The sequence below is a fragment of the Pectobacterium aroidearum genome (genome assembly GCF_041228105.1).
GTDB lineage: Bacteria > Pseudomonadota > Gammaproteobacteria > Enterobacterales > Enterobacteriaceae > Pectobacterium > Pectobacterium aroidearum.
This window is the reverse complement of sequence record NZ_CP166097.1, coordinates 4,092,498-4,207,840: the sequence shown is the minus strand read 5'-3', so window position 1 is coordinate 4,207,840 and position 115,343 is coordinate 4,092,498. Positions and strand designations below refer to the sequence as shown.

Here is a 115,343-nt window from a genome sequence, read left to right as displayed (position 1 = left end):
CCACCCGCTTTGATACGTGCAATTTCTTCCAACAGGATGGCGTGGTTCTTACGATCCAGCTTCATCTGCGTCGTGTAGTAAATGGCAACCAGCGCAAGGCCGATAACGCCCAGTGAGAACACGCCAACAATCGCCTGTACGGCTGATTCCGGTTGTGCCGACTGCCCGGAGACAAAGCCGAATTGGCTCAGCGTCCAACCCATGGCGAAGACAATCACAGAACGCACCATTTTGCCAGCAAACGTCATGGCGCCCGCGTAGATACCTTCACGGCGACGACCGGTCAGGACTTCATCCACGTCAGCCAGGAAGGTATAAACCGTCCAGGGAATGTAGTAGATGCCGCCTGTGCTCAGGCCAAATACGGCGGTGATGGCAAACAGAACAAAGATGGTCATGTCTTCTGACCAGTTAGCAAAATAGAGCGCGGCATAGGCGATGACGCTGACAATCACTATCATCAACGCTAAACGGAACGGTCGCGCAAAGCCCATTTTGACGCAGATACCGATGAAGGCTGCGGTAGAAATCAGCTGCATGACCGAACTGAAGCTATTGAGGTGTGATACCAGCGCTGTGTTCTGTTTCAGACCAAAAACGATGAAGTAGGTAAACGCGGAAGCGAACAGCCACTCAGCGCCAAAGCCAAACAGGTACATTCCCAGATGCTTGCGGAAAATACGCAGGCGGAAGGTAGAAACCATATCCACGCTCAGCTTTTTCATCGCCTGCCACAGACTAGAAGTGCTTTCACGGACGATTTCGTTGACCGGGCGCTCCCAGGACGTCATATACAGCGCGATCATTGCCGCACACATAATGGCGCCGTAGACCAGACCGGTGTAGAAGAATGGCGTCGAGGAGTCTTTACCGTAGACGGCAATAAACTGTCCGGGAATAAATGCCGCCAGGAAGTTTGCGATTTTGCCGAAAATGGCTTTAGAACCCGTCAGTTTAGAACGCAGTTTGAAATCGGAGGTCATTTCGGTCGCCAGCGTTTCATACGGCACCATAATCGAGGTGTAAATCAGCTCGAACAGCACGTATGTCGCTAGGTAGTACCAAAAACCAAATCCATCAACCCACAGCATGGGGTAAACCAGAACCAGCGGGACACCGAGCAAAATAAAGAAGCGGCGGCGGCCAAACCGGCGACCAATACGGGTGTTGTAGAAGTTATCGCTGATGTACCCCATGATAGGGTTACTGATAGCATCGATGATGCTGGCAACGGAGAAAATGGCGGCGGCCTGAACTAATGTTAATCCACAAAATGTGGTGTAAAAGTACATCAGCCATGCGCCGCTGATAGCAAGCGCGCCACTGCCAAGCAGGTTCGCGCTGCCGTAGCAGAACGTATGTTTAAAAGAGATTGGTTTATTCATGATCAGCCTAATTACAAATATGAAACAATATTTCAGTTCGATTGAACTATCATTTCTTTATAATTTGCTCTATTGAAAAGAAAGTAAACTGACGATCACGCTTTCGCGCGCTTTTAATGACGATCTGTCAGACAGATCATGAAATAAGATATTTTAATTTGCTTTTTATAATTTTTTGATCCTGCCTTTATGTGCTTAAGTTACAAAATATGTATATTTCTTACAGCACAGCGTTACGCGCGCAGATTGGCGGCGAGCCGATATTGAGCGCTGCTCCACAAATCGATAGCGTGATATGAAATAACGCATTGACCTCAGAGAGGAAATATCGTCATCATCCCGCCCAGTTTACTTGATCGTATCCCCTTATCAGGAGCCGTAACGTGAGTCATTTGATGATCTACGCCGTTATTTATGTCGTCTTTATTGCCGTGGTTGGGTTGTTTGCTTTTCAGGCCTGGTTACCTTCTTCCGCTCCGCGTGGGCTGAGAGATCGGGCGGGGATTCTGGTTGGGGTATTACGTTGCGCCACCCTGTTTCTTGTCGTTTCCGCAATGCAAATTTTGTTTCCCAATTCGCTGCTGGATAAGCTCGTCTGGCTGATCGCCGCGGCGCTGTTGGTGATTGCCGTTATAGGTGGGGGGATGAGCTGGTCATCGCTGCCGTGGCTGGATGAAAAAAAAGGGAAAAGCCGCACTTTGGCGCTGGGTGTCCAAAGTGCGTTGTACCTTGGTCTGCTTGGGTTTATCGTTATTTAAAGTCTTGTGCCAGTGCAGCCACGGTATTCTTTGCGCCGTGATCGCGCAGCTTCAGGTAAGCCTGCGCGATAGCGTTAAAGACATCGTGATTGGCTGGCAGATCCTCGCCGAAAATAGAACGAATATTGAGAAACGCACTGACTCGCTCGGCGCTGTCTGATGTTTCCTCAACGACGTGCCTAAGCTTGTCAGCCAGCGGATCGCGGATTTCAATTGGGTTGCCCGCATCATCTTTTCCGCTGACATAACGCATCCAGCCAGCGATTCCCAATGCCAGACAGCGGTAGTCTCCCCCGTTGCTCACATGCCACCGTAGCGATTCGAGCATGCGCTGAGGCAGCTTCTGTGAACCGTCCATGGCAATCTGCCACGTCCGATGCTTGAGCGCCGGGTTGGAAAAACGGGTCAGTAGCTGGACGGCATAATCTTTCAGATCGATATCTACCACGCTAAGCGTCGGTGCCTGTTCCAGCAGCATGAGATGAGACACGGCACGGCGATAGTTCTCGTCGTTCATACAGTCACTGACGTGATCGTAACCGGCGAGATAGCCCAGATAGGCCAGAAATGAATGGCTGCCGTTCAGCATACGCAGTTTCATTTCTTCAAACGGCAGTACGTCATGTACCAGCTGTACGCCTGCTTTTTCCCATTCGGGGCGCCCGGCAGTGAAATGATCTTCGATCACCCATTGAATAAAGGGTTCACAGGCTATCGCACAGGGATCGGCGACGCCAAGGTGATCGGCAATTTCCTGCAACGTTTCCGGCGTTGCCGCTGGGACAATGCGATCCACCATCGTATTTGGGAATGAAACCTGAGCTTCGATCCAATCGATCAGGTTTCGATCGTTAATCCCCGCCGATTCCAACACGGCGGCTTTGGCCGTTTTGCCATTTTCTGGCACGTTATCGCAGGATAGGACGGTGAACGGTGCGATCCCACGTTCGTGGCGCAAGCGCAGCGCTTCCGCCAGCAGGCCCGGTACCGATACGGGGCGACGAGGATCGATGAGATCCTGTTGAATCAGCTTATTGGTACGATCCAGCTTGCCGCTTGTACCGTCCATGCAATAGCCCTTTTCGGTAATCGTCAGGGAAACAATGGCAGTTTCTGGCGCGGCGAGTTTCTCAATAATAGCGTTAATACCTTCTATTTTGGCATGTAACGATTCACACACGGCACCAACGACAATGGGCTGATTGCTCGTCGCAGCCTTTTCCAGCACGGTGAACAGATGATCCTGCTGGCGCAGCGCATTAATCATGGTGTCGTCGCTGAATAACACGACTTCACAAATTCCCCAGTCTCCTCCCACCATATTCAGCACGCGATCGGTGAGCAGTGCCTGATGAGCACGATGAAAAGCGCCAAAACCAATATGAACGATACGCGGCTTCAGCGCCTTACGATCGTAGCGGGGGAACTGGACGCTGGCAGGTAATTCGCAGGTAGCGATATTTTTTATTTTATCAGTCATTTATTGGGCTTTCGGGTGGGGGGATCCATGACGTTAAAAGTAGCTGTGATTTACAGGCGGTGCAATACGAGACGCGCAGATAGGTTACGGTGCGCACGTTTTTTTCTCTGCGCAAATTTTATCGCTTTTTCAGATTCAGTGCTGAGGCCGCGTACGGTTTTGTGAGGGAGCTTCAGCGTAATAATGTAACGCTGAAATTTAGTCTTGTTTTTACTAACTTATCTCCATTTCTTCTACATCATCAAGTGCTTTTCCCGAGCGCAGTCTGCTATTTTGTGTCGATATTTTCCTCACTCCAACGAATGACAAAAAGGCTCGTAAGATGAAACTTGAATCCCTCGCGCTACATCATGGTTATGAATCTGAAGCGACAACGAAGTCCGCAGCCGTGCCGATTTACCAGACGACGTCTTACACATTTGATGACACGCAACACGGTGCCGATCTGTTTGACCTGAAAGTGGCGGGCAACATCTATAGCCGTATCATGAACCCGACGAACGCGGTGCTTGAACAACGTCTGGCTGCTATTGAAGGCGGCATTGGCGCACTGGTGCTGTCATCTGGTATGGCGGCGATTACCTATTCGCTCCAGGCGCTCACGCAGGTTGGGGACAATATCGTCAGCACCAGCCAACTGTATGGCGGTACCTATAACCTGTTTGCCCATACCTTGCCGCGTCAGGGCGTTGAAGTGCGGATGGCCTCTTTCGATGATTTTACGACGCTGGAGTCGCTGATTGATGAACGCACCCGCGCTGTTTTTTGTGAATCTATCGGGAATCCGGCGGGAAATATCGTGGACATTGCCAAAATCGCGGAAATTGCACATCGCCACGGCGTCCCGGTGATTGTCGATAATACCGTGGCGACCCCCGTGCTGTGCCGGCCTTTTGAACACGGTGCAGATATCGTCGTCCACTCGCTGACCAAATATATCGGTGGTCACGGCACCACGATTGGCGGTGCGATTATCGATTCCGGCAAGTTTGACTGGGTGGCGAATAAAGCGCGTTTCCCGTTACTGAACGAGCCCGATCCTTCTTATCACGGCGTAGTGTATACCGACGCTTTCGGTCCGGCGGCCTATATCGGGCGCTGTCGGGTTGTGCCGTTACGCAATACGGGCGCGGCGCTTTCCCCTCACAGCACGTTCTTGCTGTTGCAGGGGCTGGAAACCCTCAGCCTGCGTATCGAACGCCATTGCAGCAATGCGGAAGCGTTGGCTAGCTACCTGAATCAACACCCGCTGGTTACCTGGGTGAACTATGGCGCCTTGCCGGATAGTCCCTATAAAGCAAACTGCGACAAAATTACCTCGGGCAAAGCCTCTGGGATTATCAGTTTTGGCATTAAAGGTGGGAAAGCGGCTGGCGGTCACTTTATTGATGCGCTGAAGATGATCTTACGGCTGGTTAATATTGGCGATGCCAAATCGCTTGCGTGCCATCCGGCAAGTACCACGCACCGGCAGTTAAATGCGGAAGAGCTGGCGAAAGCGGGAGTGAGTGAGGATCTGGTCCGGATTTCGGTCGGCATTGAACACATTGACGACATCATCGCTGATGTGGCGCAGGCGCTGGATGCTTCTCAGAAGCAGTAAACGGTAGGGGAATAAAGAAACGCGTTGGACACCTGAACGGGTCCAACGCGTTATAGCGATTACGAACGGTTGGCGTCGGTCGCGGTAGTCGTCGGCTGTGATTCAACCGGTGCGGCATTTTGCTCCGCATTCAGGCTATCTTGCGGCTGTACTTCTGGTGCGACAGGTGCCGCCGCAGATTCAACCGGAATAGCCGGGGTGGCTTGTTCAATCAGACCATTGATTTTGGTCGGCATACCAGAACGTCTCTGGATTGCCTGATCGACTTCGCTAGTGTTCACGCTGGCGTCGGCCAGAACTTTGCTCACTTGTGGCGTCATGCTGATTGGTGCCGGAGAATCAGAATGGAATTCTTCTACCGTGCGAGACAGCGGATTGTGAACTTCAACATAACGTGAACCGTCTGGCTCAACGGTGGCTTTCACTGGCTCATTGATGAACTGAACTCGTGTACCAACTGGAACGTGGTCGAACAGATATTTAATATCATCGGCACGCAGACGAACGCAGCCGTGACTCACGCGCAGACCAATACCGAAGTTGGCGTTGGTGCCGTGGATCGCGTACAGGTTACCGATGTACAGCGCATACAGCCCCATTGGGTTATCCGGGCCTGCCGGGAAAACTTTTTGCAGTGTTTCACCGCGTGCCGCATATTCTGCATGCATTTTCGCGGTTGGCGTCCAGGTTGGACCTGCTTTCTTACGTTGAACGGACGTCGTCCAGTTGATCGGCGTATCTTTACCTAACTCACCAATCCCGATTGGCAAAACGACTACGGTCTTGGAGCCTTTCGGATAGTAGTACAGACGCATTTCTGCGCTGTTGATGACAATGCCTTCACGCGGTGCGTCCGGCAGAATCAGCTGATGAGGGATCACCATTTTGCTGCCGGGAACGGGCAGATAAACGTCCGCATCCGGGTTGGCTTCCATCATGTTGCTCAGACCCATTTGGAACTGTGCTGCAAAATGTTCCAACGGCTGCGTGCTATCTTCCGGTACGGTGATTTCGATATTCTCGCCTATCAGTCGGCTGTTCGCCGCAGGCAGAGGATAAACAACGGCAAAAGCGGCCTGGCTGAATGCGGCGGCAGCAAGAACTAAAGTAAAGATCGCGCGAATACTCATTTTCGTTTCTTTATTTGAGTGGTAAATGCACCCCCCGAATCAGGAGGCTGGTCTGCTAAGGTCGCGATGCGACCGGATGCGCATTATATGTGCAGAATGGCCTCCGAGGGAAACAACATGTGTAACTAATCACACTTTTTGGCGCACGAATGAGAAATAAAACGGCGTAGAGTGAAACACCACTCAATTTTCCCCGTCTAGTGTGGGTTTTTGAAAGCGTCGATTCGCGAGTACTGGAAGAATCTGACGAGCATAGGCCAGTCGTTCCGGTTCAATGTCGGCATAGATGAGAGCCGGTGTTTCCGGTGCCTGAACCACAACAACGCCTAAAGGATCGACCACCATACTGTTGCCGATATTCTTGACGCCGCATTCGCCAACGGCGACGAGATAAGTGGTGTTTTCCAGTGCTCTGGCTCGCACCAGTAGTTCCCAGTGCGCCTCTTTCAGCGGCCCCTTAATCCAGGCGGAGGGGAGAACGAGTACATCTGCGCCGTCCAGCACCAGACGGCGAGCAAGTTCAGGGAAGCGAATGTCATAGCATGTCATCAGCCCGACGTTTAACCCAGCGATGGTCAACAGGGGTGGAATCTCTTCGCCTGCCAGTACGTTTTCCGATTCCTGTACGGAAAACGCATCGTACAGGTGCAGCTTTCGGTATTGAGCAACGATCTCACCGTTACGCAACACCAGCAGCGTATTCCAGACTTTCCCTTCGCCATTCGGGATATGCACGCACAGCATGGTCGTCAGGTTGTTGCCTTTACTGGCTTCCAGCAGATGCGAAATAAACGGGCCGTCAAGCGGCTGAGCAGCGGTGAGCACCATATTGGGATTGGTGATATCGCGCGCCAGCACGCCTTCTGGCAGCACCAGTAGGTCAGCCCCGTTTTGTTGTGCTGCTGACATGAGCTCAGCGATGGTTGTGGCGTTTTGTTGCCACTCGCGGTCAACGGCGAATTGCCCCAGTGCGACTTTCATTCTTGCTCCTTCGTTGCCTGATTAATCGCGCTTGGCTGGCATCATGCGCAGTAGCGTGTTGTCTTTCATGACATAGTGGTGGAACAGAGCGGCGGCGGTATGCGCGGCAATGAGCCAGTAGCCTAATGGCGCCAGCGTTTCATGCCAGCCAATCAGTGTTTCAGCAAGATCGAAATTCGGCGTCGCGGCTGTTGGCATACTGATACCAAAAAGCATCCAGTCCCGGCCATTGTAATAGCGCGAGGCAACGCCCAGTATTGGCAGCGTGATAAATAGCAGGTAAATAACGGCGTGGGTGAGTGAGCCCAGCGCACTTTGCCAACGTGGCGGCTGTGGGGTAATGGCGGGGGAGGTATGCCGGTGGCGTAAGAACAGACGTGCCAGCATAAGAACCAGTATGGTGACGCCACAGCTAAAGTGCGTCACGATCATCACGGTGCGCAGCAGTGAGCCGCGTTCAGCAAATCCGCGTAGTTCGATGGTGGCATAGGTCACAACGAGCAACAGAAAAACCAGCCAGTGCAATGCAATTTGCGATGGTGCGAACTTTCCTTTCATGTTTCTTCCTCTGCATCTTTGATAGCGGTTTGATACCGTAACGAGCGAATAATCTCATAAAGTATAAGGTAACTTGCGTCTTGTCAGCCCCTCTTTACCGTGCCTGACAAACCGTGCCATGAGCGTTGGGTGCGTATACGGTATTGCATACGAATAGGGATGGTGTGGAGCACGAAATTGTTGCTGAATTTGTATAGCAATGTGGCAACGCGACAGACGGAGGGGAGAGCTAGGAAAAGTAGATATAAAAAAACCGGCCGAAGCCGGTTTGGAAGAGGAAGGGTTATTCCTGCGGGTTTTTCTCTGCCTTGCCGGCCATCATGGTCAGGAAGTCAAAGCGGCGACGCAGATCCAGTTCTGCTTCTTCATAGAGCTGTGCGGTTTCTTCCGGCATCATGCTATTCAGGCGGCGGAAGCGTTGCTCTTTCAGCAGCGTTTCACTCAAGCTGCTTGATGGCGGACGAGAATCGGTAACCAGCGCGGCTTTCCCTTCTTCGGCACGACGTGGGTCGAAGCGGTAGAGCGGCCAGAAGCCCGTTGCTGTCAATTGGCGCATCTGATCGTGACTGAATGCCAGATCGTAGCCGTGCTCTTCGCACGGGCTGTACGCAATAATCAGCGACGGACCCGGCCAGGCTTCTGCTTCCTGAATCGCTTTTACCGTCTGGTTCAGCTGTGCGCCCAGTGAGATTTGCGCGACATACACGTGGCCGTACATCATGACGTTGATGCCGAGATCCTTACGTGCTTTGCGTTTGCCTTTCTCGCCAAACTTGGTTACTGCGCCCAGAGGCGTCGCCTTGGACTGTTGACCACCTGTGTTGGAGTAACACTGAGTGTCCAGCACCAGTACGTTGACGTTTTCGCTCAAGCTCATGACGTGATCCAGACCGCCATAGCCGATATCGTACGCCCAGCCATCGCCGCCGATGAGCCAGATAGATTTATCGACAAAGTGATCGGCTTCACTCGCCAGCACGTTGGCGTCGGTATCATTGATGGCTGACAGCAGCCCACGCAGTTGTTCAATCTGCTGACGGCGCAGGTCGGGCGCGATGGACTCTTCCTGCAATGCGTTCACCAGATCCGGCGGCAGCTGCGGAGCCAGCTTGTTGAGCAGGCGCACGGCGCGCTGACGGTGCTGATCGACGCTCAGGCGGAAGCCCAGACCGAATTCGGCATTATCTTCGAACAGTGAGTTAGCCCAGGCCGGGCCGCGGCCGTTGGCATCGGTAGTCCACGGCGTAGTAGGCAGGTTACCGCCATAAATCGATGAACAGCCCGTCGCATTCGCGACCAGCAGACGATCGCCATAGAGCTGAGTTAGCAGCTTGATGTACGGTGTTTCGCCACAGCCGGAACAAGCGCCGGAGTACTCGAACAGCGGTGAAATTAGCTGGGAAGTACGGATATCAATACGTTCCAGCGTGGATTTGTCGATTTCCGGCAATTGCAGGAAGAAATCGAAGTTCTCTTTTTCCGCCGTCAGGTTATCCAGACGGGATTCCATATTGATGGCTTTGATTTCTGGATTCTGGCGGTCTTTGGCCGGACAGACCTCCACGCACAGGTTACAGCCGGTGCAGTCTTCCGGAGCAACCTGCAACACATATTTCTGGCCGCGCATGTCGCGTGCTTTCACATCCAGTGATTGCAGTGAAGCGGGCGCATTTTCCATCGCGTCAGGCTGGACGACTTTGGCGCGGATAGCCGAGTGCGGACAGGCGGCGACACAGTGATTACACTGCGTACAAAGCTGAGGCTGCCACAGCGGAATCTCTTCCGCGATATTGCGTTTTTCCCACTTGGTCGTGCCAGTCGGCCAAGTGCCATCGGGCGGCAGGGCTGATACAGGGAGCGTATCCCCCAGACCCGCCAGCATAGCGGCCGTGACGGTCTTGACGAAATCGGGCGCGGCGTCGGAAACCACTGGCGGGCGCTGCGGGCTGTCTGGATTGATGGCTTCCAATTGCACTTCTGCCAGCGCTTCCAATGTGGCACTCAGCGCCTGCCAGTTGCGCTCAACCAGTTCCTGACCTTTACTGCCGTAGCTTTTGGCGATAGCGGTACGCAGTTTTTCTACTGCCACATCGGCTGGCAGAATCTGCGACAGATGGAAGAACGCCATCTGCATGACGGTGTTGATGCGCGCGCCCAGATGGCATTCGCGGGCAATCTTGGCGGCGTTGATGCAGTACACACGGGCGTTGCGCTGATTCAGCTCTGCTTGCACTTCCTGTGGTAAACGGTGCCACAAATCGTCGCTGCTATACGGCGAGTTGATCAGAAAAACACCGCCGGGCTTCAACCGTTCGACCATGCTGTATTTGTCGATAAACTGCCACTGATGGCAGGCGACGAAATCTGCCTGATCGATCAGGTAGGCTGAGTTGATCGGGTGTGGGCCTACACGCATATGGGAAACGGTCAGGCTACCGGCTTTCTTCGAGTCATAGACAAAGTAGCCCTGCACAAACATCGGCGTCGTTTCGCCGACGATTTTTATCGCATTCTTGGTTGCAGAAACGGTGCCGTCACTGCCCAGACCGTAGAACAGGGCTTCGAGCGATGCGTTACCAGGAAAATGTTGTTCCGGCAGAGGCAGAGACAGATTGGTGACATCGTCATAAATACCCACGGTGAAGCGCGGCCGTGGGTTGGCAAGTGCTAACTCATTAAAGATCGCCTGTACGCACTGTGGGGTAAATTCTTTGGAAGATAGCCCATAACGCCCGCCAATCACTCGCGGCATAAGTGAACGCTCACCTGCGGAGAACGCCTCGGCCAGCGCGGTCATCACATCGAGATACAGCGGTTCTGCCAGCGCTCCCGGCTCTTTAGTGCGGTCCAGCACTGCGATGCTCTTCGCCGTTTGCGGAATCACGGCCAGCAGATGTTTGGCAGAGAATGGACGGTACAGGCGAATTTTCACCACGCCGACTTTCTCACCGCGCATCAATAGCGTATCGACCACTTCTTCACAGGTGCCGACGCCGGAGCCCATCAGGACGACGATTTTAGTCGCCTCAGGGTGCCCGTAGTATTCAAATGGCTGGTACTGGCGTCCTGTCGCGGCGGCAAAATCGTTCATCGCCTGTTCAACGTGATCATAAGCCGCGTCGTACCAGCGGTTGGTTGCTTCGCGCGCCTGGAAGAAGGTATCTGGGTTAGAAGCGGTACCACGAATCACCGGACGTTCCGGTGTAAGTGCTCGCTCACGGTGTGCATCAATGGCCTGCTGTGGCAGAAGCTGGCGGATCACCTCATCGCCCAGTGGCTCAATCTTATTGATTTCGTGCGAGGTGCGGAAACCGTCAAAGAAGTGGATAAACGGCAGACGGCTGTTCAGGCTGGCGATTTGTGAAATCAACGCAAAGTCCTGCGCTTCCTGGACATTACTGGCACACAGCATGGCGCAGCCCGTCTGGCGCACGGCCATGACGTCAGAATGATCGCAGAAGATGGAAAGCGCATGGGTCGCGACCGTACGAGCCGCGACGTGCAGGACAAAGGGGGTTAGCTCACCGGCCAGCTTATACAGCGTGGGGATCATCAGCAGCAGACCCTGCGATGAGGTAAATGTGGTTGCGAGTGTACCCGTCTGCAATGCGCCGTGGACGGTAGCGATCGCGCCGCCTTCGGATTGCATTTCCACAACGCGAGGCGTATCTCCCCATATATTCAGCCCGCCGTCGCTCGACCAGGCAGCCGCCTGTTCAGCCATGCTGGAACTGGGAGTGATGGGGTAAATGGCGATGACTTCATTGGTTCGCCAGGCCACAGAGGCGACTGCGTTATTAGCGTCGGTGGTGATCATGACTTATAGCCTTCTTGCTCACTAAGCCCTTCATTTTACATGGTCTTTTCGGGTGATGAAAATGACTGGGCATAAACGAAAATACGATTTTTATCGGAGGATTATCGCATTTCAGGAAAAAAGAGGGTGGAACGATGTATGCGGAGTTGTATCAAACTGTGTTTTATCCCCGTCATACTTCAAGCTGCATGTGCGTTGCTTGGATTATGAGGGAGAATCCGCGTTTCCTAAAGATGGTCGTTATTATACACCTTAGAGCGATTTGATGTCTTTTTGTACTAATTCAAGGGTGTCGGCGTATGATTTTGTTTGCTCATTACTGCCATGACAGGTAGCGTGCTTATACTAAAATAACATCTGTAATGAATGTATGAAGGAACCGAACGATGGCAAATGATGAAATAAAAAATAAACTGGTTTCCGTACTGGCTTCACAACAGGCGCAGGGAAAAACGCCGGAACAGGCTGTCGATCATATTCTTCAGGCATTGGGTGGGCGAGCGGGGGATGTGTCCCGTATTTCGGTTTTGACGTCGACATTAATTGCTGATGTGCTTTATACCGTTTATCAGGATGTGATAACACACCAGCAGGTTGCGGTGATTTTACGTAAACTGGGCTATGCCGCGCGCGACATCGCTGTTGCATTACATGCCATCTATCCCCAAGTGAGTGTTCAGGACATCGGCCAGCTTTTGCAGAGCCCGGAGATTTATCCGACGATCGATCGCGTAGCGCTACTCGATGCACTGACCTACGCGCACTTTTCCAAAGTGGAAAGCGAGCAGGCTGCTGATGCTCTCGGCGTGTAATACCGGAGCAATGTGGTACCAGAGCGGTACTTAAGATCAGACAGCCAGACCCGTGATTTTCCTATAGCTGCTATCGGGCTATTGTTCGATAGCGGTGACGTTCACCTCTTTAACCCGAGCATGACCCCCGCTGTTTCCTGATGCCGTCGTCAGCGCGTATAGTCCCACTTTAGCGCCTACCCACTTGCCCGGACCTGCGGCGAAGTTATCATCCAGCACACTATATTCCCCGTTATCGACCCGCCAGGAGAACTGGCAAATAGCGTTCTGCCGCACGGTGACGCGTAGGGTAATGTTCTGCTGTTCGGGCAACACCGACAAACGCCTTTGATATTGCTCCAACTGCTGCGCATCACTCATCCAGCCGAATCCGGTGACCAATTCAAGACCTTCCGCGCCTTTCTCTATACCGAGGAAAGCGAAACGCTCGCCATAAATCATCAGGCCACAGCGATCCCCAACCTGTTCCAGAGCGGGTGTTAGCTGCGTGGTGAACTCAAATTCCTCGGCCGGAAATTTTTGCATCAGCAAATTAGGTACGTCATACCAGGAAGGTTCACCTGCGCGGGTAGGCATGGGCTGACAGAACAGTTGAAGCCCCGGATGGGTTAGCGCCAGCCAGCGCTCGTCAGGGTTTGCTTGCCACTGCCACTGTCGCCCCAGCGTAGCCGAAGAGAAATCGTCGGAGGTTGATGGCTGTTGCATGACAATAGGGGTATTAACACAAGGTTTGGTTGCTTCCAGCACGGGTTGCCCTAACCCCCGCGCATTGTGCTGTTCGCCGATCAGTGGCCAATCATCCTGCCAGCGCATTGGCTGTAGATGAACGACTCGACCATAGGCATGGCGATCCTGAAAATGTACAAACCAGCTTTCACCGTTATCTAATTCGACCCAGCCGCCCTGATGCGGGCCATTAACCGATGTGCTTCCCTGATGCAGTACGATCCGGCTCTGCCACGGCCCCTCCAGCGAGCGTGCACGCAGCACGGTTTGCCAGCCAGTTGGAACACCACCCGCTGGGGCGAAAATGTAATACCAGCCGTTGCGCTTATACAGCTTTGGCCCTTCTATGGTTGGCTGTGTTGCCCGTCCATCGACAACGATCCTTCCTTCATCAAGCAGGGAACGACCATCTTCTGCCATCTTGCACAGTTGCAGCAGGTGTTTCTTACCGCTGCGGCTGAAGGCGAAAGCGTGGATTAACCAGGCGGTGCCGTCGTCATCCCAGAACGGGCAGGGGTCGATCCAGCCTTTCGCCTGTTTCAGACAGTGCGGTTTGCTCCATTCGCCTTTGGGATCGTCAGCCTGTGACATAAAGATCCCGTCGTCGGGCGTGCTGAAAAACACCCAGAATTTTCCGGCATGATAGCGAATGCTGGGTGCCCACACACCTTTGCCGGGCTGAAAGTGTTCGTATTCTGGCAGATCGAATCGGCTGAATACGTGGTTGATCAGTGTCCAGTTAACCAGATCCTGGGAATGCAGGATCGGTAGCGCGGGCATGTGGTTAAAGCTAGACGACACCATGTAAAAGTCGTCACCCACGCGCACGATGTCAGGATCGGAATAGTCGGCGCATAAAATCGGATTCTTATAACGTCCGTTGCCCAAATCTGGGTTCCAGGGAGAATGTGCTGTACTCATGTCATCGTCCTGAGAGTAAAGGCGGGTAGCGGGCTACCCGCGGGTCTTGCGATCAGGCTGCGCCTTTTGGCGTTAGGCCTTGATCGACAGGAAGTTCGCTTTCCGGTGCGCGGTCAGATGTGCTGTGACGTTTTGCCAAATCAGCCTGAATGTTTTCCATCGTCTTATCGTCCAGCTTGTAAAAACGTACCAGCCAATACAGAACCAGATAGGAGAGCGATGGCCCGATGCTCAGCAGGCCGATAATACCAGCAGTGGCGAGCGGTGTTTGTGTGGGGGAACCTGCAACATAGCCAAACCAGCCGAGTGAAAAGCCGACCAGTGCACCTGCAACCGCCATACCCAGTTTCAGTGCGAATAGGTTGCCGGAGAATGACAGACCAGTAATGCGACGGCCTGTTTTCCATTCGCCGTAATCGGCGGCATTCGCCATCATGTTCCATTTGAACGGTTGATACATTTGGTGGAAGAAGCCGATCAAAAAGTAGAGCGGGAAGACGACCGCCAGCCACTGTGGCGGCACCATAAACAGGATGACGCCGACAAACACCAGCAGCAGGTTAATGTTCTTGAACAGGCTTATGCTGCTGAATCGCTTGCCAAAGTAGCCCGCCATCATTGCACCAATAATGGTGCCGACGACGCTGGTGGTAATAAAGGCGGATTTCATTGCCGTTCCGGCGGCGCTGCCTTGCTCTGGCCCGACCATCAGGTAGGTTGCGTAATACAGCGTCGCCGCACCGCGCATGACACCTGCCATGCTGGAAAAGAACGTAATGATGGCCACGATGCGCCACTGATCGTTGCTCAGCAGGTTTCTGACATCGTCCCAGACGTTCTGATTTTTATCCACCGCAGGATTGATGCGTTCCTGAGTGGTGAAAAAGCAGAAAAACAGCATCACGACGGCCAGACAGCCCATGATCATCATCGTGCCCTGATAGCCTAATTGCTTGTTGGTACCGCCAATCCAGTCGACCAGCCACAGCGTGCCGACCGATACGAGTAGCCCAGCCATTGAGGAGATGGTAAAGCGGTAAGACTGTGCGGAAATCCTGTCCTTTTCATCGCTGGTGATGACACCGCCGAGCGAACAGTAAGGGATGTTGATAAAGGTGTAGAACAGCATCAGCAGCGTGTAGGTAATGTAGGCGTAAACCAGTTTACCCGTGCCGTTCAGTTCCGGCGTAGTGTAGGCCAGTACGGCAATCACGGCGTAGGGGACGGCAAACCAGACCAGCCACGGGCGGAAATGCCCCCAGCGGGTTTTGGTGCGGTCGGCAATGATGCCAATCAGAGGATCAACGATGGCGTCCAGCACGCGCGTCACCAGAAACATAACCCCTACCGCAGCGGCGGAGATGCCATAGATATCCGTATAAAAGTAGGTAAGAAACATGGTTACGGAAGAATAGACGATGCCACAGGCGGCATCGCCCATGCCAAAGCCGATTTTCTCCGCAACGCTCAGCTTATTATTGTTGGTCATTGGAAACTCCAAAGATGATTGAGGAACTTCTTGCCAGGCTCGCGGCTATTGTTATCTCCTTGGTGGGGATTAACTATTGCGGATTTTATTAAGAAGGTTACGTTTCTTGGTATGTGTTAGACAGGTCACAAAAAAATGACAGGGAAAATAGCGTGAGGCAGAATATATGCGGAGTTATTTCCATTTTATATCAATAGATTAATTTGGTTTTTCTGTCGATTTACCTGTATGACAAGTTATCTTGCGGATCTATTTATCGGGAAAACAGCGCTCTACTCGCGTTTCTCTTGACCCGTAATTGGAGGTAATTTCGGAGCGAAAGTATGGCTGTAGCCGTGCGAGATGGCGGAGAATCAGGCTAGCTAATGGGATGTGTCACAAGGCTGTGTAACAGGTTTTTAATCCACTGGCTCGCTTCTGAACGGCTATTACGGCGATGGCTGTAAATCTTCACGCGATAGGACGGCACAGTGAAAGGCAGAGGATGAATCTGTAGCGGCAGGAGTTGTGCAAAGATTGTCGCGATATTGCGCGGTAATGCCATGATCAGCGTTGAATCGGCGATGATAAACGGCGCACTCATCATCGATGGCGTTTTCAGCGCTATATGACGTTTCTTATTGAGCTTATCCAGCGCGTAGTCAATCACCCCACGGGATTCATTCCAGGGCGTAACCACAAGATGCCGGGCGGCGAGATAATCATCCAGCGTAAGCGTCTTGCCTGATGGATAACCAGCGGCAGTGATGATGACATAGCTGTCTTCAATCCAGTCTATCTCCTCAATTTCCCTGTTCTCCGCTTGTGTCATGTCGGTGAACCCTAAAGCAAAATCGATTTTCCCTGCCAGCAAATCCGTAATCGCGACTTTCTGCGGCGAATAGACCAGATTGAATTTGATGTGGGGCGCCAGTTTTTCCATTTGCGCCATCAGAGTGGGAAAGACTGAAAATGCGGTGTAATCGGTGATGGAGAAGGTGAAGCTTTCCGAGCTGCGCGCGGGATTAAAGCGCGGACGCGGCGTCAGGCCTTGCGTCAGCAGCGCCAGACTTTCCGCGATCGGCTCCGCGATATCGTCCGCCAATACGGTTGGGTGCATGGTGTTGCCTACACGAAAAAACAGCTCATCGGAAAACGTATTGCGCAGTCGCGTTAGCGCATGACTGACCGCTGATGCGCTCATCGCCAGTTCTTTTGCCGCCGTAGCGACGGATCGATGCTGGTATACGCTGTTAAATACCACCAGCAAATTTAAATCGATACGCCGTAAATCAAGATGCATGTTGTTCATCAGTCGCTGTAGGAAATGCAGTTCATACAGTATTTTTAATCCGGTAGCATGACAAGCCTTGGTTATTGTCAGTACTGAAAAGTTAGCATTGGAGAAGAGAACCTTTATGAATATCGTCATCCGCCCCGCGCAGAAATCAGATGCGAGCGTGATTCTGGATTTAATCATCGAGCTTGCCGTGTACGAGAAGGCACGTCACGAAGTACTGGCCTCGCTTGAAGATATTGAAAACTCGTTATTTGGCGAGGGGGCGACGGCGGAAACGCTGATTTGCGAGATTGACGATAAGCCTGTTGGCTATGCGATTTTCTTCATGAGTTACTCAACCTGGCTGGGAAAATACGGCATTTATCTGGAGGATCTCTACATCGCGCAGGCATATCGTAATGCGGGAGCAGGCAAAGCGTTGTTGAAGCAGGTTGCGTGTCTTGCGCAGGAAAGGCAGTGTGGACGGCTGGAGTGGAGCGTGCTGGACTGGAACCAACCCGCGATCGATTTCTATAAAAGCATTGGCGCGAAGCCGCAGGACGAATGGGTTCGCTATCGGATGGACGAGAAGGGCATTGCTGATTTTGTCACGGCATCGTAACGGTGTGCTCCTGCCAGCCTGAAAGCAGCAGGAGCTTGTCAATTAACGCGTTGATGCTGCCAGCGTGGTGCCTGCCAGAATAAAGATCCCGCCCGTCGAGCGGTTAAACAGCTTGATGCGGCGTGGGTTGGAAAACAGGCCTGATAAACGGCGGCCGGTGCAGGCATAGATAAACATGATGCTGAAATCGAAGACCGCCCAGGTTACCGCCAGAATGACGAGCTGCAAGGCGTGCGGGGCGTTGGTATCGATAAAATTTGGGAAAAGCGCGGCGAAAAACAGCAGATCTTTCGGATTACTGATCCCAACCAGAAAGCCCTTACGGAATAGCGGAAACCAGCCAGGAGCCGAGGCTTCCTGCACGTCCTGTTCCGCAGTGCTCATATCCTTAGAGCGCCATGACGCGATGCCCAACCAAATGAGATAAACCGCACCAATAATTTTTAATACCATGAAGGCGGTGGTTGACGCAGCGAGGATGGCCCCTAGCCCCAATGCTGAACAGGACATCAAAATCATTGCCGCGCTGACGCCGCCGAGTACGGTTGCTGTTGCGCGTGAAGCGCCGTAGCGTAAACCGTGCGACATGCTGATTAAGGCGGATGGACCCGGAATGGCAATCAGGGCGATGATGATGCCTGTATAAGCCAGCCAGAGGTGAAGGCTCATGATTTCTCCTGCGTGTAGTTCACTGTAAAAGCGTGATTGAGAGCGATGATGTGAAGCGAGATATACTCACATATATATCGCTATTTTCTAACGCGAGATAGTAACAGAAAAGGGGCTAATGGCGCTCTCCCTCTTTCATTAAGATTCTGTTGCTGAGGTTGGTGCGGAGGAAAGGCAGTAAACTCTCGCTTCGGCAAAATCTCCCCAGCCTTCTGGTGGCTAGGGAGATCGGATGAGCATGAAAAGAACCCATTCACCGTGCCTGATATTATTCCTTCACACTTAAATCAATATCGCCAAAATAGCGTTTCTGTATTTTTGCATATAGGCCTTTTTGGACGATATCTTTCAGCCCCTGATTAATGAGCTGCTTTGTCTTCGTATCTTCTTTGCGTATACCGTATGCGGAACCGAGGCTAAATAAGTCCGCATCGGTTACTTCCGGGCCTTTTAGCTCAAAATTTTTACCCTGTGGGGTTTTTAAAAAACCAAACTCGACGGCAACGGAGGGGCACAGCGCACCTTCAATTCTTCCTGAATATAAATCCTCATAAATGGCTTCCTGATCGGGATAGCTTTTAACAATCACGCCGGCCGGGAGCCAATATTTATTAGCGTAGGCTTCCTGAATCGTGCCTTGCTGTACTGCGATATTTTTTCCGCGTAGCAACTCAGCCTGAGGAAGAAGATTGGCCTCTTTTCTTGCAACAAGCTTGGTGGGGACATGAAAAACATAGTCGCTGAAATCTATCGATTCTTTTCTCTTACGCGTCACCCCAAGCGGCACAATGATGTCTATTTTTTTCGCCAGAAGGGCGGGAATCTGGGAGTCGAATGTATTGACGATATAGTCACATTTTGCATTTATTGATTGGCAGATGGCATCGGTGACTTCTATATCAAAGCCCGATGGATTACCATTTTTATCCAGGCTCTGAAAGGGTGGGTACGTTAAATCGACGCCGATACGCAGTATGTCCGATTTGGCAAATACAAAGGGTGAAATAGAAAAAATGGCAACGAACTTCAGGAGAGATAATTTTCTGAACATAGCAGTCACACCTCTTTTTAGTCGTATGAAATAGATTTCAACATTCCGATATCTGTATTATCACCAGCGATAGGAGGTGAATGAGTCGTGCGATGTCATTCAGTCCACACTTTAAAAACTGACGTTAATTTACACTTGAAGTTATAACTAATTGTTATTATTTGCTTTCGGGATGTAAAATTACGCTATCGGTGATGTCCAGACGTGTAAGCAAGACATAATTTCCACGCATAACTTCATTTGGGGGGCTGCTGATCTTTATTGCATACCGGAAATCTACCTGAGCCGATTTTTGGTACTTAATTTATTCGATTTACTGAACGCGTCAGAAAAGCCGTGGGGTTTGCGAGGTTGCAGGTGAGATTACTTGTAGGTAAATCGATAATCGACAATATACGTACCGAGTTTATTGACTCGCGCAGTGATCCATAACTCATCCATTCCTTGCCGCCTTTTTTTAAACAGTATGTCTCCATTGGTACATAGTTGCTTAAATTGCCCGGTATGGACATCTTTAACCCATATGCCAGCTTCGCAACGACTACTTTTCCCTGTGGATGGCCCAGGGAAAACAATCTTATAGTCGGATGTGTAACTAATTACCTCATCAGGGAACAGGTAAACGTACACGTCAAAAATATTCACAATGGAAAGAAATCCTAGCACAAAGCCGCCGAAAAACATTTCTAGCGTGTGCTTTAGTTTCTTCTTTACCGACCGAGAGTAGAGCGCCCGGCCAGCAAAGATAAGCCCCATAACAACCCCAAAGCTCAGGTAGATAGTGAGTTCTGGAAATGTCTCTATCAGTATCGTGCGACGTGACAGATGCGAAGCCCAAAGCATGTACCAGAAAATAGCTAGCATGATGGATAAGACGAGGAGAGTAACGAGAAAATCCTTCGACAGTAAATAAGGTATCGCTTTTTTATAGAGACGGCGCATCTATCCATGACCTGTATCAACAGCTTGTTTTGTTGGTATTTTACATGACTTCAAACATGTTTGCTTATTTCAGAATCAGATCGGGGGTGCGGTACAATATGTTCGTGTTCAGCTAGTTGGAATTCCCACGCTTGATCTCTGTCCATGCTGTGGCAGAGGCTTCTACAAGGTTCTGCATGGTCAGTAACTGCCGTTCCTGTAGCGGTAGAGATCCTGCTGTGAAGGGTATAGTCGGGTTATTACAGGCATAAAAAAACCGCTGAACCTTGCGGTTAGCGGCTTTTTCACGTTTCCGGCCTTATCTGGTAATAACCGGAATCTAAATTGGTGGAGCTGGGGGGATTTGAACCCCCGTCCGGAACCACTCTACCGTCGGTACTACATGCTTAGTCTATCTTTACATTCGCTTGCCAGCTGCGAATAGACACGCCACTAACAAACTAGCCTGATTAGATTTAGTGCTTCAACCCCAGGCAAGGCATCCACACGATCTCTTTTGGGTTTGACCTCTCTTGATCCCCGTCCTAAGAGCGGAGGCTAGGGAGAGAGGGCTCAGAGCAGGTTATTAAGCTGCTAAAGCGTAGTTTTCGTCGTTTGCGACTATTTTTTTGCGGCTTTTTACGAGGCCAACCGCCCCTCGGCATGCACCTTGGGCTTTGCAAATCCCGTCGAATCCAGAATCAGCCCCCAAGAAACTGTCACCAGTATATCAGAACTTACCGTTGTTAAGCCAGTGGCTTAGCGATTGGCGTTCTTCATGATACGGGCTTTGTCTAACTTCCATTCACGTTCTTTAATGTCATCACGCTTGTCGTGATCTTTTTTACCTTTCGCTACGCCAATTTTGACTTTGCTCCAGGCATTTTTCCAATACATGGACAGCGCGACGACCGTATAGCCTTCACGACTGACGCGGCCAAACAGCGACTCTAGCTCGCGTTTGTTGAGCAGGAGTTTGCGCGTGCGAATAGGATCGCAAACAACGTGTGATGACGCCACGTTTAGCGGCGTGATAGTGGCGCCAAACAGGTAAGCTTCACCATTCATGAAGGTGACATAGCTGTCGCTGAGGTTGGCTTTGCCTGCGCGCAGTGATTTGACTTCCCATCCTTGCAGAGCAAGACCAGCCTCAAATTCTTCCTCAATGAAGTATTCGTGACGGGCGCGCTTGTTCTGCGCAATGGTGGCGGAACCGGGTTTGTATGCTTTTTTCTTTGTCATAGTGCCGTCATTATACTGGATGTCATTGGGAATGAAATCCCCGCCGTGCGTCCGTGTCGTGGTTAATGATATCGTGCGATAAGCTTCGCAGAATTTTTGCCTGTCGGGCTATCAGTGCTATTATTTTGCGCGTTTTATGAATCACGGAAAATAGTATGCCAAAGATAAGTCGTTCTGCACTGGTGCCGTTCAGCGCTGAACAGATGTACAAGCTGGTGAATGATGTCGCTTCCTACCCCGCGTTTTTACCGGGTTGTACGGGAAGCCGCGTGATCTCTTTCTCCGAAGGAGAAATGACCGCTGCCGTAGACGTTTCCAAAGCCGGTATCAGTAAGACATTTACCACACGTAATACGCTGACGAACAACCAAAATATCAATATGCAACTGGTCGATGGCCCCTTCCGTCAACTGGGTGGCGACTGGCATTTTACGCCGCTGAGCGCCGATGCCTGTAAAGTCGAACTGCATCTGGAGTTTGAATTCACCAATGCCTTGATTGAACTCGCTTTTGGCAAAGTATTCAAGGAGCTGGCGGGAAATATGGTGCAGGCTTTCACGCAGCGAGCAAAAGAGGTCTACAGTGTCCGCAATGCAGGTTGATGTGGTCTACGCATTGCCGGAACGTCAGTATCTGCGCACGGTGAAGCTGGAAGAAGGTAGTACGGTTGAACAGGCGATTGTGGCATCGGGCCTGCTGGAACTGCGGCATGATATCGATTTACAGGTGAATAAAGTCGGTATTTACAGCCGTGCGGCGAAGCTGGCCGATGTGGTACAGGATGGTGACCGCGTGGAAATTTATCGCCCGCTGATTGCCGATCCGAAAGAGCTACGCCGCCAGCGTGCCGAGCGTTCTAAGAGCAAACCCTGAGTGATGTCGTTAAACGACATAGGGTGTTCCCACCGATTGTTCCGACCGATATGTCCTTACAAAAAACACAGGCAAACCTGAAATCTTCAGATTTGCCTGCTGTTATTCCTGCCATACATCAAACCGCGTGTGCGCCGGCTTCCCTTAAGTACTCTGCCCATTTTGGGCCTCGTCTTAAAGTGCTGCCTGATTGCCAGTATCGTTCATCCTGATTCAACTGAGCAGCGTGGAAAGCGTATTAATCCAGTGCAGGCTTGTTGTTGATGTTGGTTAACACGCCACTGCCGCTGAAGGTCAGCGTCAGCGTCTGTTGTTTTACCGATTCATGACCAGGCTGTTGGCGGAAGACGTAAAACCACGTATCGCTGCCAAACGGATCCTGCATCATAGGAGTACCCAGCGTATAAGCGACCTGTTGTTTGGTCATGCCGGTGTGAATTTTTGCAACGTCAGCCGGTGCCAGATAGTTTCCCTGATTGATGTCCGGCCGATAGACCACCTTTTCCAGTGTGGAACAACCGGCAGTCAGCATAACAACCACCGCGGCGACGACAGTCAGCGTTTTACAGCGCATAGTGATTACATTCCTTAAGGGCATAGGTTGCCGATGATAATAGACCTTGCAGGACTTGGAAACCTGCAAGGCGATTGTATGACCTCAGGAAGGTAAAAAAGTTGAGCTTTTTTACCTGCGATGCACCTTTCTTGCCCTTATCGGTGGTGAGTTTTAGGCCGCCAGCAGTTCTTTGGCATTCGCCAGCGTGTTTTTGGTCACGGCACTGCCACCCAGAAGGCGTGCCAATTCTTGTAGCCGAGCGCGCTTATCTAACGGTTGCATCAGCGTTTCCGTTTCTGCGCCATCCGTCTGTTTACTGACGAAGAAATGCTGATGACCACAGCCTGCGACCTGCGGCAGGTGCGTCACGCACATAACCTGCGTGGATTCACCGAGCTGGCGCAGCATTCTGCCGACGATGGCGGCGGTTGGCCCGCTAATCCCCACATCGACTTCATCGAAGATCATCGCTGGCGTGTCCATTTTCTGTGCGGTGATCACCTGAATAATCAGCGCGATACGCGACAGCTCGCCACCCGAGGCCACTTTCGCCAGCGTCTGATGTGGTTGACCAGGGTTGGTAGTCACGCGGAATTCGATATTGTCGGCACCAGTAGCCGTCAGGCTGTCCGGCGTAAACTTCACATCAATGGTGAAGTGGCCGTGTGGCATCGCCAGCTCACGCATATTGGTGGTGATGAGCTGTGCCAGCTCGCTGGCGTGGTGCTGACGGCGCACATGCAGCTGTTCTGCGAGGTGCAATGCCTGCTGATGATATTCACCGACGGAGGCGCTGAGCGTGTCGTGGTCGCTTTCCTGCTGTTCCAACTGTTGCTGTTCTTCCAGCAGTTGTTGATGGAATGCGGGAAGCGCCTCTGGAGCAACATGGTGCTTACGTGCCAGCGCGAGCTGACGTGACAGGCGCTGTTCCAGTTCATACAGACGAATTGGGTCGAGATCCATTTGCTCGCTGTAGTGGCGTAGTTCATCGCTGGCTTCGCTAAGCTGAATACCTGCTTCTTCGAGCATCGACAGCACGCCAGACAGTTTGTCATCCATGCTGATGAGTTCGCCAAGCTGGTGTTTTACGCTGTGCAGCATGCTGATGATGTTCTGCTCTTCGTCTTCGCTCAGCAGTTGCATGGCCTGTTGGCTCATCGTTAGTAGCTGACCGCTATTCGCCAGACGCTTGTATTCAACGTCAATCTGTTCATATTCACCGGGCTGTGGCGCGAATTCATTCAACTCTTTTAATTGATATTGCAGCAGTTCTCGGCGCGCTTCGCGCTCAATTGCTGCCTGTTGCAGTTGCGCTAGTGCACGGCAGCTTTGGTGCCATTGATGCCAAACTTGCTGCATAGCAACCAGCAACTTCGGTTCATCGGCATAGGCATCCAGCAGGTGTTTTTGATGATCGGGGCGCAGCAGTAGCTGATGAGCATGTTGCCCGTGTACCTGGATCAGGTGCTGGCCGAGTTCACGCAGTTGAGACAGCGGCACGGCGGTGCCGTTAATAAAGCCACGTGAGCGACCATCGGCGCTAATGACACGGCGTAGCAGGCACTCGTTGCTGTCATCCAACTGGTTTTCTTCCAGCCACTGGCGTGCCGTTGGCGTATCTGCCAGCGCAAAACGGGCGCAAATGTCGGCGCGTGCAGCGCCCGGCCTGACCATGCTGGCGTCAGAACGATTTCCCAGACATAAACCGAGGGCATCAATCGCAATAGATTTCCCCGCACCAGTTTCCCCGGTGATAACGCTCATACCTGACTGAAAATCGATTTCTAATTCGCGCACGATGGCGAAGTTACTGATAGTGAGTTGCGCCAGCATGATAAGCCCCTGTATGTAATCACATGTGATTACATACAGTATAAACTGGTTTTATATACAGTAAAGTAGCTGGATAGAATTTTAGAATAATTTTTTTGACCAGCCGAGTTTTGAGCTTAGTGTATTGAAATAACTGTAATTTTTTGGATGAATCAGATTTAGGTGGTGCTCGCTGCGGCGAATGAGCACTTCTTCGCCTTCCTGTACCGGTAACGCAATCTGGCTGTCGCAGCTGATTTCCAGGTCATTAGTAATGCAGGAAAATTTCAGCCGGATCGTACTGCTGCTGTTGATGACCAGCGGACGGGCTGACAGCGTATGCGGGAACATAGGCACCAGCGCGATGGCATCCAGCGACGGCGTCAGAATCGGGCCGCCAGCGGAAAGGGAATAGGCGGTGGAGCCGGTAGGCGTAGCGATAATCAGGCCGTCTGAACGCTGGGAGAAGGCGAATTTGTCGTCAATATAGACTTCAAATTCAATCATATGTGCGACTTTTCCCGGGTGAAGCACCACTTCGTTAATGGCGGTACTAATGCTGTCGGGCTGATTGGCGCGGCAAACGTGCGCTTCCAGCATGAAGCGTTGTTCGCTCAGGTAATGGCCGTCGAGCACGTCAGAAAGCTGCTGCTGCGCATGGTCAGGGTCGAGATCGGTTAGAAAACCGAGGTTGCCACGGTTCACACCGATCACCTTGATGTCATAGCGCGACAGCACGCGCGCTGCGCCGAGCATATTGCCGTCACCGCCGACGACAACCGCCAAATCCGCTTGCTGGCCGATGTCGGCAAGGCTACCTGTCGGAGCGTCTTTCAGATTCAATTCACGGGCGATCTGCTGCTCGATCAGAACCGAGTAACCTTTGTCGGTGAGCCAGTGGTAAAGCATCTCATGCGTTGCCAGCGCCGTTGGGTGGCGCGGATGGCCGACAATGCCAATACAATTAAACGGCCTGTTCATTGTAAGCGGTGTGTTCATTGCTGTTTTGTCCTCAGCGTGGTGTATCGGCAGCGGTGGAAACCAATATATGACGGGTTCCCTTGAATCCCCGATTTTGATCCCCATAATAAGCAACTAGCGAGATTAATGCTAAACCGCGGAGAATTTCATGAGTAGTAAAGAACAGAAAACGCCTGACGAGCAAGTGCTGGATCAAAAGGAAGCAGCAAAAGGGCAGCAAGCGGATGCCGCGCCAGAGACGGCAGACGTAGCTGACCCGCGTGATGCGCGCATCGCCGAGCTGGAAGCCCAGTTGAGCGAACTGCAACAGCGTGAGCGTGACAATATGCTTCGTGTTCGTGCTGAAGCGGATAACGTTCGCCGCCGTGCGGAAATGGATGTTGAGAAAGCGCATAAATTTGCGGTAGAAAAATTTGCCAGCGAAATGCTGCCAGTTATCGATAACCTGGAACGCGCGCTGGATACGGCGGATAAAGCCAATGAATCACTGGCTGCGATGATTGAAGGTGTTGAACTGACGCTGAAATCATTGCTGGATGCAGTCCGCAAATTTGGTATTGAGGTTGTCGGTGATGTAAACGTACCGTTTAACCCAGAAGTGCATCAGGCAATGACGATGTTACCTTCGGCCGATCACCAGCCGAACCATGTCATGATGGTTATGCAAAAAGGCTATACGCTGAATGGCCGTTTGCTGCGTCCGGCGATGGTTGCGGTATCAAAAGCACAAGACTGATAGTTTTTGCTTTTACGCGCAGTATCTATAGCGTGTCTTCATTTCCAAACCCCGTGCCCTGCATGGGGTTTTTTGTTTATATTTTGTTAAGATTTGTTTGATAAAAAAGATGTTTTTTAGGTTTTGAATGACTCATCATCTTTAACTATCAAAAGAATTGGTATCACCTCTCTAAATGCACTTGATAATCATTATCGTTTCTGTGAGAGTAGTAAAACACCAGTGTTAGAAGGGTCATACTATGCCGGGTAGCCGTGTTATTGAGTCAACAAGCCGTACATCAAGGAAGGTCAAACTTTCTCTGATGGGGCCGGCATTTATCGCGGCGATTGGTTATATCGATCCGGGTAATTTTGCCACAAACATCCAGTCTGGCGCAGCCTATGGCTATACGCTGCTGTGGGTGGTGGTGTGGGCGAACCTGATGGCGATGCTGATCCAACTGTTGTCCGCCAAACTGGGGATCGCAACGGGTAAGAATCTGGCGGAACATATCCGCGATCGCTTTCCGCGTCCCGCTGTTTGGGCGTATTGGGTGCAGGCCGAAATTATTGCGATGGCGACCGATCTCGCCGAGTTTATCGGTGCGGCGATTGGTTTCAAGCTGCTTTTGGGCGTGTCGTTGCTGGAAGGCGCGATCCTTACCGCTATTGCCACTTTCCTGATTTTAATGCTGCAACAGCGCGGCCAGAAGCCGCTGGAGATGGTCATCGGCGGTCTGCTGCTGTTTGTTGCGGCGGCGTATATTGTCGAATTGGTCTTCTCGCAGCCTGAGCTGTCCGCGTTAGCCAAAGGCATGGCAATGCCTAGTCTGCCGACCTCCGATGCCGTGCTGCTGGCAGCGGGCGTGCTGGGGGCGACCATTATGCCGCATGTGATTTACCTTCATTCTTCCCTGACGCAGCACGAAGGCAGCCATACTCGTGCTGAGCGTTATTCGGCAACGAAAGTCGATGTCGCGATTGCAATGACCATCGCAGGATTCGTCAATCTGGCGATGATGGCGACGGCGGCGGCAGCCTTCCATTTCAGCGGCAATCAGGATATCGCCGATTTGGATAAAGCCTATCTCACGCTGGAGCCGCTGTTGGGGAAAGCCGCTGCGGTGATTTTCGGTCTGAGTTTGGTAGCTGCTGGCTTGTCATCCACGGTTGTCGGCACGCTGGCGGGGCAGGTGGTGATGCAGGGATTTGTGCGCTTCCACATCCCGTTGTGGGTACGTCGTAGCGTAACGATGCTACCGTCGTTTATTGTGATCCTGTCCGGTATGGATCCAACGCGCGTGCTGGTGTTGAGTCAGGTGGTGCTGAGTTTCGGGATTGCGCTGGCGCTGGTTCCCCTGCTGTCCTTCACGGGTAACCGTGAACTGATGGGGACGATGGTCAACGGAAAATGGGTACAGCGCATTGGGCAACTCATTGTCGTGCTCGTCGTGTCCCTGAATATGTATCTGCTCATTGATACGATGTCGGGGATATAAGTCCGGTGCCACATCGCGTGGCACCGTTTTGTTATTTGTTAACCTTCTTACTTCTTACTTCTTACTTCTTACTTCTTACTTCTTACTTCTTACTTCTTACTTCTTACTGACCTTCCTCAGTTCCGTCACCGGCACGCCGCCGATTCCCCAGTTGTCTGTTTCGACTTCATCAATCACGACCACGGTAGTTTTCGGGTTTTTGTTGAGCACGTCGACCAGTAGTTGGGTCACGCCCTCAATCAACTGACGTTTTTGTTCAGCGGTGACGCCCTCATTGGTAATTTTGATGTTGACGTATGGCATGTGTTCTCCGGGATTAGGGTTGTGGACGACGGTAAGGGAAGCAGAGCCCCGCCGCGATGAAAAGTGCTGCTGCGCTGCACAGAATCGCTGGAGCGACAGTGTTGTTATTCGTTAAGGCGCTGGTGAGCAGCGGGCCAAGAATTTGGCCAATGCCGTAAGTGAGCGTCACCAAACCAAGCAGATTGATGCTGTGTGGCACGCGTAGCCGTTTGGCTAAGGGCATCACCAGCGACGTTGTTCCCATAAAGGTAGCACCAAAGCCGATACAGCTGAGTATCAACGCCGTGGGCGAGTGACTATACAGTGTCAGCAGGACGCATATGCCTTGAATGAGCAGGTTTGCCGTTAGGCAGGGCAAGGTTCCCCAGCGACTGGCGGCCCACAGCCAGAAAAAACAGCCGGGAATGATGGCCAGCCCAACCAGCGACCAGAGATGAAGAGATACACGCGGCATATCCAGTGCAGTCACTATCAACGGCAGATAGGTGGCGATGATGATGTACCCGAATCCTGCAAGGCCATACAGCAGCGCAAGTCGCCTCCAGCCAAGCTGAGGCGGCTCATCACTATTCTCCATAGTTTGTGGCGCGACGCTGGATTTAGGCGGCGAAAGGATAAGTAAGGCGAGCAAAAGCAATGCTGAGAGCAGCGCGGCTCCCCACCATAATAGCTCGGCGGTGAGGGCGTAATGCCGTCCTATGATGATGTATTCATTGCCTAATACGATCCCTACGCCTACTCCGGCGTAAAGCGAGGCGATAACGCGAGCCTGTCTGGTGTGGTGCAAAACGGCCAACGAGCCGAAGATCATCATCGCCGCACTGGCGATCCCGGCGAGGAAACGAATAACCATAACCAGTGTCGTGCTGGTGGTCATTGCCATCGCGAGAAGTAAAACGCCGGTCGCGGCAGCGGCGCTAAGCAGCAGAAACATTGGTTGAGAAGCTGAGGTGCGGCGGCTGAAAGAGAAAAGCAGGCTGCCGAACAGATAGCCAGCGTAGTTCGCGCTGGCAATATAGGAAAGCTGGTTGAAGGTGAAACGGCCTTCTTCCAGCATCACGGGTAGCATCGGCGTATACAAAAAACGCCCAAGCCCCATACCTAATGCCAGCACGATCGTCCCGAAAAGAGCAAGCGTCAGCGTATCCGATAGGGGAACCAGGCGGAGACGATCCATCATGCGACAACCCAAAGTACAGAGAACATGTCGTTATCCTGCCCGTTTTATCATCAAATAAAAGTGAATAGTCGTGAGCAGGTTGATGACGCAACGAGAACGTTTTGTGGCCGTGATGTGGAGGGAAGGACACATCTGATATACCAAGCCCGACGCCATTGGATCGATTTTGCTGACGTCAGGCTTTTTACCGTGGTTACGGCTAAGCGATAGTTTTGCTGAATGCATCGACGGCAACAATCGCGTGGGCGACGTCTTCTGCCGTTAACCCGCTGTCCAGATTTTTCAGCGTATCGGCATCGCTGCATGCCAGTTCACCCACTTTGACCAGATTCTCAAACGGCTCATTTTCCAGATGCAGATCTTTTAACCGGGTTGGCATGTTGATGGCGCGGTAGAAGCGGATGTAGCGGGCGATTTCTTCATCGGGACGCTGCTCCAGCACCATATGCGTTAACGTGCCGTAGGCGACTTTTTCCCCGTGTGTGAGATGGTGGATATCGCCTTTAATCGCGGTAAAACCGTTGTGGATGGCGTGAGCGCCTGCCAGCCCGCCATTCTCGAATCCCAGACCGGAAAGCAGCGTATTCGCTTCAACCACAGATTCCACCGCTGGCGTGACCGCGCCTTTCTCTACTGCTTTATAGGCGCTGTAGCCGTAGGTTAGCAGCGTTTTTTCGCAGGTTTCGGCAATCGCCATACCTGCCAGCGTGGGTTTTCCGCCCAGCATGGAAAGTGAGTGAGAGCGCAAAACTGCCTGTGCTTCGACAAAAGTAGCCAGCCCATCGGCAATGCCGGAGGCGAACAGGCGGGCAGGTGCCTGAGCGCATACAGCAGTATCGACTAACACCAGATCGGGGTTTTTGTCGTAAAAACGATAAGACTCAAATACGCCGTCGTCGGTGTAGATGACGGACAGTGCGCTGCACGGCGCATCCGTTGAGGCCACGGTCGGGACGATAGCCACGTTGTGTTTTAGCTCATCGGCAACAGCTTTCGCGGTATCGAGCGTTTTGCCGCCACCTAATCCGACCACGATATTCGTCCCTGCGTCACGCGCCAGCTTGGCAAGGCGCGTGATTTCGTTGCTGGAAGCCTCACCGTTGAAGCGCTCGTAATGGTGGCCGATACTCGCCTGCTTGAGAGAAACATCGACGCGCTGTCCGATAATGTCCCACACGATGCCGTCTGCCATCAGAAAGGCTTTCGTACCCAGCGGCTTAAGCTGCTCGCCCAGCTCATCCAGTACGCCGCGACCCTGAACATATTTTCTAGGTGAAGAGAAAATGAAATGGCTCATGTTATCTACCTCGATGATGTTGTTGGAGAAGTGATGCAGTATGGAATTTGTGCGGGTCAGGAAAGCGATGCGGTAAGCGCGATAGCGAATTGGCAGTAATGATGAAGATAACGAAAGCGCAGCGTGACTTCCTGAAACGCGAATAACTTAGGGTATAGCATAGACGAGAAACCAGGCATGGACGAAAAGAGCGAAATGGAAGAGTGGTACTAAATCATAAAAATCATGTGGTTAGTTTTCGATTATGCCGTTATTCCCGTTAGGTATGCGTTTCCCTGCTCGTTTATACCTGAGTTAAAAGGGGATATGATGGTCCGGCTTTTATAAATGAAATGAGTCCTTCCAGCCATCGATCGCCGAGGTGTTTGCATGTCGTCCCCCATTGATATCGTCGAAAAGAAGCTGCTATCTGATCACTGGTTTATCCTTCACAAGTATGTTTTTGATTTAAAAAGAAAGAATGGCGGCGTGGTGCGCCAAATTCGTGAGGTTTATGACCGTGGCGACGGCGCAACGATTCTGCTGTACAACCGGGCAAAAGGTACGGTGATCCTGACGCGGCAGTTCCGTATTCCTACCTACGTCAACGGTAACGAAGGTGGCATGCTGCTGGAGGCCTGTGCGGGGTTGCTGGACGATCATTCGCCCGAAGAGTGCATCCGCAACGAGGCGATAGAAGAAACCGGTTATGCGGTGGGTAACGTTGAGAAGCTGTTCGATGCCTATATGTCGCCCGGCGGTGTCACAGAACGGCTGCATTTCTTTGCTGCCGAATACGATGAATCGCTACGGGATAATGCTGGCGGCGGTGTGGAAGATGAAGATATCGAGGTGCTGGAACTGCCATTCAGCGAAGCTGTCGCGATGATGAACGATGGCCGGATTAAAGACGGCAAAACCATCATGCTGCTACAGCACGCGATCATTCGCGGCTGGTTTGCCGGCGCGTAGACATGTTTGCGGTACACGGATATCCCTGTGTGCCGCTTGATTTAGTGTGGTAACGCTTTCATTTTTGCGTCATTTCATGATGACGGTGTGATTATGGTTAATATTAGCTGAGTAAACTTTTTATAACGTCTTTTTTTGTTTTATTTTCAATGGAATGAGGGCGTTTTTGTTTTTATTTTAATCAGTTTAATCGACGATTATGGGCATTATAGGAGGAAATTTTTCCTAAATTTTTTGTATTTAGATCGAATATTTAGTCATTTTTCTCCCTGTTGTGTGACCCGTATCACCGGATGAAAGAATGTAAGCGGTGTAACTCGTTGCTTCATTATGCAGTAACTCATATTCTCTCTTTACAAAAAGTAAAGAAGGACTGCTCTGATGAAGATCAAGAATAAAGTATCTACCCTATTTGCAGTTTCATTCCTCACGCTGGGTTTATCGAGTCATAGCCTGGCTGCTGAAGTCACCGTGTGGGCCTGGGATCCTAATTTCAATGTTGCGGCAATGCATGAGGCATCGTCGATATATAAAAAAGCCGATCCCAGTTTCAGTCTAAAAGTGATCGATTCAGGTAAAGAAGATATTGAGCAGAAATTAAATACCATGTTGGCTTCAGGGGTTAAAAACTCCCTTCCTGATATTGTGCTGATTGAAGATTATAATGCTCAGAAATATCTTCAGGCTTATCCTGACTCGTTTATCCCATTACAGGATGCCATCGATTATAGCCAGTTTGCGCCTTATAAAACGAAAGTGATGACAGTAGGGAACAAGGTATACGGTGTTCCTTTTGATTCCGGCGTAGCGGGAATGTTCTATCGACTCGATTATCTGGAGGCTGCCGGATATAAAGAGAGCGATATGGTGAATATTACCTGGGATAAATATATTGAAATCGGTAAGCAGGTAAAAGCGAAAACCGGCGTTGATATGCTGACCTATGATATGAACGATGTGGTTCTTCCTCATATTATGATGCAGTCCGGTGGAGAATGGTTCTTCGATAATCAGAGGCAACTCAATCTCACCAAAAACAATGCACTGAAAGAAACATTAAAAACGATTAAAGCGATTAATGACGCGAAAATTGCCCGTCCTATCTCTGGTTGGTCGAGTTTTGTCGGGAGTTTTAATGCCGGAAAATCGGCGAGTGTCGTTTCTGGTGTATGGGTGATTGGTTCAATTAAAAGCGCTGAAGATCAGAAAGGAAAATGGCGTGTCGCGCCGATTCCACGGCTGAACCTCGACAAAGCGGTACATGCCTCCAATCAGGGGGGATCGAGCTGGTATGTCTTAAAGGGCGGTAAAAATACTAAACAGGCGATTGAATTTTTGCAGAAAACCTTCGCGGCGGATAGCAATATGTATCAAACCCTGTTGGTTGATCGTGGTGCGCTCGCCACCTTCCTTCCAGCCACTTCCGGCCCTGCTTACGCGGTACAGGATCCGTTCTTTGGCGGGCAACCCGTGTTCGCTGATTTTTCTAAATGGGTGACTGAAATCCCACAGGTTTCCTACGGTATGTATACCCAGGAAGTGGATAACGCCATTGCTGCTGAAATACCTGCATTACTGAAAGGCGATTCTGTCGATGACGTTTTAAAACGCGCCGAAACGACATTAAAAAATCAGATTATGCAGTAGCGAGTGTGAGCTTGAGGGCGGGAAGCCCTCAAGTATTTCTCTCCAGAAATCGATGGTGTGATAATGATGTATAAACCTAAAATGAATAGGCTTTATAACATCAACGGTTGGGCTTTTGTCGCTACCGCCGTTGGGTTAATTGCCTTAATGACGATATACCCTATTTTCAAATCACTTTGGCTCTCTTTTCAGTCTGGCCGGGGTGTGGTGACACAATTTGTTGGCCTGGGAAATATCATTCGTTTATTCAATGATCCTATGTTCAAAACGGCACTGTGGAATACGTTGACCTTTCTGGTAATCCAAGTTCCTATTATGATTTTATTATCATTGGCTATTTCTTCTTGTTTGAATTCTTCTCAGCTTAAATATCGCCAGTGGTTTAGAATAGCGATCTTTCTGCCTTGTGTGACCTCACTGGTTGCTTACTCAATTCTTTTCAAAAGTATGTTTGAATTGGACGGGGTGATTAATTCATTCTTACTGTTTATTCATGTTATTGACGATCCGATTCCGTGGCTATCCGATCCTTTCTGGGCGAAGGTGACCATCATTATTGCCATTACATGGCGTTGGACGGGATATAATATGATATTCTATCTTTCCGCGATGCAGAATATTGATAAGTCGATTTACGAGGCTGCTCGAGTTGATGGCGTCAGCCCTATTAAGCAATTTTTCTTCATTACGATACCCTTACTGAAACCGGTTATTCTTTTTACCAGCGTGACATCAACCATTGGCACGTTACAGCTGTTTGATGAAGCGATGAATATCACGAATGGCGGCCCGGCAAATGCGACGCTGACGTTATCGCTTTATATTTATAACCTGTCATTCAAGTTTGTGCCTAACTTTGGCTATGCGGCAACGGTTTCGTACGTCATTGTTGTTTTCTCAGCAATATTGGCACTGATTCAGTTTAAAGCAGCACGGAAGGGATGATATGAGAAAAAGTAAAGTTAATAGCATACTCATGCATATTTTTCTCGTGTTGATGAGCATTTTTTCGCTTTTCCCTTTCTATTGGATGGTAGTGTCGAGCACGAATAGCACTAGCCAAATTAACATGGGGAAATTCACGTTTGGCGATCAATTACTGGTCAACTTTACCAATCTGACGAGCCAGGTGGATCTGGCACTGGTGTTCTGGAACACGTCAAAAATTGCGTTGATCAGTACGGTGTCAACGCTTGTCGTGTGCTCTATCGCAGGCTATGCGTTTGAAATTTATGCCAGCAAGAATCGTGAACGTGTCTATGTGGCGCTATTAACGACGATGATGATCCCGTTCGCGGCGTTAATGATCCCGCTCTTCACCATGTTTGGTAAGGCGGGGTTGCTGGATACACACTTTGCTGTGATTATGCCGACAGTGGCCGGGGCCTTTATTATTTTCTACTTTAGGCAGTGTACTAAAACGTTCCCGAGAGAGTTGATTGATGCTGCACGTGTGGAAAGCGTCGCTGAGTGGAAAATTTTCCTCTATGTCTACGTGCCGATTATGCGTGCCAGCTATTCCGCTGCTTTTATTATTGTTTTCATGACGTCGTGGAATGCCTTTCTCTGGCCGCTTATTGTCCTTCAATCTAATGAATTAAAAACGATCAATCTGGTGCTATCGAGTTTTGCTTCCGCTTATTCTCCAGATTTCGGATTGATTATGGTTGGAACGGTTATTTCTACACTTCCCAGTTTACTTATCTTCTTTGCCATGCAGAAGCAATTTATCGCCAGCATGACGGGAGCGGTAAAGTAATACGCTCTCAATGGAAAATTAAAGTTTGAGGTTCACATGGCTGATATTTTACTAAAAAATATAGTGAAGCGTTACGATAAGACGGAGACGATCCATCGTATCAATCTTGAAATTAATTCTGGCGAGTTTGTGGTATTCGTTGGCCCATCGGGATGCGGTAAATCGACATTGCTGAGGATGATCGCTGGACTGGAAGAGATCACGGATGGTGAAATTCATATTGATAACCGTTTAGTTAACCATTTTGATCCCGCAGAGCGAGGGATTGCTATGGTTTTCCAATCCTATGCGCTGTACCCGCATATGACCGTGGCTGAAAACATGGGATTTGGGTTAAGAATGAATGGGCGCCCTAAAGCCGAAGTCGAAGAAATGGTGCGGAAGGCGGCGATGACGCTTCAGCTCGAAGCCTTATTAGATCGTACACCGAAGCAACTGTCCGGTGGTCAACGTCAGCGTGTTGCAATTGGGCGAGCTATTGTACGCGACCCTAAAGTGTTCTTATTCGATGAGCCGCTATCAAACCTCGATGCCGAATTACGCGTGGAAATGCGTTTGCAGATTGCCCGGCTGCACCAGGAAATGCGTAACACTATGATCTATGTGACGCACGACCAGGTGGAAGCGATGACGCTGGCGGATAAAATCGTAGTGTTGAACAAAGGATATATTGAGCAGGTTGGCACACCGATGGAGCTATACCATAAGCCGGAGAATCTGTTTGTTGCCGGTTTTATCGGTTCGCCGAATATGAATTTTCTACCAGGCGAAGTCCTTCAGATTGAAGGCAATCGCGTGAGCATCTTGATCAATGAGCTCAATACACTTTCCGTGAATCTTGCCAACCACGGATTGCACATCGATCAGAAAATTACCGTGGGTATTCGTCCTGAGCACCTGAGTATTGACCCGAATGGCGGGGATGTCAGTTTGTCGATCAATACTGAGGTTACTGAAAGGCTGGGTAATGCGACGTATATTTTTGGTGCCTATTCTGGTGTGAATCATTTCAAAGTGCATTTGTCGGGTGATAACAGTATTACGCCTTACTCAACGATTCCGCTGACATGTCGTAGTGAAAATCTGCATTTCTTTGATGAAAACGGAAAGCGAATTAATTAAAAAATATCTTTCATGGTGAGAATAACGCTATAGAAAACGCCATATTGAATAAGTGAAAAGGTAAGGAAATTAGCCAGGCAGCCATTAATATTGGCTGCTTGGTTTATTGTGTGAGATTTATTCTTTATAAATGTCGCACGCTATTCTTGAATCTGTACCTGGGTATTTATGTAATAAATACTATTTAAGAGTGTTATCTCAAGGAGAAATGAATGAAAAAGAATAATTATTCAGGAATGATCTCTGTATTGTTAATGCTATTTATAGGATTCATGGCGACCACTCTGGCTAAAGCGGCGCAGCCGTTTGCTTATGGCGCAGATATTGGTTGGGTAAAGCAATTGGAAGATCGGGGAGTCACCTGGCGTGACGATAGCGGAACTCAGCGGGATGTATTGCAGATATTGCGCGATCACGGCATAAACGCTGTGCGGTTGCGTATTTTTGTTAACCCCGATCCCAGCGCGTTATGGCATAAAGATAATACGACCTGGACGCTGCTCGGCTATACGGATAAAACTCGTGTGGTAGCTGCCGCACAGCGTGCGAAAGCGATGGGAATGCGTGTCATGGTGGATTTCCACTACAGCGATGTTTTCGCCGATCCTGGTCATCAAATCAAGCCTGCTGCGTGGGCGAATTACAATCTTAGCCAGTTAACGACGGCCGTTTATAATCATACACACGAGGTGATGAGCGCGTTGATATCCGCAGGCGTGACACCTGAGTGGGTGCAGGTTGGCAACGAAATGAATCCGGGAATTTTATTACCGGAAGGCAGTACCAGTCGGTTTGCCAATTTAACGCAGCTACTGAATGCGGGCTATGATGCGGTTAAAGCGGTCAGTCCTTCCTCTAAGGTGATCAGCCATTTGGCGCATGGGGATAATAATTCAAACGCTCGCTGGTTTTTTGACAATTTCCTCACCACGCACGGTGGGAAAACCGATGTGATTGGTTTTTCATTCTATCCCTATTGGGAGGGGAAGAACTATTGGGAACTCACTGGCGCACTGGCTAGCAATCTCAATGATATGGCGAGCCGGTATGGTAAGGAAGTCATGGTTGTAGAAGTCGGTGGTTTGGAAACTAACCCGACAGACAGTTACTGGACGATTAAGGATACGATTAATCTTGTTAAAGCGGTGCCGGGAAATAAGGGGATTGGGGTTTTTTATTGGGAACCTGCGGGTAATGCCAGTGTGTTGCCGGATGGCTATGCATTAGGGGCGACGACGCGCGTTTCAAACAATGTATTGCAATTTACCCGGGCGCTGGACGCGTTTGCTGAATCGCAAATCAATTTTATCAACGGAACACGCTATAAGATCGCAAATCGGCACAGCGGTAAATCGCTCAATGTCGTGGGCGGTTCGCATGAAGATAGCGCATTGCTTGAACAATACAGCGATGGCAACTGGGACAGCCAGCGTTTTTATTTCAACGCGATTGGTAATGGTTATTTTAATCTGGTGAATGTTAATAGTGGAAAGTACATCGATATTGCCTCCAGTGCCAATGATGAAGGGGCGCAAATTATCCAAATGTACAACACCGGGCATTTTAGCCAGCAGTGGCTGATTTTGGATGCAGGTGATGGCTATTATAAAATCATGAATAGGAATAGCGGAAAGTTTTTGGATATCAGCAGTCGCTCGACAGAGAATGGCGCAGCAGGTATCCAATGGAATGATAACGGCGGATGGAATCAGCTATGGAAAATAACCGCTAATTGATGCTTTATGGCCGCGTAGCTTGCGTGGCCACTTGCTTGCAAAGGTCAGAGATAGCAGGGACGTATTATAAACGGATACCGTTACATCGTGCTGAGTGTGAAGCTTTCCCGCCAGACCATCTCATAACCAACCTGTACGTGTTTCTTATAATAGCGTCCCGCTACCAGCTCTAAAAACAGATCGACGGCGGCTTCGCCCATTTCAGTAGGGTAGAGCCGCATTGTGGTCAAGCTGGGGTTGAGGTGCTGTGCCGTGGGAATATCATTCATCCCGACCACTTTTATTTGCCTGGGAATGGTAATACCTTTCTCTTGAACCGCGCGGTACACGCCAATCGCGATAATGTCTGTTGCGGCGAACACGACATCAGGCCACTCTTTTTGTTGCAGTAACTCATTCATCGCCTGATAGCCGGACTCAATACAGAATAACTGGCTGACCTTACATCGCGACTCGTGGTAGATACCGTATTGTTGGGTTATCTCTTGAAATACATGCAGTCGGCTCTCATTGTTCCCGATAAATGCGGGGCGCTGGGCACCGCTCTTAACAATGTAATGTAATACCTCACGCGCAGCCGCTTCCCGATCAAAAAGCACGGCATCACATTGTTTACCGAGGGGCGCAGAATCGATAAAAATCAGGTTCTTATTTAATGAATAGATTAAGGCGATATCGCTATCGCTAAAGTGCCCCACGCAAATGATCGCCTGCGCCTGAGCTAGCGTCTGACTATTGGATGATAAATTGGTGGTGAAGAGATTACGCAACGAAATATTAAAATGGTGGCAGCGGTTTTCTATACCAATACGCATTGCGGTGAAATAAGGGTCGTTGAGCTCTTCTGAGGGCGTAAGAAAATGGACGACAGTGAGGTTTAATACGTTGTCATTATCCATTTTGAAATGAGAGCGTACCACAAGCGAGTTCTCTAACTTTTTTTTCTGCTGCTTACGCTGTGTGGGCGATAAATATGCCAGCTCATGGGCAATTTGCTTGATGAGTTGGCGCTTCTCTTTGGTGATGGACAGGCTGGGATCGTTGTTAAGGACGCGAGAAACGGTTGAGGCTGCCACTCCGGCTTTTTGAGCGATATCTGTAATCGTTGCCACAAAAATTTTCCATAATTTGCCTATGAGCCTGATAGTAGCCAATGCCTTATGGATTGAACATGCCCGGTAACTAAAAATGCGATAAAACCTTCAGTAATCGCTGTATCACCGCGTGGGGTCTATCTTGTCCAGACGGGGCTATCAGGGATTTACTTTTGTGCCTGCTGTACTTGTGAGGTCATCAGGACGAAGACGTGCCGCAGCGGCAGGAAAACCGCTTATCAGTTTATCGTCTGGTGGGAGCGCTTTCCTGTTCCGGGGTGATGCGGACGATATGAATAATCAGGTACAGCATTTCATCGTTAGAGATGTCGATGTTGAGCAGGTTGTGAATGTAGTCTTTGATCAGGCGGCTACATTTGTACGCATCAGGATACTCTTTGGTTACCTGCTCAAAAATAAAGTCATCATTGGAATGAATCAGGCTATTTTCTAACAGACGCTGAATAAAGAATTGCATGTGCGTCAGGAAGCGAGAGTAGTTAATCGACTCTTTATCAATCACGATATGGAAGTTGTACTGAATGATATTAAAGATATCTTTCAGCATTTTGACCGACTGGAGCGTGTTCTCCATATTCTGGACATCGGTTTGGGCGTTGACCAAATGGAAGGCGATATTGCCCGCTTCTTCTTCGGGTAATTCCAAGTCCATTTGCTGGTTAATGTCGTTAAGCGCTCGTGAGGCAATCGCAAATTCCTGCGGATAAAACCGTTTTACTTCATACAGCAGACGATTTTGTATGCTGATGCCTTTGCGGTAGCGCTCAATCGCAAAGCTGATGTGGTCGATCAGCGTAAAAAAGACCTGTTCGCTCAAGCGACCATGCAGTTGTCGATTCGCATCGTCAATAATCTTATTCACGATGTGAACATATTCTTCCCCGATGTGCTCAATCAGGCGGGCAAATTCGCGTGGCGATGTCCCATCCTTGAGAATAAAGGTCTTCTCAATTTTGGCCGGATCGAGAATATCACCGGTTTTGCTGTTAAAACCGATCCCTTTCCCCATGACAATGATTTCGTTGTTATCTGCATCGGAAGATAACACCAGGCTATTGTTCAGTATTTTTATTGCTTTTATCGGTTCAGCCATCATGCGTTTCTTGAGTGATATCCGTGGGAGCGTCAGTAAAATAATAACCCATTTCTTCTCTTTCATGTTGCGGGGCGTTTTCCCGCAACATGAGTGATTCAGAGTGAGCTTATCCCTGTTTTAACAGAGTGTACTGGGGGTCAGTATTAGGATTCCCCAGGAGATAGCCGTGCGCCATTTGATGCTATGACGCTCTGATACCAGTAAAAACTTTTCTTTTTGATACGGCGCAGATCTTTCAGATCGAATTCATCGCGGTTCACATAGATAAATCCGTAGCGCTTACCATAGCCCTGATGCGTGCTGACCACATCGATTGCCGACCACGGGCAATAACCAATCAGATCAACACCATCGCTGATGGCGAGCTGCATCTGTTCAATATGACGGGCAATAAAATCGATGCGGTATTGATCGTCGATCGTGCCATCGGCTTCCAGTTTATCCGGTGCGCCCATGCCATTTTCCGTAATCAGGATAGGCAGATGATAGCGTTCGTAGGTTTTACGCAGCGTTAAGCGTAGACCCACGGGATCGATAACCCAGCCGTAAGGTGTTTTATCGACGTGCGGATTGTCTGCCGCACGATAGACGCCGGGCTCGCCCAGCATGATTTGCTGATCGCCTGCGCGGGCGCTGACATCCGATGCATCGCCTTTGCTGGCGGCAATGGTCGCGGTGGAGTAGTAGTTAATCGCCACATAGTCGGGCTTTCCTGATTGCAGGATCTCGTCATCGCCGGGCAATGTCTCCGGCGCCAAACCGCGATCTTCCAGATAACGCCAGGCCAGCGCGTTGTAGCGGCCGTGTACCGCGACATCCAGAAAGCTCCAGCAGCGCAGCGTTTCCCAGTTGTGCGCGGCAATGGCATCTTCCGGCTTGCTGGTGGCCTGATACATGGAGGTGGTGTTGATTGCCGGACCAATCAGGCCGTTGGGGGCGAGTTCGTGGCACAGCGCCATCACCTGCGCCTGCGCCAGCATCATGTGGTGATTCTGCTGATATAGCACCTTTTTAGACGGTAAAACGCCGCCTTCCGGCAGGCCAATCGCACCGGGGTGCAGAATCATGGTGTTCTGCTCGTTAATCGTCAGCCAGTATTTCACTTTATCGCCGAAATGGGTAAACAGCGTGCGGGCGTAGTGAACAAAGGCGTCAATCGTCGCGCGATTCTGCCAGCCGCCTTGTGCCTCAAGGCAATAAGGCAAATCGAAATGGTAGAGTGTGACGACCGGTTCGATACCGTGCGCGTTCAGTTCATCAATCAGGCTATTGTAAAACGCGATGCCCAGCGGATTGATGGCGCCCGTGCCGTCGGGAAGAATGCGCGTCCAGGCGATAGAGAAGCGATAGGCCTTTAATCCCAGTTCCGCAAACAGCTGCACGTCTTCTTTAAAACGATGATAGTGATCGCTGGCGACGGTGAAGTCGGCGGTGTTTTCTGGGTGTTGGCATTTATCAATGATCGATGGGCTTTTCCCCTCGGCCTGCCAGCCCCCTTCGACCTGATAAGCCGACGTTGAGGCTCCCCACAGAAAGCCCGCAGGGAAGTGTTTTTGCTGTTGGTAATGCATATTTTCTCTCACATCCGGGAAGACGGAAGAGGCATTGGGCAGGGCACCCAATGCCGCTGTGGGCGATCAGGCGTTCACGTTAATGATGGTGTCCCGTGGCGCGATCGGCTGTGGTGCGGTACAGACGACGCTGGCGTAGTCATCGCTGTTGATAATCACCACGGGCGTAATCGGGTCATAGCCCAGACGCGTGATTTCATGCAGATCGAAGCTGATTAACCTGTCGCCTGCGGTAACCCGGTCGCCCGGTTTGACATAGCCGGTAAAGTGCTTGCCGTTGAGATTCACCGTATCGAGGCCGACATGAATCAGTAATTCCAAACCGCTGTCAGCGCGGATACCGACGGCATGTTTAGACTCAAGGAACGTGATGATTTCGCCACTGACGGGCGCGATCACTTCACCGCTGTCGGGGATAATGGCCACGCCTTGTCCCAATAATCCCTGTGAGAATACGTCATCGTTGATGTCACTCAATGCGACCAGCTTGCCGGACATCGGGCTTTGAATCGTTTGCGTTTCGGCGTGGCCTTGCGCCGCCTGCGGCTTTTGGGTTGCATCTTTTTCCGGTGTCGACTGGCTATTGGTGGTTGATGTGGTGTCGGTTTCATCCACCGGATCGTCGAACCCCATGATCCAGGTGAGGGCAAACGTGACGACAATCGCAATGGCGCAGGTGATCAGCGCATGGACGATGTTCATCGGGTTTTCACCAATGAAGGCAGGCAGCGCTGCCAGTCCCGGTGAGACGAAAGCATAGCGAACCAACCCAGCCAATCCGGCGTAGATACCTGCACAACCTCCGCCGATCATGGCGGCAATGAGCGGTTTCTTCAGCTTCAGCGTCACCCCGTACAGAGAAGGCTCGGTGATACCCAGCAGAGCGGTGAAACCCGCCGAAGAAGCCAGCTGTTTCAGATTCTTGTTTTTGGTTTTAAACGCGACGCACAGTGTGGCGGCACCCTGCGCAATGTTGGAGGCCAGCATGCCGGGCCCGTTGATCATCTCGAAGCCGTTGCGGGTAAGCTGCGAGGTGGCAATCGGCGTCATCGCCCAGGCGGTGCCGGTGATGACCAAAAACGGTTGCAGGCCACCCATCAACATCGGAATGAGCCAACTCGCCTTTCCGTCGATGATAGCGGCACCGCTGGCAACCAGATCGTTGAGGAATATACCGAAAGGCCCAATCACCACCAGCGCGAGCGGCGCGGTAAACAGCAGTACGATCATCGGCTTGGTGAAAAATTTGATCATCGAGGGCGAGATCTTTTCGGCAAATTGCTCGATGTAAGACATGATCCATACGGTAAGAATGATCGGCAACACCGATCCGGCGTAGTCCGCCAGCCGTACCGGAATACCGATAAAGCTGATAGGGCCGCCTGATGCCAGTAGCTGAGCCAGATTGGGGTGCAGCAATGCGCCAGCGATTGTCATCGCCAGAATCGGATTACAGGCGAACTTGATGGAAGCACCGTAGGCCAGCAGCACAGGCAGGAAGAAGAAGGCTGCATCGGAGATGGTGTCCAGCAGGCGATAGGTCGTGCTGTCGGCGGAAATTAACCCCGTCAGCTTGAGGATCGCCAACAGGGCTTTAATCATCCCTGCGCCAGTAATCGCCGGGATAACGGGCGTGAAGGTGGTGGAAATCACGCTGATAATTTGCGAGAAAATGCCGCCTTTCTTCTGCGGTTCTTTACTGCCAGCATGGCGCTGGCCGTTCATCTCGCCAATCTCGTTCAAAATCGCGCGATAGGTGATTTGGACATCGTTGCCGATCACCACCTGAAACTGACCGCCGCGATCGACGACGCTGATGACGCCGGGGAGTTTGGCAATCGCCTCTGCCTGTACGGCATGGCTGTCGTTGAACTCAAAGCGTAAGCGGGTGGCGCAGTGGGTCAGTTTGCTGACGTTCTGCTTGCCGCCGCTTAACGCGAGTATGTCGACTCCAAGCTTTTGATAATTCATAGTTTTACCCTGTGTTGACGCCAATTAGACCAAAAAAAAAGACCAAAATAAAAATGCACCTCTTGAAAAGAGGAAATGCATTTTTACTTTGGTCTTGCCTGCCGGAGCAGTAGCACGCCGCGATAAAAATAGGCTGATGCAACTTGTGGTGTTGCGCCGCAATATCAACATGCGGCGCTGGCGTTATGCAATGTACTCAAATGAATTAATTGATCTGGATCACAAACAATGTCGCCGTTTGCGATCCTTTTGCGTACGACATCGCAGTCTTATTTCATTGCCGCGGGCGCTATTGCAGCAGCGCCTGCGCTTTTTCCACCACGTTATCGACGGTGAAGCCGAACTCTTCGAACAGCAGCTCCGCCGGCGCCGATTCGCCGAAGCTCGTCATGCCGACAATCGCGCCGTTCAGGCCCACGTACTTGAACCAGTAGTCCGCGATACCCGCTTCAATCGCCACGCGTGCCGATACCGCTTTCGGCAGCACCGCTTCACGGTAGGCTGCATCCTGCTTGTCGAATGCATCCGTTGATGGCATCGACACCACGCGCACCTTGCGGCCTGCGGCAGTCAGCTTGTCATACGCCCCGACAGCCAGCTCGACTTCAGAGCCGGTGGCAATCAGGATAAGCTCCGGCTGGCCGTCGCTGTCTTTCAGCACGTAGCCGCCTTTCGCCACGTTCGCCAGCTGCTCAGCGGTACGTGGCTGCTGCGCCAGATTCTGACGGGACAGGATGAGTGACGTCGGGCCGTCCTGACGCTCAATCGCGTATTTCCACGCCACCGCCGTTTCCACCTGGTCCGCCGGACGCCAGTTGCTCATGTTCGGCGTCACGCGCAGGCTGGCCAGCTGTTCAACCGGCTGGTGCGTCGGGCCGTCTTCGCCCAGACCGATGGAGTCGTGGGTGTAGACGTAGGTGCTGCGGATTTTCATCAGCGCGGCCATACGCACCGCGTTACGCGCGTATTCCACGAACATCAGGAAGGTCGCGGTGTACGGCACAAAGCCACCGTGCAGCGCAATCCCGTTGGCAATCGCCGTCATGCCGAATTCGCGCACGCCGTAGTGGAGGTAGTTACCCGCGTGGTCTTTATCCAGCGATACCGAGCCGGACCAGATGGTCAGGTTGCTCGGTGCCAGGTCGGCTGAGCCGCCCAGGAATTCCGGCAGCAGTTTGCCGTAGGCTTCCAGCGCGTTCTGTGAGGCTTTGCGGCTGGCGATTTTCGCCGGGTTGGCCTGCAGGTCTTCGATAAATTTCTGCGCGTCCGCCTGCCAGCTGGCCGGCAGTTCACCGCCGGTGCGGCGTGTGAACTCGGCAGCCAGTTCCGGATATGCGCTGGCGTAGGCAGCAAACGCTTCGTTCCAGGCCGCTTCCTTACGCTGACCGGCTGGTTTGGCATCCCAGGCGGCATAGATATCAGCAGGAATCTCAAACGGCGCGTGGGTCCAGCCCAGCTGTTCGCGGGAGGCCGCCACTTCTGCATCCCCCAGCGGCGCACCGTGCGAATCGTGCGTACCGGCCTTGTTCGGTGAACCAAAACCAATCACGGTTTTGCACATCAGCAGCGACGGCTTGTCGGTCACCAGTTGGGCTTCACCGATGGCACGCTTGATGGCGTCCGCATCGTGGCCGTCCACGCCGCGCACCACGTGCCAGCCGTAGGCTTCAAAACGGGCGGCGGTATCGTCGGTAAACCAGCCTTCAACGTGGCCGTCGATGGAGATGCCGTTGTCATCATAAAACGCGGTCAGCTTGCCGAGCTTCATGGTACCGGCCAGCGAGCAGACTTCGTGGGAAATCCCTTCCATCATGCAGCCGTCGCCGAGGAAGGCGTAGGTGTGGTGGTCGACAATCTCGTGACCCGGACGGTTGAACTGCGCCGCCAGCGTGCGCTCGGCAATCGCCATCCCGACCGCGTTAGCGATACCCTGCCCCAGCGGGCCGGTGGTGGTTTCGACGCCGGCGGTGTAGCCGTATTCCGGGTGACCCGGGGTTTTGGAATGCAGTTGGCGGAAGTTTTTCAGTTCTTCAATCGGCAGGTCGTAGCCGGAGAGATGCAGCAGGCTGTAAATGAGCATGGACGCGTGGCCGTTGGACAGCACGAAGCGGTCGCGGTTGGCCCAGTTGGGGTTGGCCGGATTATGGTTGAGGTAATCGCGCCACAGGACTTCGGCGATATCGGCCATGCCCATCGGTGCGCCCGGGTGACCGGATTTGGCTTTCTGCACCCCATCCATGCTCAGCGCGCGGATAGCATTGGCAAGTTCTTTACGAGAGGACATGCTTGACTCCAAAAGTTACAGCTTGGCCGCCAGCAGCGTTTCCAGCTTTTGTTGATCGGCAGCGAATAGGCGAATGCCTTCCGCCAGTTTATCGACGGCCATCGGATCCTGATGGTGCTCCCAGCGGAATTCAGCTTCAGACAGCGGAGAGGGATGATGGAACCCTTCGGTTGATGGTGTCAGCTGGCGTTCAACCGGCGCATTGCTGTTTTTCAACTGCTCCAGCAGCGCAGGGGAGATCGTCAAGCGATCGCATCCGGCCAGCGCCAGAATCTGTTCCACTTTGCGGAAGCTGGCGCCCATGATGACGGTTTGGTAGCGGTGGCGTTTGTAGTAGTCATAGATATTACGCACGGAGATCACGCCAGGATCGTTGTCTGCCTGATAGTCGCTGGCGGGTTGCCTTTCCTGATACCAGTCATAAATCCGGCCTACAAACGGGGAGATCAGGAAGACACCCGCTTCAGCACAGGCGCGCGCCTGCGCAAATGAGAACAGCAGCGTCAGATTGCAGTTAATCCCTTCTTTTTCCAGCTCTTCGGCGGCGCGAATCCCTTCCCAGGTGGCGGCGAGCTTAATCAGAATGCGTGAACGCGGAATGTCTTTTTCCTGATACATCCCAATCAGTTTGCGGGCTTTGGCGACGCACATCCCGCGGTCGAACGAGAGGCGGGCATCCACTTCGGTGGAGATGCGCCCCGGAATGCTTTTCAGCACTTCCGCACCGATGTTTACCGCCAGTCGGTCGCTGGCATTGATGAGTCGCGTTTCCGAGCTACCGCCTTGCTGATTCGCATAGGCAATCGCGTCATCAAACAGCGGCTGATACTGCGGCAGAGTGGCGGCTTTCAGAATTAGGGAGGGGTTTGTGGTGGCATCTTGCGGTGAAAATTGACGAATGGAGTCGATATCGCCGCTATCGGCGACCACGACGGTAAACTGCTTAAGGGCTTCTAATTGATTCATGATTGAGCTCCTCGATGTAAATAGAGAAATGGCATGCGCAAAATAGAGCCAACACACTGCACCATGAGGTCGTGGAATAACATGCGCTTTTTCTGATTACTGTCATTGGAAAAGCAGTTGCGAAGAGGGATTGGCGCGACGTGAGTCGCGGCCAACTGTGCTTAACGGGCGCTTTCCTGGTGCTCGTAATAGCCGATCTTTTCAACCTTCGATGTGGAACCGCCGCCTTCAAATTCGGCATCCAGCCAGGCACTCACAATCTCTTTTGCCAGTTCGGGGCCAATGACTCGTGCGCCAAGTGCGATAATCTGCGCGTTGTTACTTTTTCTGGCTCGCTGAGCAGAATAGGTATCATGGCACTGGGCTGCACGTACGCCGGTCACCTTATTTGCCACAATGCTCATACCGATGCCGGTACCGCACAGCAGGATCCCACGTTCGTACGTTCCCGCTTTAATCGACACCGCGACCGCATGTGCGACATCGGGGTAGATGGTGTTGTCCTGATTTTTGTCGCTGCTAAAGTCGACCCAGGGAATAGTGAGCGAGTCCAGATAGCGGGTGAGAATATCGCGTAAACTCCAGGCTGCATCATCTGCGCCAATAGCGATTGGTTTCATGGCGATGGTCCTTATTTCGTTAAAAATAAAAGTTTGTTAAAGATAAATGCTGGTTAAAAAAGAGTGATAAACCGCGTCGAGCCGTACTGTCTGATGCGTTATGACTCTTCGAAAATCGTTATATTTCCCTGTGCTGATAAGGCCGTAGGTACTGGCCCTATCAGGTGAAGGGTGCCGGGTAGTTCCGCTTTTTCTGCGCCATCAAATAACAGCGTGATATGGCCGAGTTCTTTCAGGTTTTGGCTGGCGATATCCCCTATGGCGCTGATCGAATAGGTGATGCCAAATAATTCCATTTTCTGCTGAATGGAAAGCGGTTGAATTAATGTTCCATCATGATGGGTGAGGCAATATTCCTTGATGTCTTTAGGCGCATTATCACTGAAAAGAATAAGACGTTTCTCTGCCAGAAATAATGCCGCATTGTCTCCCACCGAACTGATTATGGCCTGCCAGATAATCCGTCTCATTTTTTCTGACCTTATTTGGGTTTACCAGCGTGTGTATTCAGTGATGGTGTCTTTTCGGCCGGTGAGGCGTTATTTTCGTCGCCCGACGGAATGACGCCTTTTTTCCTCAATCGATTATCAAACCAGGCAACGAGCACGGGGGCGGTGAGCATGGTAATAATGCTGGCCGTTGCTAATTGCGCCGTGGCGGAATCAACAAAAACCTGAAGGCTGGGGTCAGCCTGCGCCACCATGGCCGGCGTGAGGGCTGAGCTGGCAGCGGTGGTACCCAGCGCAGCACCCAGCGCCGTTTTTCGTTTCAGGAATAAGTTGTACAGGAAGTAGAAAACCAGTCCGGTTATGGCGGAAATGATGCCCAGAACAATGCCGGATAAACCCGCAGTAAAGACGGTGTGCATGCTGGAATTCGCGCCGATAGCGAAGGACATGATAATAATGACCAGCGGCTGTGACGCGGCACAAAGCTGTTTGAATTTCTCGTCAAGGTTGCCCCACAGCATGCCGATGAGTAGCGGGATGAGCATAGAAAGCAGGGCCGCAAACGGGATATTGGCTAAACCGCTGACGCCGAGAACCACCATCGTGACGAAAGGGCCGTCTTTAATACAGAACACGGAAATTGCGCCCGCATCGCTGGCATCGCCGTAGTTGCTACACAGCGCAATATACAGCGAGCTGTTTGAACTGGTGATACAGGCAATAAACGCCAGCGTTGAAATTCCAAAGAAACCGGCGGGGCCAAAGAAAGTCCCCATTAGCCATACCGCCAGTGCGCCCGCACAGAATTTCAGCATGAGCAGCACGGTGCCTTTATATAAAGGTAATCCGGCCTGACGAATATTAATGGAAGATCCGCAGATGAGAAGGAATATTCCCATCATGGCGCTGGATCCTGCTTTAAATAGCGCCGTTGTGGGGCCGCCGATTTGCAATAGCGATGGCGTAAAGGTATTCATCAGTATCGCCGCCAGCAGTGGGATAATGATCAGCCCGCCAGGGACTTTATTCATCTTTTCAAGAATATTTATATTTCTCATGGTGTTTCTCTCTTGTAGGGTAGAGCAACATCCAGGCCTGTTAATCAGACCTATGCAATACGTCGGATTTATTGTTTATATCGATTTTCTTTTTATATCGTTGCTACTGTTTTTATTTATTGCAGCGTTTCCCGGTGAATATGATGAATAATGGTGTGGATAATATCTTCAGGTCCGGTTAATCCGCCTTTTCCGACACAAATTAACCCCTCATAGTCACCGCCAATAATCTTGACCAGATCGGTTTGAGGAATAACGTAATCCACCATTTCAATACCGTTAGCACCGAGCTGTTTGAGCACGTTGACCATGGTGTCTCCACCCGTCATGTACAGCCCTTTAATTTCTGAAGCGGCGGCATCGAGCACCGTTTTGACGATATTTCCCAACCCCTGATTGATATTTTCCGCTGCCTGACCGTGCGCCAATCCAAAACGCTGTTCTTCCACGCTGAGATCGAGCAGACGGCCCGTTAATGCAGATTCAAAGACGAAGATGGCGTTGGCGTGGGTTTTCACACACTCCAGTGCCTGCCTGACGACCCTCGCCACTTCTATATCCGCCGAGTGCTCTTTATCAATCAGAAGTTCGGCATCAATGGGAATGTGGCAAACGCGTGGGTCGGTTTCAATGAGTGTCGTAAGCTGCTTCTTGGTGACCGGCGTTGCGCTGCCTGCGACGACGATAATAGAACCCTGCTGTTGTTCCTGCGGGATGAGTGCCTTCTCTTTACGTTCCTCATCGCGGATCATTTCACGGGTAAAGGCCAGACGCTCGGTAAAGGGACCGGGGTCGACGGCCAGTACATTCCAGTTCAGCTTGGTGACCGCGCGAGCAATATTTTCCACATCGGCCAGTGAAATGGCATCCACGACTATGACACGCGCGCCTTCCCGTTGCTGCTGAACCAGCGCATCGCTGATGGCGTGATAGCCTTTTAACACGCAAGACAGGGGAATATGTTTCACCTGATGATGCGTTTGCTCGCTAAGCAACCCGGGAACAAAGGTTTCCGTCACTGGTGTACGAACGTCTTTCGCGACATCGGTGCAGGAGAGGGCGACGGAGTCAATCACCGAGTAACCGCCCACCACAATACGGCGCGACTGTGGCATGGCTGGCACCACCACCGCGATGGTTTCCTGCGGCAAGACCTCCAGCATGGCATCAATTTCGTAGCCAATCCCACCGCGCAACGTGGTATCAACCCGCTTGGTGAAATACACCGCGCCGCGCTCCAGCAGCGCCTGGGTTGCATTTCTCACCCGGTTTTTCGCTTCGGCTTTGGGCAGGGGGCGGCTATCGCTGCTGATCACCATCGCTTGCCAGTCTGACTCACAATCGCTGAACGAGGCGGTGTTAAAAAAAGCGGCAGTTTTCATGCCGCTGCGTGCCAGCAGAACGCCGATCGTGGTCGCGCCCGTGAGGTCGTCAGCCACAATGCCCAGTTTGTCTCCTTGCTTCCCTTCCGTCCGCAGCCGAATACCCGCAGGCGTAACATCGGAAACGTAGATCTCTTCCCGAATGTATTCCGCCAGCGGGCCGGTTTTCGCGGTCGGGTGAAGATTGATCGTCGGGATCCCCCGTTTCGGATACAGACCGCAGCGCAGCGTGCCGCCGCAGTCGATGACCACTAAACCGATCTCCTGTTCTGCGGGTTCTCCATGTTTGAAGACATCCACGGCTTCCCAACCGGTGAGCTCCGCCAGCCGGTCTACCACGGTGGGACGAATCCCTCCGGTGATGTAAGCAATTTTTTTCCCTGGTGTGACATTAACGAGCAGCGGCCCGCCCCAGCCTTTACCGCCTCTGATAATTTCCAAATATCGCGTCATGGTGTGTTCTCCCCCGGTGGTCTGAAATCGGCATTAGTGCTTCATCTTCCAGTAACGTGCGGCAACCAGCGTTGATTCCAGCATGCTGACCGTACCCGCTTTGCCCGTTCCCGCAATATCAAAAGCGGTGCCGTGGTCGACAGAACTGCGCATAAATGGCAGACCAAAAGTGATGGTGATGGAGCGCTCGAAGTCGAGTGTCTTGCAAGCGATATGCCCCTGATCGTGATAGAGCGACAAAATGGCGTCGTAATGCCCCTGTTTGCCGAGATGGAAAACAGAATCTGCCGGAATCGGGCCTATCGCGTTGATGCCCATTTCCTGAGCGGCTTTGACGGCAGGAATCAGGTTGTCTTTCTCTTCGTGGCCGAACAGGCCGTTATCTGAGGCGTGTGGATTGAGTGCGGCAACGGCGATGCGTGGATTTTGAATATTCAACGCGGTGAATTCATGGTGAATTTGCTGCACGCAGGCGAGAACACGTTCTTTATTCGCATAGTCGCAGGCTGCTTTCAGCGCGATATGGCGGCTGACGAAAAATACCCGCAGTTTTTGTACATGGAACATCGTCAGGCCGTAATCCGAACCGGTTTCAACCTGATAGATTTCGGTATGCCCTGGTAGCTTGCAGCCAGCGAGTTTGATTGCTTCTTTATGGATCGGCGCCGTGGACACCACATCAATGTCGCCTGCCATGCCCAACTCAATGGATTTCATGACGTAATCAAGGGACATCTTCCCGGCCAACTGTTGGACCTTACCCCATTCGATGCTATCGCAATCGTAGTCGCCGGTTTCCAGAATATCTAACGTACCCCAGGTGAATTTGGCTTCGGCGGGAGAGGTAATGACGTTGATCGAAAAATCACAGTTTTTGATGGCCATCGCGCGACGGACAATCGGTACTGAACCAATCAGGAAAGGACGACACTCTTCATACACCTCTTTATCCATCATGGTGGCGACGGAAATTTCAGGGCCAATCCCTGCTGGATCGCCGATAGTCAGAGCAACAACAGGTTTTTTTGCGGTCGACATAATTTCCCCTTTTTTATAGTAAACCGATATGGTTTGTGTTCATATGTTCATGTATTGAACTTTTGTTTTATGGGATTTTACGGTTTAATTGATAAATAGCTTTGAATCCGATCACATTAAATGCAATTGATCGCTTTTTTATGTGTTTTAGTGATCGAGCATTTGTTTATGGTTTGAATATAAGTTTGTTAGGTGTGCTTTTGTTACGATAGAACGAAAGCCCCTGTGTGAGCGATGGAGATGACATGAAAAAAGTGATGATAGGGACGAGCTGGAAAATGAATAAGACCCGGCAGGATGCGATGGACTACTGCGCGGTGCTATCCAGACAGCTTAACGATGCGGCGGGTGCAGGCATTCAGCCTTTTGTCATTCCCCCTTTTACGCTGATTAGGGAGGTGACCGAGTACCTGTCTGCGCAAAAGGTGAACTGCCTGACAGGGGCGCAGAATATGCACTATGCTGACAGCGGCGCGTGGACTGGAGAGGTTTCTCCGCGGATGGTCAGTGATTGCGGCGCGTCGCTTGTCGAGCTGGGGCATTCCGAGCGGCGGCAGCACTTTGCGGAAAACGATGCGGATATTCAGAAAAAAGTGCAGGCCGCGCTGCGTTATCAACTGTGTCCGCTGGTTTGCGTGGGTGACAGTGCGCAAGAGAAAGCGTGGGGCGTTTCTAAAGAAACCGTCATTCGGCAAATGAAAATTGCGCTTGCGGGTTTACACGCGCAGCAGACGGAAAAGGTCATCATTGCGTATGAACCTATCTGGGCCATCGGTGAAGGGGGAACACCCGCCACCGCACAGGAAGCGCAAGATATTCACTCTGCCTTGCGTCAGGCGCTGGTTGCCCTTTATGGCGAAGACATTGCCTCTCGTATTACGCTTCTGTACGGCGGCAGCGTGAATCCGCATAATACGGGCGAACTTATTCAATGCGCCGATATTGACGGGTTATTTATTGGCAGGTCTGCATGGGATGCGGAGAATTTCTGCCAGCTGGTGCGCAGTGTTTCAGCATTGTTGAATGAACAGGGTGAGTGATTGACCCTAAGCGAAACCAAAATGGGTTTAGCCATGAGTGAATTTGATTCAGACAGTGAATTACTAACGGAAATAGCCGTCGCGTATTATGAAAATCAACAAACGCAGGAAGAGATTGCCAGCCGCTTTGGTATCTCGCGTATCAAAGTCGGACGTTTGTTGAAGCGGGCGCGGGCGGAAGGGATCGTTGAAATCAATGTCCGCTATCATCCGGTATTTAGCTCTCAGCTTGAACAACAGTTTATTAAGAGCTTTGGCATCAAGCGTGTGTTGATTGCGATCGATCACCATGATGAGGATGAACAGCGCCAGCAGGTGGCATCGCTGGTGTCTACTTACTTGTCCAGTATTTTAAAAAATGGCATGTCCGTGGCGGTCGGGCAGGGGCGCAATGTGGCTGCTGTCGCCAGTCATGTGGGCGTGTTTCCTGAACGGCACTGCAAGTTCATCTGTGGCATTGGCGGCACGCAGCGTGATGGAGAACTGATCGATGCCGATCATATCAGCCGTCATCTGGCGCGGAAATTTAATGCTACGAGCGAAACGCTGTACGCGCCCGCTTATGTTGAAAATTCGGCGCTGAAATCCTCCTTTATGCAAAACCGTTTGATCAATGACACGCTTGAGCGTGCAAGCAAAGCGGATATTGCGCTGGTGGGATTAGGCGATATGAACGAAAACAGTTTCATGGTTCAGCTCGGCTGGTTTACCTCGCAGGAGATTATTACGGCACGCCAGGATGAGGGGGTGGTCGGCGATATCGCCGGGTATGCTTTTCTGGATATTCAGGGGCGGCCTGTGGATACGGTGATGAACGATAGAGTCATCGGGCTGAGTCTCGATCAGTTACGCAAGATCCCTTATGTGATAGCGATCGCCTCTGAAAACACCAAAGCAACGGCGATTCTGGCTGCGCTGCGTTCTGGCATTGTGGATGTGATCGCCACCAGCGCCAGCAATGCCCGTACGGTGTTGAGTTTGATCTCCGCCAAACACTAGTTTCGCCCTATCTTCTCTCATCGCCATCTGTTTTATTGACTCTCTGTTCTATCGCGTGGTGTACCTGCACCGCGCGATTTCCTCTTGTAGCGCATCCGGCTGCTGAACAAAAAACCGTCAAATAAAATAACTATATTAACCAGCATTCCCCCTCAGTTTTTGCCATTCTCGGTAGTTTAGCTATTGGCAAACACTATACTGGGTACTCTCGACCCTACAGACACAACAAAACCGAAAAGGTACATAAAATGGATGAACAGCTAAAGCAAAGCGCCCTTGATTTCCACCAGTATCCGATCCCCGGAAAAATTCAGGTTTCCCCGACGAAGCCGCTGGCGACGCAGCGCGATCTGGCATTGGCGTATTCTCCCGGTGTCGCCGCACCCTGTCTGGAAATTGCGGAAGATCCGCTGGCAGCCTACAAATATACTGCGCGCGGCAATCTGGTCGCCGTGATCTCTAACGGAACCGCCGTTCTCGGCCTCGGCAATATCGGTGCACTGGCCGGTAAGCCAGTAATGGAAGGTAAAGGCGTTCTGTTCAAAAAATTCTCCGGCATTGATGTTTTCGATATCGAAGTCGATGAACTGGACCCAGACAAGCTGATCGACGTGATCGCTGCGCTGGAGCCGACGTTCGGCGGTATCAATCTGGAAGACATCAAGGCACCGGAGTGCTTCTACATCGAGAAGAAACTGCGTGAGCGCATGAAGATTCCCGTCTTCCATGACGATCAGCACGGCACGGCGATCATCTGTACTGCCGCGGTTCTGAACGGCCTGCGCGTAGTAGAAAAAAATATTTCTGACGTGCGTCTGGTGGTATCCGGTGCTGGCGCGGCGTCTATCGCCTGTCTGAACCTGCTGGTGGCGCTGGGCCTTCAGAAGCACAACATTGTCGTATGTGATTCGCGCGGCGTGATTTATCACGGCCGTGATGAAAACATGGAAGAAACTAAAGCGGCCTATGCAGTAGAAGATAACGGCGCGCGCAAACTGGCAGACGTGATCCCTGATGCGGATATCTTCCTCGGCTGCTCCGGCCCTGGCGTACTGACGCAGGATATGGTGAAAACCATGGCGCCGCGTCCGCTGATCATGGCATTGGCAAACCCTGAACCGGAAATTCTGCCGCCGCTGGCGAAAGAAGTGCGCCCAGATGCGATTATCTGTACCGGTCGTTCGGACTATCCGAATCAGGTGAATAACGTCCTGTGCTTCCCGTTCATCTTCCGCGGTGCACTGGATGTGGGTGCGACCACGATTAACGAAGAGATGAAGCTGGCTTGCGTGCACGCGATTGCCGATCTGGCGCTGGCGGAGCAGAGTGAAGTGGTGGCCTCTGCCTATGGCGATCAGGATCTGTCATTCGGGCCGGATTATCTGATTCCGAAACCGTTCGACCCGCGTTTGATCATCAAGATCGCACCGGCCGTGGCAAAGGCGGCGATGGATTCTGGCGTAGCGACGCGCCCCATCGAGGATTTCGATGCCTACATCGAAAAACTGACCCAGTTCGTCTACAAAACTAACCTGTTCATGAAACCGATCTTCGCACAGGCGCGTCAGCAGCCGAAGCGTGTGGTATTCGCGGAAGGGGAAGATGCGCGCGTGCTGCATGCTACGCAAGAGCTGGTAACGCTGGGTCTGGCGTTCCCGATTCTGATCGGCCGCCCGAGCGTGATTGAAATGCGTCTGCAAAAACTGGGGCTGCAACTGACCATCGGTAAAGATTTCGAAGTGGTTAACAACGAATCGGATCCGCGCTTCAAAGAATACTGGAGCGAGTATTTCCAACTGATGAAACGTCGCGGTGTGTCGCAGGAAAAAGCACAACGCGCGGTGATCGGCAACCCAACGCTGATTGGTGCCATCATGGTTCACCGTGGCGAAGCGGATGCGCTGATTTGCGGCACGATTGGCACCTATGAAGAGCATTTCGATGTGGTTGAGAAAGTATTCGGCTACCGCGAGGGCGTGCATGCGGCGGGGGCGATGAACGCGCTGATGCTGCCGAGCGGCAATACCTTTATCGCTGATACCTACGTCAACGCAGATCCAACGCCGGAACAGTTGGCGGAAATTACCCTGATGGCGGCAGAAAGCGTGCGTCGTTTCGGTATCGAGCCGAAAGTCGCGCTGCTGTCGCACTCCAGCTTCGGCACCTCGGATTCTCCGACGGCGCAGAAGATGCGGGCAACGCTGGCGCTGGTCAATAAACTGGCACCGGAACTGGAGATTGACGGCGAGATGCATGGCGACGCCGCGCTGGTGGAAGCGATCCGCCGCGAGCAGATGCCGGACAGCCCGCTGAAAGGCTCGGCTAACATCCTGATCATGCCGAATATGGAGTCTGCGCGTATCAGCTATAACCTGCTGCGCGTGTCGTCTTCAGAGGGCGTGACGGTGGGGCCGGTACTGATGGGGATCTCGAAGCCGGTACACATCCTGACGCCAATTGCTTCAGTACGTCGGATCGTGAACATGGTGGCGCTGGCAGTGGTGGAAGCGCAAACTCAGCCGCTGTAAATTATTTCCAGTAATACAGATAAACCCAGTCGATTGTTGGCTGGGTTTTTTTATTCTCCCAACTTATCGACCAAATAGTCGCTTAGCTAATATGAATCAATGGAATAATTTTTGTTTTATGCCATGATCCCGCCTCGTCTTTAGGGGATCTTCCCCGGACTCGATAAAAAACAACGAGCGAATATCGGTTATGGCAACACGCGCAGTGCAAGAAAATACGGTAGAAAAAAGCGGTACAGAAAAACGTCTTCCTTCGCTGTTTGGCGGGTCGATGATTATTGCAGGGACGATTATTGGTGCCGGGATGTTTTCCCTGCCGGTGGTGATGTCGGGGGCCTGGTTTTTCTGGTCATTTGCCGTGCTGGTGTTTACCTGGTTTTGTATGTATCACTCGGGTCTGATGATACTGGAAGCCAACCTCAATTATCCGACTGGCTCCAGCTTTGATACGTTGACTAAAGATCTGCTGGGTCAGCGCTGGAATGTCGTTAACGGCATATCGATCGCCTTCGTCCTCTATATTCTGACTTACGCTTACATTTCGGCGAGTGGTTCAATCATCCATCACACGCTAGCTGAGATGTCGATCGATTTCTCCGCCCGAATCGGCGGCTTCCTGTTTGCGCTGTTTGTCGCGCTAACCGTGTGGTGGAGTACTGCGGCAGTCAGCCGCATGACGGCTTTTTTCCTGGCGGCGAAGGTTCTGACCTTTTTCATGACGTTCGGCAGTCTGCTGTGGAATGTTAAGCCCGTTGTTTTACTCAATGTGGCGGAGGAAGCACCGAGCTATCTTCCGTATGTGCTGATGACGCTGCCATTCTGCCTGGCGTCTTTCGGCTTCCACGGCAACGTTCCCAGTCTGGTGAAGCACTACGGCCGTGAACCGCAAATCATCAAACGCTGTTTGTTTATTGGCAGCGTACTGGCGCTGGCGATGTATACCATCTGGCTGATTGGCACGATGGGGAATATCGCTCGTCCTGACTTCATCGGGATTGCCGAACGGGGCGGGAATATTGATGTGCTGGTGCAGGCGTTGGGCGGGGTGTTGAATAGTCCTTATCTGGACGTGTTGCTCACCGTCTTTTCCAACTTTGCCGTTGCCTGTTCGTTTCTCGGCGTAACGCTGGGGCTGTTCGATTATCTGGCGGATTTGCTGAAGTTTGACGATAGCCGGATGGGAAGAGCGAAAACGGCACTGGTGACTTTTCTTCCGCCTGTTATTGGCGGCCTGCTGTATCCGAACGGCTTTATTTATGCGATTGGTTTTGCCGGGCTGGCGGCGACGGTGTGGGCGGTGATTACGCCAGCGCTGCTGGCTCGCGCGTCGCGTGTCCGTTTCGGTAGCCCGCTGTTCCGCGTGCGCGGCGGCAATGCGATGATTGCGCTGGTGCTGTTATTTGGTATCGGCACCGCGCTGATACATATTCTTTCCAGCTTCGATTTACTGCCAGTTTATCGCTAAGTATGCATCGCCATCCTGCCTTGTCTGTTCAAGCAGAAGCGGTGGGATGGCGAATGCTTCAGACCGTTACGATTTTTTCGCCTGCTGTAACCACTTGTCCAGTTCATTAGCGAACTGCTGACGATCACGCTGGCTTAATGCGCTGGGGCCACCAGTTTGTATCCCGCTGGCGCGCATAGTGTCCATAAAATCCCGCATGTTCAGCCGTTCCCGAATGGTATCCGGCGTATAGCGCTCGCCGCGCGGGTTCAACGCGGCACCGCCTTTTTCTATCACTTCTGCTGCCAGCGGAATATCGGCGGTGATCACCAAATCGCCCGCTTCAACGCGGCGTACAATTTCATTGTCGGCGACATCAAAACCTGATGAGACGCGCAGCGTGCGGATAAAACGCGATGGCGGCACTTTTATGGTCTGGTTGGCAACCAGCGTGACCTGTGTTTGTGTGCGATCCGCTGCGCGAAATAACACGTCTTTGATGACGTTCGGACAGGCGTCGGCATCGACCCAAATCTGCATGACTTATGCTTCCTTGTTGTGCGTGTGACTTTCTGCCAGCCAGTCTCTGGCCGGTAAAAAATCTTGATACAGCAGGGCTTCTGGACTACCCGGCTCAGGCTGGTGCTGATATTCCCAGCGCGCCAGCGGCGGCATGGACATCAAAATTGACTCGGTGCGTCCGCCGCTTTGCAGGCCAAACAGCGTTCCGCGATCCCAAATCAGGTTAAATTCCACATAGCGACCACGACGATAGAGCTGGAATTCGCGCTCGCGCTCTCCCCACGGCAGGTCTTTACGCCGCTCGACGATGGGCAGATAGCCATCGAGGAACCCGTTACCGACGGCACGAATGAAGGCGAAGCTGGTAGCAAAATCTGGCTCGTTGAGATCGTCGAAAAAGAGCCCGCCGATACCGCGTGCTTCGTTACGGTGTTTTAGGAAGAAGTAATCGTCGCACCACTTTTTATAGCGCGGGTATACCTCGTCACCGAACGGCTGACATAGGTCGTGAGCGGTCTGGTGCCAGTGCACCGCATCCTCTTTGAAACCATAATAGGGCGTGAGATCGAACCCGCCGCCAAACCACCAGACGGGTTCTTCTCCCGGTTTCTCGGCGATAAACAGGCGTACATTAGCATGGCTGGTGGGGATGTAAGGGCTCAGTGGGTGAATGACCAGCGACACGCCCATCGCCTGAAAGCTGCGGCCCGCCAGATCGGGACGATGGGTGCTGGCTGAAGGCGGCAATGACTTACCGGTAACGTGGGAAAAGTTTACGCCGGCTCGTTCAAAGACGCGCCCGCCGGACAGCACGCGACTGCATCCGCCGCCGCCTTCGGCACGCTGCCATTCATCCTCGGCGAAATCAGCTCCGCCATCGAGCGCTGCAAGCTGCTGACAGATATCCTTCTGTAAGCTAAGCAAAAAATGTTTTACCGCGTTGACGTCAGACATAGTAGGCATCTCGTTTCTCTGGCGAGGGTGGCACAATAATCAGGCGGGCAGTATACCATCAATAAAATCGATCCCCGGTCACCCGTTGTGTGATTCCTGATAGCGGCGCGCAATTTTGGATTGCGTCTGATAAAAATCACGCGATAATCACGATTTACCTTATTGCAAAATGGCGACTGTGATGGAAATCCGCATATTCAGGCAGGATGACTTTGAAGCCGTGATCACCCTCTGGGAACGCTGCGATTTGCTGCGCCCATGGAACGATCCTGAAATGGACATCGAACGTAAGCTTAATCACGACCCCGATCTATTTCTGGTCGCAGAGGTGAACGGCGAAATCGTGGGATCGGTGATGGGCGGTTACGACGGTCACCGTGGTTCGGCATACTATCTGGGCGTACACCCTGATTTTCGCGGACGCGGCATTGCGAATGCGTTGATTAGCCGTCTGGAGAAAAAACTCATTGCCCGCGGCTGTCCGAAGATCCACCTGATGGTGCGTGAGGACAATGATGCCGTGATCGGCATGTATGAAAAACTCGACTATGAGATCGTCGATAGCGTCACGCTGGGAAAACGCCTGATTGAAGATCGGGAATATTGATTGTTGTTGATTACGTGCATTATTCCATGGATGGTCTGAATATCGCTGTCTAAAAAGTGTTGCATCGTGCCACTGGCTTAGATGATAATGAGTATCAATTAAACTAATATCATCTGCTTTTTGCCTGTTGAAACCACTATGACGCAGCTAACTTCTTTCTGGAGTGATTTTTACCAGACCCACCAAGGATGGCTGCGGGGATGGCTTTGTAAAAAAATGGGCTGCATTCATCATGCAGATGATCTTACCCATGACACCTTCCTAAAACTCCTGACGCTTGCCGACCCTATCGCTATCCGACAGCCTAAGGCTTATCTGATGGTGACGGCGAATCACGTCATGATCGATCAGTTCCGTAAGCGTAAACTGGAACAAGATGCGTTATCTGCATTAGCGGTATTAGTTGATGGGGAAGAAGAGCATTCTGCGGAATATCGTGTTGCGATAAGTCAGCTTGTGGCGACGGCGCTGCATATTCTGACCCATGAGTTAGATGAAAAGATACAGCGTGCGTTTATTATGGCGCGTGTGGAAGGGCACGATTATCGGACGATTGCTGAGGCGCTGCACGTGAGCGAAAGTAGCGTAAAGCAATATCTGGCGAAAGCGATGGTGCATTTCCATAGTCGGATTTTTTTCCAGGAATATGATGAAGCGTAACGCTGACTTTGAGCAGATCCAGCAGCAAGCCGCTGAATGGATATTACGCTTCTCAGAGGTCGAGCAGGATAGCGACGACGCGATATTACTGCACAAAGAGTGGCAGCAGTGGTGCCTGAGCGACGCCCGCCATTCTGTGGTTTATCATCAGATGCAGCAATTATGGGCAAGTGCTGCCATCACGCCAGCGGCGACATCCCGCAAATCGCGCTCATCCCGTTATGTTGCTCTGGCGATTTTCATCGCAGGTGGTTGGTTACTAAGCCAGCTGCCTTATGCTTATTGGTTGGCCGATCAGCGTACTGTTGCTGGTGAAGTCCGGCGCATTGTACTGGATGACGGTAGCGAATTGATGCTGAACAGCAATTCAGCTGTGAATATTTCCTTTACATCACAAAAACGAACGATCACGTTGCTACGTGGTGAAGTTTACGCGCATGTTGCCAAAGATCCGCGTAGCAGACCGTTTGTGATTGACAGTGCACAGGCAACGGCTCAGGCACTGGGTACTCGCTATAGCGTACGTGATACAGGAGAAGATACGCTGGTGAGCGTTGACGAATCTCGTGTACGTGTGACCGCGCATGGGAACTCGGATATCCGCCTTGACCTTGGTGCTGGTCAGAAGGTTGGACTTGATCGGCTCCATATTACCCGGCCAGTGGGGGCATCAATGGAAGCTGGTTGGATTCACAACCAATTAATTTTTGAAAATGCCCCGTTCATTCAGGTTGTCGATGAACTTTCCCGTCATTACCCAGGGCTAATTTATCTGGATCCGCGTCAGCGTCAGGAACTAGGCAGTCTGCACTTTACCGGCGTTCTGCCATTGAATGACAGTCAGCAAGCGCTCGAACTACTGAAACATTCCCTTCCCATCTCCGTCCGGCAGTCTCTCGGCTACATTGTCTGGATTAGTGAAAATAAAAATCGTTAATAATCAATGGTAAATCGTTAATTTAAATATAAATGATAATTATTTTTATTTTCTTCTGCCCGATTTTTGCTGAACAACGTCTTCTCTCCTGAAAACATAAAATAATTCAGGGTAAATTCATGCGTAATTTTTTGGGGATGCGTAACACTATTTGGCCGACTGCGATGCTAACGCTGGCGTTAAGCGGAGGCAGCTCGGCGTTGGGCGCAACGGCACCAGCACAATCAATACACCTTCCTGCTCAGTCATTGGAAAAATCATTAACACAATTGGCGCGGCAGACGGGTGTCAATTTTGGTGTTGATAGCCAACTGGTTGCAGGGAAACAAGCTCCTGCGTTGGAAGGAAACTACACGGTGGAACAGGCTTTGGACAGGTTATTGAACAGTAATAACCTTTATGCCGAGCCTACAGAAACCGGTAAAGCTTTTATCATTCGCCCAATGGCTAGCGTGCCTGCGGCGGATGATGTACAGAGCATACCTACGGGTGCAGAGAATAGCCATTCAGGAAATGAAGGGCGTGGCGATGTAATCATGGTAAAAGCGCAGATTACACCGGGGCCGATGGAGATCGGTAGCCAACAATTGGTGGCTGAGGAAATCGCAAAAAAGCCGACAGCTAATGGAAATATTACTGAATTGCTGCGCACCAATCCAAACGTGCAATTCTCTGAAACCTCACGCAATAGTGAGACACCGGGAGAACTGGCCCCGGATGTTGTCTCGTTTCACGGTGAGAAATTCTATAACAACAACTTCATGATCGATGGGATGTCGAATAACGATCGCCTGAACCCCGGTGTGAATGTCGGTGAGGTGGGGTCTACAGCCAATGGGAATGCGGCTAATGATTTCCCATCTGGTCATCCTGAATCCTTCTGGATAGACAGTAGCCTGATTGAAAGCTTGTCGGTCTACGACAGTAACGTGTCGGCTAAGTATGGCCAATTTACGGGCGGTGTAATTGATGCGAAACTTAAAAATCCCTCGTTTACTCAACCGTCTGGTTCTATCTCTTACCGCACAACGCGTTCGTCATGGACGAAATATCACCTGGAGAAAAAAGATGAAGCGTCATTCAGTGCCGCAACCACGCTTAAGAGGCAGCCTAAATTTACCAAAAATTTTTATAACCTAAATGTGAGTCAGCCACTAAGTGATAACGCTGCGCTGATGTTTATTTATAGTCGTAAAGAATCAAATATTCCTTACTGGCATAATTATTTACAGAAATGGGAAAACCAGTCGCGTGAATCCGAAAGCTATATGTTGCGTGGTGTGTGGGATGCAAATGAGAATAATCAGTTCAGTTTTTCATTCCAAAATTCACCGCATACGGCGACCTATGTTCGCGCAAATTATAAAGATTCTAAATATATCAACGAAGGTGGGGGGGCAAGTATTAATCTTGGATGGGACAATCAGAATGCCTTCGGTAAAGTATCCACTAAGCTGATTGCTAAACAAAACGAAAATACGATATCTAACGATAAAAAAGATGCATATGTATGGGGGCTTACACCGAGTATTGGTTGGCAAACAGGAGCGAGTTCCGCAAACGAAGGTGGATATGGAACGATTAAAACTGAGCAGAAAGGAATTAACTTTAAACACGATTGGCAACTAAATCCTATATCTGCATGGGGTGTACAGCACCAGCTGGATTTTGGTTTTGATACTGATTTCTCTCAGGCAAGCTATCGTCGGAAAGAGACATCTTATAATTATGGCGTGGTAGTGAAAAATGCAGCGATAGTATGTAAAAGCGGTGATTCAGCCTGTATCAACGGCGAGCAGTACCTCAGTCAGAGAGCGGTTTATGAAGCGTCTAATGTGAGTGTCGCGGCCAGCACTTATGCGGCTTATTTACAGGATTCTTTGACTTTTTCACGTTTGACGATGGTGACTGGCATTCGCGTCGATTATGACGACTACATGAAGAACATTAATTTATCTCCACGTTTCAGTACCAGCTATGATGTTTGGGGCGATCGTTCCACAGAGATTTTCGGCGGAGTGAATCGTTACTATGCTGGCAATGTATTGGCCTATAAGCTGCGTGAAGCGCGTAAACAGCCTTATAACGAATGCCGATCCGATAAGTTGACTAGTACTGGTGGTTGTACAAAAGCCTCAACGAATACGACACCCGGTGATTGGGTCTTTGGTAGAGCAATTAACCAAGCTAATTATCGGTACACTTCATTAAATACCCCTTACAGCGATGAGTTAAATTTCGGTGTGCAGCAGCGAATTTATGATACGGTTTGGGCCCTGAAATGGGTTCATCGTGAAGCAAAAGATCAATTTTCTGCTGAGAGAAATGAAACTACAAAAGTCTATGAGTTAACTAATAACGGTAAGTCTGAATCCGACACGTTTAGTCTGGTGGTTAAACCGGTTTCTCCAATTGAATGGAATTCCGCGGTATTTAGCTGGACGGCGGGAGGGAATATTCAGAAAAGTACTTCCTCAAATAAAGACTATGACACCGAAGCGGATCTCGATGGCTATATTCTCTACAACGGGAAAATGATCCGAGCGATTGATAAACCCGCTGATAATTTCAACCGCCCTTGGACGGCGTTTCTTGAGCTGAATACTGAAATTCCTAACTGGCGTTTGGACTGGACACAACGTTTAAGTTATGTCGGCGGGTATAAAGCCATGAAGCGTACTGAAACTATTAACTGCCCAGATGACGACCGCTGTTCTGGATATGTTGGTGCCACAGATGTTTATGAAGAAGATCAGTATGGCAACAATATGCTGTTGGATTGGCGTGTGACTTATACCCAGCCATTGGGTAAGCAGAATCTAAAAGTGGGCGTAGATGTTCTCAATGTCCTGAATAAAGCCAATAAGAATGAATCTAATTATGGATTAGGTCGTCAGTTCTGGCTGGATGTGACGTATTCATGGTAAGTGATAAAAATAATAAAGGTCAGTGATGAAAAGTAAAATCATGTATTGGCTAACGGCTGTCGGCCTGTTAGCGGGAAGCGTTGTAAGCCAGGCTGAAGAAATAAAAAGTCCGTTGCCGGTTTTTAAAGAAGGAACGCTGGCGAACGGATTGCGTTATACCCTCGTGCCGCTGGAAGGGCAGAAATCGCGGGTGGATATTCGCCTGATTGTTGATGTCGGTTCGATTGATGAGAAAGACAACGAATCCGGCGTGGCGCACATGGTGGAACACATGGTGTTTCGCGCCAGCGACGCGTTTCCTCAAGGTGTGAGTACGGAACTGCACAAGCAGGGATGGGGACGCGGACAGAGCTATAACGCCGTGACCAACTACGAGCGCACCATGTACATGATGAGCCCGCCAAAAGGGAATCGCGATCTGGGGACGACGTTACAGGCGCTGAGCCAGATGACGGGTCATGCCAAGTTGTCGCAAGCCGATCTCGACGATGAGCGAAAAATTATTCTGGAAGAGTGGCGTGGCAAGCTGGGCGTAGCGGAACGCATGAACCAGCAGCGTGTACAGGCAATTCGCCACGACTCCCGTTATCCTTCCCGCCCGACGATTGGCACGGAACAGTCGATTAATGAAACGCCGGCCAGCGTATTACAGGATTTCTATCAGCGCTGGTATCACCCGTCGAATATGCGTTTGATGATTATTGGTGATATCGCGCCTGCTGATGCGGAACGTGAAATTCAACGCTATTTTGCACCGCTGCCTAATGTTGCTGTGCCAGCTCGTGATTACTACGAGCCATTACTGAAACCACAGCTCAAAGTTGCACGCTTGCAGGATAGCCAAAGCGGTAGCAGCCAGGTGTCGTTTGTCTATCGTTTCAATGACAAAGATACCTTCGGTCAGCCCGAGCTGCGCCATCGTTTGCTGACGCAAATCACGATGTCTGCGCTCACGCGCCAGATTCGTCGACAGAAAACCGAATTGCCGCAAGATGCCAGTAGCCTAGTGGTGCGTAAATCGGATATCGGTAAAACCACCGCTGCGCTGGGCTTTTTTGCGAACGTGATGCCGGGTGGTCATGACGCCGCGATTTCTGCGGTATTGAAAGAAATTGAGCGGTTAAAACGCTACCCGTTAAACGAGCAGGACATCAAAGAGATCACTGCGGATATCCGTGAAGTGGCACAGCGTATGAGCACGTCCTCGGAGAAACGCGAATTTGAGGATTGGGTTCAGCAGTTGACCATCGTCTGGCAGCAGGATCGCCCTTATGTCGGCAGCCAGCAGCGTGGTAAAGAGGCGCTGGAAATGCTGGACACCATCACGACTGAAGACGTGAATCGTCATTTGCAACGCTGGTTAGCTTCACCGGATACGCTGGTGCAGTTTAGCGTGCCGGGCGCGACGCCGTTCACGCTGCCTAAACCAGAGGCGATTCGTAAGGTACAGGCGCAGTGGGCCGCTGCACCGCTGGCACCGCTGCAGGTAGAAAAGGAGAAAGTCATTCCTGAGCTTCCAGTGGTGACGCAAAGCGGAAAACGCACGGCGGTGAAGACCTTTGCCGCACAGAAGGTAGAGCAGTGGCAGTTGAGCAACGGTGACCGTGTGGTATGGCTGCGTGCGCCGGAAGCCGGTAAAAAAGTCTGGCTGACCGCCGTGAGTCAGGCTGGGTTTATGGCGACGTCAATGAACCCGTGGCAGGCGCAGTTGGCAAGCCAGTTGGTGGAGCAAAGTGGCCCCGCAACGTGGAGCGGAGAAGCGCTCGCTAACTGGAAAAAAGAGAAATCCCTGTCAATTATGGTTTCTCATGATGCCGATCAGTTGACGCTGAGTGGACAGGCTCCGATTAAGGAATTGGCGAATCTTTTTGGCCTATACCGTGAACTGAATGTCGCGCCGGGCATCGATCCTGATGTGATGAAAGAAAGCATGATGGGTCTGGCGCGTCAGAAGGCCAATGACGATCAGTCCGTGTCAGGAAAACGTACCAGCGAAATTGCCAAATTACGCTTTGGCGGGCCAGCCTGGCAACAGCCTGAAATTGAAGAACTGAAGCACGTTTCCGCGCCAGCTTTGCTGTCACAGTGGCATAAAGCGGCTTCTGCACCCGTGACGTACTATCTGATCGCGGATATGCCTGCTGCACATCTGTTACCGCAGGTTGAGCGCTATTTAGCGACAATCCCGCGCCAGCCTGCCAGCGAAGTAAAATCATATCTGGCGCTGCCGGGTAAACGTGAGGCGACATCGGCTATCAGTATCGAACCGCGTGCTGATATCCGCACCTGGAGCTTCACTCCGCATACGTGGACACCACAGGCGGCGGTGCAGGTGAGCGTTGCTCGTAATATCGCGAATAAATATCTCAAGACGAGCCTACGTGATGATGCGCTGGGTATTTACCGCATGCGTGTCGATAGCGAACTGGAAGATAAAAAACAGCGTATTGAGACCGAAGTGAGCTTCAGCAGTGCACCTGAGCGTGCGCAGGAGCTGTGGAAACTGGCTGAGCAGGTCTTTGCTGAACTGCCAACGACGATTACTCAGGAAGATGTGGACGACCAGAAAGCACAGTTCATCCGTGCGGAAAAAGGGCGTCAGGGCGATCTGATGACCATACAACGCCGTTTGCTTCTGAGCTATCGCCACTATGACGATCCGCGTTATCTGAGCAGCGTCTCTACACTCGCGGACAGTATCACGCTGGACAGTGTGCGTGCGATGTCAGCGAAGCTGTATAACCCGGATAACCGCGTGCTTTACATCACCTTGCCGCAAGAGGTGAAAGAGTGAAGAAGGTTATGGCACAGTTTGTCGATCTGTGCCGTCCATTCTGGGGCGGCAAACGCAGCTGGCAGGCATGGCTCCTACTGCTCGTAACTATTTCGATGGGTGGGATGATCGTCTATCTCAATGTGTTGTTAAACGAGTGGAGTAAGACGTTTTATGATGCGTTAGGCGCATTCGACAGCAATTTGCTGCTGTCTCTGATGAAAGAATACGGCGTTTACATCCTGCTCTATATCGGGTCGATCGTGTATCAGGAGTGGTTTACCAAACTGCTGATTATCCGCTGGCGTACCGCGTTAACCGCTGAGCTGGTAGATAGCTGGCTGGCGAAGCGGGCATTTTATCGGATGTCAGTTGCGGGCAAGATTGATAACCCAGACCAGCGTATTGCCGAAGATATCAACCTGTTTGTCGACAAAGCCGTTAGTCTGGTCATCGAATTTTTGATCGTGACCGCGCGTTTGTTCTCTTTCGTCGTCATTCTATGGGGATTATCGGGCGTTCAGCGCTTTACCCTGTTTGGCAAAGAGTGGGTAATCGAAGGTTATCTGGTCTGGATCGCTATTCTGTATACGCTGCTCGGCAGCCTGATTACGCATGTGGTCGGGAAACGTCTGCATAATATTAATTATGAGAAGCAAAAGGCAGAGGCCGATTTCCGTGCGGCGCTGCTGCGTAAGCATGATAACGCCGAGCAAATCGCGCTGTACGGCGGCGAAGCGCAAGAGAAAAGCCATCTTCAGCGGCATTTCTCTGCCATCGTGTCGAACTGGGGGCGTTTTATGAATGCCGAGCGTAATCTGGGCTTCTTCACCACAGGCTATATGCGTGTAAGCCAGATTGTGCCGGTCTTTGCCGCTCTGCCTGCTTTCCTGAGTAAAACGGTAACGCTGGGCGGGTTGATGCAGATCCGCGGGGCGTTTGCGCAAGTACACGGTGCGTTGAGCTGGTTTATCCATAAGTACAAAGAGTTCGTGATTCTTTCTGCCAGTATGGCGCGTTTGAGCCAGTTTAAGGAAGAAATCAAACGTCACCAGTCTGAACAGGTCGATGCGCCGGTAGGACAGGATTTACGTATTGATCAGCTTTCTTTCACCACGCCGCAGGGTTCTCCGCTGTTGCAGCATGTGGATCTGAGCTGCGAAGCGGGGAGCTGGAGTAAATTTGCTGGCCGCAGCGGGCTAGGGAAGTCAACGCTGCTGCGTACGTTAAACGGCCTGTGGCCCTATTACGATGGTCGCTGGCAGGCACCGGAAGGGCGTAGTCTGCTGTTACCGCAGCAAAGCTATCTGGGGCAGGGTACGCTGGCGGAGATTCTCTGCTATCCGCACCCGCCGCTGGCTGACAGCGAGATGCTGCGTCAGACGCTGGATAGCGTCGGGCTCGGCGCGTGGCGCGATCGTCTGGATGAGCAACTGAATTGGGATCGCGTATTCTCCGGCGGAGAGCGGCAGCGTGTCGCCTTTGCCCGCGCGCTGATTGCCAAACCCGATACGCTCTATCTGGATGAAGCGACCAGCAATCTGGATCATGACGCCGCCAGGCAGCTTTTGGCGCTGGTCAAGATGGCGTTGCCTGCGTGTACCGTGGTGGCGATTACGCACCAGACGGAGCTGGACGATCTGTTCTCGCATCGTTATGACTTAACGGATTTTGCCTCACAGCGCAGTTGATGTTGCCGCAGGCCTTCCGAGTGTCGGGAGGCCTGCGGTTCTGGTAGGTTTCTTTTCGTATGCCCTCTATAATCCCTCACAAGATTATCCCGTCTTTTACGGCACTTTTCGTCGCTTGCAGACTCCAATCCCCATCTTATCAGGGTGGCTGACGACGGAAGCCGCTCAATCTTGAGGAGTACATACCATGAATTTTCGCCCGCTGGGTTTATCGCTGGTGCTGGGTTTACCGCTGGTGCTGAGTGGATGCAGCACGCTTTCCAATTTCTCCTGGTCCAGCCTGTCACCGTTTAACTGGTTCGGCAGTTCGCTGGAGGTGAGCGATGCGGGTGTCGGTGGTATCAATGCCGGTACGCCACTGTCTGAAGGGGCGCTACAGAGCGCGCTGGATGGTGGTTATCAACTGCGTAGCGGAATGGGTACCTCCAACGGTCAACTGGTCGCGTTTTATCAGGCGCTGGATGGTAAAGACGTGAAGATGATCATCAGCGGCCAGCCGAAGGGCAGCGTGCGCAAAGTTGAGGTCATGGATCCCGCGATTGGCAGCGCAGGTGGCGTGAAAATCGGTGACGCTTTTAGCAATACCTATAGCAAAGCGTTCGAGTCCTGCCAGTTGGGACAAGGTGATGATGCGCGGAGCGTGGAATGTGCCGCACCGCAGAGTACGCATATCAGCTACGTCTATTCCGGCGAATGGAGCGGCCCGGAAGGCTTGATGCCGCCGGACGATATTCTGAAGACCTGGAAGGTGAGCAAAATCGTGTGGCATGCGCAGGCGCGTAACACATCTGCTTTATAAAAGGGTGTCTCGTAACGGACTAATTTGTCTTTACGCAAGGTAAAAGTCAGGCGGCTTCCGGTATGATACCTGAGCCGCCTGATATCTTTTTCGGTATCCGTATTCGGTATCACGACCGTAGTAAGCCATAACAACAAAAGAAAAAACTGACGCTTGAGGAAGCAGAAATGACACCAATTCAAAGCGGTATTTTATTGGAACACCGCCGTTTTGCCATTTTTATGGAAGCGATGATTCAGGGAGAGTTTGATGCTATCCGGCAGGGATGCAAAAAATTCTGTCAGACATTACAAGCGTTACAGCAGCAGTATCCCGACGCGGGATTAGGCGCGGTGCTGGCATTTGGCAACGATGTCTGGCGCGATCTGGACTGCAACCGCGGCGCAGAGGAACTCAAGCCCTTTACGCCGTTGGGCAACGGGCTCGCTCCTGCCACGCAGCGCGATCTGCTGATCCATATCCAATCGCTGCGCCATGATGTGAACTTCACGCTGGCTCAGGCGGCGCTGGCCGCGTTTGGTGGGGCGATTCGTATCGAGGAAGAGACGCACGGCTTCCGCTGGGTGGAAGATCGTGATTTAAGCGGCTTTGTCGACGGCACGGAAAACCCACAGGGCGATGCTCGTCATGCTGTGGCGATTATCCCTGAAGGCCAACCGGATGCGGGTGGCAGTTATGTGTTTACCCAACGTTGGGAACACAATCTGAAGCAGCTCCAGCGTTTTAGCGTGGAGCAGCAGGAACAGATGATCGGGCGTACGAAGCAGGATAATGAAGAGCTGTCTTCCGATGAGCGCCCTGTAACGTCGCATCTCAGCCGTGTGGATTTAAAGGAAGACGGTAAGGGGCTGAAGATTCTGCGTCAGAGCCTGCCTTATGGCACCGCGAGCGGTAAAAACGGGCTCTACTTTATTGCCTACTGCGCACGTCTGCATAACATTGAGCAGCAACTGCTGAGCATGTTCGGCGATCGTGACGGTAAACGTGATGAGATGCTGCGCTTTACGCGTGCCGTCAGCGGCAGCTACTTCTTCGCGCCTTCTCTGGATCAGCTGTTGTCGCTGTAAGATCCAACGCGTTTTCCTGATGCCTGCACCTGCGCAGGCATCCATTCTTTCCAATTCTCTCCGTTCTCAACGTTTCAGTTCCCATCAGGCTATTTGAACGCCTCTTTTTACGTTTCTCTTGCCTCGGGGTTATGCCCTTTAGCGCTTAAAAACTCCGAAATGTTATATATAAAGGTTATATGTTAACCGCCACTTCCCCCTACACTGACAAGCGCATTCGATTCAAAAAACGGCTATGCAAACGATAGATCCCCCATAACAAAGCCTACCGAATAGGCGCTAACTCTGGCAGGACATAAGATGAATCAAGTACAGGTGAAAGGCTGGCTGGTGAAAGGTTCTCTGGCGCTGTCATTGCTGCTGGGTGGGCAGAGTGTTGTCTCTGCTACCGAGCTGCTGAACAGCTCTTATGATGTGTCGCGTGAGCTATTTGTAGCGCTCAATCCCGGCTTTGAAAAACAGTGGCTGTCGCAGCATCCTAACGACCCGCTGACGATCAAACAATCGCATGCCGGTTCGTCTAAACAGGCGTTGGCTATTCTGCAAGGCCTGAAGGCCGATGTCGTGACCTATAATCAGGTGACCGACGTCCAGATCCTGCACGATCGCGGGCAACTGATCCCCGCCGATTGGCAAGCGCGTTTACCGAATAACAGCTCTCCGTTCTACTCCACCATGGCGTTTCTGGTTCGCAAAGGCAATCCTAAAGGGATCCACGACTGGAACGATTTGGTGCGCGATGACGTGAAGCTGATTTTCCCGAACCCGAAAACGTCCGGCAATGCTCGTTATACCTACCTTGCTGCCTGGGGCGCGACCAGCAAAGCCAACGGTGGCGATGAGACCAAAACCCGTGCGTGGATAACCCGTTTTCTGGCGAACGTCGCAGTATTTGATACCGGCGGTCGCGGGGCAACCACCACATTTGTGGAACGTCAGTTGGGTGATGTGCTGATCAGCTTTGAATCTGAGGTGAATAACATCCGTAATCAGTATGGTGCCGAGAACTACGAGGTGATCGTCCCGAAGGTCAACGTATTGGCGGAGTTCCCCGTGGCGTGGATCGACAAGAATGTCGAGAAGAACGGCACCGAGCAGGCGGCAAAAGCCTATCTGAATTATCTGTATAGCCCGGAAGCGCAGAAAATTATCACCGATTTTTACTATCGCGTGAATAACCCTGAATTAACGCAAACGCTGAAATCCCGCTTCCCGGAAACCACTTTATTCCGAGTGGAGGATCAGTTCGGAACGTGGCCACAGGTGATGAAAACCCACTTCGACACGGGTGGCGAACTGGATAAGCTGCTGGCGGCTGGTCGTCAGTAATGGCTTTGAGGTCGGATAACCTCTTCTCTGGTTCAGGTAAACGGGTGCTGCCGGGATTCGCCTTGAGTCTGGGCAGCAGCCTGCTGTTTGTCTGCCTGATTCTGCTGCTGCCGTTAAGTGCGCTGGTGATGCAGCTCTCCGAAATGAGTCTGGCGCAGTATTGGACGGTGATTTCCAATCCGCAGGTGGTAGCCGCTTACAAGGTGACGCTTCTGGCTGCGGGGCTGGCGACGGTATTTAATGCAGGATTTGGCCTGTTAATGGCGTGGATTCTGACGCGTTATCGCTTTCCCGGTCGCGCCTTGCTGGATGGGCTAATGGATTTACCCTTTGCGCTCCCCACGGCCGTAGCAGGGCTGACGCTGGCCGCGCTGTTTTCAACGACCGGCTGGTACGGCGCATGGCTGGCAGAATACGGTATCAAGGTATCGTACACCTGGCTGGGGATTACGGTCGCGATGGCGTTCACCAGCATTCCCTTTGTGGTGCGGACCGTTCAGCCGGTGCTGGAAGAGTTGGGTCCGGAATACGAAGAGGCGGCGCAGACGCTGGGGGCGAATCGCTGGCAGTGTTTTCGCTATGTCATTTTACCGGAATTAACCCCGGCGCTCTTAACGGGCACCGCGATGTCGTTTGCCCGCAGTCTGGGCGAATTTGGCGCGGTCATCTTTATTGCAGGGAATATTGCCTGGCAGACGGAGGTCGTTTCGCTGATGATTTTTATCCGCTTGCAGGAGTTTGATTTCCCTGCTGCCAGCGCGATTGCTTCCGTTGTGCTAGCGGCTTCCTTATTGATCCTGTTTGCCGTCAATGTGCTGCAAAGCCGTTTTGGTCAACGGACACGGAGCGTGTAATGGCTGAGATTCCTACTGTGACACCGCGGCGCCAGACTCATCCCGTTCGGCAGGAACGCAACTGGGGGAGGGCAGGGCTAATTGTGTTGGGCGTGATATTATCGCTCATCATGCTGGTCATCCCTTTGGTGTCAATTTTTGCCGCAGCGCTGGCGCACGGGCTGGGGGGCGTCTGGCGAAACCTGAGCGATCCTGACATGCTGCATGCGATTGGTCTCACGCTGCTGGTGGTCGCGATTGTCGTACCCGTAAATCTGGTCTTTGGTACGCTGCTGGCCTGGCTGGTCACGCGTTTTCAGTTCCCCGGTCGGCAACTGCTGCTCACGTTGATCGATATTCCCTTCGCCGTCTCGCCAGTGGTGGCGGGTCTGCTGTATCTGCTCTTTTACAGCACTAACGGCCCGGTTGGCGGCTGGTTGGATGAACAGGGGCTACAGCTGATGTTTGCCTGGCCTGGCATTGTGCTGGTGACTATATTCGTGACCTGCCCGTTTATGGTCAGGGAACTGGTTCCGGTGATGATGAGTCAGGGCAGTCAGGAAGAAGAGGCAGCCGTGCTGCTTGGAGCATCAGGCTGGCAGGTGTTCTATCGAGTGACGTTACCGAATATTCGTTGGGCGCTGCTGTATGGCATGGTTCTGACCAATGCTCGGGCGATTGGCGAGTTTGGCGCCGTATCCGTGGTGTCTGGCTCGATTCGTGGTGAAACCTATACGCTGCCATTGCAGGTCGAATTATTGCATCAGGATTATAACAGTGTCGGCGCGTTTACCGCGGCGGCGCTGCTAACTGTGATGGCGATACTGACGCTGTTTATCAAAAGCGCCTTGCAGTGGCGTGTGAAGCGGCAAATGAATAAACACTAACTTTTATCTTTTTCCTCACTCACGCCGTACGCGTGGTTTTTTTAGGACTCAACTTGTGACAACGCTTGAGCATTGTATTGGTAATACCCCGCTGGTGAAATTGCAGCGCCTGACGCAGGGGTTGAAGAGTGAAATCTGGCTGAAGCTGGAAGGGAATAATCCTGCCGGATCGGTAAAAGATCGGGCGGCACTCTCCATGATCCAGCAGGCGGAGAATCGCGGCGACATCGCCCCCGGTGACAGACTGATCGAGGCGACCAGCGGGAATACCGGCATTGCACTGGCGATGATTGCGGCGGTAAAAGGCTACCGGCTACGTCTGCTGATGCCGGACAATATGAGCTATGAACGTCAGACCGCGATGCGTGCGTATGGCGCAGAGCTGGTGCTGGTTAATCGCAAGTTGGGGATGGAAGGCGCGCGGGATAAGGCAAAACAGATGGTGTTGGCAGGAGAGGGGAAAACGCTCGATCAGTTCAATAACCCGGACAATTCGCTGGCGCACTTTCTCACGACTGGCCCGGAGATCTGGCAGCAGACGGCAGGTAAGCTGACCCACTTTATCTCCAGCATGGGAACGACCGGCACGATTTCCGGCGTCAGTCGTTATCTGAAGCAGCAGAATCAGGCAATCTGTACGGTAGGGCTACAGCCTGCGGAAGGCAGCCATATTCCCGGCATTCGTCGCTGGACCCCGGACTATGTGCCAGGCATCTTCCGCGCCGATCTGGTCGATCGTATTCTGGATATGACGCAGGTCGATGCTGAAAATACGTTACGGCAGTTGGCGCGTCAGGAAGGTATCTTCTGCGGCGTTAGTTCCGGCGGGGCGGTGGCGGGTGCGTTGCGGATTGCAGCGGAAAACCCCGGTAGCGTGATTGTGGCGATCGCCTGCGATCGCGGCGATCGGTATCTGTCCACCGGGGTCTTTGACTGATGACTATTCCCGCTCCAGCGCGTGAATCGGTTCCATCCGCGCTGCACGACGGGCGGGGAAGAAGCCGAAGATAATGCCGATCAGACTGGAACACAGGAATGCGGCAATAATCGAGGAACTGGAATAGATCATCGCGAAATTGCTGCTGAACTGTGCGAACAGTACGCCGATAGCCAGCGATAGTCCCACTCCGATGATGCCGCCGAACAGGCAGACCAGCACAGCTTCGATCAGAAACTGTTGCATGATATCGCTGGTGCGCGCGCCGACCGCCATACGGACGCCGATCTCTCGGGTTCGCTCGGTGACGGACACCAGCATGATATTCATTACGCCAATACCGCCGACCAGCAGCGAAATCAGCGCGATCATCGACACCAGCAGCGTGAGCGTGGTGGTGGTTTTCTCGATCATCTGACGAATGCTGTCCGTGTTCATGATAAAGAAATCTTTCGTACCGTGCCGCTGCGTTAGTAGGGTGGTGATGCTTTTCTCGGCGACGTTCATATCGATATTGTCTTTTACCCGCACCGTGATGCTTTTCAGGTAGGATTGCCCAACCATGCGCTTCATCACCGTGGTGTACGGCACCCAGACATTCAGATTTTCATCGCTGCCGAAGCCGCCCTGATTCTTGCTGACGACGCCGATAATTCGTACGGGCAGCGAGCCCAATAGAATAACTTGCCCAGTTGGATCCTCGCCGTGGGGAAAGAGCTTGTTAAGCGTATTTTTGTCAATCACTGCGTCCTGTGCCAGTTCATCGACGCTGCTGCGAGGGAAAAGCACACCGCGTTGCAGGGTGTAGCCACGTACGGTAAAGAACTGCTCGCCAACCCCGGAAACGCTGGCGGAAACGGCAATGTTGCCATAGCGCATCGTTACGCTGGTGGAAATAGAAGGCGTGACGCTATGCACGTAGGGCTGCTGCGTCAGCGGCTGAATATCGCTGGCTCGCAACGTTTGAATGGCGCTGGCATCCATGTCGCCGAAATCTTTGCCGGGGAAAATTTCCAACGTGCTGGTGCCCATCGAGTTGATATCGGCCAGCACTTGTTCCTGTGAGCCTTTTCCCAGTGCGACCACCGAGACGACGGAGGCGATGCCGATGATAATGCCGAGCATGGTCAAAAAGGTGCGCATCCGCTGGGCATTCATCGCCAACAGCGCCATTTTAAACGCGTCAATAAAGCGGTCTTTGAACTGATTAAGTGCGGACGTTGCCGGAGAGCTTGCGGCTTCAGGCAACGGTGCTGTGGCCTCTTCGGGACGCGTTTGTCGATCGGCAATCACTTCGCCATCGCGCAATTCGATGATGCGCTGAGCGTGTTCGGCAATCGTCATATCGTGGGTGACGATCACGACCGTATTGCCCTGTTTGTGCAGGTCGCGGAGTATGCTCAGGACTTCGTTGCCGCTGTGGGTGTCCAACGCACCGGTTGGTTCATCCGCCAGAATAATGCCACCGCCGTTCATCAGCGCACGGGCGATACTCACGCGCTGCTGCTGGCCGCCGGAAAGCTGGCTGGGACGATAGTGGAGGCGATGTTCCAGTCCCAGTCGGGTTAACAGCTCTGCTGCCCGCTGACGGCGTGCCAGCCGGCTTTTACCGGCATAAATGGCCGGTACTTCGACGTTCCCCAGCGCGCTGAGGTCGCCCAGCAGGTGATAACGCTGGAAAATAAAACCGAAATGCTCGCGACGCAGTTCCGCCAATTGGTCGTTGTCCAGCTCACCAACGGCACGCCCTGCCACCTGATAATCACCGGAGGACGGTTTATCCAGACAGCCGAGAATATTCATCAGCGTGGATTTTCCCGACCCGGACGCGCCGACAATTGCCACCATTTCTCCCTGATTGATCGTCAGGTTGATGTCCTTGAGGACGGTAACGTCCTGTTCGCCGTTGGAAAAGCGGCGGGTAATGCCAGTCAGCTTAAGTAAGGATGTGGACATGCATTACATCCCCATCGGTGGGCCGGGATGCGTGGACGCGACATCACCGGACGACGGGCTGACAACCACCTGCTCCCCAACGCTGAGCCCTGAACGAATCTGGGTGCGCACGTTATCATTGAGGCCGAGCGTGACCAGCCGCGATTCGATCTTCTTGTTCGCATTCATGACCTGCACGTACCACATGCCATTGCGCGAGGTTAATGCCGTCGCTGGGACGACAATGGCATTTTTCACCGAAGACAGCAGAATATACACCTGTGCCGTCATGGAAATGCGCAATACGCCGTCAGGGTTCTTCACATCAAACAGGCCGTTGTAATAGATCGCGGTGCTGGATGAGGAACTGGTGCTGCTGCTGGAACTGGATGACGTCGTGGTTGAATCCGTATTGATGGAATCCGGCGCGGGTTCAATCGAGCTCAGCGTGGCTTCGTAACGCTTATTCGGCTCGCCCAGAATACTGAACCACACGGGCATGCCGGTTTTCACTTTGACGACGTCGGCTTCTGAAATCTTCACCTTGATGGTCATGGTGTCCAGATTGGCGACTTTGGCAATGGTCGGCGTGGTCTGGATGGCGTTGACCGTTTGGCCCGCTTCAACCGGAATCGCCACCACGGTGCCATCCATTGGTGAACGAATCTGGGTATAACCGAGGTTAACCTTGGCGGTGTTGACGGTAATTTGTGCCTGAACGATCTGGGCGTCCAGCGCATCGATATTGGCTCGGGTGGCGTCGAGCGTGGCTTTCGCGCTATCGTAGTCGGCCTGCGCGCCAACGCCGCGTTTCATCAACATTTGCTGACGCTGCCAGCTCAATTCGTTGTTACGCAATTCCGCCAGTTTGGCGGTTCGCTGAGCCTGAATGTTTTTTAGCGCCGCTTCGCCATTTCTTAACGTGTCCTGCTGGGTGAGGTCATCAATCTCGGCGATCAATTGCCCTTTTGTGACCTTATCGCCGAGTTCGACGTGCAGCGCTTTGATTTGTCCCGAGGCTTGAGCACCGACGCTGACCTGTTTCTGCGCCTCAATTTTGCCGTCAGCGAGTACCGTCTGTTCGAGATCCGCAATCTCTGCGGCGGTGGTCATCGCGCTTGGCGCGGGTGCTGGCTTGTTGAAAAACAGATGAATAAGTACGGCAGCGGCGATAACACCAAACGCGATCGTCGTACGGCGTCGTGTAAAAAATCGTGATTGCATCAGGGGGAGTCGTCCTTAATGAATGCATCTGTATCCGTCATATTTCAAGTTGCATGTGCGTTGGCTGCGCTTAATCACCCGAATCACTTATCTGAGTAAGCTCATCGGTATTGCCTCGCTTGCCGCCTGCCTGAAACTCGAATTATTTAGGGTATCAACGGAAGTAAATAACGCAGGTGAGTAATTTACCCCGAGTCTGTAAAGGTAGCGGTAATCTTTGCTGAAAGAAATGGTAAGGATTAAGTAAATCTGGCTGCGAATATTAACGCCAGGCCTGAGAATACATTATCTATACCCGTCATACTTCAAACGGTATGTGCATTTTTTCCGCAACTCGAATGTTGTAGGGTATACCCGATTAATGAGGACAGGATATGAATATTTTACTGGTCGATGACGACGTAGAGCTGGGCGATATGCTCTGTGAGTATTTGAATGCGGAAGGGTTTTCGACCTCTCGGGTACTGACGGGCAAAGAAGGCGTTGATGGTGCGATGTCGGGAGATTACACCGCGATGATTCTGGATGTCATGCTGCCGGATATGAGCGGGATTGACGTGCTGCGTCAGATCAGAAAAACCCAACAGCTTCCCGTGATTATGCTGACAGCGAGAGGCGACAACATCGACAGGGTTATCGGTCTGGAAATGGGCGCGGATGACTATATGCCTAAACCGTGTTACCCACGTGAACTGGTAGCAAGGCTGCGGGCGGTGCTACGTCGCTATGACGATCAGCCCAGTACAAAACGAGATGAAAGCGTGGCGGCCAGTGGCGATCTGGTATTGAACCCCGCAACGCGCATCAGCGAATGGCGTGGGCAGCCGTTTGATTTGACGGCGTCTGAGTTTAATTTGCTTGAGCTACTGTTACGTTCCCCTGAGCGGGTGGTGTCAAAAGATGAACTGTCCGAAAAATGTCTGGGGCGTCGTCGTGAAGCCTATGACCGTAGCGTGGATGTGCACATCAGCAATATTCGTCAGAAACTCAGTGCATTGCCGGGCAGCACCATGACGATTGAAACCGTGCGCAGCGTGGGATACCGGATTCGCTGATGATGATTCGTGGAAGGCTTTTCTGGAAGATACTGCTCGGTTTCTGGCTGACGTTCCTCGTCATGTCTCAGTTGCTGTGGCTGGCTTTTTCGTTTTATGGCGAGCGGCATAAGCCGCTGGAAGAAATCGTGGTGTCCCGCATTGCGACGATGCAAACGGAGATGGTGGCGGCGGCGCTGCAACATGGCGGTCTGGGTGAGCTGAACGATGTGATGTCGCTGCTGCCGCAAGAAGAACAGAAATATATTTCCGTCACGGAATCGCCGTTGCCGCTGTCAGAGCAGGAACTGATTTCCGCACCACAGACGGCCAGGATGCCTGGTGATGATTTTGTGCCGGATAAGCGTAAGGCGCAGCGTGACTCGCACATTATCAAGCAGGTCAACGGGCCTGCCGGAAAGTGGTACCAAATTCGTTACGACGCCGAGCTGTTGCGTAGCGAATTCCGTCCTCCTCGTCCGGTCGAGTTTCTTAACGTACCCGTGCCGTTTGTGATCATTGCGGGGTTTGGCGGCCTGTTGTTCAGTTCGGTACTGGCATGGAGTCTGGCACGCCCACTCAGCCAGATCCGCGCGGGGTTTGATCAGGTTGCGCAGGGCGATCTGAATGTACGCCTGCTGCCGGTGATGCAGAGGCGTCATGATGAAATCAGCGATGTAGCGCGCGATTTCGATTCCATGGTCGAGCGGCTGGACAGTCTGGCCAGCGCGCGTGAACAGCTGCTGCATGATGTCTCCCATGAGCTGCGCTCACCACTGGCGCGTTTGCAACTTGCTATCGGGTTGATAAGGCAGAACCCGGACAATGTCGAGAACTCCTTACAGCGTATCGAACGTGAGGCGCTGCTGATGGATAAGATGATTGGTGAACTGCTGACGCTGTCGCGCACGGAGCATTCTGGTATTGAGGAAGCCTATTTCGATTTGCTGGGGCTGGTGACGGCCGTCGTCAACGATGCGCGCTATGAGGCGCAGGTTACCGGCGTTGAAATTCTGCTCGCGGCGGATGAAGACGAGGACTACACGATTAAAGGCAACGCGGAGCTGATGCGCAGGGCGGTTGATAATGTGATGCGCAACGCGCTACGTTTTTCCGCCCCCGAACAGCAGGTGTCCGTGTCGCTTATTGGCAACGAGCATGAGTGGACGATTCAGGTTGCCGATCAGGGGCCCGGCGTGGAGAAAAGTAAGCTTTCCAGCATCTTCGATCCTTTTATCCGTGTTGATTCGCCGCTGTCTGGAAAAGGCTATGGGCTGGGATTGGCGATTACCCGAAAAGTGGTGCTGGCGCACGGTGGGCATATTGAGGCGGACAACGGTGAACCGCGTGGATTAGTGATTCGCCTGTGTGTACCACGTTGGAAAGCCTGAAACGAAAACGGCACCATCCGGGTGCCGTTTCGTGCAAACGTAGTAGACCATCCGTAGAAGGGCGGTTTACTTTTTGATACGGATAACCGGCGTTTCGCCGACAACGACCGTACCACTCAGTTTGGTCAATTCCTTGATTTCGTCCATGTTGGAAATAACCACTGGTGTCAGAGTAGACTTCGCTTTTTCTTCCAGCAGAGCCAGGTCAAACTCGATAACGAGATCGCCTTTCTTCACGCGTTGGCCTTCTTCGGCGATACGCTTGAAGCCTTCGCCTTTCAATTCAACGGTATCAATACCAAAGTGCACAAACAGCTCAATGCCGCTGTCAGATTCGATGGAAAACGCATGGTTGGTTTCAAAAATCTTACCGATGGTGCCGTCTACCGGTGCGACAATCTTGTTACCAGTTGGCTTGATGGCAATACCGTCACCGACGATTTTCTCTGCGAATACGACATCAGGAACATCTTCAATATTGACGATTTCACCGGACAGCGGGGCAATGATTTCGATGCTGCCAGTGTCTTTTTTGTCGTCAGAAACCAGAGATTTCAATTTATCGAACAAACCCATGATTCTCTCCTAAGCATTAATATTGGGCCAGCGTATACCCTAATCTTTCAAGTCGTTGTGGCATTGGCGTTTTTCGCTACCCCGACCGCGAGGCTATCGTCTGTCGGGGATGCTGATTGCCACCTTGAAACCTATTAGGTAAAGCAGAATCAGCAGAGCGTTTTTTCTTTAATAAAGCGGCTCACCAGATTGCTTAACTCTTGTGCTGTCGGTTGAGCTAATGCCTGCTCCGCCAGCGCCTTCGCATCTTCGTAATTCGCATTACGAATGATTTTCTTGATGCTTGGGATAGAGATCGCACTCATACTGAATTCGTCCAGACCCATTCCCAATAACAGTAGTGTAGCACGTTCGTCACCGGCGAGCTCACCACACATCCCCGTCCACTTGCCTTCGGCATGAGACGCGTCGATAACCTGTTTGATCAGGGTAAGGACGGCGGGGGACATCGGGTTATAGAGATGAGAAATCAGCTCATTACCGCGATCAACTGCCAGAGTATACTGGGTTAAGTCATTTGTCCCAATACTAAAGAAGTCGACTTCTTTGGCTAAATGTGGCGCGATTGCGGCCGCGGCAGGGGTTTCCACCATTACGCCGACTTCAATGCTTTCGTCGAAGGCTTTACCTTCTTCTCTCAGCTGCGCTTTCAGCATCTCCAGTTCGGCTTTCAGCTCACGCACTTCTTCCACAGAGATAATCATCGGGAACATGATACGCAGCTTGCCAAAGCTGGATGCGCGCAGAATGGCGCGCAACTGGGCGTGCAGAATTTCTTTACGGTCCAGACAAATACGGATAGCACGCCAGCCAAGGAACGGGTTCTCTTCCTTCGGCAGGTTCATGTAAGGCAGGTCTTTGTCACCGCCGATATCCATGGTACGGACGATAACTGCCTGAGCACCAACGGCTTCGGCAACCGCCTTATACGCCTGGAACTGCTCTTCTTCGGTAGGCAGAGAATCACGATCCATGAACAGGAATTCGGTACGATACAGGCCGACGCCTTCTGCGCCGTTACGCTCAGCACCGGCAACATCACGCACGGTACCGATGTTGGCACAGACTTCAACCTGATGACCATCCAGCGTGATGGCTGGCAGATCTTTCAGCTTGGCCAGCTCATATTTTTCAGCGTTGTACTGCTGCTGAATGGCTTTTAATTCTTCAATTTTTTCTGCGGTCGGATTCTGATAGATCTGGTTGTTTACCGCGTCCAGAATCAGGTAATCGCCGTTTTTGACCTGTTGCGTCACGTTGGTCGTGCCGACGATAGCAGGCAGCTCCAGCGAACGGGCCATAATGGAGGTGTGGGACGTACGGCCACCGAGATCGGTAATGAAGCCCAGCACTTTATCCAGATTCAGCTGCGCGGTTTCTGACGGCGTCAGATCCGTTGCAACCAGAATGACTTCATCCTGAATATCGCCCAGATCAACGATGGTCATATTGAGAATGTTGCGTAGCAAACGCTTCCCGATATCACGCATGTCTGCGGCGCGTTCTTTCAGATATTCATCATCCAGCTCTTCCAGCGCTTTGGCCTGGTTTTCGATAACAGAAAACGCAGCGGCATCGGCGGAAGCATGTTCATCTTTAATCAGGGCTATGATTTCCTGCTCGAACTCTTCATCTTCCAGCAACATGATGTGGCCTTCGAAGATGGCTTCTTTCTCTGCGCCCAGCGTCTCGCCCGCTTTCTTCTTGATAGCTTCCAACTGTGCGGATGCTTTGGAACGGCCAGTCAGAAAACGTTCAATTTCCTGCTCTACCTGATCCGCAGAGATTTTTTTCCGGTTGATGAGAATTTCATCTTCTTTCAGTAACAGTGCCTTACCAAAAGCAATACCCGGTGATACTAATATGCCTGAAATCATAACCCTACCTTACTCGATTCTGGTGTTCACTAAAAAACTCGTCGATTACTCGAGCTCAGCCATCAGTTTGACCAGATGTTCAACCGCTTTCTGTTCGTCTTCGCCTTCCGCAGCGATAGTAACCACAGTTCCTTGGGTTAAGCCGAGTGTTTGTAATTTGAACAGGCTCTTAGCGCTGGCGCTCTTGCCGTTGGACGTCACGGTGATTTCTGAAGTGAAGCCTTTGGCTTCTTTAACGAACTGAGCAGCGGGACGAGTGTGCAGGCCATTCGGTGCGGTGATAGTCACTTCTTGCTGGAACATGCTTTTTTCCCCAACTTATGGATTAGATTAATGTTGTGGAACTAAAGTTTAGCTGATTCACTGAACTTTAGCCTGTTTGGTTAGCTCCTGACTTATGTTACAGGGGCGAACCACGATGCGACAAGAAAACCGTCAAACGTATTTCCTGGATAAAATACCATCAAACACCATAGCTTCCGCTACCCATTATCTTAACCCCGGTCGCAAAACGGCGATGTGGCTATCGTGCGCAAGACAAAAAACGTTCTGCACAAGACAAAAGACAATGTGGTCGGGCGTGGCGTTTGTCTGACATTAATTTCACGCATCAAAATAATTGTTCGGTTAAATACTAAACCTGATGTAGAAAAGCAATCTGTATGTGGTGGAAAGTTTGAAGTGTGCCACAAAAAAGCACCTAAATAGGTGCTTTTTTAACACATTGGTCACTTATTGTTCGAGAGTGACCGAAGGATTATTGCTGCAGTTCCTGCTCGGTGAACAGGTCGGCAAAGAGTGCCGTGCTGAGGTAACGTTCGCCGGAAGAAGGCAGAATAACGACGATGGTTTTGCCTTCAAACTCTTTCTCTTTGAGCAAATTCAGCGCTGCGGCAACGGCGGCACCGGAAGAAATCCCAGCCAGAATGCCTTCTTCTTCCATCAAACGACGTGCGGTGCTGATCGCTTCTTCGTTCGTCACCTTCTCTACGCGGTCAATCAGTTTCAGATCCAGGTTACCCGGGATGAAACCTGCGCCGATACCCTGAATCTTATGCGGGCCTGGTTTCAGCTCTTCGCCTGCCAGTGCCTGAGAGATCACCGGTGAATCGGTAGGTTCAACCGCTACGCTGATGATAGCTTTGCCTTTGGTGTTCTTGATGTAGCGGCTGACACCGGTCAGCGTACCGCCAGTACCGACGCCAGAGATAAAGACATCAACCTGACCGTCGGTATCTTCCCAAATTTCAGGGCCGGTGGTTTTCTCATGAATTTCCGGGTTAGCGGGGTTGCTGAACTGTTGTAGCAGCAGATAACGGTTCGGATCGCTGGCAACGATCTCTTCTGCTTTGGCAATGGCGCCTTTCATACCTTTGGCACCTTCGGTCAGCACCAGATTGGCGCCCAGCGCTTTCAGCAGTTTACGGCGCTCGATGCTCATAGTTTCCGGCATGGTAAGCGTGAGTTTGTAACCACGAGCCGCTGCGACGTAGGCCAGAGCAATCCCTGTGTTTCCGCTGGTCGGTTCAACCAGCTCAACGCCTGGTTTCAGAACGCCGCGTTTTTCTGCATCCCAAATCAGGTTAGAGCCGATACGGCATTTTACGCTGAAGCTGGGGTTGCGGGATTCCACTTTAGCCAGAATGCGTCCGTTGCCGATACGGTTCAGGCGAACCAGCGGCGTATGGCCGATTGTGAAAGAATTGTCTTCGTAGATCTTGCTCATAGCCTGTCCTTATAACTGTATGAAATTTTTGCGAACGTAGAGAGAATACCCGTTCACACCTTTCAGTGAAGTAAAGAATTGCTATATCGTTATGTTCTTAAGAAATATCTTTTCATTACAATAGAAAGCACTGGCCTTGAGAAGCCAGTGCACACGGTCTTTTTATGGCGCTTTTTTCGGCAGCGTCGCGGACAGATCCCGATAGCGATCCACCCACAACTGCGTTGCCCCACATACCGCGACGGGCATGATGACCAGATTCAAAAAAGGCACCAGCGTAAACAGGCTGACCAAGGCGCCAAACTGCATATTGGCGACCTTATGACGACGCAATGCCTGTCGCATAGTGGAAAAGCCTACTTTGTGATTATCAAAGGGATAATCACAGTACTGAATCGCCAGCATCCATGCGCTGAACAAGAACCACAGCACTGGCGCGACCGTTTGCCCGATGCCGGGGATGAAATAGAGAAGCAATAGCACAATCGCGCGGGGCAGGTAATACGCCAGCTTTTGGACCTCACGCTTCATGATTCGCGGGACATCTTTGGCGATGCCGAGTATGCCGGTGTCCGGCAGCGTTTGGCCGGTTAGTTTTGCTTCCAACTGCTCCGCCAGCAAGCCGTTAAACGGTGCGGCAATAAAGTTGGCGATCGTACTGAATAGGTAGCTGAATACCAGCAGGATGGAGAGGACGGCAAGTGGCCAGATGAGGTAACTGAGCCATTGCAACCAGCTTGGAATGTGGCTCATGAGCTGGGGAATCCAGTCATTTAACCGGGTGAAAAGCCACCAGAAGGCCCCCCCCATCAGCACAATGTTCATGAGTAGGGGAAGAATGACGAAACGCCGGATGCCCGGTAGTGAGATCAAACGCCATCCGGCAAGAAAATAGTGTATTCCGCTGCGAACCTGGCCTGCGGTGTTGCCGTAAGACGGTTTTTCGAAAGACATAGTGACAATATACTCAGTCATTTGTTTGTTGAGGCATCATATCGGGATGATCTTATGCTGACTAGCCCGCATTTGGATGAAAAAACAGCAAAAAAGTGCGTTGTATCTATCTTTCTTGTCATAAAGTACCGCGCAGGCTTGCACTTGTGTACTCAGGCAAATAGAGTTAGTAGTATAAGTATTTGCCGTGGTGGCAATGTATTGTTGGAACAATTGGGATAGCAATGATGCAGGACTTGCGTCTGATATTAATCGTTGTTGGCGCGATCGCTATAATAGCGCTGTTACTGCACGGCTTGTGGACTAGCCGTAAAGAGCGCTCGTCCCTTTTTCGTGACCGCCCGGTTAAACGTGCAAAGAAAGCGCGTGATGAAACGCCGCTTGATGAGCTGGATGAAGGCGTTGGCGAAGTTCGCGTGAAGGGTGCGCGTTCGCAGCAGAATGAGCCGTCATTTAGCAGTTCGTCATTTGATAACGCGTCATTTGATAATCAGTCATTTGATAACAACAGTGCACGCGAAGAGCTGCGCCCGGAGGCGACATCGCCGTTCGAGCATTTGTCTCCCGCCTCTTCTTACGATCCTTTACTGGATGAAGCCACGCCGGTGGATTCTCCACGTTCGCAAGTGCGTGGCGATAGCAACCCGCAGGTTGTTAATCCCAGAGAAACACCTATTCAGCCGAGCATCGACACACCGCGTGAGTCGTTTGCGTACGATGCGCCGCCATCCGCTCCACAGCAGCCTGCTGCGCATTCGTTGCATGAGAAAGTTCAGCCTGCGCCTGTGCAGCCTCAGCAACCCGCTGAGCCTGTTGAACCCGTAGCGGCAAAAGAAGCGGTTCTGGTGCTGCACGTCGTGGCGCATCAGGGCGGTGTTATTGGCGGCGAACTGCTGTTGCAGAGTCTGCTTCAGGCTGGTTTCCAGTTTGGTGAAATGAATATTTTCCATCGCCATGTGAACCCTGCAGGCGCAGGGCCGGTGTTGTTTAGCCTGGCGAATATGGTTAAGCCCGGTTCGTTTAATGTGGACGCGATGTCCGAATTCTCGACGCCTGGTGTATCTATTTTCATGATGGTGCCGTCTTATGGCGACGCCAGCCAAAACTTTAAACTGATGTTACAGTCTGCGCAGCGCATTGCTGACGATGTTGGCGGCGTGGTGCAGGATGATGAACGTCGTATGATGACGCCGCAGAAGGTCGAATCCTACAAAGCCCGCATTCGCGATGTGCTGAAAGCCAACGCCTGATAGCATACGTGAAAGCATCAATAGTGCATGTGAAAACATAACGTGTGTGAATGCAGTGGGTGAGAAAGAAGCCTCCGTTAAGGGAGGCTTTTTTTATTCTTCGATCAGGGTGTGGTGTAGAAAGGCAAGAAAAGGGTGAAATGCTGTGAGTGAAGCAAAAGGATTAAAACAAGAGCTTGGCCTGATTCAGGGCGTGGGGCTGCTTTCTACCTCTCTGCTAGGAACCGGCGTGTTTGCGGTTCCTGCGCTGGTCGCACAGCTGGCGCAGCAGGATAGCCTGTGGGCGTGGCCGATCTTGATCCTGTTTGTTTTTCCTATCGCGATTGGCTTTGCCGCCCTGGGGCAACATTTTCCTAATGCGGGCGGCGCTGCACACTTTGTTAATTTGGCCTTTGGGCCGCGTATGGCGCGAGTAACTGGCTGGCTATTTCTTTCCGTTATTCCGCTGGGGCTACCCGCTGCTTTGCAGATTGCTGCCGGGTTCTGGCAGGCAGCATTTGGCTGGAGCGATCTGGGGCTGCTCTGCGTACAGTTGCTGACGCTGGGCGGTATCTGGCTGCTTGGCCTGCGCAGTGCAGGATCCAGCGCCAACATTCAGATTATTATCGCGATGTTGGTGGTGGGGTTGGTTGTTGCTATCTGGTGGCAGGGCGATATTACGCCTGCACATATCCTCTGGCCGTCGGTACAGGAACTGTCATGGTCTAACACCTTTGGTGCGCTGGCGGTGATGTTCTGGTGCTTCGTCGGCCTTGAAGCGTTTGCCCATATGGCGACGGAATTTCGGGTACCGGAGCGGGATTTCCCACGGGCTTTACTCATCGGTATGCTGGTTGCTGGCGCGGTTTACTGGGGATGCACGGTGGCCGTACTGCATTTTAAGGCTTATGGAGAAGGGATTGCCGCAACGGCTTCACTACCGGGTATTGTCGTGCAGTTGTTTGGTGAACATGCACTGTGGGTTGCCTGCTTTGTCGGGTATCTGGCCTGCTTTGCCAGCGTGAATATCTACACCCAGGGATTCGCCCGTCTCGTCTGGTCGCAGGCACCGAAAGGCAGTGCGCTGGCGAAGCTGTCCGCGGGGCAGGCACCGGTAAATGCGCTGTCGGTTGTGGTGACCTGCTGTCTGGTGTGCTGTTTGTTGATTTACCGGATCAGGCTACCGCTGGATATGCTGATCGTGTACGCGAACGGCATCTTTGTGCTGATCTATCTGCTGTGTATGCTGGCTGGGTGGCGCTTGCTGAAAGGGCGCGCCAGAGTCATGGCGGCAATCGGAGGCATGCTCTGCTGCGCGCTGTTGCTGGTGATCGGTTGGAAATCGCTGTATGCGTTAATCATGCTAGCCGTACTATGGCTGTTCCTGCCGCGCAAGCAAGTTGAACTGGTTTCCCACTGAGTTCGTTTCTTCTGAATGTTGCGGTGCTGGGAATCGAGCAACGCCCTGATTAGGGCGCTGCATCGCGATGATGACGGGGTATGTGAGGATTAGTCGTTTTCCGGCGCTGCGGCGGGCTTTTCTTCCGCAGACAATTTCGCTTCCAGCTCCGTCAGGCGCTGTTCCAGACGGGCAATCTTCTCGCGCGTGCGGAGCAGAACCTGCGTCTGAATATCAAACTCTTCACGGTTCACCAAATCCAATCGGGTCAGCTGTGCTTGCAAGACCTGACGAATTTTTTTCTCCACATCATCACCCAATTCCCGGATGCCTTTTGGCATAGATTCATGCACTTGACGGGCGATTTGCTCAATCTTCTTTGGGTCAATCATGTCGCTTTCCTGATTAGGTTATGTAAGGTCACTACTATAGCAAGTGTAATGCGAGTTGTGGGATGGATAAACTAAATCCGCTCCCTGCTTTGCAGATATTCAGCATAATTTTACTGTAATTCAGCATACGTTTTGCCCTATTTCCTGCGGCGGATCAATTGCCCTGTCGAGGTATTAGCGTTATAGTAAACCCGCTTATTCTCAGGGCGGGGTGTAATTCCCCACCGGCGGTAAACCAGTATACATACTGGAAGCCCGCGAGCGCTCGTGCTGCGTTTCCCGATTTTATTATCGATTTCGCAACGTGGGGTCAGCAGATCCGGTGCAATTCCGGGGCCGACGGTTATAGTCCGGATGGGAGAGAGTAACGGTATCTGTCGGGCTGTATGCCCGCTCGCGTTATTTTTGTTAGCCATTGCTATGCAACCAGTAGTAGTGGTTACTCCTCAAGCTCGCCCTGATTCTGGTAATTCATAATAACATTGAGGTTTTTACCATGAATCAGACATTACTTTCTGAATTTGGCAATCCTACTGAACGCGTAGAACGCGCACTTGATGCATTGCGTCATGGCCGCGGCGTGCTGGTGTTGGATGATGAAGATCGTGAAAACGAAGGTGACATGATCTTCTCCGCTGAAAATATGACCGTTGAACAGATGGCGCTGACGATTCGTCACGGTAGTGGCATCGTGTGCCTGTGCCTGACGGAAGAGCGTCGCCAGCAGTTGGAATTGCCGATGATGGTGGAGAAGAACTCCAGTCATTACCAAACGGCGTTCACCGTAACCATCGAAGCCGCCGAGGGCGTGACGACGGGGGTTTCTGCCGCTGATCGTCTGACGACTATTCGTGCCGCAATTGCGGATAACGCCAAGCCGAGCGATCTGAATCGTCCTGGCCACGTATTCCCGCTGCGCGCCCAGCCGGGTGGTGTGTTAACGCGCGGTGGTCACACCGAAGCAACGGTTGACCTGATGACGCTGGCGGGCCTGAAGCCATCTGGCGTTCTGTGTGAACTGACGAACGATGATGGCTCAATGGCGCACGCGCCGGAAGTGATCGCGTTTGCCAAACAGCACGACATGCCGGTACTGACGATTGAAGATCTGGTGGCTTACCGCGTAGCGGCAGAGCGCAAAGCCAGCTGATTCACGCAGATACCACGCAGACAAAAGGGCCGATTTATCGGCCCTTTGTTATTTTATGACTTAAGTTTTTAACGACTTAGGTTTTTAACGAATAGCGTTTTTAGCGACTTACGGCTTTTTTGCCAGAAGCGTGGCGAAGCGCAGTTTGATGCGGTTGCCGTGCGCATCCGTCTTGTGCAGTTCACCCATATCCTCGTTGTATTTGAGGATCTCCCAGTCGGCGTAATAGTTCTTTAGCTCGCTTTCTTTAAAGGTAAAGGAGAAGGGCATCGGGCACGGGCAATCTTCCGTCGACATCGCGGCGATAATCAGGTTATAGCCACCGTTAACCGTGCTGTCCTGCATATTGCTGATGATGTGCGGAATCCGGTCACGTTCCAGAAACATCAGCACGACGGTCGACAGAATGAAGTCATACTGCTCTTTGATTTCCGCCAGATTGATGTTGTAAACACCCGCCCGAATGTGTTCCAGCGCTTCGCTCTTGATGATGTTATTCAGCGAATCAATGCTCTGTTCGTGTTTATCGCAGGCGGTTACATCAAATCCGCGCAGGTTCAGATACAGCGAGTTACGCCCGCCGCCGCAGCCTAAATCCAGCGTTTTGCCCGGTTTGATGTGCTGCACCGCGTTGATCACTTCGGAATGGGTACGCGTCAGACCGTATTTTTTATGGTAGAAATCTTCCGCTGAGCAGAAAAAGCTGAGCTGACATTCCAGATCGTCAGAGAAAGAAACGATGCGGTGCCACGCCTGTGGCTCAACAAACGGCGGCTGGTTCTGTTCGGAGAAGTGAAACGTCTCCAGCGTCTCGCCGTCTTCGGTAAGCATGGAAAAGGTCATTTCCCCTTTCAGCACGGTCAATTTTGCCCAAGTGCCTTCCTGCGTGTTGTGCTTTTCCTGGAACGCGGCAGGCAGCGTCTGGCTGTTCCACTGCGGCATCTTCTTATAACAAATGAGATCTTGCATTTTTACCTCGGTCTGTAAATTCCAAAAGCTATAGCCGTATTCTATTAATCCGCACGCAGGCTGACCAGAAATATGTATTTTAAATGCATTATTTATTTTGCCGTGTCAGGCCGTGGTTGAAGTTACAGTGGAAAGCTGTCGCAGCAGCGGAAATGTCTCTTTCATCCGCTCTCCGCCGACCACAAAGGCGCGCAGCACCTGCTGACTATCCAGCGCTTTCGCTACCATACCTTGTTCGTTCCATTCCTGCTGCCAGTGCAGGTCGCCACTTGTGGTATCCCCCGCCATCTGCAAGGGAAACAGCGGCGTCTTGATTTTAACCAGCATCGGCGGCAGCGCCAGTGCTTCACTGGCACCTAACAGATTCTTCGCCAGCGTCATTGCGCTGAGCTGAATGGGCTGCAGGAAAGGCTGGAGCTTACCGCCAATCTCTGCGCAGTCGCCCAGCGCATAAATCTGTGGATCGCTGGTTTGTAACTGTGTATTGGTTTGAATGCCTTTCTGCACCGCCAAACCTGCCGCTTTCGCTAGCTGCGTGTTGGGCTGTAAACCGATAGCAGAGAGCACATCGTCCACGTCGATAGTTCGGCCATCGGTAAATGTCGCCCGCACGCCAGTTTCGGTTTTCTCTAGCTGCTGCAGGGTGGTATTCAGATGCAGTGAAACCCCTTGCTGCGTCAACGTGAATTGCAGACGTGCGCTGACTTCGGGCGGCATCAACGCGGGCAGAATGCTGCTGGCACAATCAACCAGCGTAACCTGTTTTCCCGCGCGCCCCAGATCCATCGCCAGTTCGGTGCCAATCAACCCGGCACCGAGTACCAATATACGTTCGGCCTGCCAGAGCCGGCTTTCGTGAGTACGGTATTCCTGCTGGCTATTGAGCGTCAGCATATGTTCGCATCCCGGAATTGGCGGCACTATCGCGCTGGCACCGGTGGCGAACACCAGTTTGTGGTAATCGTAACGCTCCGTGCCGCAGATGACCTGTTTCGCATGGCGGTCGATGGCGGTGACGCGCGTATTCGCCAGCAGCGTAATACGGTTTTCTTCGGCAAATGCGGTCGCCTGCATCTTGGTCAGATCGTCGGCGTGCTGTTGCAGGCTCATCACATGGCTCAAATCCGGCTTGTTGTACTCATCGCCGCTGTCAGCGGTGATCAGGCGGATAGGGCAGTGCGCATCCAGCTTGCGGAGCTGTCGAATAAGCTGGCGGGCGGCAAAGCCCGCGCCAATAATCACGATATCTTTCATCATCCTCTCCTTAGCGAATCGGATTGAAAACGTCTTTACCCAGCCCGCATTCCGGGCAGAGGAAGCTGTCTGGTACGTCCGACCACATAGTGCCGGGTGTCACATCCTGCATCGGTTCACCAAGTGCCGGATCGTAGATCCACTGGCAGACGCTGCACTGCATACAGCCACTTTCTGACTGTGCCGCTGGCTGTGCTGCGGACTGTGGCACCACAACTTCACTGCAACCACAGGCGCTCTCGGCGGGGGCGCTGGCGCTTTGCGGCGCCACCGTGGTCTGTTTTACTGGCGAGATGACGCGACGGGCAGGCGTATCATCCAGTGGATGCAGCGCCCACTGACGAGCGATTTCACGGCCGTGCTCGCGGCAAATTTCCAGCGCGGAACCATCAGGACGCCACTTGGTTTTCAGCGCTAGCGTAGTTTCAAAACCGGCGTCCATCAGACGGGTTTGAATGCGATCGACCGCGCCGCCGTTCCAGCCGTAGCTGCCGAACGCTGAGGCTTTTTTGTTTTGGAAACGCAGGCCTGTGATCTCTTCCAGCATGGCGGCGACCTTCGGCATCATCACGTTATTCATGGTGGATGAACCGACGAGCACGCCTTTCGAACGGAAGACCTGCGTCAGGATTTCATTCTTGTCGTGGCGGGCGACGTTATAGATTTTCACCGCGACGCCGGGGTCGACATCGTTGATGCCCTGTGCGATGGCGTCGGCCATCATGCGGGTGTTGTTGGACATGGTGTCGTAAAACAGCGTGATGCGATCTTCCTGATAGCTGTCCGCCCATTTCAGATACAGGTGGATGATCTGGGCAGGATCGTCACGCCATACCACGCCGTGTGAGGTCGCAACCATCGACAGCGGCAGGTTGAAGCCCAGCACTTCATGGATCTTGGCGGTCACTAAGCGGCTGAATGGCGTCAGAATGTTGGCGAAATAGCGCTGGCACTGCTCGAACAGTTCAGTTTGATCCACTTCGTCATTGAACAGGTGTTCATCGCAGTAGTGCTGGCCGAACGCATCGTTACTGAACAACACGGCATCTTCTGTCATGTAGGTCATCATACTGTCCGGCCAGTGCAGCATCGGCGTTTCGATAAAGATCAGCTGCTTGCCGTTGCCGATATCCAGCGTGTCGCCGGTTTTGACCGTGTGGAAATGCCATTCAGGGTGGTGGTGGTGACCGGTGATGGAATCGATCGCGTTGTGAGTACAGTAAATCGGCGTATTGGGAATCCGTGCCATCAGCTCGCTCAGCGCGCCGGCGTGATCCTCTTCGGCGTGGTTGATCACGATGTAGTCAATCGTGTTCAGATCCACTTCCGCCATCAGATTCTGGACGAAATCACGGCTGAACTTATGATCGACGGTATCGATCAGTACGGTTTTCTCTTCGCGAATCAAATAACTGTTATAGCTGCTGCCTTGTAGCGTCTTGTACTCCGTGCCGTGAAAATCACGCACTTCCCAGTCGCGTTGTCCAACCCAGTGGATATTGTTCTTAACGTGAATTGCCATGTTCTGAAACCTCAATAGTCATAGTCGGGAAATATGCTGTAGAGATTGCAGGAAGCGTGCCATTTTTTATTTTATTGATTTATAACGATTTAATAAATAGTGATTGTCAAAATGACATGGGTTAACTATTGTCTTAATGACACAGATTTGTCATTAGGACACACCATGACGCTCTCCATCAATGCCCTTGCCCGCATCGCTATCGAGCTGCAAATGGGGCTATCGAATCAGGATCGTTTTCAGCGCTTGATTAATAGCCTGCGCCAACTGCTACGTTGTGATGCCTCGGCGCTGTTACGTTACGAAAATCAGCTGTTTCGCCCGCTGGCGATCGACGGTCTGGCACCGGACGTGTTGGGGCGACGCTTTCGTCTGTCCGATCATCCCCGTCTGGAGGCCATTGCCCGTGCTGGCGATGTGGTTCGCTTTCCGGCGGACAGCCAGCTTCCCGATCCGTATGACGGCCTGATCCCCAGTCAGGAGGATCTTAAGGTGCACGCCTGCGTCGGCCTGCCGCTGTTTGCTAATCAGAATCTGATCGGGGCGCTGACCGTGGACGGTATGGATCCCTGCCAGTTCGACCATTTTAGTGATGAAGAACTGCGGCTGGTGGGGGCGATGGCGGCGGCGGCGCTGAGTAACGCGCTGCTGATGGAACGCCTTGAGCGGCAGTTGCCTGCACCAGTGCGTGCCGAAAGTCCTGCGGCGGAAAGCGTGGAGGAAATGGTGGGGTTGTCGGAGCCGATGTTGCGGCTAAAGAAAGAGGTCGATATCGTCGCGGGTTCCGATCTGAACGTGCTGATTATGGGAGAAACTGGCGTTGGTAAAGAGCTGGTGGCGCGCGCGATTCATCGCGGTTCCAGCCGGGCAATTCATCCTCTGGTGTACCTGAACTGCGCCGCGCTGCCGGAATCGGTCGCAGAGAGTGAACTGTTTGGTCATGTGAAGGGCGCATTTACTGGTGCAATCCATCACCGCACTGGCAAGTTTGAAATGGCGGATAACGGCACGCTATTTCTGGATGAGATTGGCGAACTGTCTCTGACGCTACAGGCTAAGTTGCTGCGCGTATTGCAGTATGGCGATCTCCAGCGCGTGGGTGATGACAGCAGCCTGAAAGTGAACGTGCGCGTGCTGGCGGCGACCAACCGCGATCTGCGGCAGGCAGTGCTGGATGGTGCTTTCCGTGCCGATTTATTCCACCGTCTGAGCGTGTTTCCGCTATCTGTACCGCCGCTACGTGAGCGCAGTCAGGATGTGGCGCTGTTGGCCGGGTTCTTCTGTGAACGCAGCCGCGTGCAACTGGGGCTGGCGCGGCTGGCGTTGACGGCAGACGCGGGCGCGCTGTTGGAACAGTACGACTGGCCGGGAAACGTGCGCGAGCTGGAACATGCCATTTACCGTGCTACCGTGCTGGCAAGAGCGGGACAGGAATCGGGTGAGGTGCTGTTAGGCCCTGAGCATTTCAATCTTGAACTTTCCGCCCAGCCCGTTCATGCCCCCGCAGGGGCACCGAGTGCTACCGACAGCGCACCGAATTACTTCATCAGCGGCGGCTTGCGAGAGGCAACGGACGACTATCAGCGTCGGATCATCCAACACACGCTGGCGCGCCATGAGGGCAACTGGTCATCCTGCGCGAGAGAACTGGAAATAGACAGCGGCAACCTACACCGTCTGGCGAAGCGGCTAAAAATTAAAAAAGATGTTTTTTAATTCGACTGCTATCACTTTTAGATAAAAAAGATCGCTGATTTTTAGCGGCGTAAAAGGGGCTGAACCGAAAGAGGCTTTCCGGATGAGCCGCATGGATGCGGCGAAAACCAGTGCCGCGTCGGGAACGCGTCACTGGTGGTCCGGTAAGAAGCCTCTGGCGGTGAAGGCATCGCGTAGCGACCCCGTTCCGCCAAAAAGCCTGAGGTCAAGGAGCAGCGGCGATTGGCTGCTCCTTGTCGGGTGCGTGCAGAGAATCTGCATGAAAATACCGATTGTTATCGCACACGAAATATCTCCTAACTTCTATATCGCGTATTTAACTTAACCGCATTTCACGCACTTGGCGCTCTGAATCACCTGGAAGAAATCGTTGCCTTTATCATCGACCAGAATAAAGGCTGGGAAATCTTCAACTTCGATTTTCCAGATAGCTTCCATTCCCAGTTCCGGGTATTCCACACAGGTCAGGCTCTTAATGCTGTTCTGTGCCAGAATCGCTGCCGGGCCGCCGATGCTGCCGAGGTAGAAACCGCCGTGTTTATGGCACGCATCGGTCACCTGCTGGCTGCGGTTGCCTTTTGCCAGCATGATCATGCTGCCGCCGTTGGCCTGCAGTAAATCGACATAGGAATCCATACGGCCAGCGGTGGTAGGACCTAACGAGCCGGACGGGTAGCCCTCTGGTGTTTTCGCCGGACCCGCGTAGTAAATCGGATGATCTTTGATGTACTGCGGCAGGCCTTCGCCGTTATCCAGACGCTCCTTCAGCTTGGCGTGAGCAATGTCACGGCCCACGATGATGGTGCCGGTCAGAGAAAGACGGGTGGATACCGGATACTGCGACAGCGTCTTCAGGATCTCGGCCATCGGACGGTTCAGGTCTATTTTAACCGCATCGCCTTCGCCCGTTTCACGTAGGTGCTCAGGGATATATTTACCCGGATTCTGCTCTAACTGCTCCAGCCAGATCCCCTTACGGTTGATCTTGCCTTTGATGTTACGGTCAGCAGAACAGGACACGCCCATCCCGACAGGGCAAGATGCACCGTGGCGTGGCAGGCGGATAATCCGCACGTCGTGCGCAAAATATTTACCGCCGAACTGCGCGCCCAGACCCAGATCGCGCGCGGCTTCCAGAATTTCCTGCTCCAGCGCGACATCACGAAACGCCTGACCGTGCTCGTTGCCTTCGGTCGGCAGTTCGTCGTAGTACTTGGTCGATGCCAGCTTAACGGTTTTCAGCGTGGTTTCTGCCGAAGTTCCGCCAATCACAAACGCGATGTGGTACGGCGGACAGGCCGCGGTGCCCAGAGAACGCATTTTCTCGATCAGGAAGCTTTTCAGCTTACCCGGCGTCAACAGCGCTTTAGTTTCCTGATACAGATAGGTTTTGTTAGCGGAACCGCCGCCTTTGGTGACGAACAGGAATTTATAGTCTTCGCCTTCGGTACTGTAGAGGTCAATCTGCGCAGGCAGGTTGGTGCCTGTGTTGACCTCTTTGTACATGTCCAGCGCAGCGTTCTGTGAGTAGCGCAGGTTGTCTTCAATGAACGTGTTGTATACGCCCTTGGACAGCGCTTCGGCATCGTTACCGCCGGTCCAGACGTTCTGGCCTTTTTTACCGACGATGATCGCCGTACCGGTATCCTGACAGGTCGGCAGGATGCCCTTGGCGGAAATTTCTGAGTTGCGCAGGAATTGCAGGGCAACGTATTTATCGTTTTCGCTGGCTTCCGGATCGTTAAGAATATCGGCAACTTGCTGCTGGTGAGCGGGGCGGAGCATGAAAGAGGCATCGTGGAAGGCTTGCTGGGCCAGAAGGGTCAACGCGGCTGGCTCGATCTTCAGGATGTCCTGACCTTCAAATTGTGCGACAGAAACAAAGTCGCTGCTCAGCAGGCGATATTCGGTGTCATCTTTACTGAGTGGAAAAGGATCTTGGTAATAGAAGGGTTTATTCGACATTTTTTTCTCACTTGCAATTGCATTAATTAGTAAATTTTTCACCTTATAGGATTCAGCATCTTATTATTAAGGCGTATTACCGCAGCACTACAGGGATGTCTCGAATACAAAAGTAGTAATCACCATAATAGTATGGTTTTTTGTCGGGAAGTACTACTTTGGTACATCACAATAATAGGGATGTACGTGTTATTTTTCTCTGTACATGGCGGATGGAATGGCGGCACAGCACAGGTTTCCTGTGTGCGGACGCCACGGGAAATGGCACGCGGTTTAACGTGAAGATATTCCTCTTTTATACCCGTTATACTTCAAATTGCATGTGCGTTGGCTACGTTCAGTCACCCGAATCACTTACCTGAGTAAGCTCATCGGGATTCCTTCTCTTGCCGCCTGCCTGAAATTCGAATTATTTAGGGTATAACTGACTTAATTAAGTAAATTAAATGGTGAAATTAAAAACAATAACCATTTATTCTTTAATGTTATTTAATGGCGATATAAAGAAATCGTTATTGGCTTTTTATCGCTTGACGAAAAACGAGATCGCCACAACAGCCACAGTGCTGTGGCCGATGTGATTACTGATGTGATTTTGCCAGCGTAATTGCGGCGGTGATGGCGGCACGTGCCTGCGGGCTGTTTTTCCAGCAGGTTGAGCCCGTCAGTGCGGCGGCGTTTGCCACAATATCGCTAACGTCGGCTTCGCTCAACTGCGCCAGCGTGGTGAAGCCCATTTGCTCCAGACGGGCGACTACCGCAGGGCCAACGCCTTTTACGGCCAGCAGCGCCTCACGCTCCTGTGGGGAAAACGTCATGATTGCTCCGTAGATAAATCAGCGAGTGTCACCATAGTGTAGCGTACTCTCTTGTTGAGCAAGGAGATTGTCGATCATCCACAGCCCAGCAGGGCCGGGTGGATGGGGTTTAGACCAGACAACGTCGACGTCAATCCACTGCGGCCAGCCCGCCACAGGCAACTCCACCAGCTTTTTCCGATCGTATTGCGCCACCAGCCAGCGCGGAAGCATGCTCCAGCCGTGCCCTTGTTGCGCCATTTCCAGCAGCATAAGGTAGGACGGCGCAGACCAGACGATCCCTTCTGGTTGTAACTGGTCGCTGCGTTTATAGGTATTGAGATAGAGCTGACGGACGGTCGCCAACTGGCTGCGCGTCACGGTTTTTTCAGCGGCGAGCGGGTGAGCTGCCGACACGAAGAGAGCCATTTCCGTCTTAACCTGCAAACGCGCGGCGGCAACATCGGGCGGGTAATCCGCCTGAGCGCGTAATATGCCAACATGCGCCCGGTTCATTTGCAGCAGATCGATCACGTCATCGCCTTCTGCAATCAGGCACTCAAATTCAATATCAGGAAATTGCTGGGCGAAACGCTGGAGTACAGGTTCGTAGTGAGCCGCTTGCCAGATGTCGGACAGCATAAACGTCAGACGGGGTTCGATATGGTCGGCCAGACGGATTGCCAGTTCATCGAGATCTTCGCTGGCAGATAAAATCGCCTGTACGTGGGAAAGCACTTTTCTGCCCGCCAGCGTGAGCGTGGGCTGGTGACCGGAGCGATCGAACAGCGTCAGCCCCAGATCGGCCTCCAGATTGGCGATAGCCGCGCTGATAGTGGATTGGCTTTTATGCAATCGTCGGGCGGCGGCGGGAAACGAGCCTGCATCAACGGTGGTGACAAATGCCAGCAAGGATTCTGGTGAATAACGCATCGTACCTCTATCGTTTTTATCGATGGAATCTAACTGTACTCTACCACCTTATGCGATGAAAATAAGGCCGTAATACGATGCCATCCATGGTCATGGCGAAAATTGACCAGCAACTTGCAATAAATAAAAGTGAATGTGTTATGCAGAACAAAACCAGCAAAACCTTACGTGAGCGTGTGTACCATGCGGTGGGCTTTGAACTGATCGCGTTGTCGATCTGTGCGCCGGCGGGTGCCTGGCTGCTGAATAAGCCACTCTTCGATATGGGAGCTCTGGCCATCATGCTGTCCAGTGTCGCGATGATCTGGAATATGATCTACAACACGATATTTGATCGTCTGTGGCCAGCGGATCGCGTTAAGCGTCGGCTGCCGGTTCGTATCGCCCACGCGCTGGGGTTTGAAGGCGGTTTTATCCTGATTGGTTTGCCGCTGGCGGCGTGGATGCTGAACGTCACGCTGTGGCAGGCGCTGATGGTGGAGATCGGCTTCTTCCTGTTCTTCCTGCCGTACACTGTGGTGTATAACTGGGCCTACGACACCCTGCGGGAACGCATTGTGAACCGCCGTCGCCACGTTCGCCAGGTGTCGACCAGCTCCCGTCTGCGTTAATTCATTTGCGTTAATTCTGTGCGTTACCGGTGTGTCAGTTTAAAGTGCTGATACGCCGGTAGCTCCAGCGAACGCCATAAATACCATGACGCCACCGTGCGATAAGGCTGACATTGCAGGCTGAGTGCCTGCAAATCGCGCGGTTTCGGCATATCCTGCAAATCGTAAACGTAGCGCAACCCCTGACGAATACCGAGATCGTCGAGCGGCATGATATCGGTGCGTTCGAGCGAATAAATCAAAAACATTTCTACCGTCCAGCGCCCGATCCCCTTGAGCGACGTCAACTGCTGAATGAGCGTGTCATCATCCATCTCTGCGGCCCGTTTGAGGCTAGGCACCAAACCGCTCAGCGCTCCCTGCGCGATACCGTGTAGCGTATCCGCTTTACGAGCGGAAAAACCGCATTGCCGCAGCGTGTCGGTGGAGCAGGCCAGCATCTGTTCCGGGCTGGGAAAGACATCGTCATATACCCGCAGGAGCTTCGCGACCATCGCGTCCCCGGCTCGCGTCGTCAGTTGCTGATAGGCAACGGCACGCATCAGCGCCTCATAGGGTTCCCGGTGTGGCGCGGTCTGATGGCGGCAATCGCCAACCTGTTCGATCAGGCTGGCCCAGCGCGCATTGATGGCGCTGAGATGGGTTTTGGCCTGCTGCGTGAAATCCAACGGCGGATGGGATGGCATAAACGGCTTCCGTGATGAGAATGCAAAGGGCAGAAAACGAGCATAGGAGATTGCCGCATGGCGCGCCATGTGGAAAGGATTATTCGGATAAAAAAGCAAGAAGTGGCGAGGGGGATTACACGCTGTCGCGGGATCTGCCAGAACAGATATTTCAGCGGCAGGTTATGCCGCTGTTAGACGTTAATAATAATCGCCGTGCCGATAGTCCCAGGTGGTGAAGGTGTCAGACAATAGTGACATCACCTTGTCTACATCCAGCCCCTTGCGTATCAGCGTCGGGCATGGATATACGCTTCGTCTGCCTTTCTGTTCCGGTATCAACTGGCCGTCCGTATCCACCATCGATACCATCACACCTTGCTCATAGCGTGTGTCATGGGATTGATGCGGCTGGATAGATTTCACGTAATCGTCGGCTTCGATAATCAGATCGGCAAAAGCACTGATACGTTCACCGATACCCTTCACCTCGCCTCGGTTTCCTTTGCCTGATGGATTGGCTGAACTGGCAAAGGTTAATTTACCGTACCCTTCCCACAGCGCCTGCGTGAGGATTTCACTCGGTTTGCCGAATTTAATCACGAAGCAACTGGTTTTACGATCGTCCATCATTAGCGCTTTCGAGCCGTCTTTAGGGATCTGCGCTAAGGCCTCATCGCGCCAGGGAAGGATGCAGCCCAGCAGTACATCGGCGTCCCAATGGCGTTGATATAACCGTTCGATTTCTGGATTCAACTGCGCCAGCGCTTTCAACTGCGCGAGGGAACCACACAGCACGACGCCCGGCTTGTTGCGGTTGCGCTGTTTGGCGTCAAACTTGCGCTCCAGCCCGACCTTGTCTGAAGCCATGATGATGTAACCCACTTTGGTTGGCGAAACGATGATTCCCCCACCGCGTGACATCACTTGCACGGCATCATGATGCAAACCGCCATTCCAGTGAACGCTATTTCCGCCCATGTTTACCCTCCGCTTGCAGAGAAAAAAACCTGAGCTTCACCGTGTACCATGTATTCGCATCACAGATTTGTTCAAAAAGTAACCATAAATGTCGATGAAAATAGCAACATCGGAGTGAGCCGAATGAAAAAGCAAGAGTGGGACGTGTACCCAAGGTCGCTTCGGTTTAGCGTTAGCGCATGGCATGACTTTCAGTAATAGTAAGATTGGCAGTAATGCCGAGATTGGAGTGAGGTGTACAAATGCGTAACGATACGATGCTGGGTGATACGCCGTTTCAGGATGCCGACTCGCGCTGGCAGGCGGTAGTGACGCGCAATAGCGCGGCTGACGGCTGCTTTATCTATGCGGTGAAGACGACGGGGATTTACTGTGCGCCTTCCTGTGCGTCACGCCAGCCCCGACGTGAAAATGTGGTGTTTTTCGCGACTGCCGATGAGGCGCAGGCGGCGGGATTCCGTCCGTGCAAGCGGTGTCGTCAGGGAACGCTTTCGCGGCAGGAACAGCAGGCGCAGCAAATTGCCCACGCGTGCCGGATAATTGAGCAGTCAGAGTATCCGCCGACGCTGGCAGTGCTGGCTCAGGCCGTGGGGATAAGCGCGTTCCATTTTCATCGCGTGTTTAAAAATCTAACCGGCCTGACGCCCAAGCAGTATGCCAGCGGCCACCGTCATCGCCAGCTACGTGAACAGCTGGTGGAAAAGAGTGCCGTAACCGCAGCGATTACGGCAGCGGGCTATGGCGCTAGCGGGCGTTTTTATGCCGAATCGGGCGCGCATTTAGGGATGACGCCAACGGCGTTTCAGAACAAAGGGAAAGGGATGACGATCCGCTTTGCCATTGGTCGCTGTTCACTCGGTGAGGTGTTGGTGGCTGAAAGCGAGAAGGGGATCTGCGCGATCCTGTTGGGAGACGATCCTGAGTCTCTGCTCAACTCGCTTCAGGAGATGTTTACTCACGCACAGCTGATCGGCGGCGATGCGGCGTTTGAGCAACGGATGGCGCAGGTTGTCGGGTTTGTCGACGATCCGGCTATCGGGCTGACGCTGCCGCTGGATATTCGCGGTACGGCATTCCAACAGCGTGTCTGGCAGGCGCTGCGCGCGATCCCCGCAGGAGAAACGTTGAGCTACCGTGAGGTTGCTGAACGCATTGGTGCGCCAGCCGCCGTGCGTGCGGTCGCGGGTGCCTGTGCGGCCAACCGACTGGCGGTTGCGATTCCCTGCCATCGCGTAGTTCGGCACGATGGGGCGCTATCTGGCTATCGCTGGGGTGTTGTACGTAAACGCGCCCTGCTGGAGAAAGAGCAGTTGGATAAAGAACAGTTGGATAAAGAGCGGGTGGAGAAAGAGCAGGGCACGCATCCGCAAGGGGAGCCGTTATCGTGAATTTTGATTTATTTGCCGATGAAGCGCCGCGTCGCTGGACGGAAACGCTGGCTTCGGGGGCGTTTATCCTGCGTGGGCGCGCCTATGACGACGCTCCGGCGTTGCTTGCGGCATTGCAAGCTGTCACGGCGCGTGCGCCGCTGCGGAATATGGTGACGCCAGGCGGCTTTGTGATGTCGGTGGCGATGAGCAACTGCGGGAAACTCGGCTGGGTGACGGATGAACGCGGCTATCGCTATACCTCACACGATCCACTGAGCGGGGAGGCGTGGCCCACTATGCCGGAGGTATTTTCCCGGCTGGCACAGCAGGCGGCACGTGAAGCTGGTTTTGCTGATTTTGAACCGGATGCCTGCCTCATCAACCGCTATGACGTCGGCACGCGCATGTCTCTGCATCAGGATAAAAACGAACGGGACTTTCGCCAGCCGATCGTGTCCGTCTCGCTGGGGCTCAGCGCGACGTTCCTGTTTGGCGGCATGGCGCGCAGTGATAAAGCGCAGCGTGTTGCGCTGACGCATGGCGATGTGGTGGTCTGGGGCGGTGAATCACGGCTCTATTTCCACGGTATTCTGCCATTGAAAAGCGGCGGCGTGCCGGAAGGGATGTCCGACGAATGCCGTTTTAACCTGACATTTCGTAAAGCCGGATAGGGCAACCACAGGGATGCTTCCCCTGTGGTTCCGCCGTGTCTCTCGATGCTCAAACGATCGAGACTAGGTTTAAGGGTAGGGCTTATTTTTTGCTGAACTTCATGTAATCGAGGGCGCTTTCTGCCGCGATACGACCGGAGTTGAGCGCAAAGCCAAACGTGCCACCGCCTAACAGCAGATCATAGGTATCGCCATACATGCCGGCCGCATCGTTACCCGTGACGTACAAACCCGGAATGACCTCACCGGATTTATCGATTGCCTGCATTTTCTCGTCAATCTTCACGCCGCCGAGTGTGCCCAGCGCAGCAGGCTGCATTCTCACCGCATAGAACGGGCCGGTCTTTACCGGACGCAGGTAATCCATGTTTTTGTTAAACACCTCATCCCGCTTTTGTGCCGCAAACTGGTTGTTTTCTTCCAACGTATGCTTCAACACGCTAGCATCAACGCCCATCTCTTTCGCCAGCCCGTCAACGGTGGCGGATTTGAAGACGAAGCCACGATTTTTCTGACTTTCCTTCGTAAATTCGCTATCGAATTTTGTCAGCTTGGTATTGGCGATCACCCATTCGCCAATCGGCACATCAATGCCGTCTTCGACGTAATGCTTACGGGAGGTTTCGTCGAAAATGGAGTACATGATGCCACCCGCTTTTGACAGCGCGTTGCCGGAGTGCGGCCAGATGATGACATTGGATTCATCGGTAAAGCGGCGACCGTGTTGGTCAACCCACAGGTAGGGCTGACGTGCGGCGGCCAGCAGGTGTGAATTCGGCGCGTAGTCTGGCAGGCCGGGGCGATAGGCTTGCAGCAGGCCCAGACCGTCCGGTTTGGCACCGGCTTTCCAGGCCATATTAATTCCGTCGCCGTCTTTACCGACGTTGCCGACCATAATGGTATCGGGGAAGGCAGCGTATTTTTGCAGCATCTCTTTATTGTTGGCGTAGCCGCCGGTCGCGATGATGACGGCCTTCGCGTCGATTTGGACGGTGTTGCCTTCGCTATCTTGTGCAATGACGCCCGTGACTTTGCCTTCTTTCACGACCAGATCTTTGCCTGCCGTCTTCACCAGCGTGGTGACATCCATGCTTTTAAACTGCTCGTGGAATGTCTTGATCAGGTGGCGGCCGTGGCCGGGGCCATCGATCACATGCCAGGTCAGCATACCGCCAGGGCCGCCGGGGCCGATGTATTCAAACTTGATGCCTTTTGATTTCACCCACTCAATCGTGTCCGCCGAGCGGTTTACGAAGGCGCGTACCACGAAGGGGTTTGCCATCCAGTGGCTGTAATCCATGATGGTCTTAAAGGCCATATCCGGCGTGACGACAATCCCCTGACGTTTCTGCATGCTGCTGTTGGCGGCGAAAATGCCTTCAGCAAAGTTACCGGTGCCGCCGACAATCGGCTGTTTTTCCAGTAAGACGATTTTCGCCCCTTTCTCGGCAGCGGCCATGGTTGCCGAGGTGCCTGCCGCACCCGCGCCGATAATAACGATATCGGCGCTTTTCGGAATTTCTGGTTTTGCCGCATCGGCCGCCTGAGCGGAAGACCAACCGATCATCGAGAGACACAGCGTCGCGAGTACACTTTTTCTGAAGCGTTTCATGATGTTTTCCTTAATGTTATGAATATTCTTACAACGCAGCCGTACTTTGCGCATGGAGAACCAACGGTATTAATTCGCCTTAGCCTGTGAGTACGCGTCTTCCGCCGCTTCTTTCACCGCACCGCTGGTCATCGTGGCGCCGGACACGCCATCAACCTCAATGCTGTGTTTTTCAGTCATGGTTTTGGCGAGTTCGATGGCCGCTTCCCCGCCGACTTCTGGCGTTTCTTCCGGGGCATCAATCGTGGATTTAAGGACTTTTCCCTGCGCATCAATATCAAGTGTGACGGTGACATCCCCGCCGATCCCTTGTCTGGCGGCGGAATAAGTACCGGCTTTAAAATTCCCGTCTTGTGCGGCGGCGGTTCCCACCGCTAATAACAGACAGAGTGGAAGGATTCCTGAGCAGATTTTCATATTAATAGTTCCCGTCGTTTTTGAATGAATACGGTGAATAGCCACGTTATCTCCCATGAATAAAGTGATAACCGTCGTCGTTATTGAGGGGCCTGAATATCAGGCAGCACATTGGTAAACCGATGCCGAGTAATAAAAACAACAGGCTGAAAGGGTTAAGGTTGAAGAGGATTTCAAACTGAGAAAGAAACCGTAATACCGGAAACGTCAGCGTCATACTGAGCATGACGGAAAGTAGTTGGCTAATGGTCAGCAGATTATTCCCGCTGGGGTACGTGCTGTTATTCAGGTTGCTAAAAGCCAGGGTGCTTTCCGCTGAATATAAGGTTGAAATCAGGACGCCTAACAGCGTGGCGATAATGCCGATGAGGAGCATCGATTTCTCCTGCACGGCGAGGCTCAGCGCGAGGATACACAGCGATGTCACGTGGGTTGTCAGCATCAAGAGTCGCCGGTAGCCAGTACGCTTGAGCAGTGGTTCAAACAGCAGTTTTGACAGCAGCGCGCCGCTGGAAAAAAGCAGCAGAATCAGGCTGGTTTCCGCAGGTTTACAGGCCAGCGTTGTTTGTAGCATTAAGGACAGTACAACGGGCGTTGACGCCAGCAGCGTGCGCGTCGCGATGCCGCCCATCATGCCGACAGAAAACGTTCTGATACCAAACAGTGCGCGAGGGAATAGCGCTGTCTCTGCGATAAGGTGCTGTCGATAGTAAAGAAAAACCAACCCCAACATGCTGCAAGACAGGAATAACATGACGAACGTTGGCAATATATTTTTCGTGGCGGTGGTGAGCATGAAAGCCACGAGAAATAACATCAAAATCGGAAAGGCTAATTCATAGGCACCGGTGCGAGATGTCTCTTTTAGCGGCGCAGCAGGAAGATAATGGCTTGCCAGAAAAAAGCAGGCGAAAGCCAGAGGAATATTCACGAGAAATATTGCCTGCCATGAGAGCAAGCTAACCAGAATATTACCGAAAACGGGGCCGGTGAGAGTGCCGATTAATCCCAGTAAGGTCACCCGATTCAGGAAGCGTAATTTCAGGCTCTGCGGCGTAGTGCGCAAGATGACGGTTCTGATGATGGGCAACATGAGCGCACCGCCGATGCCCTGAATAAAGCGGAACACGCTTAAGCTGCCGAGTGTGGTTGCCGTCATGCACAGCAGCGAACCGAGCGTGAACGTGGCGATGGCGATCTGGTAAGTTTTCCTCTCTCCCAGCCGTTCCGCCAGCCAGCTGTTGGCTGGCGTAAATGCGACGACCGTGACAATGTAGGCGATCACAATCGCCTCCATATGCAACACCGGTTGGTGCAGCGATTGCGCAATGGCGGGGATGGCGACATACACCATGGTGGTATCCAGGGACTGCATGAAAAAGGTCGCCGAGGCAATCCAGAATAAGACCCATGACGTATTCATTCAGGCCACCGTCATTTGTCCGGCATAAAGCACGAACAGTCGCAGCAGGAACACGCCGAACAGGCTCATGGCGGCTAACGTAATGAGTTGCCCTTTGCCGGAATGGGCCGAAGGTTTACGCACCCGATTGGCAATGGCGGGAATCACAATGCCGATACCGATAATGCCAATCCAGAATACGCCACCCCAGAAGCCCGAGAGTGCGGTCTGTGCGGCGACAACCTTTTGCCCGCCGCCAAGCAGCAGCCCGATAAAAAACGCGAACAGCAGGAACAACTCGGCGTACACCACCGGCGTTTCCACTCGATGGAGAAAATGCAGGGAGCGTGAATGACTCGAGGTCGTGCTTCCCCACGCGCTGGCCAGCAGCATGACGGCAATGCCGGAGGTGGTGCCGGAGACCAGAAACAGGACGGGCAGAACGGGGTTATTCAAGAGCGGGAACGACTTCAGGGCGGACAGCAGAAAGCCGGTATAGCAGCCGAGCAGGATGGCCAGCACCAGCAGCAGGTTTTCAATCAGCGCGGCCTTGCTAACGATCGCCGCCGCCACCTTACGCGCTTTCGCCGCCAGCGCTGGCCGGTACCAGACGGTCTCAAGTTGCATCAGCCAGCCGTCATGATAAAGCGTGATGAGCCATAACAGCATCACGACGAAATACACCTGAAAAAGCATCACACCAAGCGACATGATGGACGTCGGGTTGTAAAAGACCATCAAGTACCAGAAGGTCAGCGGTTGAGTCAGATGAAAAATCAGAATCGCCAGCCCGAGGATGACAGCAAGCGGTGCCACGATGGCGGTGGCTTTGATGAGGCGATTACTGCCGTGATATTCGCTGGGAACGTAGCGCCTGAGGAGCATCGAGAGCGTGACCATTCCTGCTGAAATACCGACCAGAAGAAGATAAACGGCGATGGGCCAGTCCCATACCAGCGTGTCGAACGTGAAGGCGTTATGCATTGTCGATTTCTCCTCGTTTCCCCGGCATACGGTAGAGCTGGGGTTCGGTGCCCAGATAAACCTTGGAACGGTAGGTCGCGTTGTTGGCGATCATCTTGGCAATGTTGCTTTCAGGATCGTTGAGATCGCCAAATACCAAGGCTTTGGTGGGGCAGATTTCGACGCAGGCGGGCTGCTTCCCGGCGGCCAGATTGGTTTGCCGACAAAAGTTACATTTGTCTGCCGTCTTCGTGACCGGGTTGATGAAACGCACATGGTAAGGACAGGCGGCAATGCAGTAGCGGCAGCCTACGCAGCGCTTGTCATTGACGTCGACGATACCGGTGAGTGCATCTTTGAAAGATGCGCCTGTTGGGCAGACGGCAACGCAGGGCGGGTTCTCACAGTGCTGACAGGATTTGCGGAAAAATTGCTTAATCGCACGCGTTTTCTCAACGGCGGGAATATCGACGGTTTGCAATATATCCAATCGGGTGACGCCATCAGGGACGTTATTCGTTTCTTTGCAGGCTTTGATACAGGCCTTACATCCAATACAGCGCATTTCGTTATGTAATAAGCCATATTTTACGGGTAATTTACCCTGTGCGTTTTCTGATTCATTTTGCGCTTTGGCTAAACCGACCGGCCTACTAATGGCAATCGCGCTTCCCATATAGGCAATAAAACGACGGCGAGATAATTCTTCCATATTATAAATCTTCACAGTGAGGTGATAGCCGCGCGAACGCTATATTTCCATAGACATTATTAACCCAGTATCAGCATTAATATTTCGCAGTTTGACGCTAATAGAAAAGAGTGGTCCATCATTACGAGGGGAAGAGTAAATAGGCCACGTTGTTGTTGTGGTTTTATTGGAGCATGGGGGTAAAAGACTAAATGTGCGTTTGGTCACATTTGTTTTTTTGTAGATTCGTATATAACAAATATGGATTTGTTATAAGTGCGTTTTTTATTTTTCTTGTCCGTTTAAGAAATTGCATTTCTATTATATAGATGCACGTTGCTGTTTTTAATTTTGTGATAAAAATGAATAATTGATGTGTGTCAGATTATCGATTTTTTATGTGAGTAATACAGGGGGATAAAATGGATAATGGCTTTTTTCGTAACAAATAAAAAACGTTAGTGCGTATCCATCACTAACGTTTACGTAACAAAAATAATAGGGAAATAGACTAAAAACCGTAAACTGGCTTAAGGTTTTAGGTGTTTATCAAGAAAGCCCACGGTAATTTTCATGATTTCAGGCTGTAGCCAATGCGGCCCGCCGTGCTCTGCGTCTTTAACGCTGTAGTACGTTGATTCAATATTTTTTGCTGTCAGAGCGTGATGCAACCGCTCGGTCTGGCGTGGGGAAACCAGAGTATCGTTGGTGCCGTGCATAATCAGGAACGGTGGTGTGGTGGCGCTGATAAAGTTAATCGGGTTGGCCGCTGCCGCTTTATCCGGGTAGCGGGTAATCGGCCCGCCTTCATTAAATACGGCGGTGCCGTTGACCCAGATCGCTTCGGTCGCGGAAGGCGATGCATGCTTCTGAACGACATCGTCAGGGAAACCTTCACCGACGAGCGTCAGATCGGATAAACCATAGAAATCGATGACGGCCTGGACATCACTGCTTTGGTCAAGATTGTCGCCTTTATCGTAGGCTTGTGAACCATTTGTCGTTCCGGCAAACGCGGCCAGATAGCCTCCCGCTGAGGAACCGAAAACGGCAGCATGCTGGCTATCAATGCCGAATTTTTTCGCATTGGCGCGCAGATAGCGAAGCGCGGATTTGACATCTTCCAGCGGCGCGGGGAAAAGAACAGTGGGGGCGACGCGGTATTCCATGCTGGCAACCACATAACCGGCTTCGGCAATGCTCAGGCGCTGTTGCAGGTAATTATCTTTATTGGCGTTAATAAAGCCGCCGCCGGTAATGAATAACACAACGGGGAGCGCCTTCTTCGCGTCGGGCTGAAGAATATCCATTTTTAATGCAACGTTCGGATAGCCCCGCATCGATACCTGAGAATAAACGACGTCAGAGATTAACTTCACGGATATCGTTTCCTGCTTTACGGTAATTTCATGCTGATTCTGTGCCGCATTGATTGCGGTCGTGCTCATCATTGCCAAGGTTGCTAACCCTATTTTTGTTGTTGTCGAATAATCCATATCTTAAGTCCTTTTGTTAGGGAAATGTAAACTTTTTTGGTTTGTGAGAGGTGATGTTGTATTTGTAAAAATAATATTAAAAAATCTTTAATATTATTGGTGTTTCATCTTAATTGAATAAATCATTTCCTCGTTGATAATAAGTTGACTATATCTACTATTAACGTTATTTCTCATGAATTAAATGTGCATCTAATCACATTTGATTATTTACAAATCATTATAATTGTTATTATGGCCGCTTATAGAAGCTATCGTTGATGCGTAATATAAAGCAATGCTCAGTATAAAACGTGTGATTTATTATCAGGAACTCATCCGGGTCGGGAGTTTCACTAAAGCGGCAAAAGCGCTGAATATCTCTCAGGCTTTTTTGTCGCAGGAGATCGCGCGGCTGGAACTTGAAACGGAAAGAAAACTGATTAACAGAACGACCCGGCAGTTTTCTCTGACGCCATTCGGGAAGATCTTTGCTGACAAAATTCAGGGGATGATTAAGGAACATTATGAACTGGAGCAATTCGTCAGTAGCTATGAGGAAAGCACGGATGGCGCGCTACTGGTTGGTGTGATCCCGATATTCAATCGTCTGGCTCACTACAATATGTTTAACCTGTTTCAGAAAGCCTACCCCAATATCGATATCTCTTTCATTGACGGCGTGAGCACGGACTTACTGGAAAGGGTACGTAATGGCGAGATCCACCTGTCTTTCTCGACGCCTTTTGATGAGTATCTGAACGATCCGCTCTTTCACCACACCATTTGCCAGATCGATGACATTGTCGCGGTGATGGCGACGTCGCACCCGCTTGCTGATAATAAGACGCTAAGTTTGCCGCAGCTGGTAAAAGAAAAGCTGATCGTGCCGCAGAAAGGGACGGGGGAGCATGCCGCCGTTTCCGAATCCTTCACCCGGCAGGGTATCAACCCCAGCTACTTTCGTGAATGCAGTAACATGGACATCATTATGGATTTGGTGATCAACCTGTCCGGCGTGGTCTTCCTCTGTTCGTCTGTCGCCAAAAGTCTGACCGCTTACGACGTCGCGGTGATTCCGCTGGAAGAGAAATTGAAAAGGACATTCGCCATTAGCTATCTGAAGCGCAGCACGAACATTCCTATGGTGCGGCTGTTTCTGGATTTCCTGCAAGACTACAGCGAATCCGTTCGGTAGGTCGCTTTATCCCCCTCGATTCATGTCGCTTCTTCTTATCCGTTCCTCCCTGTTTTAGATAAATGTTGCAAATGTGAATAAATGTGAGGCGATTCAAATTATCGCTATTAATATACTTGTATGGTAGTCGGCATAAACGAATGGCTACATGCACAGAAGGATAAGTAACGTGAAGATTGTCAGCGCGGAAGTGTTTGTCACCTGTCCGGGACGGAACTTTGTCACCCTGAAAATTACGACAGATAGCGGATTAACCGGTCTCGGTGATGCGACGCTCAACGGGCGTGAGCTGCCGGTTGCCTCTTATCTCAAAGATCATGTCTGCCCGCAGCTTATTGGCCGCGATGCGCACCAGATCGAAGACATTTGGCAGTATTTCTACAAAGGCGCGTACTGGCGTCGTGGCCCGGTGACCATGTCCGCGATTTCGGCGGTCGACATGGCGCTGTGGGACATCAAGGCTAAAGCCGCCAACATGCCGCTTTATCAACTGCTGGGCGGCGCATCGCGTACGGGCGTCATGGTGTATTGCCACACGACGGGCCACTCGATTGATGAAGTGCTGGATGATTACGCCAAGCATCGCGATCAGGGCTTCAAGGCGATTCGCGTGCAGTGCGGCGTGCCCGGCATGGAAACCACCTACGGTATGGCGAAAGGCAAAGGGCTGGCGTATGAGCCCGCGACGAAAGGCAGTTTGCCGGAAGAACAGCTGTGGTCGACGGAAAAATACCTCGATTTCACGCCAAAGCTATTTGAAGCGGTACGTGACAAATTTGGCTTTAACGAACACCTGTTGCACGACATGCACCACCGCTTGACGCCGATTGAAGCGGCGCGTTTTGGCAAAAGCGTTGAGGATTATCGCCTCTTCTGGATGGAAGACCCGACGCCTGCGGAAAATCAGGCGTGTTTCCGTTTAATCCGTCAGCACACCGTCACGCCGATTGCGGTGGGTGAAGTCTTTAACAGTATTTGGGATTGCAAGCAGCTGATCGAAGAACAGCTCATCGACTACATTCGCACGACGATTACCCACGCGGGTGGGATTACCGGTATGCGTCGCATTGCTGACTTTGCCTCGCTCTATCAGGTGCGTACTGGTTCGCATGGGCCGTCGGATCTGTCGCCTATCTGCATGGCGGCGGCGCTGCATTTTGACCTCTGGGTGCCAAACTTCGGCGTACAGGAATACATGGGTTATTCGGAGCAAATGCTGGAGGTGTTCCCGCATAGCTGGACGTTCGATAACGGCTACATGCACCCAGGCGAAAAGCCGGGGTTAGGCATTGAGTTCGATGAAAAGCTGGCGGCCAAATATCCCTATGACCCCGCTTATTTGCCGGTTGCCCGTCTGGAAGACGGCACGTTGTGGAATTGGTAAAGGTGGAATGGGGAATAAGAGGCCAAAACATGAAAAGCATTGTGATACAGCAACCGAATGCGTTGGTGATTGAAGAACGCCCGATTCCGCAACCGGCAGCAGGCGAAGTTCGGGTGAAGGTGAAGCTGGCAGGCATCTGTGGTTCGGATAGCCACATCTATCGCGGGCATAACCCCTTTGCCAAGTACCCGCGTGTGATCGGGCATGAGTTCTTTGGTGTGATTGAGGCGGTCGGTGAGGGTGTGGACGCGTCCCGGCTGGGCGAACGCGTGTCGGTCGACCCGGTCGTGAGCTGCGGCCACTGCTACCCGTGTTCAATCGGCAAGCCGAACGTCTGTACTTCGCTGGTGGTACTGGGTGTGCACCGTGATGGCGGGTTCAGCGAGTACGCTGCCGTACCGGCGAAGAATGCACACGTCATTCCCGATGACATTCCTGATGAGTTCGCCGTGATGGTGGAGCCCTTCACGATTTCCGCCAATGTGACTGCGCAGGTGAAACCGACGGAGCAGGATGTCGCCCTGATTTATGGTGCGGGGCCGATGGGGTTGACCTCGGTGCAGGTGCTAAAAGGCGTGTTCAAGGTGAAGGACGTGATTGTCGTTGACCGCATTCCCGAACGCCTGGAGATGGCATTACGCAGCGGAGCGGACAGAGTCATCAACAACGCGTCGCTGTCATTAAAAGACGAACTGGAAGCGCTGAATATCAAGCCTACGCTGATTATTGATGCCGCCTGCCATCCGTCTATTTTGCAGGAAGCGATTACGATTGCCTCTCCGGCAGCGCGTATCGCCATCATGGGCTTTTCCAGCGAACCTTGTCAGGTTAGCCAGCAGGGCATCACCAGCAAAGAGCTCTCCATTTTCTCATCACGATTGAATGCCAATAAATTCCCTGTCGTGATTGCGTGGCTGAAAGAGAAACGTATCGATCCGGCCAAACTGATTACCCATCGATTTGATTATCAGCAGGTGGTCGAGGCGATAGAAGTCTTTGAAAAAGATCAAAAGCGCTGCTGCAAAGTTCTGCTGACGTTTAATGAAACTGGACAGATATAAGTCGTTTTATCGGCAACAGGGTCTTATATAAAGGAAAAAATATCGATTACTGAATAATACAATGATTCCTTTGAAGTAATTATTTCTCTCTTAATCACTCCAGGCTGTCAATAACGGACTGGAGTGGATTGCGACACCATGATGAACGGTAATTTTATTTACTGTGATCTATACCCTAAATAATTCGAGTTGCAGGACGCTAACATACATGCAGCTCGAAGTATGACGGATATACCATAATTACAAATCGTCGAGAGTATATATATGAATAAGCATAAGATAGCATCTGGACAAAATAAGCCTGCAAGAAGTACCTCTGACCTCGTTAAAGCGGCAGTGTCCGGCTGGCTGGGCACCGCATTGGAATTTATGGATTTCCAGCTGTATTCGCTCGGGGCGGCGCTGGTCTTCCATGAAATCTTCTTCCCTGAACAATCGGCGGCGATGGCGCTGATTCTGGCAATGGGCACCTATGGTGCAGGCTACGTGGCACGTATCGTCGGCGCCTTTATTTTCGGCCGCATGGGGGACTCCATTGGTAGAAAGAAAGTGCTCTTTATTACCATTACCATGATGGGGATCTGTACCACGTTAATCGGGGTGCTGCCGACCTACGCGCAGATCGGTATCTTCGCACCGATCTTACTGGTGACCTTGCGTATCGTGCAGGGGTTAGGCGCCGGTGCTGAAATTTCTGGTGCGGGTACGATGCTGGCGGAATATGCGCCGAAGGGGAAACGCGGAATTATTTCCTCACTGGTGGCGATGGGCACCAACTGCGGTACGCTCAGCGCCACGGCTATCTGGGCCTTTATGTTCTTTGCGCTCTCCAGAGAAGAATTACTGGCGTGGGGCTGGCGTGTACCGTTCCTGGCCAGCGTGGTCGTGATGATATTCGCGATCTGGCTGCGTATGAACCTGAAAGAAAGCCCGGTCTTTGAGAAAGTCAGCAATGACGTATCCGGTACTGAAGAGCCGTCCCCTGCTCTGGTAGTTGAGCAAAGCGAGCAGAAATCGATCCTGTCGATGTTCAAAAGCAAAGCATTTTGGCTGGCTACCGGGCTGCGTTTCGGCCAGGCGGGAAATTCAGGGTTAATTCAGACTTTCCTGGCGGGATATTTGGTTCAAACGTTGCTGTTTGAAAAATATATTCCTACTGACGCTTTAATGATTAGCTCTATTATCGGTTTTATTACGATTCCATTATTAGGATGGTTGTCGGATAAAGTAGGTCGTCGCATACCTTATATTATTCTGAATATCTCGGCGATATTGTTAGCCTACCCAATGCTCTCTCTTATTGTTGATAAAGAGAATAGCGTGAATGTCATTATCGTCAGCATTATCATTATTCATAACTTCGCGGTGTTGGGATTATTTGCACTGGAAAATATCACCATGGCGGAAATGTTTGGTGGACGCAGCCGCTTTACGCAAATGGCGATTGCCAAAGAAACCGGTGGGTTGGTTGCCGTTGGTTTCGGTCCCGTATTAGCCGGTATTTTCTGCAACATGACCGGTTCCTGGTGGCCGATTGTCGTGATGTTGATTGCTTACTCAGTGATTGGTTTATTCGCGGCTATCTGTATGCCTGAAGTTAAAGATCGCGATTTAGATGCGTTAGACGACGCAGCGTAACGTTCAGATTGTCATTGTTCGAGTTGCAGATGAGTTGACCTTACTGCAACTCGAATCATTTAGGGCGTAGACGTATTTTTTGAATCACCTATCAGGGATAACGATGAGTATCAGCGAATTTTCTACTCTTAAACCGCAGGTTGTGGTGCCGCGTTACGACCGACGCCTGCTAAAAACACGTATTGCGCATATTGGCTTTGGCGCATTCCACCGGGCGCATCAGGCGGTCTGTGCCGATAAACTGGCAGCGGAGCAGGGCAGCGACTGGGGCTATTGTGAAATTAACCTGATTGGCGGCGAACAGCAGATTGAGGCTATTCGCCAACAGGATTTGTTGTGGTCGGTTTCCGAAATGGCGGACAGCGGCT

General features: G+C 52.0%; 98 protein-coding genes, 1 other RNA gene and 1 riboswitch (2 of these 100 cut by a window edge). Of the genes, 44 read left to right on the top strand and 55 right to left on the bottom strand.

Features of this window, described 5'->3' with window-relative positions:
• A protein-coding gene (locus tag AB8809_RS18995; RefSeq protein ID WP_012773391.1) for an MFS transporter crosses the window boundary here: on the bottom strand, positions 1–1,385 show its 5' portion. 142 nt of this gene lie to the left of the window's left edge; only the first 1,385 of its 1,527 coding nucleotides appear in the window; its start codon is at positions 1,383–1,385; the stop codon falls past the left edge of the window.
• A gap of 383 nt (positions 1,386–1,768) precedes the next feature.
• Between AB8809_RS18995 and AB8809_RS18990 the strand changes: the two genes are divergently transcribed.
• Complete coding sequence (locus AB8809_RS18990) at positions 1,769–2,143, top strand: hypothetical protein (protein WP_181829626.1); 375 nt, start codon at positions 1,769–1,771, stop codon at positions 2,141–2,143.
• On the opposite strand, the gene AB8809_RS18985 is transcribed toward AB8809_RS18990, so the two are convergent.
• On the bottom strand, positions 2,136–3,623 hold the full coding sequence (locus tag AB8809_RS18985; RefSeq protein WP_012773393.1) for a mannitol dehydrogenase family protein: 1,488 nt from the start codon (positions 3,621–3,623) through the stop codon (positions 2,136–2,138). The genes AB8809_RS18990 and AB8809_RS18985 overlap by 8 nt on opposite strands.
• 322 nt (positions 3,624–3,945) lie before the next feature.
• Here AB8809_RS18985 and AB8809_RS18980 point away from each other — a divergent pair, with 322 nt between their 5' ends.
• Positions 3,946–5,226 carry an O-acetylhomoserine aminocarboxypropyltransferase/cysteine synthase family protein gene (locus AB8809_RS18980; protein WP_012773394.1) on the top strand — a complete coding sequence of 427 codons (1,281 nt, stop codon included), beginning with the start codon at positions 3,946–3,948 and terminating at the stop codon, positions 5,224–5,226.
• Positions 5,227–5,285: 59 nt separating this feature from the next.
• Here AB8809_RS18980 and AB8809_RS18975 read toward each other — a convergent pair whose 3' ends face one another.
• From AB8809_RS18975 to nifJ, 4 genes are all read right to left on the bottom strand, one after another.
• Entirely contained in the window at positions 5,286–6,356 is a 1,071-nt protein-coding gene (locus AB8809_RS18975) for a L,D-transpeptidase family protein (protein ID WP_012773395.1), read from the bottom strand.
• Positions 6,357–6,539: 183 nt separating this feature from the next.
• Positions 6,540–7,337, bottom strand: a complete 798-nt coding sequence (locus tag AB8809_RS18970) for a deaminated glutathione amidase (RefSeq protein ID WP_349855261.1) — start codon at positions 7,335–7,337, stop codon at positions 6,540–6,542.
• A 21-nt stretch (positions 7,338–7,358) separates the two neighbouring features.
• A complete protein-coding gene (cybB, locus tag AB8809_RS18965) occupies positions 7,359–7,895 on the bottom strand; it encodes a cytochrome b561 (protein ID WP_180777529.1) in 537 nt (178 codons plus the stop codon).
• A 283-nt stretch (positions 7,896–8,178) separates the two neighbouring features.
• The gene (nifJ, locus tag AB8809_RS18960) at positions 8,179–11,712 is read right to left on the bottom strand and encodes a pyruvate:ferredoxin (flavodoxin) oxidoreductase (RefSeq protein ID WP_349855259.1); all 3,534 of its coding nucleotides are present in this window, start codon (positions 11,710–11,712) and stop codon (positions 8,179–8,181) included.
• 386 nt (positions 11,713–12,098) lie between these two features.
• Here nifJ and AB8809_RS18955 point away from each other — a divergent pair, with 386 nt between their 5' ends.
• Positions 12,099–12,524: a hypothetical protein gene (locus AB8809_RS18955; RefSeq protein WP_349855257.1), complete on the top strand. Its 426-nt coding sequence runs from the start codon at positions 12,099–12,101 to the stop codon at positions 12,522–12,524.
• A gap of 78 nt (positions 12,525–12,602) precedes the next feature.
• Here AB8809_RS18955 and AB8809_RS18950 read toward each other — a convergent pair whose 3' ends face one another.
• The 3 genes from AB8809_RS18950 to AB8809_RS18940 form a co-directional block, all read right to left on the bottom strand.
• A complete protein-coding gene (locus AB8809_RS18950) occupies positions 12,603–14,171 on the bottom strand; it encodes a glycoside hydrolase 43 family protein (RefSeq protein WP_349855256.1) in 1,569 nt (522 codons plus the stop codon).
• 52 nt (positions 14,172–14,223) lie between these two features.
• Complete coding sequence (locus tag AB8809_RS18945) at positions 14,224–15,660, bottom strand: glycoside-pentoside-hexuronide (GPH):cation symporter (protein WP_181829618.1); 1,437 nt, start codon at positions 15,658–15,660, stop codon at positions 14,224–14,226.
• Positions 15,661–16,018: 358 nt separating this feature from the next.
• Positions 16,019–16,951 carry a LysR substrate-binding domain-containing protein gene (locus tag AB8809_RS18940; RefSeq protein ID WP_349855498.1) on the bottom strand — a complete coding sequence of 311 codons (933 nt, stop codon included), beginning with the start codon at positions 16,949–16,951 and terminating at the stop codon, positions 16,019–16,021.
• Between the two features lie 106 nt (positions 16,952–17,057).
• On the opposite strand from AB8809_RS18940, the gene AB8809_RS18935 reads away from it, so the two are divergent.
• Positions 17,058–17,540 carry a GNAT family N-acetyltransferase gene (locus AB8809_RS18935; protein WP_181846996.1) on the top strand — a complete coding sequence of 161 codons (483 nt, stop codon included), beginning with the start codon at positions 17,058–17,060 and terminating at the stop codon, positions 17,538–17,540.
• Between the two features lie 42 nt (positions 17,541–17,582).
• Here AB8809_RS18935 and AB8809_RS18930 read toward each other — a convergent pair whose 3' ends face one another.
• The 5 genes from AB8809_RS18930 to smpB all read right to left on the bottom strand — a co-directional run bounded on the left by AB8809_RS18930 (position 17,583) and on the right by smpB (position 21,423).
• Positions 17,583–18,209, bottom strand: coding sequence for a LysE family translocator (locus tag AB8809_RS18930; RefSeq protein WP_180777536.1), 627 nt, complete (start codon positions 18,207–18,209; stop codon positions 17,583–17,585).
• 268 nt (positions 18,210–18,477) lie between these two features.
• Positions 18,478–19,260 (bottom strand): ABC transporter substrate-binding protein, encoded by a 783-nt coding sequence (locus AB8809_RS18925; RefSeq protein WP_225181462.1) that lies wholly within the window; start codon positions 19,258–19,260, stop codon positions 18,478–18,480.
• A gap of 363 nt (positions 19,261–19,623) precedes the next feature.
• On the bottom strand, positions 19,624–20,202 hold the full coding sequence (locus AB8809_RS18920) for a hypothetical protein (RefSeq protein ID WP_349855254.1): 579 nt from the start codon (positions 20,200–20,202) through the stop codon (positions 19,624–19,626).
• Between the two features lie 325 nt (positions 20,203–20,527).
• Positions 20,528–20,890: a transfer-messenger RNA gene (gene ssrA, locus AB8809_RS18915) on the bottom strand.
• A 50-nt stretch (positions 20,891–20,940) separates the two neighbouring features.
• Positions 20,941–21,423 carry an SsrA-binding protein SmpB gene (smpB, locus tag AB8809_RS18910; RefSeq protein ID WP_012773422.1) on the bottom strand — a complete coding sequence of 161 codons (483 nt, stop codon included), beginning with the start codon at positions 21,421–21,423 and terminating at the stop codon, positions 20,941–20,943.
• 155 nt (positions 21,424–21,578) lie between these two features.
• Between smpB and AB8809_RS18905 the strand changes: the two genes are divergently transcribed.
• Together AB8809_RS18905 and AB8809_RS18900 are read left to right on the top strand one after the other, a co-directional pair.
• The gene (locus tag AB8809_RS18905) at positions 21,579–22,025 is read left to right on the top strand and encodes a type II toxin-antitoxin system RatA family toxin (RefSeq protein WP_012773423.1); all 447 of its coding nucleotides are present in this window, start codon (positions 21,579–21,581) and stop codon (positions 22,023–22,025) included.
• Positions 22,015–22,296: an RnfH family protein gene (locus tag AB8809_RS18900; RefSeq protein ID WP_219607080.1), complete on the top strand. Its 282-nt coding sequence runs from the start codon at positions 22,015–22,017 to the stop codon at positions 22,294–22,296. The genes AB8809_RS18905 and AB8809_RS18900 overlap by 11 nt, the downstream gene beginning before the upstream one ends.
• A 238-nt stretch (positions 22,297–22,534) precedes the next feature.
• Here AB8809_RS18900 and bamE read toward each other — a convergent pair whose 3' ends face one another.
• From bamE to nadK, 3 genes are all read right to left on the bottom strand, one after another.
• Positions 22,535–22,870 carry an outer membrane protein assembly factor BamE gene (gene bamE, locus AB8809_RS18895; protein ID WP_011092444.1) on the bottom strand — a complete coding sequence of 112 codons (336 nt, stop codon included), beginning with the start codon at positions 22,868–22,870 and terminating at the stop codon, positions 22,535–22,537.
• Between the two features lie 153 nt (positions 22,871–23,023).
• Positions 23,024–24,685, bottom strand: a complete 1,662-nt coding sequence (recN, locus tag AB8809_RS18890) for a DNA repair protein RecN (RefSeq protein WP_012773425.1) — start codon at positions 24,683–24,685, stop codon at positions 23,024–23,026.
• 81 nt (positions 24,686–24,766) lie between these two features.
• Complete coding sequence (gene nadK / locus AB8809_RS18885; RefSeq protein WP_043881716.1) at positions 24,767–25,645, bottom strand: NAD(+) kinase; 879 nt, start codon at positions 25,643–25,645, stop codon at positions 24,767–24,769.
• A 148-nt stretch (positions 25,646–25,793) separates the two neighbouring features.
• Between nadK and grpE the strand changes: the two genes are divergently transcribed.
• The gene (gene grpE, locus AB8809_RS18880) at positions 25,794–26,381 is read left to right on the top strand and encodes a nucleotide exchange factor GrpE (RefSeq protein WP_012773427.1); all 588 of its coding nucleotides are present in this window, start codon (positions 25,794–25,796) and stop codon (positions 26,379–26,381) included.
• 241 nt (positions 26,382–26,622) lie between these two features.
• Positions 26,623–27,861 (top strand): Nramp family divalent metal transporter, encoded by a 1,239-nt coding sequence (locus AB8809_RS18875; RefSeq protein WP_012773428.1) that lies wholly within the window; start codon positions 26,623–26,625, stop codon positions 27,859–27,861.
• A 96-nt stretch (positions 27,862–27,957) separates the two neighbouring features.
• Here AB8809_RS18875 and AB8809_RS18870 read toward each other — a convergent pair whose 3' ends face one another.
• The 3 genes from AB8809_RS18870 to AB8809_RS18860 form a co-directional block, all read right to left on the bottom strand.
• Positions 27,958–28,164 carry a 2-hydroxymuconate tautomerase family protein gene (locus tag AB8809_RS18870; RefSeq protein WP_205947048.1) on the bottom strand — a complete coding sequence of 69 codons (207 nt, stop codon included), beginning with the start codon at positions 28,162–28,164 and terminating at the stop codon, positions 27,958–27,960.
• A 13-nt stretch (positions 28,165–28,177) separates the two neighbouring features.
• A complete protein-coding gene (locus AB8809_RS18865) occupies positions 28,178–29,344 on the bottom strand; it encodes an MFS transporter (RefSeq protein ID WP_349855253.1) in 1,167 nt (388 codons plus the stop codon).
• Between the two features lie 199 nt (positions 29,345–29,543).
• Positions 29,544–30,641, bottom strand: a complete 1,098-nt coding sequence (locus AB8809_RS18860) for a glycerol dehydrogenase (RefSeq protein WP_181829610.1) — start codon at positions 30,639–30,641, stop codon at positions 29,544–29,546.
• A gap of 369 nt (positions 30,642–31,010) precedes the next feature.
• On the opposite strand from AB8809_RS18860, the gene nudK reads away from it, so the two are divergent.
• The 6 genes from nudK (at position 31,011) to AB8809_RS18830 (ending at position 37,856) form a co-directional block, all read left to right on the top strand.
• On the top strand, positions 31,011–31,592 hold the full coding sequence (gene nudK, locus AB8809_RS18855) for a GDP-mannose pyrophosphatase NudK (protein ID WP_349855252.1): 582 nt from the start codon (positions 31,011–31,013) through the stop codon (positions 31,590–31,592).
• A gap of 381 nt (positions 31,593–31,973) precedes the next feature.
• Entirely contained in the window at positions 31,974–33,239 is a 1,266-nt protein-coding gene (locus AB8809_RS18850) for an extracellular solute-binding protein (protein WP_349855251.1), read from the top strand.
• A 63-nt stretch (positions 33,240–33,302) separates the two neighbouring features.
• Positions 33,303–34,184, top strand: coding sequence for a carbohydrate ABC transporter permease (locus AB8809_RS18845; RefSeq protein WP_012773434.1), 882 nt, complete (start codon positions 33,303–33,305; stop codon positions 34,182–34,184).
• 85 nt (positions 34,185–34,269) lie between these two features.
• Complete coding sequence (locus tag AB8809_RS18840) at positions 34,270–34,998, top strand: carbohydrate ABC transporter permease (protein ID WP_230458253.1); 729 nt, start codon at positions 34,270–34,272, stop codon at positions 34,996–34,998.
• Positions 34,999–35,034: 36 nt separating this feature from the next.
• Positions 35,035–36,120, top strand: coding sequence for a sn-glycerol-3-phosphate ABC transporter ATP-binding protein UgpC (locus AB8809_RS18835; RefSeq protein ID WP_349855250.1), 1,086 nt, complete (start codon positions 35,035–35,037; stop codon positions 36,118–36,120).
• 212 nt (positions 36,121–36,332) lie between these two features.
• Positions 36,333–37,856 carry a glycosyl hydrolase 53 family protein gene (locus tag AB8809_RS18830; RefSeq protein WP_349855248.1) on the top strand — a complete coding sequence of 508 codons (1,524 nt, stop codon included), beginning with the start codon at positions 36,333–36,335 and terminating at the stop codon, positions 37,854–37,856.
• Between the two features lie 80 nt (positions 37,857–37,936).
• Here the strand turns inward: AB8809_RS18830 and AB8809_RS18825 are convergent, their stop codons facing one another.
• The 11 genes from AB8809_RS18825 to pdxA form a co-directional block, all read right to left on the bottom strand.
• A complete protein-coding gene (locus AB8809_RS18825; protein WP_349855247.1) occupies positions 37,937–38,968 on the bottom strand; it encodes a LacI family DNA-binding transcriptional regulator in 1,032 nt (343 codons plus the stop codon).
• A gap of 226 nt (positions 38,969–39,194) precedes the next feature.
• Entirely contained in the window at positions 39,195–40,064 is an 870-nt protein-coding gene (gene licT / locus AB8809_RS18820; protein ID WP_349855496.1) for a BglG family transcription antiterminator LicT, read from the bottom strand.
• Between the two features lie 146 nt (positions 40,065–40,210).
• Positions 40,211–41,638, bottom strand: coding sequence for a glycoside hydrolase family 1 protein (locus AB8809_RS18815; RefSeq protein ID WP_349855246.1), 1,428 nt, complete (start codon positions 41,636–41,638; stop codon positions 40,211–40,213).
• 66 nt (positions 41,639–41,704) lie between these two features.
• Positions 41,705–43,609 carry a beta-glucoside-specific PTS transporter subunit IIABC gene (locus AB8809_RS18810; protein WP_349855245.1) on the bottom strand — a complete coding sequence of 635 codons (1,905 nt, stop codon included), beginning with the start codon at positions 43,607–43,609 and terminating at the stop codon, positions 41,705–41,707.
• Between the two features lie 289 nt (positions 43,610–43,898).
• Positions 43,899–45,893 carry a transketolase gene (gene tkt, locus AB8809_RS18805; protein WP_349855244.1) on the bottom strand — a complete coding sequence of 665 codons (1,995 nt, stop codon included), beginning with the start codon at positions 45,891–45,893 and terminating at the stop codon, positions 43,899–43,901.
• Between the two features lie 15 nt (positions 45,894–45,908).
• A complete protein-coding gene (gene tal, locus AB8809_RS18800) occupies positions 45,909–46,859 on the bottom strand; it encodes a transaldolase (RefSeq protein ID WP_349855243.1) in 951 nt (316 codons plus the stop codon).
• A gap of 161 nt (positions 46,860–47,020) precedes the next feature.
• Complete coding sequence (locus AB8809_RS18795) at positions 47,021–47,479, bottom strand: RpiB/LacA/LacB family sugar-phosphate isomerase (RefSeq protein ID WP_180778092.1); 459 nt, start codon at positions 47,477–47,479, stop codon at positions 47,021–47,023.
• Positions 47,480–47,577: 98 nt separating this feature from the next.
• Complete coding sequence (locus AB8809_RS18790; protein WP_369986595.1) at positions 47,578–47,913, bottom strand: PTS glucitol/sorbitol transporter subunit IIA; 336 nt, start codon at positions 47,911–47,913, stop codon at positions 47,578–47,580.
• A gap of 47 nt (positions 47,914–47,960) precedes the next feature.
• On the bottom strand, positions 47,961–48,986 hold the full coding sequence (locus AB8809_RS18785; RefSeq protein WP_300997275.1) for a 2-keto-3-deoxygluconate permease: 1,026 nt from the start codon (positions 48,984–48,986) through the stop codon (positions 47,961–47,963).
• 116 nt (positions 48,987–49,102) lie between these two features.
• Positions 49,103–50,821: a four-carbon acid sugar kinase family protein gene (locus AB8809_RS18780; RefSeq protein ID WP_349855240.1), complete on the bottom strand. Its 1,719-nt coding sequence runs from the start codon at positions 50,819–50,821 to the stop codon at positions 49,103–49,105.
• Positions 50,822–50,854: 33 nt separating this feature from the next.
• Positions 50,855–51,859, bottom strand: coding sequence for a 4-hydroxythreonine-4-phosphate dehydrogenase PdxA (pdxA, locus tag AB8809_RS18775; protein WP_180778096.1), 1,005 nt, complete (start codon positions 51,857–51,859; stop codon positions 50,855–50,857).
• A gap of 245 nt (positions 51,860–52,104) precedes the next feature.
• Between pdxA and AB8809_RS18770 the strand changes: the two genes are divergently transcribed.
• The 4 genes from AB8809_RS18770 to mtr all read left to right on the top strand — a co-directional run bounded on the left by AB8809_RS18770 (position 52,105) and on the right by mtr (position 57,891).
• The gene (locus AB8809_RS18770) at positions 52,105–52,899 is read left to right on the top strand and encodes a triose-phosphate isomerase (RefSeq protein WP_349855238.1); all 795 of its coding nucleotides are present in this window, start codon (positions 52,105–52,107) and stop codon (positions 52,897–52,899) included.
• Between the two features lie 33 nt (positions 52,900–52,932).
• Positions 52,933–53,898 (top strand): sugar-binding transcriptional regulator, encoded by a 966-nt coding sequence (locus AB8809_RS18765; RefSeq protein ID WP_349855237.1) that lies wholly within the window; start codon positions 52,933–52,935, stop codon positions 53,896–53,898.
• Positions 53,899–54,146: 248 nt separating this feature from the next.
• Complete coding sequence (gene maeB, locus AB8809_RS18760; RefSeq protein WP_180778098.1) at positions 54,147–56,426, top strand: NADP-dependent oxaloacetate-decarboxylating malate dehydrogenase; 2,280 nt, start codon at positions 54,147–54,149, stop codon at positions 56,424–56,426.
• A gap of 190 nt (positions 56,427–56,616) precedes the next feature.
• The gene (gene mtr, locus AB8809_RS18755) at positions 56,617–57,891 is read left to right on the top strand and encodes a tryptophan permease (RefSeq protein WP_180778099.1); all 1,275 of its coding nucleotides are present in this window, start codon (positions 56,617–56,619) and stop codon (positions 57,889–57,891) included.
• Between the two features lie 66 nt (positions 57,892–57,957).
• Here the strand turns inward: mtr and AB8809_RS18750 are convergent, their stop codons facing one another.
• The gene (locus tag AB8809_RS18750) at positions 57,958–58,410 is read right to left on the bottom strand and encodes a YaiI/YqxD family protein (protein ID WP_349855236.1); all 453 of its coding nucleotides are present in this window, start codon (positions 58,408–58,410) and stop codon (positions 57,958–57,960) included.
• 3 nt (positions 58,411–58,413) lie between these two features.
• Positions 58,414–59,346 carry an oxygen-dependent coproporphyrinogen oxidase gene (gene hemF, locus AB8809_RS18745; protein ID WP_182101118.1) on the bottom strand — a complete coding sequence of 311 codons (933 nt, stop codon included), beginning with the start codon at positions 59,344–59,346 and terminating at the stop codon, positions 58,414–58,416.
• A 181-nt stretch (positions 59,347–59,527) separates the two neighbouring features.
• Here hemF and AB8809_RS18740 point away from each other — a divergent pair, with 181 nt between their 5' ends.
• The 12 genes from AB8809_RS18740 (at position 59,528) to cysM (ending at position 74,793) form a co-directional block, all read left to right on the top strand.
• Positions 59,528–59,953, top strand: coding sequence for a GNAT family acetyltransferase (locus AB8809_RS18740; RefSeq protein ID WP_010301346.1), 426 nt, complete (start codon positions 59,528–59,530; stop codon positions 59,951–59,953).
• Positions 59,954–60,091: 138 nt separating this feature from the next.
• Positions 60,092–60,613, top strand: a complete 522-nt coding sequence (locus tag AB8809_RS18735; RefSeq protein WP_349855235.1) for a sigma-70 family RNA polymerase sigma factor — start codon at positions 60,092–60,094, stop codon at positions 60,611–60,613.
• Positions 60,603–61,550, top strand: coding sequence for a FecR domain-containing protein (locus AB8809_RS18730; protein ID WP_349855234.1), 948 nt, complete (start codon positions 60,603–60,605; stop codon positions 61,548–61,550). The genes AB8809_RS18735 and AB8809_RS18730 overlap by 11 nt, the downstream gene beginning before the upstream one ends.
• 119 nt (positions 61,551–61,669) lie before the next feature.
• Positions 61,670–64,477, top strand: a complete 2,808-nt coding sequence (locus AB8809_RS18725) for a TonB-dependent receptor (RefSeq protein ID WP_349855233.1) — start codon at positions 61,670–61,672, stop codon at positions 64,475–64,477.
• A gap of 25 nt (positions 64,478–64,502) precedes the next feature.
• On the top strand, positions 64,503–67,271 hold the full coding sequence (locus AB8809_RS18720) for an insulinase family protein (protein ID WP_349855232.1): 2,769 nt from the start codon (positions 64,503–64,505) through the stop codon (positions 67,269–67,271).
• On the top strand, positions 67,268–68,941 hold the full coding sequence (locus AB8809_RS18715) for an ABC transporter ATP-binding protein/permease (protein WP_194431639.1): 1,674 nt from the start codon (positions 67,268–67,270) through the stop codon (positions 68,939–68,941). Before AB8809_RS18720 ends, AB8809_RS18715 begins: the two co-directional genes overlap by 4 nt.
• Positions 68,942–69,128: 187 nt before the next feature.
• Entirely contained in the window at positions 69,129–69,740 is a 612-nt protein-coding gene (locus AB8809_RS18710; RefSeq protein WP_225181451.1) for an RpoE-regulated lipoprotein, read from the top strand.
• A 167-nt stretch (positions 69,741–69,907) separates the two neighbouring features.
• Positions 69,908–70,807: a Dyp-type peroxidase gene (locus AB8809_RS18705; RefSeq protein WP_012773461.1), complete on the top strand. Its 900-nt coding sequence runs from the start codon at positions 69,908–69,910 to the stop codon at positions 70,805–70,807.
• A gap of 300 nt (positions 70,808–71,107) precedes the next feature.
• Positions 71,108–72,136, top strand: a complete 1,029-nt coding sequence (locus tag AB8809_RS18700) for a sulfate ABC transporter substrate-binding protein (RefSeq protein ID WP_349855231.1) — start codon at positions 71,108–71,110, stop codon at positions 72,134–72,136.
• The gene (gene cysT, locus AB8809_RS18695) at positions 72,136–72,990 is read left to right on the top strand and encodes a sulfate/thiosulfate ABC transporter permease CysT (RefSeq protein ID WP_181829766.1); all 855 of its coding nucleotides are present in this window, start codon (positions 72,136–72,138) and stop codon (positions 72,988–72,990) included. The genes AB8809_RS18700 and cysT overlap by 1 nt, the downstream gene beginning before the upstream one ends.
• Complete coding sequence (gene cysW, locus AB8809_RS18690) at positions 72,990–73,856, top strand: sulfate/thiosulfate ABC transporter permease CysW (RefSeq protein WP_349855230.1); 867 nt, start codon at positions 72,990–72,992, stop codon at positions 73,854–73,856. The genes cysT and cysW overlap by 1 nt, the downstream gene beginning before the upstream one ends.
• Positions 73,857–73,911: 55 nt before the next feature.
• A complete protein-coding gene (cysM, locus tag AB8809_RS18685) occupies positions 73,912–74,793 on the top strand; it encodes a cysteine synthase CysM (protein WP_349855229.1) in 882 nt (293 codons plus the stop codon).
• 3 nt (positions 74,794–74,796) lie between these two features.
• On the opposite strand, the gene AB8809_RS18680 is transcribed toward cysM, so the two are convergent.
• Both AB8809_RS18680 and AB8809_RS18675 read right to left on the bottom strand, forming a co-directional pair.
• Positions 74,797–76,749, bottom strand: a complete 1,953-nt coding sequence (locus tag AB8809_RS18680; protein WP_349855228.1) for a MacB family efflux pump subunit — start codon at positions 76,747–76,749, stop codon at positions 74,797–74,799.
• A gap of 3 nt (positions 76,750–76,752) precedes the next feature.
• Entirely contained in the window at positions 76,753–77,952 is a 1,200-nt protein-coding gene (locus AB8809_RS18675) for an efflux RND transporter periplasmic adaptor subunit (protein WP_336709218.1), read from the bottom strand.
• 374 nt (positions 77,953–78,326) lie between these two features.
• On the opposite strand from AB8809_RS18675, the gene AB8809_RS18670 reads away from it, so the two are divergent.
• The gene (locus tag AB8809_RS18670; protein WP_012773468.1) at positions 78,327–79,007 is read left to right on the top strand and encodes a response regulator transcription factor; all 681 of its coding nucleotides are present in this window, start codon (positions 78,327–78,329) and stop codon (positions 79,005–79,007) included.
• Positions 79,007–80,377, top strand: coding sequence for an ATP-binding protein (locus AB8809_RS18665; RefSeq protein WP_349855227.1), 1,371 nt, complete (start codon positions 79,007–79,009; stop codon positions 80,375–80,377). The genes AB8809_RS18670 and AB8809_RS18665 overlap by 1 nt, the downstream gene beginning before the upstream one ends.
• 66 nt (positions 80,378–80,443) lie before the next feature.
• Here the strand turns inward: AB8809_RS18665 and crr are convergent, their stop codons facing one another.
• The 5 genes from crr to cysZ all read right to left on the bottom strand — a co-directional run bounded on the left by crr (position 80,444) and on the right by cysZ (position 85,510).
• A complete protein-coding gene (gene crr, locus AB8809_RS18660) occupies positions 80,444–80,953 on the bottom strand; it encodes a PTS glucose transporter subunit IIA (RefSeq protein ID WP_010284368.1) in 510 nt (169 codons plus the stop codon).
• Between the two features lie 149 nt (positions 80,954–81,102).
• A complete protein-coding gene (gene ptsI, locus AB8809_RS18655; protein WP_012773470.1) occupies positions 81,103–82,830 on the bottom strand; it encodes a phosphoenolpyruvate-protein phosphotransferase PtsI in 1,728 nt (575 codons plus the stop codon).
• A gap of 45 nt (positions 82,831–82,875) precedes the next feature.
• The gene (gene ptsH, locus AB8809_RS18650; RefSeq protein ID WP_005971891.1) at positions 82,876–83,133 is read right to left on the bottom strand and encodes a phosphocarrier protein Hpr; all 258 of its coding nucleotides are present in this window, start codon (positions 83,131–83,133) and stop codon (positions 82,876–82,878) included.
• Positions 83,134–83,587: 454 nt separating this feature from the next.
• Positions 83,588–84,556 (bottom strand): cysteine synthase A, encoded by a 969-nt coding sequence (cysK, locus tag AB8809_RS18645; protein ID WP_012773471.1) that lies wholly within the window; start codon positions 84,554–84,556, stop codon positions 83,588–83,590.
• 162 nt (positions 84,557–84,718) lie between these two features.
• A complete protein-coding gene (gene cysZ, locus AB8809_RS18640) occupies positions 84,719–85,510 on the bottom strand; it encodes a sulfate transporter CysZ (protein ID WP_182101108.1) in 792 nt (263 codons plus the stop codon).
• A 224-nt stretch (positions 85,511–85,734) separates the two neighbouring features.
• Between cysZ and zipA the strand changes: the two genes are divergently transcribed.
• The gene (gene zipA, locus AB8809_RS18635; RefSeq protein WP_349855226.1) at positions 85,735–86,760 is read left to right on the top strand and encodes a cell division protein ZipA; all 1,026 of its coding nucleotides are present in this window, start codon (positions 85,735–85,737) and stop codon (positions 86,758–86,760) included.
• A 145-nt stretch (positions 86,761–86,905) separates the two neighbouring features.
• Positions 86,906–88,159 (top strand): L-methionine/branched-chain amino acid transporter, encoded by a 1,254-nt coding sequence (gene yjeH / locus AB8809_RS18630; RefSeq protein WP_349855225.1) that lies wholly within the window; start codon positions 86,906–86,908, stop codon positions 88,157–88,159.
• Positions 88,160–88,248: 89 nt separating this feature from the next.
• Here yjeH and ubiK read toward each other — a convergent pair whose 3' ends face one another.
• Positions 88,249–88,530, bottom strand: coding sequence for a ubiquinone biosynthesis accessory factor UbiK (gene ubiK, locus AB8809_RS18625; RefSeq protein ID WP_012773475.1), 282 nt, complete (start codon positions 88,528–88,530; stop codon positions 88,249–88,251).
• Between the two features lie 193 nt (positions 88,531–88,723).
• Positions 88,724–88,900: riboswitch (FMN riboswitch) on the top strand.
• Positions 88,901–89,026: 126 nt separating this feature from the next.
• Here ubiK and ribB point away from each other — a divergent pair.
• A complete protein-coding gene (gene ribB, locus AB8809_RS18620; protein ID WP_181846149.1) occupies positions 89,027–89,680 on the top strand; it encodes a 3,4-dihydroxy-2-butanone-4-phosphate synthase in 654 nt (217 codons plus the stop codon).
• Positions 89,681–89,788: 108 nt separating this feature from the next.
• Here ribB and tehB read toward each other — a convergent pair whose 3' ends face one another.
• The 3 genes from tehB to norV all read right to left on the bottom strand — a co-directional run bounded on the left by tehB (position 89,789) and on the right by norV (position 93,425).
• On the bottom strand, positions 89,789–90,649 hold the full coding sequence (tehB, locus tag AB8809_RS18615; protein ID WP_349855224.1) for an SAM-dependent methyltransferase TehB: 861 nt from the start codon (positions 90,647–90,649) through the stop codon (positions 89,789–89,791).
• 105 nt (positions 90,650–90,754) lie between these two features.
• A complete protein-coding gene (gene norW / locus AB8809_RS18610) occupies positions 90,755–91,903 on the bottom strand; it encodes an NADH:flavorubredoxin reductase NorW (protein WP_349855494.1) in 1,149 nt (382 codons plus the stop codon).
• Between the two features lie 10 nt (positions 91,904–91,913).
• Positions 91,914–93,425, bottom strand: a complete 1,512-nt coding sequence (gene norV, locus AB8809_RS18605) for an anaerobic nitric oxide reductase flavorubredoxin (RefSeq protein WP_256599508.1) — start codon at positions 93,423–93,425, stop codon at positions 91,914–91,916.
• 165 nt (positions 93,426–93,590) lie between these two features.
• On the opposite strand from norV, the gene norR reads away from it, so the two are divergent.
• Positions 93,591–95,141: a nitric oxide reductase transcriptional regulator NorR gene (gene norR / locus AB8809_RS18600; protein ID WP_349855493.1), complete on the top strand. Its 1,551-nt coding sequence runs from the start codon at positions 93,591–93,593 to the stop codon at positions 95,139–95,141.
• Between the two features lie 321 nt (positions 95,142–95,462).
• Here the strand turns inward: norR and fumA are convergent, their stop codons facing one another.
• From fumA to AB8809_RS18585, 3 genes are all read right to left on the bottom strand, one after another.
• Complete coding sequence (fumA, locus tag AB8809_RS18595) at positions 95,463–97,106, bottom strand: class I fumarate hydratase FumA (RefSeq protein ID WP_012773481.1); 1,644 nt, start codon at positions 97,104–97,106, stop codon at positions 95,463–95,465.
• Between the two features lie 581 nt (positions 97,107–97,687).
• Positions 97,688–97,924: a hypothetical protein gene (locus AB8809_RS18590; RefSeq protein WP_012773482.1), complete on the bottom strand. Its 237-nt coding sequence runs from the start codon at positions 97,922–97,924 to the stop codon at positions 97,688–97,690.
• An 18-nt stretch (positions 97,925–97,942) separates the two neighbouring features.
• A complete protein-coding gene (locus tag AB8809_RS18585) occupies positions 97,943–98,836 on the bottom strand; it encodes a LysR family transcriptional regulator (RefSeq protein WP_349855223.1) in 894 nt (297 codons plus the stop codon).
• A gap of 140 nt (positions 98,837–98,976) precedes the next feature.
• Here AB8809_RS18585 and AB8809_RS18580 point away from each other — a divergent pair, with 140 nt between their 5' ends.
• Positions 98,977–99,447: a multidrug/biocide efflux PACE transporter gene (locus AB8809_RS18580; RefSeq protein ID WP_180778124.1), complete on the top strand. Its 471-nt coding sequence runs from the start codon at positions 98,977–98,979 to the stop codon at positions 99,445–99,447.
• Positions 99,448–99,470: 23 nt separating this feature from the next.
• On the opposite strand, the gene AB8809_RS18575 is transcribed toward AB8809_RS18580, so the two are convergent.
• Together AB8809_RS18575 and AB8809_RS18570 are read right to left on the bottom strand one after the other, a co-directional pair.
• Positions 99,471–100,133, bottom strand: a complete 663-nt coding sequence (locus tag AB8809_RS18575) for a DNA-3-methyladenine glycosylase 2 family protein (RefSeq protein WP_349855222.1) — start codon at positions 100,131–100,133, stop codon at positions 99,471–99,473.
• Between the two features lie 180 nt (positions 100,134–100,313).
• Entirely contained in the window at positions 100,314–101,093 is a 780-nt protein-coding gene (locus AB8809_RS18570) for a Sua5/YciO/YrdC/YwlC family protein (RefSeq protein ID WP_349855220.1), read from the bottom strand.
• A 242-nt stretch (positions 101,094–101,335) separates the two neighbouring features.
• Here AB8809_RS18570 and ada point away from each other — a divergent pair, with 242 nt between their 5' ends.
• The gene (gene ada / locus AB8809_RS18565) at positions 101,336–102,481 is read left to right on the top strand and encodes a bifunctional DNA-binding transcriptional regulator/O6-methylguanine-DNA methyltransferase Ada (RefSeq protein ID WP_349855219.1); all 1,146 of its coding nucleotides are present in this window, start codon (positions 101,336–101,338) and stop codon (positions 102,479–102,481) included.
• Positions 102,478–103,134, top strand: a complete 657-nt coding sequence (gene alkB, locus AB8809_RS18560) for a DNA oxidative demethylase AlkB (RefSeq protein WP_349855218.1) — start codon at positions 102,478–102,480, stop codon at positions 103,132–103,134. The genes ada and alkB overlap by 4 nt, the downstream gene beginning before the upstream one ends.
• A gap of 82 nt (positions 103,135–103,216) precedes the next feature.
• Here alkB and AB8809_RS18555 read toward each other — a convergent pair whose 3' ends face one another.
• The 6 genes from AB8809_RS18555 to AB8809_RS18530 form a co-directional block, all read right to left on the bottom strand.
• Entirely contained in the window at positions 103,217–104,746 is a 1,530-nt protein-coding gene (locus AB8809_RS18555) for an FAD-dependent oxidoreductase (RefSeq protein ID WP_349855217.1), read from the bottom strand.
• Between the two features lie 69 nt (positions 104,747–104,815).
• Positions 104,816–105,163 carry an FMN-binding protein gene (locus AB8809_RS18550; RefSeq protein WP_349855216.1) on the bottom strand — a complete coding sequence of 116 codons (348 nt, stop codon included), beginning with the start codon at positions 105,161–105,163 and terminating at the stop codon, positions 104,816–104,818.
• Between the two features lie 46 nt (positions 105,164–105,209).
• Complete coding sequence (locus AB8809_RS18545) at positions 105,210–106,586, bottom strand: MFS transporter (RefSeq protein WP_349855215.1); 1,377 nt, start codon at positions 106,584–106,586, stop codon at positions 105,210–105,212.
• Complete coding sequence (gene nrfD, locus AB8809_RS18540) at positions 106,587–107,549, bottom strand: cytochrome c nitrite reductase subunit NrfD (RefSeq protein WP_349855214.1); 963 nt, start codon at positions 107,547–107,549, stop codon at positions 106,587–106,589.
• A complete protein-coding gene (locus AB8809_RS18535; protein ID WP_349855212.1) occupies positions 107,542–108,240 on the bottom strand; it encodes a 4Fe-4S dicluster domain-containing protein in 699 nt (232 codons plus the stop codon). Before AB8809_RS18535 ends, nrfD begins: the two co-directional genes overlap by 8 nt.
• 509 nt (positions 108,241–108,749) lie before the next feature.
• Complete coding sequence (locus AB8809_RS18530; protein ID WP_349855211.1) at positions 108,750–109,715, bottom strand: alpha/beta hydrolase; 966 nt, start codon at positions 109,713–109,715, stop codon at positions 108,750–108,752.
• A 277-nt stretch (positions 109,716–109,992) separates the two neighbouring features.
• Between AB8809_RS18530 and AB8809_RS18525 the strand changes: the two genes are divergently transcribed.
• The 5 genes from AB8809_RS18525 to AB8809_RS18505 all read left to right on the top strand — a co-directional run.
• The gene (locus AB8809_RS18525) at positions 109,993–110,892 is read left to right on the top strand and encodes a LysR family transcriptional regulator (RefSeq protein WP_012773496.1); all 900 of its coding nucleotides are present in this window, start codon (positions 109,993–109,995) and stop codon (positions 110,890–110,892) included.
• A 169-nt stretch (positions 110,893–111,061) separates the two neighbouring features.
• Positions 111,062–112,276, top strand: coding sequence for a D-mannonate dehydratase ManD (gene manD / locus AB8809_RS18520; RefSeq protein ID WP_180778133.1), 1,215 nt, complete (start codon positions 111,062–111,064; stop codon positions 112,274–112,276).
• A 29-nt stretch (positions 112,277–112,305) separates the two neighbouring features.
• Positions 112,306–113,337, top strand: coding sequence for a Zn-dependent oxidoreductase (locus AB8809_RS18515; RefSeq protein ID WP_012773498.1), 1,032 nt, complete (start codon positions 112,306–112,308; stop codon positions 113,335–113,337).
• Positions 113,338–113,601: 264 nt separating this feature from the next.
• Positions 113,602–114,975 (top strand): MFS transporter, encoded by a 1,374-nt coding sequence (locus AB8809_RS18510; protein WP_012773499.1) that lies wholly within the window; start codon positions 113,602–113,604, stop codon positions 114,973–114,975.
• Positions 114,976–115,078: 103 nt separating this feature from the next.
• Positions 115,079–115,343: the start of a mannitol dehydrogenase family protein gene (locus AB8809_RS18505; RefSeq protein ID WP_349855210.1), read on the top strand. The gene runs 1,202 nt beyond the window's last position; the window shows 265 of its 1,467 coding nt (coding positions 1–265); it begins with the start codon at positions 115,079–115,081; its stop codon lies off the right edge, out of view.

Coding starts and splice junctions, on each gene's coding strand:
- AB8809_RS18510 (WP_012773499.1), top strand. CDS start 113,602: ATGAATAAGCATAAGATAGCATCTGGACAAAATAAGCCTGCAAGAAGT.
- AB8809_RS18675 (WP_336709218.1), bottom strand. CDS start 77,952: ATGCAATCACGATTTTTTACACGACGCCGTACGACGATCGCGTTTGGT.
- AB8809_RS18845 (WP_012773434.1), top strand. CDS start 33,303: ATGATGTATAAACCTAAAATGAATAGGCTTTATAACATCAACGGTTGG.
- AB8809_RS18555 (WP_349855217.1), bottom strand. CDS start 104,746: ATGAAACGCTTCAGAAAAAGTGTACTCGCGACGCTGTGTCTCTCGATG.
- AB8809_RS18575 (WP_349855222.1), bottom strand. CDS start 100,133: ATGCCATCCCATCCGCCGTTGGATTTCACGCAGCAGGCCAAAACCCAT.
- AB8809_RS18530 (WP_349855211.1), bottom strand. CDS start 109,715: ATGGATTATTCGACAACAACAAAAATAGGGTTAGCAACCTTGGCAATG.
- AB8809_RS18585 (WP_349855223.1), bottom strand. CDS start 98,836: ATGCGTTATTCACCAGAATCCTTGCTGGCATTTGTCACCACCGTTGAT.
- AB8809_RS18725 (WP_349855233.1), top strand. CDS start 61,670: ATGCGTAATTTTTTGGGGATGCGTAACACTATTTGGCCGACTGCGATG.
- AB8809_RS18875 (WP_012773428.1), top strand. CDS start 26,623: ATGCCGGGTAGCCGTGTTATTGAGTCAACAAGCCGTACATCAAGGAAG.
- fumA (WP_012773481.1), bottom strand. CDS start 97,106: ATGTCGAATAAACCCTTCTATTACCAAGATCCTTTTCCACTCAGTAAA.
- smpB (WP_012773422.1), bottom strand. CDS start 21,423: ATGACAAAGAAAAAAGCATACAAACCCGGTTCCGCCACCATTGCGCAG.
- AB8809_RS18905 (WP_012773423.1), top strand. CDS start 21,579: ATGCCAAAGATAAGTCGTTCTGCACTGGTGCCGTTCAGCGCTGAACAG.
- zipA (WP_349855226.1), top strand. CDS start 85,735: ATGATGCAGGACTTGCGTCTGATATTAATCGTTGTTGGCGCGATCGCT.
- AB8809_RS18740 (WP_010301346.1), top strand. CDS start 59,528: ATGGAAATCCGCATATTCAGGCAGGATGACTTTGAAGCCGTGATCACC.
- AB8809_RS18590 (WP_012773482.1), bottom strand. CDS start 97,924: ATGACGTTTTCCCCACAGGAGCGTGAGGCGCTGCTGGCCGTAAAAGGC.
- ada (WP_349855219.1), top strand. CDS start 101,336: ATGCGTAACGATACGATGCTGGGTGATACGCCGTTTCAGGATGCCGAC.
- AB8809_RS18830 (WP_349855248.1), top strand. CDS start 36,333: ATGAAAAAGAATAATTATTCAGGAATGATCTCTGTATTGTTAATGCTA.
- tehB (WP_349855224.1), bottom strand. CDS start 90,649: ATGCAAGATCTCATTTGTTATAAGAAGATGCCGCAGTGGAACAGCCAG.
- AB8809_RS18730 (WP_349855234.1), top strand. CDS start 60,603: ATGAAGCGTAACGCTGACTTTGAGCAGATCCAGCAGCAAGCCGCTGAA.
- ptsI (WP_012773470.1), bottom strand. CDS start 82,830: ATGATTTCAGGCATATTAGTATCACCGGGTATTGCTTTTGGTAAGGCA.
- AB8809_RS18835 (WP_349855250.1), top strand. CDS start 35,035: ATGGCTGATATTTTACTAAAAAATATAGTGAAGCGTTACGATAAGACG.
- maeB (WP_180778098.1), top strand. CDS start 54,147: ATGGATGAACAGCTAAAGCAAAGCGCCCTTGATTTCCACCAGTATCCG.
- AB8809_RS18795 (WP_180778092.1), bottom strand. CDS start 47,479: ATGAAACCAATCGCTATTGGCGCAGATGATGCAGCCTGGAGTTTACGC.
- AB8809_RS18705 (WP_012773461.1), top strand. CDS start 69,908: ATGACACCAATTCAAAGCGGTATTTTATTGGAACACCGCCGTTTTGCC.
- AB8809_RS18985 (WP_012773393.1), bottom strand. CDS start 3,623: ATGACTGATAAAATAAAAAATATCGCTACCTGCGAATTACCTGCCAGC.
- mtr (WP_180778099.1), top strand. CDS start 56,617: ATGGCAACACGCGCAGTGCAAGAAAATACGGTAGAAAAAAGCGGTACA.
- AB8809_RS18975 (WP_012773395.1), bottom strand. CDS start 6,356: ATGAGTATTCGCGCGATCTTTACTTTAGTTCTTGCTGCCGCCGCATTC.
- hemF (WP_182101118.1), bottom strand. CDS start 59,346: ATGTCTGACGTCAACGCGGTAAAACATTTTTTGCTTAGCTTACAGAAG.
- crr (WP_010284368.1), bottom strand. CDS start 80,953: ATGGGTTTGTTCGATAAATTGAAATCTCTGGTTTCTGACGACAAAAAA.
- AB8809_RS18710 (WP_225181451.1), top strand. CDS start 69,129: ATGAATTTTCGCCCGCTGGGTTTATCGCTGGTGCTGGGTTTACCGCTG.
- tkt (WP_349855244.1), bottom strand. CDS start 45,893: ATGTCCTCTCGTAAAGAACTTGCCAATGCTATCCGCGCGCTGAGCATG.
- norW (WP_349855494.1), bottom strand. CDS start 91,903: ATGAAAGATATCGTGATTATTGGCGCGGGCTTTGCCGCCCGCCAGCTT.
- AB8809_RS18945 (WP_181829618.1), bottom strand. CDS start 15,660: ATGACCAACAATAATAAGCTGAGCGTTGCGGAGAAAATCGGCTTTGGC.
- grpE (WP_012773427.1), top strand. CDS start 25,794: ATGAGTAGTAAAGAACAGAAAACGCCTGACGAGCAAGTGCTGGATCAA.
- ptsH (WP_005971891.1), bottom strand. CDS start 83,133: ATGTTCCAGCAAGAAGTGACTATCACCGCACCGAATGGCCTGCACACT.
- AB8809_RS18700 (WP_349855231.1), top strand. CDS start 71,108: ATGAATCAAGTACAGGTGAAAGGCTGGCTGGTGAAAGGTTCTCTGGCG.
- AB8809_RS18515 (WP_012773498.1), top strand. CDS start 112,306: ATGAAAAGCATTGTGATACAGCAACCGAATGCGTTGGTGATTGAAGAA.
- AB8809_RS18665 (WP_349855227.1), top strand. CDS start 79,007: ATGATGATTCGTGGAAGGCTTTTCTGGAAGATACTGCTCGGTTTCTGG.
- AB8809_RS18955 (WP_349855257.1), top strand. CDS start 12,099: ATGGCAAATGATGAAATAAAAAATAAACTGGTTTCCGTACTGGCTTCA.
- cybB (WP_180777529.1), bottom strand. CDS start 7,895: ATGAAAGGAAAGTTCGCACCATCGCAAATTGCATTGCACTGGCTGGTT.
- cysZ (WP_182101108.1), bottom strand. CDS start 85,510: ATGTCTTTCGAAAAACCGTCTTACGGCAACACCGCAGGCCAGGTTCGC.
- AB8809_RS18865 (WP_349855253.1), bottom strand. CDS start 29,344: ATGATGGATCGTCTCCGCCTGGTTCCCCTATCGGATACGCTGACGCTT.
- nrfD (WP_349855214.1), bottom strand. CDS start 107,549: ATGCATAACGCCTTCACGTTCGACACGCTGGTATGGGACTGGCCCATC.
- AB8809_RS18925 (WP_225181462.1), bottom strand. CDS start 19,260: ATGTTCAGAAAATTATCTCTCCTGAAGTTCGTTGCCATTTTTTCTATT.
- cysT (WP_181829766.1), top strand. CDS start 72,136: ATGGCTTTGAGGTCGGATAACCTCTTCTCTGGTTCAGGTAAACGGGTG.
- nudK (WP_349855252.1), top strand. CDS start 31,011: ATGTCGTCCCCCATTGATATCGTCGAAAAGAAGCTGCTATCTGATCAC.
- AB8809_RS18780 (WP_349855240.1), bottom strand. CDS start 50,821: ATGACGCGATATTTGGAAATTATCAGAGGCGGTAAAGGCTGGGGCGGG.
- norV (WP_256599508.1), bottom strand. CDS start 93,425: ATGGCAATTCACGTTAAGAACAATATCCACTGGGTTGGACAACGCGAC.
- AB8809_RS18680 (WP_349855228.1), bottom strand. CDS start 76,749: ATGTCCACATCCTTACTTAAGCTGACTGGCATTACCCGCCGCTTTTCC.
- tal (WP_349855243.1), bottom strand. CDS start 46,859: ATGAATCAATTAGAAGCCCTTAAGCAGTTTACCGTCGTGGTCGCCGAT.
- AB8809_RS18770 (WP_349855238.1), top strand. CDS start 52,105: ATGAAAAAAGTGATGATAGGGACGAGCTGGAAAATGAATAAGACCCGG.
- norR (WP_349855493.1), top strand. CDS start 93,591: ATGACGCTCTCCATCAATGCCCTTGCCCGCATCGCTATCGAGCTGCAA.
- AB8809_RS18580 (WP_180778124.1), top strand. CDS start 98,977: ATGCAGAACAAAACCAGCAAAACCTTACGTGAGCGTGTGTACCATGCG.
- AB8809_RS18920 (WP_349855254.1), bottom strand. CDS start 20,202: ATGCGCCGTCTCTATAAAAAAGCGATACCTTATTTACTGTCGAAGGAT.
- AB8809_RS18765 (WP_349855237.1), top strand. CDS start 52,933: ATGAGTGAATTTGATTCAGACAGTGAATTACTAACGGAAATAGCCGTC.
- AB8809_RS18735 (WP_349855235.1), top strand. CDS start 60,092: ATGACGCAGCTAACTTCTTTCTGGAGTGATTTTTACCAGACCCACCAA.
- AB8809_RS18670 (WP_012773468.1), top strand. CDS start 78,327: ATGAATATTTTACTGGTCGATGACGACGTAGAGCTGGGCGATATGCTC.
- AB8809_RS18570 (WP_349855220.1), bottom strand. CDS start 101,093: ATGGGCGGAAATAGCGTTCACTGGAATGGCGGTTTGCATCATGATGCC.
- AB8809_RS18900 (WP_219607080.1), top strand. CDS start 22,015: ATGCAGGTTGATGTGGTCTACGCATTGCCGGAACGTCAGTATCTGCGC.
- AB8809_RS18535 (WP_349855212.1), bottom strand. CDS start 108,240: ATGGAAGAATTATCTCGCCGTCGTTTTATTGCCTATATGGGAAGCGCG.
- AB8809_RS18930 (WP_180777536.1), bottom strand. CDS start 18,209: ATGAGCCTTCACCTCTGGCTGGCTTATACAGGCATCATCATCGCCCTG.
- AB8809_RS18840 (WP_230458253.1), top strand. CDS start 34,270: ATGGTAGTGTCGAGCACGAATAGCACTAGCCAAATTAACATGGGGAAA.
- AB8809_RS18810 (WP_349855245.1), bottom strand. CDS start 43,609: ATGAATTATCAAAAGCTTGGAGTCGACATACTCGCGTTAAGCGGCGGC.
- AB8809_RS18750 (WP_349855236.1), bottom strand. CDS start 58,410: ATGCAGATTTGGGTCGATGCCGACGCCTGTCCGAACGTCATCAAAGAC.
- AB8809_RS18940 (WP_349855498.1), bottom strand. CDS start 16,951: ATGAACAACATGCATCTTGATTTACGGCGTATCGATTTAAATTTGCTG.
- cysW (WP_349855230.1), top strand. CDS start 72,990: ATGGCTGAGATTCCTACTGTGACACCGCGGCGCCAGACTCATCCCGTT.
- AB8809_RS18550 (WP_349855216.1), bottom strand. CDS start 105,163: ATGAAAATCTGCTCAGGAATCCTTCCACTCTGTCTGTTATTAGCGGTG.
- AB8809_RS18545 (WP_349855215.1), bottom strand. CDS start 106,586: ATGAATACGTCATGGGTCTTATTCTGGATTGCCTCGGCGACCTTTTTC.
- AB8809_RS18815 (WP_349855246.1), bottom strand. CDS start 41,638: ATGCATTACCAACAGCAAAAACACTTCCCTGCGGGCTTTCTGTGGGGA.
- ubiK (WP_012773475.1), bottom strand. CDS start 88,530: ATGATTGACCCAAAGAAGATTGAGCAAATCGCCCGTCAAGTGCATGAA.
- AB8809_RS18870 (WP_205947048.1), bottom strand. CDS start 28,164: ATGCCATACGTCAACATCAAAATTACCAATGAGGGCGTCACCGCTGAA.
- AB8809_RS18980 (WP_012773394.1), top strand. CDS start 3,946: ATGAAACTTGAATCCCTCGCGCTACATCATGGTTATGAATCTGAAGCG.
- cysK (WP_012773471.1), bottom strand. CDS start 84,556: ATGAGCAAGATCTACGAAGACAATTCTTTCACAATCGGCCATACGCCG.
- AB8809_RS18935 (WP_181846996.1), top strand. CDS start 17,058: ATGAATATCGTCATCCGCCCCGCGCAGAAATCAGATGCGAGCGTGATT.
- nifJ (WP_349855259.1), bottom strand. CDS start 11,712: ATGATCACCACCGACGCTAATAACGCAGTCGCCTCTGTGGCCTGGCGA.
- AB8809_RS18860 (WP_181829610.1), bottom strand. CDS start 30,641: ATGAGCCATTTCATTTTCTCTTCACCTAGAAAATATGTTCAGGGTCGC.
- pdxA (WP_180778096.1), bottom strand. CDS start 51,859: ATGTCGACCGCAAAAAAACCTGTTGTTGCTCTGACTATCGGCGATCCA.
- recN (WP_012773425.1), bottom strand. CDS start 24,685: ATGCTGGCGCAACTCACTATCAGTAACTTCGCCATCGTGCGCGAATTA.
- AB8809_RS18950 (WP_349855256.1), bottom strand. CDS start 14,171: ATGAGTACAGCACATTCTCCCTGGAACCCAGATTTGGGCAACGGACGT.
- AB8809_RS18785 (WP_300997275.1), bottom strand. CDS start 48,986: ATGAGAAATATAAATATTCTTGAAAAGATGAATAAAGTCCCTGGCGGG.
- bamE (WP_011092444.1), bottom strand. CDS start 22,870: ATGCGCTGTAAAACGCTGACTGTCGTCGCCGCGGTGGTTGTTATGCTG.
- ribB (WP_181846149.1), top strand. CDS start 89,027: ATGAATCAGACATTACTTTCTGAATTTGGCAATCCTACTGAACGCGTA.
- AB8809_RS18525 (WP_012773496.1), top strand. CDS start 109,993: ATGCTCAGTATAAAACGTGTGATTTATTATCAGGAACTCATCCGGGTC.
- nadK (WP_043881716.1), bottom strand. CDS start 25,645: ATGAACAGGCCGTTTAATTGTATTGGCATTGTCGGCCATCCGCGCCAC.
- AB8809_RS18720 (WP_349855232.1), top strand. CDS start 64,503: ATGAAAAGTAAAATCATGTATTGGCTAACGGCTGTCGGCCTGTTAGCG.
- AB8809_RS18970 (WP_349855261.1), bottom strand. CDS start 7,337: ATGAAAGTCGCACTGGGGCAATTCGCCGTTGACCGCGAGTGGCAACAA.
- licT (WP_349855496.1), bottom strand. CDS start 40,064: ATGGCTGAACCGATAAAAGCAATAAAAATACTGAACAATAGCCTGGTG.
- AB8809_RS18850 (WP_349855251.1), top strand. CDS start 31,974: ATGAAGATCAAGAATAAAGTATCTACCCTATTTGCAGTTTCATTCCTC.